We start from the raw sequence: 110,387 nt of genomic DNA on the forward strand, positions 1-110,387 counted from the left end.
AGGGAGGGAATTACAATGGCGGCAATTATAATAATACCACCCATGGTTGGTGTACCTTTTTTTTCAATTTGGCCCTGTAAGCCAAGGTTGCGCACAATCTCCCCTATTTGTCTTTTCTGTAAATAGCGGATAATTCGCTTACCGATCAGCAGACTGATGATGAGTGACAGAAAGGCGGCACCGCCCGCCCGGAAGGAAATGTACTGAAAAACCTGGGCTCCGATCAGGTCAAATCTTCTCTCTAGAAAATCGAAAATGTAATACAGCATCTTAGCTGGTTGTTAATGGTTTATGGCTAAACCAAATTAAAAGCTTTATTGGGTTTTTCTAAGAATTATAATTTTACTAAGACCTGACCTCACGTAAGATTTCTGCCAGAACCTGACGATCATCGAAAGGATGCTTTACGCCTGCAATTTCCTGATATGTTTCATGTCCCTTGCCTGCTACCAGAATAATATCGCCGGGCCGGGCCAGCATACAGGCGGTGCGGATAGCCTCTTTCCGGTCCAGGATGCTTAGTACTTTTCTGGTGTTGCTGGCATTTACCCCCTGCTGCATATCGGCAATGATCTGGGCGGGTTCTTCGTTGCGGGGATTATCTGAGGTAAGCACCACCCGATCGCTCAGGTTAGTTGCAATTTCTGCCATCAGCGGGCGCTTTGCCTTATCCCTGTTACCACCACAACCAACCACTGTAATCACCTGCTCGTTACCGGTGCGAAAACCGGCAATGGTTTTTAGTACATTTTCCAGTGCATCCGGTGTGTGAGCGTAATCCACCACGGCAACCACATCAGAACCGGCAGACACCTGTTCAAACCGGCCAGGGGCAGTTGAAATACTACTCAGCTGGGTAAGTACCTCATCAGCTTCTTCGCCCATAAGCATGGCAGCAGCATACACTGAAAGCAGGTTGTAAGCATTGAAATCTCCAATAAGCTTAAACCAGACTACCTTTCCATCCACATCCAGCTCCAGCCCCTGCAGGGTGTTGCTGATAAGCCTTGCCTTGAAATCGGCAGGCTTTTTCAGGGCATAGGTATGCTTAGCAGCTTTGGTATTCTGCAGCATCACCATTCCCCGCTTATCATCTATGTTGGTTAGCGCCCAGGCATCTTTGGGCAGCATATCGAACAAACCTTTCTTGGCTTCTATGTAGGCATCGAAGGTTTGGTGGTAATCGAGGTGATCGTGTGTGATATTGGAAAAAATAGCACCACTTAGTCGCAGTCCGCTTAAGCGATGCTGCACAATGGCATGCGAAGAAGCCTCCATAAAGCAATGGGTACAACCCTCTGCCACCATTTTTGCCAGCAGACGCTGTAACTGCAGGGCATCCGGCGTGGTATGCGTGGCCTGCACTTCGTTCTCATTGATAAAATTGCGAACGGTGGAGAAGAGCCCCGATGAATAGCCCAGCGCCCTGAAAAGCTTGAATAAAAGGGTGGCCGTGGTGGTTTTGCCGTTGGTGCCGGTAACCGCCACAATGGTTAACTTCTCCGAAGGATTATCATAAAAGTTGGCAGCCGCTATACCCAGGGCAGCTGCAGAATTCACCACCTGCACCCAGGTAATACCCTCGGGCAGGGGGCGTGGCAGCGTTTCTGCAATGATGGCAGCTGCGCCTTTTTCAATTGCTTTTTCAATAAAGTCGTGGCCGTCGCTCTGGGTTCCCTTAACGGCTACAAACAGGCTGCCGGGGGCTACCTGCCTGGAGTCGAAGGTGATATCCATGATACTGATATCGGTTGGGCCACTAACAGCCTTTAAATTTATCTTATACAGAATGTTCTGTAGTATTGGCATTTATCCAAGTGTTAACGTAATATAACTTCCTTTCAGGGCCCTGCTGCCCGGCTCCTGCGATTGCCGCAATACCCGGCCATGGCCCGTAAACCGCACCTCCACTCCTTTGTTTTCCAGCAGGAACAGGGCATCGCGCAGGGTCATGCCCCGCACATCAGGTATACGGCCTACCTCTGTAGATCGTGGTTTCCAGTCTATGGCAGCACTATCAATCTGTGCTTTTACCCAGTCTTCGGCAATGGGTGTTTTGTACGCAAGCCCAAACTGCTTACTGATCTCAAACAACTCAGGCATGTAACCCGACTGCACTACCGGGAAGCCAGGCTCCACCATGGGTACCGGATAATAAGGAGGGTGCATCTCCAGGTCGCGGGCATACACCTTATCGGCAATTTCCTTGAACACAGGTGCCGCCACATCACTACCATACTGATTGTAGCCTTTTGGATTATCAATCACCACAATGGCACTGTATTTTGGCCTGTCGGCAGGAAAATAACCCACAAAGGAGGTGTAATACTTTTTAGCGTACCTGCCGTTTTCCAGTGTTTGTGCCGTACCGGTTTTGCCGGCAATGGGGTAATGACTGTTGCGGATGTTATTGGCCGTACCATGTTCCACCACACCCTCCAGCATTTTGCGTACACTCTCCAGCGTTTGTGCGGAGCAGATCTTTTCCTGCATTACCTGTGGCAGAAATTCCTGTTCCAGCTTGTCGGCCCTGCGGATGGAAGACACGAGCATAGGCCGCATCATTTTACCATCGTTGGCCACCGCATTATAGAAGCTAAGGGTTTGCAGGGGTGTAATTTCAAAGCCATAGCCATAAGCCATCCAGGGCAGTGTAATACCACTCCACTTTTGCTGGGGCGGAAACTTAGGCAAACCCTCCCCTTTCAGCTGAAAGCCCAGTGGTTCGGTTAAACCCATTTGCCGGATATAGTCCATGAAACGCTGTGGCTTCAGGCCGAAATGGGCATCCACCAGCTTAGCAACTGCTATGTTCGATGATTTGGCAAAAGCTTCTTCGATGGTAATCTTACCATAGCCTCCCGGCTTATGATCGCGAATCACCTCTTTGTAGAACCGCTGTATGCCATTTCCGGTATCAACTGTATCGGTAAGTTTGATGTTGGTATCTTCGAAGAGGGCAATCATGCTGGCCAGCTTAAAGGTAGAGCCAGGTTCACGCAAACCATGCTGCCCTACCGCCAGGTTATAGCTCTCGGCATAATAACCCGCCGCGTTGCGGCTAAGATTGGCCATAGCTTTGATGTGGCCGGTCTTTACCTCCATTACCACCACACAGCCCCTGTCGGCATTGTGGTACTGCAGGTGGCGCAGCAGCGATGATTCTGCCACGTCCTGCAGGTTTACATCCAGGGTGGTAAAAATATCGAGCCCTTCTACAGGCCTCTTTTCGGTTTCGCCAAACACAGGCTGCCAGCTGCCACCGGCAACACGCCTGAATAGCGCCTCACCATGCTTACCCCTAAGCTGTTCGTTAAAACTATATTCCAGGCCCGCTCCCGATTCTGATTCGTTAATGTAGCCAACCGTACGGTTAGCCAGGGTAGAAAAAGGCTTGAAACGCTTCTCAACCTTTTCGAAAATTACGCCACCCTTATACTTGCCTTCGCGGAAAAGGGGCCACTTTTCCATCTTCTTTTTATCCTGATAGCCAATTTGCAGGCGGTTTACGATCAGGTACTGGCGCTTGCTGCGGCGGGCATCGTTAATGCGGCGCTTGTACTCTTCCTTGCTGCGGTCGCCAAAAAAGCGCGACAGCATGAGGGCCAGCGAATCAATGCTTTGCTTGTAGAGCTCTTCTTTGGCAATGGTAGGGTCCATGCACACCCGGTAAAAGGGCAAAGAAGTAGCCAGCAGGCTTCCGTTATCAGAGTAAATATTACCCCGGGTAGCCTTAATGGTACGATACTGCAGGCTGGTTGCCGCCGCCACTTTGCGCCACTTGCTCCCCTGCAGCATTTGCAGGTCAAAAATGCGGTAGATGATTGCTGCCCCGAATATAAAGACAAAGAGGAAGGCAATGCGTACCCGCAGGAGCATGGATTGCTTAATCTTCATCGTCTTTCAGTATAAGTTTGATTGGTGGTTGCTGACTTTCTATAAGACCCATAGGCTGCACCTTACGGGCAACTTCAGACTGTTTACTGGAGAACATATAGTCGGCCTTAAGGGTGGTGTAGTCGGCCCTAAGGTCTTCTACTTCACTCTCCAGCTTCTGAATTTTGCGCTGCATGCGCTCGGCATAGTGATTATTGCCAATGTAGGTAAGCAGGATCAGCATCAGAAAAATACCAAAAGGGAAATAACGCACCGGCACACCCTCATCAAAAAGGCGCTGCATCCGGAACATTGCTTCCACACGCGCAAACAGGTTCTTACGATCCTTCTGCTTTTGTTTCTTTTTAGCTTTCGGTTTGTTTGCCACTAACATCAACATACCCCACCTCCTTATATTTTTTCTGCCACACGCAAACGCGCACTTCTTGCCCTGTTATTTCTTGCTATTTCCTCTGCCCCGGGCTCTATTGGCTTACGGGTTACCGGCTCCAGGGGCCGCTGCATATTTCCGTAAAAATCCTTTTCTGCCTCACCCGAGAATTTCCCCTTTGCCATAAAATGTTTTACCAGCCGGTCTTCCAGCGAATGGTAACTCATGACCACCAGTCTGCCACCCGACCTAAGCACCTCTGCTGTTTGCTCAAGCATCTCCTCCAGCGCCTGCAGCTCATCATTCACCACAATGCGCAGCGCCTGGAACACCTGGGCCTGGTATTTGAATTCCTTGCCCTTGGGGGCGTAGCGGTTCAGCACTTCCTTTAAGTCATTTACCGTGCGTATGGGCGCATTGATCCGCTTTGCCACAATTGCCGCTGCGAGCGACTTCGCATTCTTCACTTCGCCGTACATACCCAGTATTTTATGCAGCTCACGCTCCGGGTATGTATTTACTATTTCACTGGCTGTCAGGCTACTAGCCCTATCCATCCGCATGTCCAGATCAGCCTCGAAGCGGGTAGAAAAACCACGCTCCGGCTCATCGAGCTGATGAGAAGATACTCCCAGGTCGGCCAGGATGCCATCTACCGCTGTTACGCCAAAAAGCTTCAAGTATCGCTTTAGGTGCCTGAAGTTGGTTTCTATAAACCTGAAGCGGGGATCTGTGATAGCAGTAGCCTGCTGTCGGGCATCATCGTCCTGATCGAAAGCAAACAGACGCCCTCCTTCTCCTAGTTGCTGAAGAATTGCTTTGCTATGGCCACCGCCACCAAAAGTAAGATCTACGTAGGTTCCGTTTGGCTGCAGCTGCAATCCCTCCAGCGTTTCCTGAAGCATTACCGGCTCGTGGTAGGACATTGGCAACTTATTCTGAAAGATATTTTTCCGCTAATTTACTAAACTCGTCCCTGTCCTGAATCAGGTAATCCTCATACTTTTCCGGATTCCATAATTCAAAGCGGTTTCCCATCCCCACCACAATTACATCTTTGTCCAGTTCGGCATACTTCATCATGGTTTTAGGAATAAGCAAGCGGCCACTGCCATCCAGCTCAACCTGCACATTACCCCTGAAAAAATTACGCTGAAGTGTTCTGTACTCCTCATTGAACTCATTGAGAGATGCAATCTTGGAAAAAATCTTTTTGTACTCGGTATAGGGATACACCACCAGACATGGCTCAAACCCACGGCGCAGCACAAGCTCATCCGTAGCCGAACTTGGCAGTGCGGATTTGATGCGGGCGGGCAGCATCATTCTGCCTTTCGCATCGAGCTTACATTCATATTCAGAAGTGAAATATGCCATGGGTCTTCTGCAAATCTAGAAATTAAAATGACATCTTTATCCACATTTTACCACTTTCTCCCACCTTTACCACACACCCAAACAAGCTATCACACTTATATACGTTTAATTCAATTAAAATGCCTAAATAAAGAAATAAAAAAGCCTTATCATTAATAATATCCTATTTATTTATATTGAACTCAATTTTTATTTATAGCAGAAACAGCTCAAATTCAGTATGTTAAGACAGCATACACCCTCTAACAGCACATAAACCAAAAGTAGGTATCTTGTTGATTTTCAAAAGTTTAACCAGATACACTTTGACTTATCCACACAAGATTTGTGCACAAGTCTTTCGAGAAGCAGAATGTTTAACATATGTAGCATTTTAGGTCAACAATATTATATATCTGTAAGCGTGTCTTCTTAGCATTTAAGAGCCATACATGAATATTCAGGTGTTTTCTTACTTAACATAATGGTAACAAACAGGCCTTATGGGGCACCAAAAACACCTTTTCAAACTCTCCCACTTCCTCCCACCAGCCCCACTTTTGCCCTTATTTCCAAAACATCCTCTTCCCCTGCATTACTTCTCCATGGTTTTGAAAATGTGAAGCTTTATAATAGTTAAGCCTCTATGGCACATTCCCGAATTTCAAGCTTAAACTACCTTTGAAATTGGGAATGCAACACCTTTGCCGATGGCTTTATCAAACAAGCTTACACCACTGATAATGAGACCAATAACACCAACAGAGTAATCAAGAGATGAAATACTGAACCACAGCTTTACTGATACCTTCAGCTATCGCTGTGCTTTTAAGAGAATTGAAGTATTTTTAAATTTAATGTTTGACAGGTGCCATGCTGAAGTATCGGCAATCCAGACAAGCCTGCTGTACTAGATAAGTTAAGCCCCTGATGATCTTATTTGCATAAACTGAGCCCACCATGCTAAGCCTTTGGAACAAGCCCTGCCCGGTACAGCTAAACCCAAAAAGCATAATTGGACATGCGCTGCTTGTAGGCGCATTCGTTGCCCTTTTTCTCTTCTTTTTTCAGCCTTTTGGCATACATGAGATCGCTGCAGAAAGCCGGTTTATCATTCTTGCAGGTTATGGTTTGATCACAACCGCCGTTATGCTCCTGTTCGGGATCAGCCTCCACTTATATATGAAGCAGGATCCGGGACGGGAAGCCAGGTGGACTGTTTCAAATCAAATAGCTTATGTGCTGGCACAGATCAGTACCATAGCTGCTGCTAATTTCTTTTATAGCGCCGCCATAGCACTAATCCCCTATTCTTTGGAAAGCCTGATCTTTTACATAGGTGTAACTTTTGCAATTGGTCTGTTTCCAACAGTTACCCTTACCCTCTATGGTTATGCCCATGCCCTAAAAAAACACCTGGCCGTTGCAGCCGCAACCAACCGGCAACTTGAGCACAGAGCTACTCCCACTGATCTAAACACTGCAGGCAGGGAGATCATCCACTTATCCGGTGAAAACAAAGACGAGGCTATTCAACTCAATTTACAGGACCTGCTTTACATTGCTGCTGCCGGCAACTATACCGAGATTCACCAGTGTAATGGCAATGAGATCAAAAAAAGCCTGCTGCGCAGCAGCCTAAGCAGACTGGAAGATCAATTGGGTGAAATACCACTTATTGCCCGATGCCATCGCTCCTACCTGGTAAACCTGGAGCAGGTAATACGTGTATCCGGAAATGCGCAAGGCTACCAGCTACACCTCAAAGGCAGCCATCAACGGGTACCCGTTGGCAGGTCATTTGCCAAAAAAATCCTTGAACAAATCAGCCAGAAAGGCTTTGCTGTTTATCCCTGATACCTTGTCATTTATCCCAAAGCTTGTTTTTCAGCCCTGCTGCTTCCCCCCGAACCCAATTTTCTGCAGCCTTCAAAAAGGATTATTATGCTTGCAGCATCACAAAACAAAAACACGATGCTGTACACTTTTATACTTGTGCTTCACATTGCAGCCGGCTTTACGGCGCTTTTAAGCGGAGGCTTTTCATTTACTGCTCCCAAGGGCAAAAAGTTCCACAACACAGCAGGCAAAATTTACACCCTCGCTATGATTGGTGTTGGCAGCACTGCCATTGTCATGTGCCTGATGAAATACAATCCCTTTCTTTTTACGATAGGTATATTCTCTACCTACATGACGCTTACCGGCTACAGGAGCCTTCAGTACCACAAAGCAGAAAATAAGCCGGTGCTGATCCCTGATTGGATATTACTGATATCAGCCCTCATACTGGCAGCCGCTTTTACAAGCTATCTGATCATGCAGGAGGGCCTACATTTACAGGGGCTGCAGCCGGTACTGCTGGTGTTTATGGGCATTCTACTCTCGATGCTGCTGGGAGATGCAAGGATGTTAAGAAGCTTTGACAAGCAAAAGAAAGCCGACCTGCTCAGGCGGCACATCAGCAGAATGGGCGGTGCCTATATCAGCACTGTAACGGCCTTTTTGGTTACTAACATACATACAGAGCCCGTTTACATAGCCTGGCTGTTACCTACCGCCATAGGCACACCTTTTATAGCTTACTTTATCAGAAAGTTCACCTACAAAAGGAAAACAAACCGCCAGACCACAAAAGCCAGGGCAAACCAAAACACCCTGAATGAGAAAAGCTAAACTTTAGAGAATAAATCACCAGCAGGTTTAGGGTAAGCTGGCAGCTCCATACCCAACACCTATTTATTTCGCTCAATGGTATAGGTTACCAGTTGCTGGAGCGATGTTTTGTAGGTTGAATCCGGCAGAGCTGTAAGCAGCTGCATAGCTTCCTCTATGTAGCGGTGCATCACCTCTTCGGCATACTGAATGCCTCCGGATTTTTTTACAAACTCGATTACCTCCCTAACCTTTCTAGGTCTGTGGCTCTGGTTTTTTACTTTGTAAATAACTGTACGCCTGTCGAGCCAGCTTGAATTATTGAGCGCGTAAATGAGCGGGAGCGTCATTTTACGTTCTTTGATATCGATGCCTACAGGTTTGCCAATTTCTTCTTCGCCGTAGTCGAACAAATCATCTTTAATCTGAAAAGCCATGCCTACTTTTTCACCAAACAAACGCATGCGCTCAATCACATCTGCTCCTACTCCTACCGAAGCAGCCCCGGCGGCGCAGCAGGAGGCAATAAGGCTGGCAGTTTTCTTACCAATGATGTCGTAGTACACCTCTTCGGTTATGTCCATCAGGCGGGCCTTTTCTATCTGCAGCAGCTCTCCCTCGCTCATTTCGCGCACTGCAGTAGATACTATTTTGAGCAGGTCAAAATCACCATTATCTACACTAAGAAGCAGGCCCCGGCTTAAGAGGTAATCACCTACCAGTACCGCTATTTTGTTTTTCCAGAGTGCATTCACAGAGAAAAAACCACGCCGGTGGCTGGCATCATCTACCACATCATCGTGCACCAGGGTGGCTGTGTGCAGTAATTCGATCAAGGATGCACCCCGGTAGGTAGCTTCCTCTATTTTTCCACCTGCAGTACCTGCGCTAAGAAACACGAACATAGGACGCATTTGCTTGCCCTTGCGCTTTACAATGTAGCGCATGATTTTATCGAGCAAAAGCACCCTTGTGCGCATGGAGGCACGGAACTTTTGCTCAAAAGCCTGCATTTCTGCCGCGATGGGCGTTTGTATTTGGTCTAGGGAGATGGACATTTTTAACGGATACAAGTATACAATCCCTTTTTTTGCAAACCAAAACCCTCTTTTCTTATTTTGCCTAATATGGATAGACTAACATACACCGGGAACCAGATTCTATATTCCCAACACAATAACAGACCTTTTATTTATGATGCCCGCTACAAGCAGGATGGCGTACCAAAACCGGTAGTTGTGTTTGTGCATGGCTTTAAAGGTTTTAAAGACTGGGGCACTTTTGATCTGGTGGCTGATACCTTCGCAGACCGGGGATTTATTTTTGTAAAGGTAAACCTTTCTCATAACGGCACCACCCCGGAAAAACCAACTGAATTCGCAGACCTTGAGGCATTTGGTCATAACAACTTCACCATTGAGCTCGATGACTTAACTGTGCTGGTAAATCACCTGGAGAATGGCGAAAGCAGTATACCTGCCATGGAACTTGATTTAGGGAACCTTGCACTTATTGGCCATAGCCGCGGTGGCGGACTGGTACTGCTGAAAGCCGCTGAAGAACCACGTGTAAAAGCGGTGGTAAGCTGGGCTGCCATTAATAACCTGGAGGAACGCTGGCCCCAGAGTTTTCTGGATGACTGGAAAAAGAAAGGTGTTGTACATATTTCCAACACACGTACCGGGCAGGAAATGCCCCTGTACTACCAGCTGGTTGATAACTTCTGGAAGAACAAAGACCGGCTCGACATACCTGCCGCAGTAAAAAACATGCCGCAACCCCTACTGGTAATCCATGGCACTGCCGATGAAACCCTCCCTGTGCAGATGGCACACGATATTGCCAGCTGGAAAGAGGACGCAGAACTATTGATCATTCCCGACAGTAATCATACCTTTGGTGGTGCACATCCGTGGGAAAAGAATGATTTACCGAACGATACTGTTCAGGTAGTAGAAGCAAGCATTGCTTTTCTGGAGAAACATCTGAAAAAATGATCACCACCATCGTATTAGCATCCCTGGCCGCCGGACATGGCATGTCTGCAGCCTACCTCCTGCGCCATTTAAAGCTAAAGCCAAGGCCAAAGCTGCGCCACTGGCAGGCTGCAAGTATTATTTTTCCGGCTGGGGTAATTGCAGCGCTATGGCTTGTCGGTAAGCAGCAACAGGAAAACTGAAGCCTTGCCACCTGCGCTAATCAGTCTTGTTTATTACTCATGGCCCTGGACACTAATGCAGTTGTTGCACCAAAAACAACATGCGCTAAAACCAGGTGAGCATAGTACTTACCTTTATCCAGCCTGGGAGGCTTCTCTCTCAGGCTGATGGTGGCTTCCCATACGGCCACACCGGATAAGCCTGCCAGCACCCCGTAAGCAGCCCCTTTTATTACCGTTGGCAGCTTAATTGCTGGTTTCCAGAGGTACTCATAACCTGCAGCATAACCAACCCCTGCCAGGTAATGGAGAATGTAGCCAGAGGTTTTATCAGCCCACTTATAGCTTCTGGTGAGCTTTACCAGGGGCTGTTCATGCACCAGGAAGCTCAACAATTCTGGTTCCCTGAACTGCTCCTTCATGGCTTTGGATAAAGCATAGCTGAAAGCCGTCATGGCAGTAGTTCCTGCAAGCGCCCCTGCAATTGTATTGGCCGCCTTGCTTTCATTAGCAAGTATATTCATAGTATGTTTGAAAAAAAATAATGATACAGCTGCCCTAAGAAAGGGTATTAATTGCTGTTATTGTACGGCAACAGCTTATAGAAGATGTGCGATATCTACTCTCTGTAGTTTATTCTTCCAGCTCAATTTTATGCACGAGGTAATCTGTTAGCTTTCGCCATTGTATTTCCTGGAAAAGGATCCAGCCACCTACTGCTATTACTGTATTCACAATCTCACGCCCCCCGGCCTCTTTCCCCCGGTTGTTAACACCTTCTTCCATACCGATTTCACAGGCAGAAATGGCATTATCTTTTCGCTCCACCCGAAAGGTACTGGTAGCCTCATCTGCAAAAAAATGCTCTACTTCCCGCACTTCCTTTCCTTGTTCCCGCGGGTCATGGCTTGGACTTACCGTAAATTCAGCCCAATCGGCTTCTTCTTTTACATCAATCACCTCTACCCAGGTTTCGGGGCTGGGCCCTGGCAGATCAATAAAAATAAAATCTCCTACCTGTGGGATAGCAGTTTCTTTTACTGCACCATGTGCATCATACAGCTTGAAACCAGAGGAAATGCCAGGCAGCTTAGACCAGTCGTTTACGTGAAACAATTTCTCCTTTGACCGAAGAAACTCCTTAACGGCCTCATCTATGCTTGAGAAATGATTGGTGCTTGAGAAAAGTTTATCTTTGGTCTCATCGCCCTTGATCACTTTAACCTCTGTTTTTATCTTATTTACAAAATCTCCAATGCCCATATATTCTGTTGTCTTAAGTCTACTCTTTATACCGCTAAACCCTATTGGCAGTTCTGCTTTTGATAATATATTTAATACTGATTGGAACAGGCAAAAAAGTGACTGCCGGCTTTGCTTGTGCAGCTTAAACAAAACTTATATATTGTTCTACTCACTCCTGCAATCATGAGCAAATACCACTTCCAAACCGATAAAGTAGGCTTTTCTGATGAAGGGCTTCATCTTCTGCGCAATCGATTTAATTTTAAGACGATCTCTTACAAGAAAATACACAGTATTGAAATTATGCAGGGCTGGGAGATGAATAACTGGCTGGTACTCCTGCTTTTCGGGCTTTTACTGGTCATATTTGCATTTTCGGCAGCCCTTTCGCTTTACCTAAATTACATTGACCCCAACGTACATATTATCTATACCGAACAAATTCTCATGATTCTGCTGCCACTGATGATGGGACTCTTTACGATTTATTCTGCACTGCAGCGTGGTGAAGTACTCTGGGTATCGTATGGCACCCAAAAATTAAAATTTCCCCTGAAGGCACTGCATAAAAGTGGCAAACGGCAGGAGTTTTTACAGTTTCTCCGAACGCATGTGGAGCTGAAGAATAAAATATCTTTGAAAAGCCACTGATCAAAAACAAAACAACCTCACCGGCTGAATCAGACTAACATACTTCGCATAAAAAAACCAGCCCCTGTTAGCAGAGACTGGTTTAATATTTTGGCAAATTAGAGAAAATCTACTCTTCCAACAGGCTGACCACCGCTTAGCCAAGCGCCGCAAGGCTTTCCTCCAGGGCCTTGATCTTGGCCTCGGCGTCTGCTTTCTTTTTGCGTTCGCTTTCTACAACCTCTGGCTTGGCGTTGCTTACAAAGCGCTCGTTGCTAAGCTTTTTATCTACCGAAGCCAGGAATCCACGGGTGTACTCCAGCTCTTTCAGTACATTTTCACGCTCAGCAGCAGCATCGATGTTACCCTCCAGCGGTACCGACAGCTCATCAGCACCCACAACCATGCTCACGGCCCCATCAGGCTTATCGCCAAACTGCAGGTCGCTTAGGTTTGCCAGCTTGCGCAGCACAGCCTCCCAGTTTTTATAGAGCTGCGGCCGCTCAGTACGCACCACCAGCTTAAGCTCCTCCTTAGGCGACATCCCTTTGCTGTTCCGCAGGTTCCGCACATTCTGTACGGCATCGAAAGCAACGGCTGCTTCATCAAGCAGCTGCTTCTCAAAGGTTTCGGTCTGTGGCCAGCGGGTAATGCAAAGGCTTTCGCCCTCCTGCCGCTCACGCAGCTGCTGCCATATTTCTTCTGTAATGAATGGCATAAAGGGATGCAGCACCTTCAGCACATCTTCCATAAAGCTTACTGTTGCTTCATAGGTTGCACTATCGATAGCTTCGCCGAAAGGTGGTTTTACCATCTCCAGGTACCAGCTGCAGAAATCATCCCAGGCCAGCTTGTAAACAGTATGGAGTGAATCACTGATGCGGAAGTTCTTAAAGTTATCCTCCAGTTCCTGCAGGGTTTGGGCAAAGCGGTTGCGGAACCATTCAATGGCAACTTTATTGGTGCTGCCATCTTTAGTGTTATCAACTTCCCATCCTTTAATGAGGCGGAAAGCGTTCCAGATCTTGTTGTTGAAGTTACGGCCCTGCTCGCACAGCTTTTCATCGAACAGCAGGTCGTTGCCGGCTGGCGAGCTAAAGAGCATACCTGTACGCACACCGTCTGCACCATACTTCACCATCAGCTCCAGCGGATCTGGACTGTTGCCCAGCGATTTGCTCATCTTGCGGCCCTGCTTATCGCGCACAATACCGGTAAGGTATACATTTTTGAAAGGCTTCTCCCCCTCGTACTCATAACCGGCAATAATCATGCGGGCTACCCAGAAAAAGAGAATCTCTGGTGCCGTTACCAGGTCGTTGGTAGGGTAATAGTACTTCAGGTCTTTGCTTTCGGGATCTAAAATCCCATCGAAAACAGACATTGGCCACAGCCATGAACTAAACCAGGTGTCGAGCACATCCGGGTCCTGCTCCAGCGCATCCATCTGCAGGCTGGCATTGCCGGTTTTCTGGCGGGCCAGCTCCAGCGCTTCCTCTGCCGATTCGGCCACCACAAAATCTCTGCTACCATTAATATAGTAGGCTGGTATTTGCTGGCCCCACCACAGCTGCCGGCTGATACACCAGTCGCGCACATTCTCCATCCAGCTACGATACATATTCTTGAACTTGGCCGGATGTAGCTGTACATTATCGTTCAACACATTCTCCAGCGCAGGAATGGTGATGGTATCCATTTTCAGGAACCACTGCAGCGATATCTTTGGCTCAATAACGGCATTGGTACGCTCGCTATGGCCAACGTTGCTCTTGTAATCTTCAGTTTTTAGCAGGTACTCCTTTTCCTCCAGCTCTTTGGCTATTTTCTTGCGCACCACAAAGCGATCCTGGCCTACATACAGCTGTGCTTTCTGGTTGAGCGTACCATCGTCGTTCAGGATGTCCAGCACCTCCAGGTTGTGCTTCAGGCCCAGCTCATAATCGTTCGGATCGTGGGCAGGGGTTACTTTAAGGGCACCAGTTCCAAACTCCCTATCAACATAAGTATCTGTAATGATGGGAATTGGCCTGTCGATCAAAGGTATGAGCGCCTTTTTGCCATGCAGATGTTTATAGCGCTCATCCTCGGGATGCACACAGATGGCCGTATCACCCAGAATGGTTTCAGGGCGTACCGTTGCAATGGTAATCCACTCTTCGGTACCTTCAATCTTATAGCGAATGTGGTAAAGCTTTGCAGGGGTTTCTTTGTAAACAACCTCATCATCCGAGAGCGCTGTTTTTCCCTGCGGATCCCAGTTAACCATGCGAATGCCCCGGTAGATGTATCCCTTCTGATAAAGGTCTACAAAAACCTTTATTACCTGGGCACTCATTTTGGGCTCCATGGTAAAGCGGGTGCGCTCCCAGTCGCAGGAGGCCCCCAGCTTTTTAAGCTGCTCCAGGATAATGCCCCCGTATTTTTCCTTCCACTCCCAGGCATGCGCCAGGAACTCTTCGCGGCTAAGGCTGCTTTTTTCAACTCCACGCTCTTTTAGCAGGGCCACAACTTTGGCTTCGGTGGCAATAGATGCATGGTCGGTACCAGGCACCCAGCAGGCATTTTTACCCTCCATCCGGGCCTTGCGGGTCAGTACGTCCTGAATGGTGTTATTCATCATGTGGCCCATGTGCAACACACCCGTTACATTCGGCGGCGGAATTACAATGGTGTAAGGCTCCCGCTCATCGGGCTCCGAGTGAAAAAATTTATGCTTGAGCCAATAGGCATACCATTTATCTTCTACCTCGGCAGGGTTGTATTTGGCACTGATGGACATGCTGTTGATAAAATTATTTTCCTGATAAAAAGTTATTTTCCCCGGACTGCCTGAGCATGCCGGGATTGATGCTACATTATACACAACCTGCACTCCCTCCAGCGCCATGATTCCCTTATAAAACAAAAAGGGAATACGCTGGTAACCTAGTAGGGCAGGCTGTGATACAAAGTGCAAAATTAATCAAAAAAGCCTAACCTGCTGTGCAATCGCAACAAGCTTTTAGCGCCTGCTTTTTGCAGGTAGGTATTTTACAGATTATAATTAAATTTGATTTTATTCAACCAGACTATATTTTTTATGTACAACCCAAATGATGCGCACCTGAAAAGCTGGGTAAAAGTTCCGGCCGACTCCGACTTTCCAATACAGAATCTGCCTTTTGGTATTTTCAGTGATGGAAAAAAAAGCCCCCGCGCAGGTGTAGCCATTGGCGAATACGTACTGGACCTCCATCAGCTGCAGAAGGGCGGCTATTTCGATGAGCTTAAGCTGCCGGATAAAATATTTAAACAGCCCTCGCTCAACGCCTTCTTTGCCCTGGGACGTAAAAAAGTTGGCAAGTTACGCAAGGAAGTCAGCAAGATGCTGAACGAGGCAGCCGAAAACAGAACCATCAAATACATCAGCAAAAAGTGCCTTATTCCCGTTGATGTGGCAGAAATGCTGATGCCAGTTGCCGTAGCAAATTATACCGACTTTTACAGCTCTGAAGACCATGCCCGAAATGTTGGCAGCATGTTCCGCGACCCGGATAATGCCCTGCTTCCAAACTGGAAGCACCTGCCGGTGGGTTATCATGGCCGCGCCTCTTCTATTGTGGTAAGTGGCACACCCCTGCATCGCCCCATGGGCCAGAGCAAAGCACCCGATGCCGATAAGCCCAGCTTTGGCCCCAGCCAAAGGCTTGACTTTGAGCTTGAGATGGCTTTCATTACCTGCAGAAATACCCTGCTCGGTGAACGTATCTCTACCAAAGAGGCCGAAAATGATATTATTGGACTGGTGCTTTTCAATGACTGGAGTGCACGCGATCTCCAGACCTGGGAATATGTGCCCCTGGGGCCATTCCTGGCTAAAAACTTCGGAAGCAGCATTAGCCCATGGGTTGTTACCCTTGATGCCCTGAAACCTTTTAAAACTGAGGGCCCCAAACAGGAGCCTGAACCGCTCGATTACCTGAAGTACGAAGGCAGGCACCACTACGACATTCAGCTGGAGGTTTCTATTGCCGCAGCAGGCATGGATGAAAAAGTAGTTTGCCAGAGTAATTATAAATACCTGTACTGGAATATGGTTCAGCAGCTGGCTCATCACACAATCAATGGCTGCAACATATGTGTTGGCGATATGTATGCCAGCGGAACCATTAGTGGGCCGGAGAAGGAAAGCTGGGGATCTATGCTGGAGCTTGCCTGGAAGGGCACAAAACCAATAGAAATGCCAGATGGCAGCACCCGCACCTTTATAGAAGATGGCGATATTGTACGCATGCGTGCCAGGGCAGAAAAAGGCGGAGTACGGATAGGCTTTGGCGAGGTGGTAACTGAGATACTACCCCCTGTTGCTATTTAATACCCCTTACAGCCTGCCCTGCAGACCTGATCCAAACATAAATACTAGCTGCTGTAATGGATATACAGGATTGAATAGCGCTAAATACTGCAGCCCCATGCCTGGTTACCATTTGAGACTTTAGCACCTGCAAGACTGATTAGGATACCCGGCAAATTGCAGCAAGCCCTGTGATAAAGCCAGAGCAGCAACCAGAGTAAATTTTAAGACCTGACCTTCTAAAAATGCAATTCAACGCTACTGTAAAAGCATTCTTACTGACTGTTGTTTTATCTGTAAGCGGGGTGGCAGCGGCGGCTCAGCACTACCAGCTTACGGTGAGTGCTATTACCAACTGCAGTACCCTGGCATGCATTACTGAAATACAGCAGAAGAACAAAGATCTTAAAACCTTATCGCCATATAAAAGAGAAATAGGTGCTGGTATAGACCGGCTGCTGCTGGATTTTAGCCTGCCGCATGGCGGAAAGCAGGAAGAGGGAGATAAAGCACTGAACAGCCCCAAGCACTTCCGTCTCTCCCTGCTTGTTGAAAAGGATAGTATTTTATATGGCCAGCTGGAGCAGCTTTCTGATGATCAGCAACTGGAAACCACCTACCTGTTCCGAAACCAGGCAGATAAAATAGAGCACTTTGTAGATCGATTCAACAGGCAGCACAAGACCCTTTATACCTACCAGGACCTGGTTAAAACAGTTACCAGCCGAACTCCCTTCCTGTGGATGTGGCTTAAATAATTCACTCTCGCCGCAAGAGCATAAAATCATGAATCCCAATGAGTCTGAAAACTATATCTGTTGATCCAAAAGCTGTGAGCACGGCAGCATTCCATGGACACATGCTTAGCGCAGTTGTGCCCAGGCCTATTGCATTCGCCAGTACAGTAGATAAGGAGGGAAATGTTAATCTTAGCCCATTCAGCTTTTTCAACTGCTTTGGTTCCAATCCGCCCATCCTTATATTTTCGCCCTCACGCCGGGTGCGTGATAATACAACCAAACATACTTTAGAGAATGTGCTGGAAGTACCAGAGGTGGTTATTAACATTGTTAGCTATAATATAGCTGAGCAAATGTCGCTGGCCAGTACCGAATACGGCAGGGGCATCAATGAATTTATAAAAAGCGGCCTAACACCTCATGATAGTGAGAGAGTTAAACCACCACGTGTTGCAGAAGCCCCAGCCGCTTTTGAATGTATTGTAAAACAGGTTATTCCACTGGGCGAGGAAGGCGGAGCTGGCAACCTGGTCGTTTGTGAAGTGCTGCTCATGCACATCCACGAACAGGTGCTGAACGAAGAGGGTAAGATCGATCCGCACAAGCTGGATGCAGTAGCGCGCATGGGCTCAGACTATTATTGCCGCGCCAGCGGATCAGCCGTATTTGAAATTGCCAAACCCCTGCGTCACCTGGGTATTGGGGTTGATCAGCTCCCGGAGCCAATCAGGAACAGCAGTATTTTAACAGGTAACGATTTAGGCAAACTGGGTAATACAGAAAAGCTGCCAGATAGTGATTCCGTTAAAGATTTCGCAGAGCAGGAAGGCCTGGCAACGCAGTGGTCAGGCCTAAGTGAAAGGGAGCGTAAACAGCAACAGCACCTGCTTGCCCAAAAGTACCTGCAGCGAGGCCTTGTGGCGGAGGCCTGGAAAGTACTGTTATCGGACTAGCCTCTACAGAAAGCATAAAAAAAAGGCGCTATTGACCAGCGCCTTTTTTGTTCGTTTAATTCTTCTATTATCCTGTATGTATTATGTAGCAGTAAAAGACATGAAGGATATATCAGGAGAATAAAACTTGATAGTTTTTGTTTGTGGCTGCAGGCTTACACCCTTACTGAACAGCTTGCATCTGCTCAATGTTATTGAAGCAAACGTAACAGCATTTCTCTTCAGCAGGTATTGATTGTGTAAGCACGCCCCTCAGCAACTACCTACCTCTGGTAGTTGTAGCGGTTTGTACTGGCAGAGCCATAGTACCAATCTCATCATCCTGACCACCGATTGGCTTGTGTTTGCCCATGGTACCAATTTCGTCGTCCTGACCACCAATAGGCTTATGCTTACCCATGGTACCAATCTCATCATCCTGACCACCGATTGGTTTGTGCTTACCCATAGTGCCTATTTCATCATCCTGGCCGCCTATAGGCTTATGTTTGCCCATGGTACCAATCTCATCATCCTGGCCGCCAATAGGCTTGTGCTTGCCCATGGTGCCGATTTCGTCGTCCTGACCACCGATTGGCTTGTGCTTCTCAGCAGAAGAATCAACAAGTTGAGAACTTGCCTGTACCTGCATTTCCTCCATAGGGTCGGCGCAGCCTACAAGAACTAACATAAGGCCAGCACAAGCCAGCAAACTCTTTGGTTTGTAAAGGTTTTTCATTAGGTGAACTTGATAATATTACGAGAGTAAGATAACATTTAATATTACCAAAGATAAAAACAAACTCCAACGTTTTTAGCTAATAAATGTTTTCTAAACGGTTAAGTTTTCTTAAAAAAAGTGTTTAAACATTACTCATTGACATTTTTAACTGTTTGTACTATAGCAAGGGATTAAACCCAAAAGCCAGCTTTCAGTATAAACACTAATAAAAAAACCTTTTTAAGTAGCCATAAAATTACCTGTACGAAAAGTAACCCTCTGACTAGTGGAAGCAGCTAACAGCTGCTGTAATAAAAAAGCTTATTTCCAATAAAACTAATGATAAAATAGTATCTAAGGGGGCGTAGGTAGCTTACTCTGTTACCGCCAAGATAGGCGTGCGCCACCTCGCCGGGCATCAGTGTTAAGCCCAGAAAAGTGCGGCCAAACTGGTTATCAAATCCAAGCCACCTGGAGCTGATTTCATCACTATGACTTCGCCTGGTAATTTTACTTACCCCCTTTATGTTACCCGCAGTAGAGCAGTACTTACCCTCTACAGGCACGCCTCAGTTGATACAGGGCTACAGTGCACTTCTTGTATTGCTGTAAGGTTGTGTACTTCTTTAACATCTACCAGGGCTATATTCATAGGGTATAAAGCTGACTGATTTCTACAATGCTGGCATGCCGGACATAAGCTGATTTTAAAATAGAATTGTAACTTGCATTTACAACCTGTTGCTCTCGTGGAAATTAACCAGATCAAAGAAAGAATTGAACAGTATAAAGCAGAAGGCAAAAAGCTTTTTACGACTTCTTCTTTTCAGACACACAGCCTGGTGCTGCTGCACATACTTAGCCAGATAGACAATACCATCCCTGTTTACCTGATCAATACAGGCTACCATTTTCCTGAAACCATTGCCTTTGCAGAGCAGGTTTGCAAGCAGTTTAAGCTACCGCTGGTAGACCTGAAAAGCGAAACACCTAAATCGATGCAACGCGATACCGAGGGGCGCCTGCTCTTTACTTCAGATCCTGACTATTGCTGTTTTATGAATAAAACCCAGCCTCTGGATGTGGTACTGCGGGTGCATGATGTCTGGATCAATGGCATTCGGGCAGACCAGAGCAAAACCAGGAGTGCAATGCTGGTAGAGCAGCCGGCTCCCCACGGTACTATCAGGTTCCACCCCATGCTGAATTGGAGTAAACAGCAAATCTGGCGCTACATTAAAGAACATAATCTGCCCCGCCATACCCTAGATGCAAAAGGCTATGTTAGTATTGGATGTGAGCCCTGCACCAGAAAGCCTGACCCCGGCATGCAGGAAAGAGAAGCCCGCTGGTATGGCCTCAAAAAAACAGAATGTGGCCTGCATACAGACCTTGTAAGCCGGTAGCAGCCCTGGCTGCGTAAACACAGATTCATCCATTAGCTGATAAGTACCTACTCTTTAAGCCATGAATATATTAATTACCGGCGGTGCCGGCTACATCGGCAACTCACTCATGAAGCACCTGGCTCAGCAGACCGATGTAGAAAAGATTATAGTTTATGATAACCTTAGCCGTGGCAGCTTTAACATATTTTGTGGGCCGCGCATAAAAGGGGCTGAAAAAGTAAGCTTTGTGCATGGCGAACTGCTGGACTCACGTAAGCTCCGCAAAAGCCTGGATGGAGTGGATGTAGTTTATCACCTTGCTGCAAAAGTAACCACGCCTTTTGCCAATACCGATGGCCATATGCATGAGCAGGTAAATCATTGGGGTACTGCAGAGCTGGTTTATGCCATTGAAGAAAGCAAGGTTAAGAGATTCATCTATACCAGCAGCACCTCCGTTTATGGCAGTTCTGCCGAAGAAATACAGGAGCAAACTACTCCCAACCCTTCCACCCTGTATGGCATAAGCAAAATGCGTGGCGAAGAGCATGTACAGCGCCTTCAGCAAAAAATTGATACTTATATATTAAGGCTGGGAAACGTGTATGGCTACAACAGAAATATGCGCTTCGATGCAGTAATAAACAGGTTTATGTTTGATGCACACTACAAAGGCCGCCTGAAGATTGACGGCAACGGCAGTCAGTACAGGGCCTTTCTGCACATCGACCGCCTGGCTCCTCTTTTGAGCAGGCTCCGAAAAGCAGTGGTACCCTCGGGTACCTATGCTGTTGTTGACCGCAACCTGCAGGTACTTGATCTTGTGGATGCCATCAAAGAGCTGTATCCTGAGCTTGAATTTATTTTCACGAACCAGCACCTGCAGCTCCCGCAATTACGCGTAAATCCAAACTCTGCCTTGCTTAATTATATTAAACCAGACAGCATAAAACCACTTACAGAAGAATTACTGGAGTTCAGAGACCACTTCAGTTTTTAAAAAGATAAGCCTTCCTCTCAATGGAAGAAGGCTTATCCTACAAAGATCTTTTCAAGTTTCAATAATCCAGTATTAGTTTCTTGCAGCCATCAGCAGGTTAAGGTCCTTGTGCTTAAGCCCAAACTTGCGTGCTACGTGCTGATTACTTAGAAAGCCTTTATAAGTGTACACCCCGTTCATAAACCACTTATAGGAGAAGATCATTTCATCGATGCCCCCCATATCGGCAGCCTGCAGCAATATTGGGCTAAAAATATTGCTGAACGCCTGAGTTGCTGTACGGGCTACCCTGGAAGGTATGTTAGGCACACAGTAATGGATGATATCGTGCTTTACAAAAGTAGGCTTTCCGTGGGTGGTTATTTCTGAGGTCTCTACGCAGCCACCCTGGTCAATGCTAACATCAATAATAATGCTGCCGGGGCGCATATTCATTACCATCTGCTCTGTTACCACTGTTTTATTTCGGCCTTTTTCTGCCCGTATGGCACCAATCACCACATCTGCAGAACGAAGGCTGTTTGCCAGCGTAACCGGATCCAGCGTTGAAGTGTAGAGGTGGTGGCCAAGCGATTGGCGGATGCGGCGCAGCTTATAAAGATGCATATCAAATACCTGTACCTCTGCCCCCATACCAAGGGCAGTACGTGCGGCATACTCCCCTACCGTACCAGCACCTAGTATCAGCACCCGGGTAGGCGGCACCCCGGTAATACCACCCAAAATAATGCCCTTTCCGTTTGAGGTGCTGCTAAGATGTTCTGCAGCAATCAGCATAACCGCACTGCCGGCAATTTCACTCATGGCACGCACAACCGGCATACCGCCTACTTTATCTTCAAGAAACTCAAAGGCAACAGCAGTGATTCTCTTTTTATTAAGCCGGTGAATGTACTCCTCCCGCTGGTTACCCAGCTGCAGGGCCGATATCACGGTCTTTCCCGGCTTCATAAAGCTCACCTCTTCTTCTGTCGGTGGCTCTACCTTCAGCACCACATCAGCTTCAAATACCTCCTTGGAGGTGTACTTGATCTGCGCCCCGGCATTGCCATACTCCTGGTCGGAATACTTTGCTGTATCACCTGCCCCTTTTTCCACCCACACCTCATGTCCGTTATTAACCAGCAGGGCTACGGCCTCCGGTGTCAGGGCTACCCGGTTCTCCTGCATTGCCCGCTCTTTAGGGATGCCCAGCAGCAGGCGTTTTTTGCCCTGCTTCATTTCAAGCATCTTTTCCTGTGGCACCAGGGAAGTCTGGCGCGAAAGCGCCTCCATACCGGATGATGGGTTAATCGGTTGTTCCATGAATCTTTACCTCTATCGTTCTGCTATTATCTGGATGCGGATGAAGCAGTATCTGTACGTTTTCTTCCGGAAGTAGCGACTGAATCCGCTCCGGCCATTCGATTAAACATATATAACCACTATCCAGGTACTCTGTTACGCCGATCTGATGAGCCTCTTCCGGACTGTTGATCCGGTAAAAGTCAAAGTGGTAGATGGTATCGCCCTCCTGGGTCTGGTATTCATTTACCAGGCTGAAGGTAGGACTTTGTACAACATCCTGCACTCCTAAATCTCTGCAAAGTTGCTTAATAAAAGTTGTTTTTCCTGCACCCATGGGGCCGTCAAACTGCCATACAGTGGGCGCACCATTCAGCAGGCTTAGCACCTCTGCAGCCACCCCGGGCAGCCGATCCAGTGTTACTCCCTGCCAGACTTTTTGTTTCATATCAGCTTCCTTTGCCACGCAGGCTCACCAGGGGAACCATCATTTCTTCCATAGAGATACCACCATGCTGAAAGGTATCCCTGTAGTAGTTGACGTAGTAGTTATAATTATTTGGGTATGCAAAGAAATAATCTTCCATGGCAAAAACATAGGCTGTGGAAACATTAATCCGCGGCAGCCCCATTCTTTCGGGCTGGCGGGCCTCCAGCAGGTGGTTTCCGTCCCAGTTCAGGTTCTTGCCCTGCTTGTAGCGCAGGTTTGTATTCACGTTTCGGTCACCGATTATTTTAAAGGGCTTGCGTACCCGTATGGTACCATGGTCGGTGGTAATTACCACCCGGCAATCTTTTTCGCTAAGCCGCTTCAGCATGTCAAACAGGGGCGAGTGCAGAAACCACGAGTAGGAAAGGCTGCGATAAGCTGCCTCATCAGATGCCAGTTCTTTCAGCATCTCTACTTCGGTACGGGCATGGCTAAGCATGTCCACAAAATTATACACCACCACATTCAGGTCGTTGCGCAGCAGGTTGTTGAGGTTGTCGTTAACGCTCTTACCCTGGGTGTTGTGGATGATCTTATTATAGCTGAACTTGGTATTGGCAATTCCGTTCTTTTTCAGCTGGCGTTCCAGGAATTTATCTTCATACTGGTTTTTGCTTTCATCATCGTCGTCGCCAACCCAGAGGTCGGGGTGCTGCTTTGCCATTTGCGATGGCAGCAAACCACTGAAGATAGCATTACGCGCAAAGCCGGTAGTGGTCGGGAGTATAGAGAAATAAATCTCTTCAGATTCAATATTAAAATACTCCGACACCAGCGGAGCCATGCTTTTCCACTGGTCGTACCGCAGGTTATCAATCACAATAAAGAAAACAGGCTTGTTCTCTTTTAAGAGTGGAAAAACCGCTTTTTTCATTAGCTGATGCGACAGCAGTGGTTTTTCACCTTTAGGCTCATTAAGCCAGTCTTCGTAATTATTGGCTATGAATTTTGAGAATGCCAGGTTGGCCTCGTCTTTTTGCATGCCAAACACCTCTCCCATGCCACCAGCTTCGGCACTGCCAATCTCGAGCTCCCAGTAAACAAGCTTGCGGTAAATATCCACCCACTCTTCCCAGCTGCGGGCATCGCCTACCTGCATGCTGATGTTGCGGAACTCCTGCTGATAGTTCAGATTTGTTTTTTCAGAGACCAGGCGCTTGTTGTCCAGAATTTTCTTAACTGACAATAAAATCTGGTTCGGGTTAAGGGGTTTGATCAGGTAGTCGGCAATTTTAGAGCCAATGGCATCTTCCATGATGTGCTCTTCCTCGCTCTTCGTAATCATTACCACGGGCAGTGCCGGCTTTTGCGATTTTATGTAGGCCAGTGTTTCCAGACCAGTCATGCCGGGCATGTTCTCATCCAGAAAAATAACATCGTAGTTATTTTCCGCTACTTTGTCTATGGCATCGGCGCCGCTGTTCACGGGCGTTACATCATAGCCTTTTTGTTCTAAAAAAAGTATATGAGGTTTGAGCAGGTCTATTTCATCGTCTGCCCAAAGAATACTGTATCTTTGCATAAAAAATTGTTACTTGCCTTGGCTTAGTACAAAAACAGCCTAACAGAGGCAGATTGTTTAAAGATCCTGGTCTTGTAAAGCCTTTTAGGCGGGATCGTTCTACAAGTTACACAAAGCGGCTTGAATAAGAAAAAAATATTTAACGACCCTGTTTATGGGTTTGTGACCATAAGCAGCGAACTGATCTTTGATCTGATCGAACATCCTTTCTTTCAGCGCCTTAGGCGCATAAAGCAACTAGGCTTAACGGATATGGTCTATCCGGGTGCTTTGCACACGCGCTTTCACCATGCCATTGGTGCCATGCACCTCATGAGCATTACCCTGGATAACCTGCGGAGTAAAGGGCATGAGATCTCGCAGGAGGAGTATGTAGCCAGCCAGATAGCCATTCTGCTGCACGATGTGGGCCATGGCCCCTTTAGCCATGCACTTGAGTTCTCGCTCCTGAAGGGCATCCGGCACGAACACCTCTCACTGCTGCTGATGGGTTATTTTAACAGGCTGTTTAACGGTGAGCTGGAGCTGGCCATTAAAATATTTACCAACCAGTACGAAAGACGCTTTTTTCACCAACTGGTAAGCAGCCAGCTGGACATTGACCGCCTGGATTACCTGCAGCGCGACAGCATGTTCACCGGCGTATCTGAAGGTACCATCGGAGCAGACAGAATCATTAAAATGCTGGATGTGGTAAACGACCAGATTGTGGTGGAGGAGAAAGGTATATACAGTATCGAAAACTTCCTGAGTGCCCGCCGGCTTATGTACTGGCAGGTATACCTGCACAAAGCCACTGTTAGTTCAGAAAAAATGCTCATCATGCTTATTAAGCGGGCAAAGTATCTGAACAGCCAGGGCGCCAGCCTTTTTGCTACGCCAGCCCTGCAGGTATTCCTGGAGCAGGATGTTCATTTGGAAGATATTGCTGCTAACCCGGAAATACTAAAGGCATTTGCTTCGTTAGATGACTACGACATCTGGGCCGCAGTGAAAGTCTGGGCAAACCACCCCGACCGCATTCTGGCTTCTTTGAGCGCGATGATCCTGGAAAGAAGACTCTTCCGGGTTATACTTTCAAACCAGAAATTTAACAAAGAGGCAATTGAAGATTTAAAGGTAAGGATCAGCGAAAATTACAATATCCGCCAGAACGAACTAAAATATTTTCTGGCCTGCGGATCCATGAGTAATGCCGCCTATGTGGCTGGAGGGCAGCATATCAACATTCTTACCAAGAAAGGCAGGGTGGTAGACGTGGCCCAGGCCTCAGATCTGCCAAACATTAAAGCCATGAGCAAAATTGTAAAGAAGTATTACATTTGCTGGCCAAAGCAAATCGGGATGGAAAAAGCTTTGTTTATCTGATGAAATTTACGGTAGCACAAATCGCTCAATTACTAGGGGGCACGGTTGAAGGAGACGGTAATAAAGAGGTATATACCCTGGGCAAAATTGAGGAAGCCAAAGAGGGTAACATCTCTTTCCTGGCAAATCTTAAATACGAACCCTACCTCTATACGACTGAAGCAACAGCCGTTATCATAAGCAGGGAGCTGGAACTAAAAAAAGATGTAAAGGCAACACTGATACGGGTGGATGATCCCTACAGCAGCTTTACCCTGCTCCTGGAAGAGTATAATAAAATTATTAACTTCCAGAAAGAGGGTGTTGAAGATCCTTCTTTCATGCACGGCAGCGCCCAGCACGGTTCTAAAATATACCGGGGTGCCTTCTCCTACATCGGTGCTAACTGCAAAATTGGCAATAACGTTAAAATATACCCCAATGCTTACCTGGGCGACGGAACAGTAGTAGGCGACAACACCATTATACTCGCCGGAGCCAAAGTGTACCCTAACACAATCATTGGCAGCAACTGCACCATACATGCTGGTGCCGTTGTAGGCAGCGATGGCTTTGGTTTTGCACCCCAGCCCGATGGCAGCTATAAAGCCATTCCGCAATTGGGTAATGTAGTGCTGGAAGACTGGGTGAGTATAGGTGCCAACGCCACCATAGACTGTGCTACCATGGGCAGCACCATTATCCGCAGAGGGGTAAAAATAGATAACCTGGTGCAGGTAGCCCATAATGTTGAAATAGGAGAAAATACGGTGATTGCAGCACAATCCGGTGTTGCAGGCTCTACCAAAATAGGCCGGGGCTGTATTCTGGCAGGCCAGGTTGGGGTGATCGGGCACCTGCAAATAGCCGATAAAACCACTATTGCAGCACAGGCAGGCGTGGGAAAGAGCATTAAAAAAGAAGGAAAGATCCTGATTGGCTCCCCTGCTTTTGAACGTGATGAATATTTGAAATCATATGTGGTTTTCAAGAATTTACCCGATTTGGACAAGCGGCTTAAGCAACTTGAGGAAAAAGTTATAAATTTGCGGTCACCAGACGAGCATTCATGAAGATTAAACAACATACTATCCGCAAACCTGTAACGCTATCGGGCGTAGGCTTACACAGAGGTGTAATGTGCAACATGACATTCCAGCCTGCCAAGCCTAACCATGGCATTAAGTTTCAGCGTATTGATATTGAAGGGCAGCCAACTGTAGACGCTGATGTGGATTATGTGGTAGACTTAAGCCGCGGCACTACCCTGGAACAGAATGGTGCCCGCGTAAATACAGTAGAACACGTACTGGCAGCACTTGTTGGCCTTGAGATCGACAATGTGCTGATTCAGCTGGATGGACCTGAACCGCCAATCATGGATGGTAGCTCCATTTTATTTATAGAGGCTCTTAAGGAAGCTGAGCTTGAGGAGCAAAACGCCCTTCGCAATTTCTTTGAGGTGCCCGAAGGAGTTTTCTACCGCGAGCCTGCGCGCCAGGTAGAAATTGCCGCCCTGCCCCTGAATGATTACAGGGTTACGGTAATGGTTGACTATAACTCTCCCGTACTGGGCAGCCAGCATGCTTCGCTGAATAAACTGGCCGATTTTGAAGCAGAGATTGCACATAGCCGTACCTTCTGCTTCCTGCATGAGCTGGAAATGCTTCACAAGCAGGGCCTGGTACGCGGTGGCGACCTCAACAATGCCATTGTGGTGGTAGACCGTAAAATTGAAAAGGGTGAGCTTGATGAAATTGCAAAGCTTTTCAATAAGCCTACCGTTGAAGTAAGAAAGGAGGGTATTCTCAATAACGTTGAATTACGTTATAACAACGAACCTGCACGCCACAAGCTGCTGGACCTGGTTGGTGATCTTGCCCTGGTAGGCCGCCCCATAAAAGCGCAGATCCTGGCAGCACGCCCTGGCCACGCGGCAAATGTTGCTTTTGCTAAAAAGCTGAAGCGCGTGATGAACGACTTCAGCAAAAACAACAATATTCCGCCTTACGACCCTAAGCTACCGCCGGTGCTGGATATTAACCATATCAGCAAAATGTTACCGCACCGCTACCCTTTTCAGCTGGTTGATAAGATATTTCACCTGGATGAAACAACCGTTGCGGGTGTAAAGAATGTCACTATAAATGAACCCTTCTTCCAGGGACATTTCCCGGGCAACCCTGTGATGCCTGCCGTGCTGCAGATTGAAGCCATGGCACAGACAGGAGGCATACTGGTGCTGAACACAGTACCGGATCCGGAAAATTACTGGACCTATTTTCTTGGTATTGATAATGCACGTTTCCGTAAAATGGTAGTACCCGGAGATACCCTTATTTTTAAGTGTGAACTGCTGGCACCCATTAAGCGGGGTATTGCTAAAATGAAAGGTTATGCTTTTGTTGGTGATACCCTTGTGAGTGAAGCTGAATTATCTGCCAGCATTGTCCGCAAAGATTCATGAGCCAAAACCATCCACTATCCTACGTACACCCCGAAGCCCAGATAGGACCCAACGTTACTATTGAGCCCTTTACCACCATTTACAAAGATGTTGTAATTGGAGAAGGTAGCTGGATAGGCCCGAACGTGACTATTTTTGATGGAGCAAGAATAGGTAAAAATGTAAAGATTTTTCCTGGTGCTGTAATTTCCGGAGTTCCCCAGGACCTTAAGTTCAAGGGCGAAGAAACCACTGCTGAAATTGGCGATGGCTCTACCATACGGGAGTGTGTAACCATTAACCGGGGCACTGTCGATAAATATAAAACTGCCATAGGCGCTAACTGCCTTGTAATGGCTTACGTGCACCTGGGCCACGACTGCCTGGTAGGCAACTCCTGCATCATAGGTAACAGCACACAACTGGCCGGCCATGTAGAGGTAGATGACTATGTTATTTTTGGCGGAGCCTGTGCTGTACAGCAGTTCACCAAAGTTGGTGCCCATGCCTATATAGGTGGTGGTTCGCTTGTGCGCAAAGATGTGCCTCCCTTCACCAAAGCAGCACGAGAACCCCTTAGCTATGCCGGCATTAACTCTGTTGGCCTGCGCCGCAGGGGCTTTACCAACGAAAGAATAAACGAAATACAGGAGATCTATCGCTGCATCTACCTCAGGGGGCTTAACAACTCAGAGGCACTGGATAAAATAGAACTGGAATTACCTGCCAGTAAGGAACGTGATGAGATTGTGAATTTTATCCGTACCTCTACCCGTGGCATCATGAAAGGTTACTCATAAGCTGTTTTTGATTGCTGCAAAACTCCTTATGCCTTGATCACCCTTTCTGCCCACCAATTAGGTAAACGATATATTCGCCAGTGGATATTCCGTAAGCTGGATTATACCTTCCGTTTTGGTGAACCATGTGCTGTTACCGGGCCTAATGGCAGTGGTAAATCAACGCTGTTAAGAGTGCTGTCGCAATTTCAGCCTCCTACCGAAGGTAAGCTTATGCTGCAGTACCAGGGCAAAACTATCACTGCAGATAATGCCTTCCGGTATATATCCGTTGCGGCACCCTATCTTGACCTGATAGAAGATTTTAGCCTGGCAGAGCTGCTTCGCTTTCATTTTTCTTTTAAGCAAAGTAGTAATAAGTTGTCTCTTGCAGATATTGCCGATCGCATGTACCTGAAGGAGTCTTTGAATAAGCCGGTAAAGCATTTTAGCAGCGGTATGAAGCAACGCCTGAAGCTGGGACTGGCTTTTTATGCCGACACGCCTCTTTTATTTTTAGATGAACCTACCACCAACCTGGACGAGCAGGGGCAGCAGTGGTACAGGCAGGAGGTTGAGCAGGTGCTTGCGCATAAACTAGTACTGATTGCTTCCAATCAGCCATCGGAATACAGCTTTTGCACCACCAGCCTCCACCTGCCAGACTGGAAGGGCTTGTAACATATTCCACTATTATGTATTTTATTAGACTCTTTAATTTCCTATAATTGCTCTATTAAAAAAACTCTTACGCATGTCCAAGCTAAACAACTTACTGGTACTGGCGCTTATCCTTGCGCTGGGTATAATGTCGGCCTGTAAAGATGAGGCTCCACAGGAAACTGATCAGCAAGTAAAAACACGCCAGTTAAACAATAATGGTAATCCCTGGAATATTACTTCTGTAGCTGTTACCGGAACAAATGATTATTCTTATACCTCCGGTGCTTCTAAGATTCAGTTCAGAGACAACAATTCTTTTTCAGTAACAGCACCTGCCAACCTGCCAGAAAACCGCAGTCCTTATGGGGAGTTCCCAGCCAGTGGCACATGGGCATTCGCAAGCGCTACTAACCTCAATTCAATTGTACTTACCGCAGGTACCACCACAATACCTTTAACCATCACTACCCTTAGCGATAATTCATTGGTATTTACCTACGATGGCGCTTTAGACAAGGCCGAGAATGAAGTGGATGTTACAGTAACTGCACAACAACAATAATATTTAATGCTCCGCTATCTGCAGAGCAGGATTTGAATACCCTTTACATCTTAGGGCTGTTCATTCACAAAAATGGCCCCGGAAATATCCGGGGCCATTTTTTTGTTCAATCTGTACTGATTTGATAATTATTCAGTAAGCCCTGTCTTCTACTGCAGGTACACGAGCGTTACACCGGCACCACCACGTTCCACATGTTCATCCTCAAAATGAGTTACAAAAGAGTAGCCTTTCAGGTGGTTGCGAATCATCTGGCGGAGTATTCCATCGCCTTTACCATGTATAATTCGCAGCTCCGGAGTACCCAGCATTGCAGCTGAATCAAGAACAGAGTCTACCTCTGCCAGTGCTTCGTCGGTACGCAGACCTCTTACATCCAGGTTAGAGCTAAAGTTAGCCATGCGTTCGTTCATATCGATTCCCTGCATGGCAGGCGCAACCTGGGTTTCTTTCTTAAAAGCTTTTCTGCTTATCTTCTCCAGCCTGTTAAGCTTAACGGTAGAGGTTAAAGCACCCATGCTGATCTGCACATCATTACCACGAATGGCCACTACCTCTCCTACTGCGCCCTGGTCCTTCAGCCGCACTGCATCTCCTGGTGTAATCGGTCCTTTTTCTACCGGCAGGCGCTCCTGCTTAACTACACCCGATTCGAGCTCTGCAGAGGTAAGCTTCGTTTCCTTACGGAGTACTTCCAGCTCCTGGCGGTTCTTTTTGGTAGCCTCTTTTTCGGCTTTGTGTTCCCTAATATCGCGAATGGTAGCCTCAATGCGCTTGTTAGCCTCATCCAGCAGCTGGCGGGCCTCCAGTTTGGCTTCACGTATATACTGATTGCGCTTGTTGTCAAGGAACTCCCTTAGTTCAGTATACTCCTGCACACTTTCGCGCAACTGTTTTTCTTTTTTCTCCAGCGCCCGGGTTTTGTCCTGGAAGGCTTTCTTTTCTTCCTCCAGCTGCACCAGTAGCTTATCCAGCTCTACCTGTTCTGTACCGGCAAGCTCCTTGGCTTTTTCCAGTACATTATTAGGCAGGCCAATCTTACGGGCAATTTCCAGCGCAAAGGAGCTGCCGGGCCTGCCAATATCCAGCTGGTACATAGGCTCCAGCTGACGTACATCAAAGCGCATAGCCCCATTAACAACACCTGTGGTGCGGTCGGCCATCTGTTTCAGGTTGCCATAGTGGGTATTGATTACCCCATAGCCACCCTGCCGCAGCAGGTCTTCCAGAATTGCCTCTGCGATGGCACCACCAAGCTTGGGTTCCGTTCCGGTACCAAACTCATCTATCAGAAAGAGCGTTTTCTTATCTACAGCACGCAGAAAGAAGCGCATATTCGTTAAGTGAGAGCTGTAGGTACTAAGGTCATTCTCCAGCGACTGCTCATCACCAATATCAATAAACAGGTTTCTGAACAGCCCCACCCTGGAGCCTTCGGCCAGGGGTATCGGCAGGCCGCACTGCAGCATGTACTGCAGCAGCCCCAGGGTTTTAAGTGCCACTGATTTACCACCGGCATTTGGTCCCGAAATAATCAGTATGCGCTGCTCACTGTTCAGCGAAATAGTGAGTGGCTCCACAGACTTATTCATGGCCCTGTGCGATAAAAACAGCAGCGGGTGTACAGCATTGCGCCAGTCAACCAGGGGCTGCGGCTGCACCTCGGGTACAATGGCCTCCAGCTGGCGGCCCAAAAGGGCTTTGGCCCGTATAAAATCAACCATCGCCAGAAAGCCGGAGGCTTTTCGCAGCGCTCCTACATGTGGCCTGATGGTACTGGTAACCTGGATTAAGATGCGCATGATCTCTCGCTTTTCTTCCAGCTCCAGTTCACGTATATTGTTGTTAATCTCAAGCACCTCGGCTGGTTCCAGAAAAACTGTCTGGCCTGTTGCCGATTCATCCTGCACAAATCCTTTAACGCGCCTTTTATGCTCAGCAGGCAGGGGTATTACCAGGCGGCCATTACGGATGGTAAGGGTAGATCCCTCTTCTGCATACCCAGCACTAATAGCAGAACGAAGGATAGAATCCAGCGTTCGGCGGGCCCTGCTTTGCTCAGAGATGAGGGAACGCCTTATCTTCTGCAGCTCCGGACTGGCGTTATCGCGCAACCTGCCATTATCATCCAGTACTTTTTCAATATCCAGCAGCAGGCGTGGGTCCAGCCAGATGGCTACACCGAGTTCTGTCAGTTGCGGATACTGCTCCTCCCTGCCCTTGAAAAAGCGAAGGCAGGCCATAATAGTCTGCAGGCTTAGCCGCAGTCCATGCAATTCTTCTTCCAGAAGATAAGCACCTTCCAGGCGGGCTTTATCCAGCTGTTTATCAAAGGGCAGATAGTTAGAGGAAGGAAATTCTTCTCCACCTGCCAGTATTTTTATAAATTCACTGGTTTGCCCAAGCAGCTTTTGCAGAAGTGTAATATCATCTGTAAAGCGAACCTTATCTACATATGCTGTGCCAAGACTACTAAGGCAATTTTGCTTCAGTAGCTGGCGTATATGATCAAATCCAATCTTTTGCTCCAGGTTTTCCGGATAGAGCATAGTTTATTCCTGTCTTTCTTGTTCTTGTCTTGTTAATTTGCGCCTTTTTGGACGCGCTGTCTTCTCTTCCTGTAACACCGGTTGGGGTAGGATTAATTCTCCTGAATCAGCCGGAGACTCATTATTTTGAACGGAGTCGGCCTTAGCAGGTTCTTCCTCTGCCGGAGCAAATATTCTGGAAGCTTTATGCAGCTGATACAGGGAGTCAGGCATTGACTCCAGCTTTTCCTGTCTTGCTATTAGCGTATCCAGGGTAGCCTGGTGTACTCGGGTCATCAGCCTGTGATTATCGAGATAATATTGATAGCTGTGCAAGTATTTCTCCGGTGTAACGTTGTGCTTATCTAAGATCTGGATTTCATAAATGCTGAATAAATTCCGTGCAGAATCCTGGGAAACCCCCAGACCTTTCACCTTGGCTTCTGCCACATGCAGATCTGCCATGATGGAAATCATCGTTTTTTCAGATAGCACATCTTTTGGCGGACCAAAGGTCTGGTCGCATGCAAACATGCAAAGAAGTAGTAAACACAAAAAAAGCCTGTTCATAAGCCGAAAATTACGGAAACTATCCTAATTTTAAAATCCTCCCTTTGAGATGGAAGAACTGCTTAAAAAACTCCGTAAGTACGAAATTCGTATCCGCAAAGCCATAAACTGGCAGATGCAGGGTAATTATCATTCTATTTTTAAAGGATCGGGCCTTGAATTCGATGATGTGCGCTCCTATCAGTACGGTGATGATGTGCGGATTATAGACTGGAAAGTTTCTGCAAAAGGCCACGGCACCTTTATTAAGGTTTTTAAGGAGGAACGCGAACAGCTTGTTTATTTCCTGGTAGATGTAAGTGCCTCCCAGGACCTGGGCAGGGCCGACCGCCATAAAATTGAAGTGGCCAAAGAAATTTGTGGAGTACTTGCCCTTTCTGCCGTAAAGGAAGCCGGACAGGTAGGCCTCATTGCTTATTCAGACCAGAATGAGCTTTACATAAAACCCTCCAAAGGGGTAAGACATGCCTATGAAATTATTACCAGGCTTTTTAGCCTGAAGCCCTCCTCCCCTCGCACAAACTTAAGCGCGGCCCTGCTGTTTACCCTGCGCCTACTGCGCCGCCGGAGTGTGGTTATCGTTCTCTCCGACTTTATTGATACCGGCTGGGAACATAACCTCAAAGCCCTCTCACGCAAGCACGACCTGGTGGTGATACACCTGGGAGATAAACGGGAGCGTAAGATCCCTAAGCTTGGCCTTATTCCCATACTCGATAAAGAAAGCGGCAAAACAATATGGGTAAATACTTCCAGGGGCTTCTTCAGAAAGCGTATGGAGAAAGAATACAGCACCAATGCAGAGCATTTGCAGCAGCTATGTGCTAAATTCGGGGGCGATTATCTCTACATCGATACAGCTGATGACTTTGTCCCTCAGTTGATTAACCTGTTTAAAAAGCGTAATCAAAGTAAAAGACGTGCCTGAGAAGCATCTAAAGGTTGTTTTCATCCTCCTGTTATTCCTGCAGGCATCTTTGGCTCCTGCCCAGCAAATATCACCTTCAGGCGCATTCCTGAAGGACAGCATCAAGGTTGGGGAACCTGTTGTATTCAGCCTGAGTGTTCGTTATCCCAGGCAGCTAAACCTGCTGCTGCCCGACAGCACCTTTGATTTTTCTCCTTTTGAGATCATTGGCAGCCGGTATTTCCCCACCAGCTCTGATTCCGTTTACAGCCACGATAGCGTGGTTTACACACTCACGGGCTTTGTGCCTGCCAGTGTACAAACGCTGCGCCTGCCGGTATATATGGTGCAGGGTAGCGACAGCTTACCCATCTGGACCAATCCTGATAGTGTGTATGTAGTTTCTGTACTGCCGGAAGCAGAGGCAGACAGCCTTCAGTTCCAGTCCAATACAGATTACATCGCAGTTGAGTACCCCTTCAATTACCCTTATTTTATATTAGGGTTAGTGGCAGTACTGATCTTTGGCTTCGTCTGCGTGGCAGTATTTGGCAAGAGCATACGCCGCAAAATTAGGCTTTGGTTTCTACAGCGGCGTTTTTCCAGCTTTGAAGCAGAATATTCGTCCAGGCTTTCGCGTTTTCTTGCCGGGGACCCTGCCGTGCGGGCAGATGAACTACTGTTACACTGGAAAACATACCTGGAAGACCTGGAAAAGAAACCATATACAAAATTAACCTCACAGGAGATTGCAGAGATAAACCAGGATCAAAAATACTGGCTCAATGTATTACGGCCCATAGACAGAAGTATTTATGGTTACCATACCGGAGACGACCTGCAAAACAGTCTTAGGGAGTTACAGGTGCTGGCACAGCAAAAGTTTGAAAAGCGTAAACTGGAGGTACTAAATGCTTGAGGTTGGCAGCAAGAAGTTTGCATGGCTTTCTACAGAATGGTTTAAGCTGGAAACCCTGCTCGGATTTGAGTGGGAGTATCCGCTGTTGCTCTACTTACTCCTGCTGATACCCCTTATTTTTATTTTAAGGATGCTTGTGGCCTTTAACAGGCGCCAGCGCCTGGAGGTTGCCCTTTTCAATACTAAGGCTGCCTGGGACCCAGTAAGCCTGCTGCGCTTTATTCCTCCCACCCTGTTGTTCCTTTCACTTGCTTTTATGTGCATCTCCCTGGCCAGGCCTCAGCGTACCAACGAGCGCAGGGAGCAATGGACAGAGGGTATCGATATTATGCTGGTACTGGATATCTCGGAGAGCATGAACCTGGAAGACCTGCGGCCTAACAGGCTGGAAGCTGCCAAGCAGACGGCTCAGGACTTTATTAACGGCCGTTTTCAGGATAGAATAGGGATGGTGATCTTTAGTGGCGAGGCCTTTTCGCTTTCTCCGCTCACCACCGATTATGCACTCCTTACCAGCTACATACAGGAGATCAGTTTCGGCATGATACAGACCGATGGTACGGCGATTGGCAGTGGAATTATGGTTGGCACCAACCGCATGCGAGAAACCGATGCTAAAAGTAAAGTAATGATCCTGCTTAGTGATGGTGAAAATAACGCAGGAAATGTTGATCCTATTATGGCAGCCAGGCTGGCCTATGCCCATGGCATTAAAATTCACACCATTGCCATTGGCAAAGAGGGCCAGATATTCTATGGCCACGATCCATTTGGCAGGCCCGTTTACCACGAAAACAGCCTGGACGAAACCACACTTAGATCAATTGCTGAAATAGGCCAGGGACAGTTTTTCAGGGTATCTGACAACCAGGCCCTGCAGGAGGTTTTCGCTGAAATTGACCAGATGGAAAAAAGCGAGATCAAGGAAACCCGCTATAAGGATACCATTGATTTTTACGATGTGTATCTTAGCTGGGCCATAGCCATGTTCCTGGGCTGGATTTTTGTAAAAGGCACTTTCATCAGCAACCTGCTTCGGGATTAGGGTGGGTGTGCTGTAAGAGGTATCGGGTGCCAGGGGTATGCTTTCGGGGTTGGGATAACAAACCCATGCCAGCATGCACCACAGCGGCAACAGTTAAAATATTGCACCAGCCACGCCCTCCATCCTGCACTCACTCCAACGGCGGCAGCTTATTCATTTATAGCGTAAAAACCTCGTAGGCAAAATAAAAGAGCTTAATGCTAAATATGATGAGTGCCACGCCTACAAGTTTGTTCATCCGGTTCATAAATGTTGGGGTGAGCCAGTGACTTAGTTTATTGGCCAGGTAAGCCTTCAGAAAGTCTGTAAGCAGTACTGTTAGCAGAGACCCGCCAAAAAAAAGTACTTTTTGCTGCAGATCATAATTGATTACGGCCACCCCTACTCCAAACCAGAAAATCAGCACAAAAGGATTGATACCATTCAGGAGAAACCCTTTTCCGATCTGCACAAAAGAATTAGATGCAGCACCAGAAGCAGCCTTTGCCCGGTTAGCCTCAATTTTCCTTTGAATATTTCCTATTCCGAAAGAAACCATGATGATTCCCCCAATGAGCCCCAGCCAGGCCTGAAACTGTGGACTGTTGGCCAGAACTGCCACGCCCAGCGAAGCAATAAGCACATATATTGCATCGCTAAGGGCAATGCCCACTGCCATACTCGCCCCCGAGGTAAAACCTTTCTCGATACTTGTTTGAATGAGCGCAAAAAAAACAGGTCCAATCATAAAGGCCAGGCCAAGTCCGCAGATAACGCCATAGCCTAAGGCAGAAAGAAGAGTCATTCCTATTGCTTCTCCTGATCCAGAAACTTTTTCAACTCCTCGTAAAGTGGTCCTTTGATCACACGTGGAAACTTGTTCTGACCTCCTTCTTTGCCTTTCATTTTCAGGAAGCGGTAGAAAAAGTTTACCGGCACCACATCTACCAGCACCTCTTTCAGGGCATGCTGTCTTTCAGTGGCATAGTCATCATTCAGTTCTTTAAGCTTAAGGTCCAGTTTTTCCCTTACCACCGAGGCCTCTGCAGGTTCATTGGTGCCAATAATCCAGTGATGGGCAAACAAAGAACCATAGGGAATGCCTGCCACTGTAAACTCGTTCATTTCAAGATTCATCTCTTCCGATACCAGCTTCACAGCCTTGTTCATGTTATCGACAGAAAGGTGTTCGCCGCAAAGGCTAAGAAAGTGCTTGGTGCGTCCGGTAATTACAATCTCACTATTCTCCTTTGATACAATCCTGATTACATCGCCAATCAGGTACCTGTAAGCCCCTGCACAGGTGGTAAGCAGTAAGGCATACTCCTTACCCTCTTCCACCTCATCGATCATCAGGGTTTCGGGATTTTCGGTTAGCTGCCCGTCGGGACCAAAGTTGGTATCGTTAAAGGGTACAAACTCAGCAAAAATGCCATTATCCAGCACCAGTTGCATGCTCTTCTGATCTGGCAGTGCCTGGTAGGCAATAAAACCCTCAGAGGCCAGGTAAGTCTCCATATAGGTTAGCGGGCGGGCAAGCAGCTTTTCAAAGCCTTTTTTGTAAGGTTCAAAAGCAACGCCGCCATGCACAAAAATGGACAGGTTTGGCCATACCTCGTGCACGTTTTTTACCTTATAATGAGCAATGATTTTTTCCAGCAAGATCTGCAGCCAGGCAGGCACGCCTACAATAACACCTATATCCCAATCCTTTGCCTGCTTTACAATTTCGTTGAGCTTTACCTCCCAGTTCCTCTCCTTGGCAATTTTAGGTCCCGGCTTATAAAACGACTGAAACCAGAGGGGTAGCTGGCTGGCCGTAATGCCGCTTAAGTCTCCCTCGTAATAGAGGCCTGTGTCGTTAAGCATGGTACTGCCACCCAGCATCAGCACCTTTTTGGTGTAGAGCTCATTGGGCAGGTGCTTGTAGTGTGATAAAGACAGGATTTGCCGCACACTGGTACGCCGTATTGCCTTTAGCATATCACTGGTTACAGGAATGTATTTAGATGATGCCTCAGAGGTGCCGGAGCTAAGTGCAAAATACTTTACCTTTCCCGGCCAGCATACGTCTTTCTCTCCGGAACGTGTACGATGCCAGTACTCGTTGTACAGCTTGTTGTAATCGTATACGGGTACATTCCTTTTAAATTCCTGATAGAGTACTCTAGGATCATCATCACCCTTTTCAAGAATGGCCGAAAATTTTTTATTCCGTCCAAATGCCGTTTCTTGTGCTTTAGTAAGCAGCTTTTCCAGTTCGTGGCCCTGCAGGAGTGCGGGGGATGCTTTTTCTCCGGCTAATTTTTTTCGGAGTTGGATACTTTTCTTAAGCAGACTACCTAATATCGCCATAGAATCTTTATTAGCAGTTTGAGCCCACGGCACAATTTGTAAACGAAAATCTCAAACCGTAGTAGTTAAAATAGGCACCTGTTCTGTAGTTTCAGGCTTCTATTATAGATTACTTTTAAATTTAACAATGCATGAATATACAGGAAAACATACAAAGGTTTAAAAATATCCTGAACAACGAAAATGTTACGCTCATTGCTGTGAGTAAAACTCACCCTGCAGAACTCGTTTTAGAGGCATATAGCGAGGGACTTAAAAATTTTGGCGAGAACAAAGTTCAGGAGATGGTAGATAAATTTGAGCAGCTGCCAAAGGATATTAACTGGCATATGATTGGCCATCTACAGCGAAACAAGGTTAAATACATTGCTTCTTTTGTTCATTTGATACATTCTGTAGACAGTGAGCGGCTTTTGCAGGAGATCGATAAGCAGGGCCAGAAAGTAGGCCGTGTGATCAACTGCCTGCTGCAGGTACATATTGCCAGGGAAGAAACTAAATTTGGTTTATCCGAAGAAGAATTATTTTCGCTGCTCAATAATCCCGAACTACAGCAACTAAAGCATGTGCATATAAACGGGCTAATGGGTATGGCTACCAACACTGCCGATGGCGAGCTGATCCGGCAGGAGTTCCGCTACTTGAAAAACCTCTTCGATCAGATCAGGCTGGATTACCCGCTGGATAACATTTCCATGAATGAACTAAGCATGGGCATGAGCAGCGACTATACCATTGCCCTGGAAGAAGGCAGCACCATGGTACGTGTAGGCAGTGCTATTTTCGGAAACAGGAACTACAGCGATCAGTAATCAATAAATAAGCAGCTACACAGTTTCCTTTGGGGCAGTTGACAGAAGACCCTTCCCGTGGAAGCATTCAGATCATCAAAATACTCAATACTCAATACTCAATACTCAATACTCAATACTCAATAACCAAAAATGTATAATTTTTTTCTACAGGCCGGGGCTGTTTTGGCAGGCCTGGCAGTGGCACTGGGCGCTTTTGGCGCTCATGGGCTGCGAAACATGCTGCTGCAAACAGGCAGAACAGCCAATTTTGAAACTGCCGCACAATACCAGATGTACCACGCCCTGGCCATATTGCTGGTGGGTGTTTTGCTGATCCACTACCCCCACCGCCAGCTGGTGTGGGCTGGCTGGTGCTTTATCGTGGGCATCTTCTTTTTTTCAGGATCCCTCTACATACTAAGCCTTAGCAATGTAACGAAATGGGGGGCTGTAACACCAATTGGTGGCGTAGCCTTTCTGGCAGGCTGGGTACTGTTGTTGATTGCCTTTATCAGAAATGCATAAAAAAAGCCCCTTGCAGTTTTGCAAAGGGCTCAATTTCTTTTCGGATTAAACTTAGCGTCCGGCAGCAGCGGTGGCGGGTACAATGTTACCAACCATTTTCACTTGTTCCTGCGCGTTAACAGCATTAGAAACAATGGTAACAACTTTGTTTTGAACGCCCATTTTACCGGCACTGTTAAAGGTTACCTTGATTTGTGCGGTTTTACCGGGAGCCACTGGCTCTTTAGGCCACTCAGATGCAGTACAGCCACAGGTTGTTAATACATTAGACAACACCAGTGGGGCAGTTCCTGTATTTTTGAAAGCAAAGATATGTTCGACCTTCTCTCCCTGCTTAATGTCGCCAAAGTTAAACTCTGTTTCCTCAAATGTAATTTGCGGGCCGTTTACGGCTGCGGCTTTCTGCTGCTGAGCATATGCTGCTACAACAAAGAGCATCATCAGTAGGCTAAGTGCTAATTTTTTCATAATTATTCGCTGTTGAAATCTAATGCTATTTAAAACGTGCATAATCTATTAACAAATATCAGCAAAAAAAATTCTTATTAAAATTAATCAGGTACAACTCTTTTGTAGATCTTGTTATTGCGGTATACAGCCACCGAACCCATTCAATGCCAGTATTTTCCTCGGTAAGATAACCCTGCTCAACAAAAACCGCCTCCCACTGTCCGCCCTGTGCCTTATGGCAGGTAAGGGCATAGGCAAATTTTACCTGCAGGGCATTCAAATAACGGTCATTTCGCAGCGCCTCTTTTAGCTCCTTCCCCTGCAGATCGGCATAATCCTGTCGTACCGCGTTGTAAAGCTTTTTATTGTCTTCAGGACTAAGGGCCGGGTGCGGGGAGTGCAGGCTATCCAGTATCAGCATGGCATCAAAAGTTGGCATGTCGGGGTAATCCGGCAGCCGCAGCATAACATTAGCAAATCTTAGGCCATGCATCTCATCAAAGGAAATTATCTTTGTTACTTCTGCAAAATCTCCGTTTGCCAGAAAACCAGCCGGAGAATCATTGGGCAGCCAGGTATAATTGTTTTTGGCTATCATGATAAGATCACCGGCATCCAGCTCACTTTCGGTAAAATGGATGGTGCGCCGGATGTACTGGTTGTACTGCACTGCTGCTTTATTGGAGCGGCATATAATCAGGCTGTTTTCTTCTCCGTATTTGTTATAGGCATACCGAAGGCCGTCTTCCAGCCGCTCACTCGTCATGCGAAAGGTATCTTCAAAACTTTTGGTATGCATTTGCACATCGGGCTTATCCTTTTGCAGCTCCTGCCGCAGGTTGGTTGCATTAAACAGGATGCCGCTGGTTTTCTCCTGCCGCACCACCTCTGTGAGCTGCACCTCCTCCACAGTTAAACGGTGGTACTGCCGTAAATAACCGGCGTTCAGGGCCGGGCTTGTTGCCTGGTGAACGGGCGGCAGCTGGGCATCATCTCCAATGAGCATAATTTTATTGCCTTCGCCTGAAAACACAAAATTCACAAGGTCTTTCAACAATCCGTAGCCGCCACCCGAAGGTGCATCCGAAAGCATGGAGGCCTCATCAACAATAAAGAGTGTATTCTTTGAGTAGTTTTTTTGCAGATCGCTGCCCCGGTACTCGCTGTCATCTTCAGAAAACTGGTGCCTGTATATGATTTTATGAATGGTGAATGCCTGTCTTTTAGCATAGCCCGACATTACCTTGGCGGCCCTGCCCGTAGGAGCCACCAGCATATAACGGTAGCCAAAGCGAGGCAGCACCTGCACCAGGGCACTTACGGCAGTAGTTTTACCCGTACCGGCGTATCCGCGCAGAAGCAGGGTATGCCGCTCCTCCTGCTGCAGCAGAAAATGATCCAGCTGATAAAAGAGCCGCATCTGGCCTTCGGTAGGCTTATGCTGAAACCGCTGGAGCATTAAATCGGAAGGTAGCATTTTAGGGTATTGGGTAGTTGGTATAGCGTGTTTAGTACAAAGTACAGGGTATATAGATAAAACGATGATAGCCGTTGGTTATATATTGCATTGCCACAACAGAGAGTGTCAGCAGGCAAAATATTCACTAACCCAGCAGCCACTCACTCACTGCGGAAACACAGTGGCCATGGAGGTGGTGGCTTTGGCTACCAGGCGGCGTCGGGGTTCTTTGCCTTCTTCTTCTATTACATCCCACACCTCGGCTTCGCAAAAATTGATTTTGCGGCCCTGCTTCAGTACCCAGCCTATGGCATGCAGTTTCTGACCAATTGCAGGCAAAAAGTAAGAAACCTTAATTTCGGCAGTAACCACATGCTGATCTTCCGGCACCAGCGTATAAGCAGCAAAGCCCGCTGTTATATCGGCCAGGGTAGCAATCAGTCCGCCGTGGGCATAGCCCTTTTGCTGCTGATGTTTTTCTTCTACAGTTAGCCAGCCTTCGGTACGGCCCTCTTCTATTACCTGCAGATCGAAGCCAATGAGGTGCATAAAATGCTGGCGTTCTAAAAATTTTCTAACCCTTTTTTCAAAATGAGGGTTGTGCGTTTGAGTCATCTGAACTTTTTTGCACAAATATACGCAGTTAGGGCTGCACAGTACATGGATTTAGTAAAACAGGTAGAGAAACAATACGGGCACCGCCTGCGGCTTAGGGTGTGCGGCATTTGCATAGAAAATGAAAAACTACTGCTGGTGCACCACAAAGGCGTAGGACCCGAAGGCGAATTATGGTCACCTCCGGGGGGCGGTATGGAGTACGGCAGCACAGCGCCAGATAACCTAAAGCGGGAGTTTTTGGAGGAAACAGGACTGGTGGTTGCGGTAGAGGAACAAATTTTTGTGCATGAGTACCTGGAGCCTCCCCTGCATGCTTTTGAGATTTTTTATATAGTAAAAGTAATGGGTGGAACGTTATATACCGGCTATGATCCCGAATCGGAAAGAGAGGCTCAGCTTATTCAGCACGTGAGCTTTATAAGCTGGGAGGAGATCAAACAGAAACCACCGGCGCATCTGCACCAAATTTTAAAGCACAGTTCTTCGCTGCAAGACTTGTTATGCAGGCGCGGGTATTATAAATTTAGCGTTTAGAACCTGTTTTAGGCTAAATACTATTTAGTTTTCCTGTAAAATCTTTATACTTGCACAAAACCATTAAAAATGACACCTACCAAAATCTTCTCGATTTTACTTTTCCTGGTAGCTATCGGATTAGGCTACTTTCTGGTAGATTCTATCAAATACCGCATCGACGAAAAAACCCGTGTTGCCAGAAATGAAGCACGTGTTATTGAAAAACTGAAAATGATCCGTGATGCGGAAACAGCTTATCTGGCCGTGCATGGCCGGTATACTGATAACTGGGACAGTCTGATTAGCTTTATCAGGCAGGGTAGAATTCCTAACGTTGTTAAGCGTGAAACGGTAATTCCACTTGCTTACGGTGCAGATAGTGTGTATGTAGAGTACGATACCCTTGGCTATGCAAGTGTGCGTGATTCACTGTTCAGCCCAAGCAAATATCCTACTTTCAACCCCGAAACCTTACCTGTAATTCCAGACAGTGATGGTCAGCGTTTTGAACTGTTTGCAGGTACTGTAACCACACCAGCCGGAGCAACAGTAAATGTTTTTGAGGCTAAGGATGTTTACGTACTCAACAAAGACCGCCTGAAAGAAACGCACCCTTACGGACCACTGCGTGTAGGTTCTCAAAACGAAGCTAGTATCCAAGGTAACTGGGAATAAAAACCTTGAACGCCATTTCTGCATCTTACTCGCTTGATCTAAAGATCAAAGACACCCGCTTCAGCATCGATAACCTGCAGGATTACAGCCTGCTGCTGCAAGCGGGTGAACGCGAGTTTCAGCTTGCAGTTATCGACACCAAAACCAGCCGCTGCCTGCTACTGGAACAGTACAATTTCAACAAGGTTAGCAGCGCGCAGGAATACCAGAAACTTATTGAATCTTTATTCGAAGATCATCACCTGCTTATGGCAGGTTTCTGGCATTCAGTGAAGTTTTCGGTTAAAAATTCTTTTTTTAGCCTTATTCCCGCTGCTTTGTTCGATAAGGAGCAGCTCCCTACCTATTTACGCCTTACAACGCCCCAGCTGGCCCTGAACCGTCCGCTCTATTACAAGCACCTGAAGAACAGCATTGTTACGGTATTTGCTGCAGAACAGGCCCTGCTGGATTGGCTGAACAAGCGCTATGCAAACCTGAAGGTACAGGTACTTCACCACATCAGTGCATTCGTAGAGGGCATTTTGCACAACCCCGACCATAGCAGCCAGCGAGAAATATTCCTGTTACTGGAAAATGGGATACTGTCGGTTGTAATCACGCATGAGACAAAGCTGCAGTATGCTAGTGTTTTTCGCTGTGGTACTCCTGCAGACCTGTTGCGCTACCTAATGATGGTGATACAGCACTTTCAACTGGATCAGCATACTACCAAAATACAGCTCTGGGGCAATGTAGATGCCAGCTCTGCCTGGTTCAAAGAAATACAGCCTTACTTTGGAAATCTCTCCTTTGGTGGGCGTCCGCGTTACCTAAGCTTCGGCTATGTGTTTGATGAAGTTCCCGAAGCGCGCTTTTACGATCTACTTAGCCAACACCTTTGCGAATAATGGAGAAACGTGTCGCATTATTTCCCGGCTCTTTCGATCCTTTCACAAAAGGGCATTATGATATTGTAGAAAGAGGCTTAAAGCTTTTTGATGAGATCATTATTGCCATTGGCTATAACAGCAGTAAGCAAACCCGTTATTTTGCCATAGATGAAATGGTGGAGAGTATTAACGGCAGCTTTACCAATGAACCGAGGGTGAGTGTAATTACCTACAGCGAACTGACTGCCACACTGGCCCAGCGCCTGGGGGCACGGTACCTGCTAAGGGGCCTGCGTAATACAACAGATTTTGAATATGAAAACTCAGTGTCGCAGGTAAACCGTTATCTTTATCCGGAGCTGGAAACTGTTTTCCTCATCACATCGCCCTCCTATGCTGCCATAAACTCCACCATTATCCGGGAGGTACATAAATATGGTGGCGATGTAAGTGAATTTCTGCCTTACCCCCTGAAGAAATAATAAACAAGAAAAAGCCCATCAGTACGATGGGCTTTTTCTTTGATGAACTTAAGTTAGCGGCTCAGATAAGCTTGGTGCTAAGGCTGTAGTATCTTTTGATAACATGCCTGATGCTGCGGAAGGAATTAACCATTGCCACCTGTGCATCACGCCCGCCCATCCAGCGAACATCTGTAATGCCTTCTTCCAGCTGCGGCTTCATGTCCTTATCGTTGATACACTCCATGCGGTACCAGTGGGTTTTCTTGAGGTGCTTTTTGCCGTTGCGGATGTAGGTATGCCAGGTGTGGGTGATTTTGTCTCCCACCTTTGCTTTTACATTGCACTCTTCTTCCACTTCGCGTAAAGCACCTTTACGTTTACCTTCGCCTTTATCGAGCTTGCCTTTGGGCAGGTCCCACTTATTTTTGCGGTAGATCAGCAGAATCTGGTCGTCTTTTTCAACAATGCCTCCTCCTGCTTTTACAATCTTAAACTGCTTTTTAACAGCTTTCTTGATGCTCTTATACTCCTTGGGCTCTACACTAAAGGTAATGCTGTCGAGTGCCCTGAAATCTTTCTCGTGCATCATGTTAATGAGTGCCTGTACCTGTACCAGGGTAGCCCCCTTTACAAGCACATCATCGATCAGCTTTTTACTGTCGATGTTATTGGAGCGTGCATCAAGCACAACGTCGTAAATCTTATGTTCCAGATCATCCGACGCTTTTGCCAGATTTACGGAAATGTCGTTAATGAAAATTTTCATGTAGCCAGTGCTATCGAGCCTGAAAGAAAAAAACTTTTAATGGATTCTACAACCAAAATGTAGAGTAAGTTACAGGCATTGCGTTAAATTCGCAGCATGAGCTTAGCTGAAGATCCAAATCAAATTAGCCGGCAAACAGCCAGCTTACTGCTGAAAATCGGTGCAATTCGCCTGCGCCCGGAGCAACCTTTTACCTGGGCCTCCGGCTGGAAATCACCTATCTACTGCGACAACCGCTTATCTTTATCCTATCCGGATGTACGCACCTTTATCAAACGTGCATTAACGCAACTGGTTACCCGGGAGCACCCGCATGTTGAAGCAATTGCTGGCGTAGCTACCGCAGGCATACCACAGGGCGCACTGGTAGCCGATGCCCTTAACCTGCCATTTGCCTATGTGCGCTCAAGCCCCAAAGGGCATGGCATGGAAAACCTGATAGAGGGAGACCTGCCCCGGGGAAGAAAAGTAGTGGTGATTGAGGACCTGATCTCCACAGGTGGCAGCTCATTAAAAGCTGCCGAAGCCCTGCAAAAACATGGATGCCAGGTGTTGGGCATGGTAAGTATTTTTACCTATGGCTTTGAGGTGGCCAGGCAAAACTTTGCTACCGCTGGTATTCCCCTGCACAGCTTAAGCAACTACCAGCTCCTGATTGAAGAAGCCCAGTCCATGGGCATGATTGGTGCTGCAGAAACAGAATCCCTGCAGGAATGGCGCAGCCAGCCCGATCAGTGGGGTAGAGACAAATAAAATGATCAGAACGGGTTAAGTGGGGAGGCTTAGGGCATGCCGAAGCCTTCTTCTATGCCCAGCCCGAAGAGTGCAAAATCGTAGCGCACAGGGTCATGCGGATCCAGGCTGCGCAGGTGGCCTGTAAGTTCAAGAGCTGTTTGCCAGCTGCTGCCCTTGCGGGTAATCAGTCTGAGGCTGCGGGCTACACGCTCCACATGCACATCGCAGGGGCAAACCAGTTGTGCCGGAGATATTCTATTCCAGAGCCCAAAGTCTACACCTTTGTTGTCCTTGCGTACCATCCAGCGCAGGTACATATTAAGCCTTTTACATGCCGAATTTCTGGCAGGTGTGGCAACATGCTTTCTGGTTCTGTCGGGGGCATCGGGCAGGCTAAAGAACAGCTTATAGAAGTGAACGAGACCCTCTTCTACAGTATCGGCACCTTTTTGCAGACCCATCAGAAAGGCGTCTTCCAGGGAATTGTGCTGCTTATAATACCAGGATAGAAAATAGACAAAATAGAGCAGGTCTGTATCGTTGAAAGTACGGTGGCAGAAACCCTGCAGGCGCCGCAGGTCATCATCTGTGTGGTGCAGCATAAAATCATGGGGGGCATCATCCATCAGGGCCATCAGCTGCCTGCATTTGCTAAGGATCATGCTGCGCCTGCCCCAGCCCAGGGTAGCCGCAAAAAAGCCACTGATTTCAATATCCTGTAGCTTGCTGAAGGAACGCGGTATGGCGATGGGATCGTTGGGAATAAAGGAGGGCTGGTTATACAGAGAGGCCTTTTCATCCAGGAATCTCTTTAGCTCTATTTTATTCATAACACTTCCTGATTCAGGGCAGCTGGTCTGCATCTACCATCAATCGTTTTTCCTGCTCGTCTTCCTTCCAGATTACCTCTACCCTGTCATGATCATGTTCCTTTACCTCCCAGTAAAAGGTAGGCATGGTAGCAATAAGCAGCGGTGAATCAAGCCCCGGCTTTACATATACCAGTTCAAACTGTTCCAGCTCATGTTCTGCAATGGTTGGCCAGCGCTGTAATATAAAGCCCTCTCCCATGGGCACGGCAAAATCGCTCCAGTAACTATGCTGCATATCCTTAATAGCAGGCGATGAGCGGTAATTATAGAGCACAGGTCCAAACTGCACCTCATGCACCGCTTTTCTGCTTAGGTATAGCCCATGGTGGCTGGTAAAAGGCTGCCAGCCGTCGGTAGCGCTTTCAGTTGTTTCGGTATTTGCTGCAGCAGGAGCAAATAACTTTGAAATAGCAGAAATCACGCTTACCAGGCCTATAAAAAGCAGTGAGAATAAGGTGATAAAAGGGTAGAATATTACAAAAAGCACTTGCCAGGCTTTTTTATAGAAGGTACTCATTGGCAGAATAAAGCAATTATACGTATGCTAGGAACAGTAACGGACTAAAATGGTTCCCGTAACACAAAAAGCCCCACCAGGGGCGGGGCTTTAAGATAGTACAAATTTCTTAAGGTACATAAGTTAAGCGCACCGGTACTTTTTCGCTGTAGGCACCCAATTTTTCATAGGCCTTGCGCGACAGCTTGATAAGCACTTTGTCGTTTGGTGCTGTAGCCGGCAATTTGCCAACAACCCGAACAAACACACTAAGGTTATTCATTTCGTTGTGCACCTGCATGATGGTGCCAATTGGTGCAGTACGGTGCAGGGCCAGGTATTTCTTGGTGTTCAGCGAGTCGTCAATGGTCATGGCCATGCCCATTTCTGTGATTTTGCGAACGCTGCCTTTCTCCATGGTAGAGGTTTCCAGCTCTTCCTGGCTTTGATCGCCAACCTGCGCTATTGCAATAGGGTTGGTATTATAACCATACTCCTTGGGTTTCTCTTCCTCCACCCCGTTACGCACTACCCTGTCAGTACTTTTGCGGGGCAGCCCTTTGGCAATGCCCACCACCAGTTTCTGGCCAATGCCCAGGTTATCGGTAACCAGCTGGTTCCACTCCCGCACCTGTGCAACATTGGTATCGTACATTTTAGCAATACTGTAGAGAGTCTCCTGCTCCTCTACGGTGTGCACTATTTTGCCTGAAAAGTCAATCCTGGCCTGCTGCTGTGCAGGTGTAGGCGCTGTATTACCGGGCCTGTTAACGCTGGCTGTAGTACTGCTGCCTGCGGCCGATGCTGTAGCATTTGTGGCACTGGCCGGCCTGTTTACCCGAAGGCGGTCTCCCGGGCTAATGGAGTTACCGGCAATATTATTCCATTGCTTGAGCTCCTCTATGCCAACATTGTATTGCCTGCTGATGCTGTAAAGTGTTTCTTTAGGCTCCACCGTATGGAACCTGCCGTTTGCAGCAGTAGCAGCCTGGTTAGGCCTGGTGTATGGTACTTTGATGATGGTACCAACTTTTAAACCTGTTTCAGTTTCAGGATTAACCTTTACCAGGTCGGCAACGGATAGGTTGTATTTATTGGCAATTCCGAAAAGTGTTTCTTTTGGTTCTACCCGGTACAGTACATAAGTTTTACCGTTCACAACTTCTGTACCTACAGAATCCTTCAGTAGCAGCACGCTGGCTTGTGCAACCATTATGCTTCCCAACCAAAGTATAAAAAAGGCAGTAAGTCTTTTCATATGCTCCCCTCTGTTCATTGTAGGTTATAGCCTTTTAAACATGAACTGTTTTCTATAAAAAATAATTGCTGATTCCACACCATAAATGTCTCGGATCCGGGTTTATGCAGGTCTGATGCCATTATTTGCTGTAAAAGAAGGTTTCCTTCTGCATCGAAGACTGCAATCTGATTTGCCATTTTTTCTCCATCTGCAGTATAGAAAGAAATCGCCATTTTATCAAAAACATGTAAGTATTCACAACTTTTTAGAGCCTCCGCCCCCAGGTACATTTGCAGGAATTCTGCCACTGTGCTGAAATGAGTTTCCCCCTCTTCAAAAACAGCGGGTAATAATAAATTATTATGCTGTGGTCCGGAAACATCTGCTGCTGCTCTAAGCTTTTCCACAGCCTGCTCATCCAGATCCTGTACGCTGCCATCCAGTAAATGAATAGCTGCCCACCCCTCTTCTTCGCCTTCGCCTTCTCCTGTTCTGCCCACACTCACCTCCTTTGCAAAAAACACATGCCGGTAATTGCTTACGGCCCAGAGCACTTCCTGGTTTTGGGCTGCGAGCGCCACGGTGGTTACATTTGCAGGATTCTCCAGGTCATCAAACTGCTGAAAAAGCAGCACATTTCCCTGGCATGCCACTAGGTTGGTGAGCAACCCACCCTCCAGGCTTAATCCTTCAAAAATTACCCTATCTTGCAAAGGTTGCAGATATGCAAAGCTGACCTCCTGTAATTGGTTCCTGACCTCCAGCGCCAGGCTGCTGTTCAAAGAATCGGCTTTTATCTGCCAGATTCTGCCAGGAGCCTGATAAGAAAAGCTAAGAGGCAATTGTTGCGGCAAGGCTTTTTGAGTAAATTTCTGTAAAATTAATTTATTTACGCGCCAAAAAAAATGATTTTCAAAAGCTTAATCCCCCCGGCTTTAAAGTGCCTGTTTTTTTTGCTGGCAGGACTTTCTATGCTGACGGTGCAGGCACAAATTATGCCGCCCAATGTACAAACAAGGGTGCTGGTGGTAAAAATAGCCTCTGAAATCGACCCGCGTACAAACCGCTATACCGAACTGGCGCTGGAGGAAGCAACAGACTGGAACGCAGACATCATCATACTGGAGCTTGATACCTATGGTGGCCTGGTAACGGATGCCGATGAGATCCGCACCCGCCTGCTGGAGTATGAAATTCCTATCTGGACCTTTATCAACAAAGATGCCGCCTCTGCCGGTGCCCTTATAGCCATAGCTACCGATTCAATATATATGGCCCCCGGCGCCAGCATAGGTGCCGCTACGGTGGTGCAGCAAACGGGAGAAGCCGCCCCTGATAAATACCAGTCCTATATGCGTTCCATTATGCGCTCTACCGCAGAAGCCAACGGGCGCGACCCGCGTATTGCCGAAGCCATGGTAGATGAAAACCTGGAAATTGAAGGTGTTAGCAAGCAGGGCGAGGTGGTTACTTTTTCTACTTCAGAAGCTATTAAATGGGGCTTTGCAGAAGCACAGGTAAGAAGTATTGAAGAGATACTGGAGCGTAACGGTGTTACAGACTATGAGATCAAAACTTTTGAGCTTAGTACCACCGAAAAGATTGTTTCTATATTCATCAATCCTTTTATCAGTGGTATTCTAATACTGATCATCATTGGCGGACTTTATTTTGAGCTGCAAACGCCTGGAATAGGCTTTCCCCTGCTGGCAGCCGTAATTGCTCTGGTCCTCTACCTGGTGCCCTACTACCTGAACGGACTGGCCGACCACTGGGAAATTATACTGTTCTTTGTAGGCATTGCACTTATTGCCGCAGAGATTTTTGTGATACCCGGGTTTGGCATTGCCGGCATCAGCGGCTTTATTCTTACCCTGGGCTCGCTCATTCTCATCATGATCGGCAACGACTGGTTTGATTTTGAATTTGTAGCCGTTTCGCAGGTGTTCAAAGCTTTACTAACTGCCACTGCAGGTATGCTTGGCGGTGTTGTACTAATTGTGTTTGGTGGCATTCGCTTTGCCGAATCAAAAGCATTCAACAGGGTTGCGCTGCAGGATACTCAGGACAGAAAAAAGGGCTATACTTCTTCCTTTAGAGAACAGTCGCTGATAGGCCTCACCGGTGTTTCCTATACAGTGTTGCGCCCCTCCGGTAAGGTCATGATAGCCGACAATATTTACGATGCCTACACCCGCGGTGAGTACATTGCACAAGGCGAGCAAATTGTAGTAACTGAAGATACAGGCTCTACGTTAAAGGTGCGAAAAGCAATATGAAAATACTGGGAATAATACCTGCCCGCTGGGGCAGCAGCCGCTTTCCGGGCAAGGCACTTGCCGATATCGGGGGCACACCAATGGTAGTGCGTGTATGGCAACAGGTGCAGCAGTGCCCTGAGCTAAGCAAGGTAGTAATAGCAACCGATTATGAAGCCATCGCCAAGGCTGCTACCAAAGCCGGGGCTGCCGTCTGCATGACCAACAGCCACCACCCAAGCGGTACCGACCGCTGCGCCGAAGCCCTGCAGCAACAGCAGGAGCAGTACGATTATGTGATCAACATACAGGGCGATGAGCCATTTATCGATCCCAGGCAGATAAGTCTGCTGGCAGATCTGCTGGATGGAGAAACACAGCTGGCAACCCTCATCAAACGCATCTGCCATGCTGATGATCTCTTCAGCCCCAATGTGGTGAAAGCGGTAACCGATCAAAAGGGGCAGGCGCTCTACTTTAGCCGGGAGCCTATTCCGCATTTGCGCAATGTACCCCGCTCAGAGTGGCTGGAGCAGCACCTGTGGTTCAAGCATATTGGCATTTATGCCTACCGCTCCGATATTCTGCAGGAAATAACCAAGCTGCCCCAGGGCTGGCTGGAAAATATAGAATCGCTGGAACAGCTCCGCTGGCTGGAGGCTGGTTACCGCATCCGCACTGCCGAAACCCAGCTGGAAACTTCCGGTATCGACACCCCCGAAGACCTGGAGCGGGCCTTAAGGCTGCTCAAGAACCAGGAAGAGCTAAAGGCTTAGCATGAAAATTGGCAAAGATGTTTTTATAGCCCATACTGCCACTGTTATCGGTAATGTGGTACTCGAGGATGAAGCCTCGGTATGGTTTGGCGCTATCGTAAGGGGCGATAGTGACCAGATCCATATAGGTGCCCGCACCAATCTGCAGGATGGTGTAATTATTCATGTAGATCCCGGTGTTCCGGTAAGGCTGGGTAATGATGTAGTGGTGGGGCATGGAGCTATTATACATGGCGCTACCGTGGGCAACTGCTCACTGATAGGCATGCGGGCAACGCTGCTGAATGGTGTAAAGATTGGCCGGGGCTGTATCATTGGCGCCCACAGCCTGCTAACGGAAGGCGCCGAAATACCGGATAATTCGCTTGTGATGGGCACTCCCGGCAAGGTGGTAAGAAGCCTTACTGCAGAGCAGGTGGAACGTATCAAGAAAAATGCTGCCCATTATGTAGCCCTGGCCAAACGCTACCAGCAGGGCGAGCTGGAGATTTACCAGCATCAGTCCAAATCTAACTAAGCAATGAAGCCCCGCCAAATGGCAGGGCTTCTTTGTATCTCTTATAGATTGATGAAAATTACTTGCTGAATGCCTCTACATTGTTGTTCATATCGCTGCCATAAACCGGGAAGCTGATCTTGATGAGTGCATACATCCCCTGCCCTTTTACACCCGGACGGTAGCCCAGCTCACCATTGTAGGCCCAGCTAAGGTTGCGGTTAAATTTGCCATCAATACCAGCCCTGAAACCAAAGAAGTTCTTCCCTAACTCTGCAGTGCTGTAGGGCACAGATAAAGGATTGGTCGGGTCAGGTCTGTAGAAAACATCTTCATAGGTAATGCTGCCGGCAAACAGAACATCTGCATAAACCGTCAGGATCAGGTCTTTCACCAGGTCGTCATAAGTACGGTCGGGGTTTATGGCAAAGTTCTTGATCCAGGCATAAGATCCACCCACATAACCACCCTTAACCTGTGCTCCTATAAAAGGATTCAGGTCCGGACCTTCAGGCCGTCCGTCGGTCCAGTCGTTAGGCAATGCGGCACCCTCAACATTGTTCAGGGTTATTTCACCTGCATCGTACATCCTGTCCAGGTCTACGGTAGTCTGGTAGTAATAACCACCACCGCGTATGCCTATAATTTTTCTTACCTTGGTCTGCACCTTAGATTTATCTGGCACCATTGAGGCCCATTTGGCACCTGCATAGCGCTTGGAATAGAGGTAAATCAGGCTTTCCACATCTTCTTCAGTGTCCTTGAAATGGTAGGTACCCCCAATTTCAGCATAGCTGAAAACAGTATGCCTGTTCTGGATCTCGGTAGAATTGTTGAAAGCTACATTGCGCTGAAGATCCAGGTGGCGGCTGTAGGGCGAGCGGAAGTGAGCCCTGAAGTCGGCCTTATCTTTCCAGTAATAGCTGGCTTCCAGGCCATAGCCAATGTTGGTATTAGTTCTGAACAACTCGGTGTAGATGGGCTGAAAACCAATCCACAGCTTATTGATTTCATAGGGCGCATCGTAAATAGTCTCAAAAGTGAGAATCTTATCTTCGTTGCGTCTGCCCTGGGCTAAAAGCTCGCCTGCCAGTAACAGGGTAAGGGTAAGGAGCAGCGTAATTTTTTTCAAAGCAGATATAGGCTAGCGTTATACAAGGCGTTTTGGTCTATTCAGGTTATAAATATACAAAGCGGCTATGTATGAGGGCCGTTAATGCAATATTTTCAGCCATTTTGCATTTTTCCGGGCTACTTGCACAACAACAGAAGAATGCGTAATTTTTGGTAATGAAGAAGCTCCATAAGCAACCTGCCTGCCTAAACTGCAACCGCCCTTTAAGCAGCACCGACAACTTTTGCTCGGGCTGCGGACAGGAAAACACCAAGCATACCATTAGCTTTGGCACGTTTCTGCATGACTTTTTTAGTAACTACCTTTCTTTCGATTCCAGGATTGGGCGCAGTACAGTGCCATTTCTGCTACAGCCGGGCTTGCTTACCAAAAAATTTAACGAAGGCAAGCGCACCAGTTTTGTTCATCCCCTTAGGCTGTACCTGATCATCAGCTTTGTTTTCTTCTTTCTGCTCTCAATGTTAATCAATCAGGTGGTAGAAGAAAGGAAAATATCACTTTATGATGGTAAAACCTTCTCGTTAGGCAACGAGCCAGGTCCGAATGAAAAACGTATGATTCAGGCAGGCATTGATTCTGCACAGGAAAAGCTGAATGAGAAAGATTCTACCCTGGTACAGCTTCCGGACACTGCTCTTATTGCAAGCAGCCGGAAAGCCGGTATTGATTTTATGTCGCTGATGCGGAACCAGGTTCTCACTGACGAGCAGGTGCTGGACAGCCTGCAAATGGACAAGAAGAGTGAATTAGACAGGCTAATAGTGCACCAGGGCAGAAAGGTTTTTCAGAAAGATATGGATGTCTTCATCCCCTACCTGATCCAGAACCTTTCAATCATGATGTTTTTGCTGCTGCCTGTTTTCGCTTTTTTCCTCTATGTACTTTTCTGGCGCAGAGAAAAGTATTACATAAGCCATGTAATACATGCGCTGCACCTGCACTCTTTCAGTTTCCTGATCCTGGCCCTGTTACTGTTTCTGGCCTTCTTTTATCAAAGTGGCTTATTGGTATTTGCAGCATTCCTCATCGTAACCCTTTATGCATTTTTCTCCATCAAAAAAGTATATGGACAGGGCTGGTGGAGAACACTGCTTAAGTTTAACGTACTGGGCTTTTGCTATTTTATGACACTGCTTTTTGCTGTAATGGCAGAGGTGGCCATTTCCTTTGCCCTATTCTGAGTCTTATGCTGATTTATGATGGTCTTTCATTCAGCACTGCCTGAAGGCTGGAAAGGCTTGCCTCTTTGAGTCTGCTGATTTCCTCCTCACCCAGGATCATAGATACAAAGAGCGTTTCGAACTGCGAGGGTGCCAGGTACACGCCCTGCTCCAGCATTTTTCTGAAGTAGCGGCCAAACAGTGCTGTATCGCATGTTTTCGCGGTATCGTAGTCATACACTTCCGATTCGGTAAAAAACAGGGAGTACATCGACCCAACCTGGTTGATGGTGTAGCGCAAACCTAACTGGCCAAGCACCTCGCGCAGATCGTTTACAATACGATTGCTTATTGACTCGAGCTGCTGGTATAGCTCCGGATGATCATTCAGGTGGCGCAGCATGGCCAGGCCAGCTGCCATGGCAATAGGATTACCCGAAAGTGTACCTGCCTGGTAAACGGGTCCGGCCGGAGAGATATATTCCATAATATCACGGCGTCCTCCATATGCACCAACAGGCATGCCTCCGCCAATAATTTTTCCGAGAGTGGTCAGGTCTGCCTGAACCCCAAAGCGCTCCTGAGCTCCTCCTCTGGCCAGGCGAAAGCCCGTCATCACCTCATCAAAGATCAGCACAATACCTTCCCGGTCACAAATTTTGCGTAAGCCTTCCAGATAGCCCGGTTTTGGTGCAATACAGCCCATGTTACCCACCACTGGCTCCAGGATAAGCGCTGCAATTTTGCCATTATTGGTAACAACCAGTTCCTCAATGGCCTGCAGGTTATTATAAGGAGCAATAAGGGTATCCTGCGCCGTGCCCCGGGTTACTCCAGGGCTGTCGGGGGTGCCCATGGTAAGGGCTCCGCTGCCGGCGGCTATCAGAAATGAATCTCCATGGCCGTGGTAACAACCTTCCAGCTTTATAATCTTATCGCGGCCGGTAAAACCACGTGCCAGCCTAATGGCCGACATGGTCGCTTCTGTGCCGCTGTTTACCATGCGTACCTTTTCAATGGAGGGCACCATGCTGGTGATCAGTTCAGCCATATCTATTTCCCTGGCCGTGGGAGCACCAAAAGACAGCGAATAGGGCAGCGCCTCTGTTATAGCCTGCTGCACTTTTTCATTGGCATGCCCCAGGATCATTGGGCCCCAGGAATTGATCATGTCTATATAGCTGTTGCCATCCTCATCGTAGAGGTAGGCACCCTTAGCCTTTTGCATGAAAAGAGGTTTACCTCCTACTGCCCTGAAAGCCCGCACCGGACTGTTTACCCCACCTGGTATAAAGCCCTGGGCACGCTCAAAAAGCTGGTTACTCTTTTCCTGATTCAGCATAATAAAAAATGTCTTATTGATAAATAACAACCGGTGCAGCATTCTGGAACTGTATGATTGGCACACACTGGTTATCGCGGTAGGCCTGGTAATTAAAGCCGGTGCAGATAACGCCATTGTACACTTCAGAGCTGCCTTCGTTCTGAAAGAGGTTACCATAGCGGTACATCATACGCCCAAAGTACATCATAAGGTCGTAGCCCAGGTAGGCATAACGGCCAGGCATCGAGTGTACGCGCTCCAGGTATTTATCCCTGAATTCAAAGAAAGTGGGATTATTATAATCTAAATATTCGGGTGCCATCAGGTAAACCCCCAGGCGCTCCAGCTGATCGTTGGAGATCAGGTTTTTCTTCACCCAGGTTTCATGTCCGATTACGGAGAGACGGTCTTTCCTGGATGAGATGGCATTCATGGCATTTGCTACTATGCCTTCATCTTCTGAGGCTATCATCACATGCCCCAGGCGTTCTGCAGAAAGGCGGCCGCCCGGAACCATATCTTCAGGCTGTTCAGATACCAGCAGCGATCTTACCCGGCTTTCGTTGCCCGGCTTGATCTGCTCCATCCTGATATCAATAAAGCCCCTTTTCGCCAGCTCCTGCCTGTAGGCATTGGCCATAATGGTATCCCTGTCTTTGGTACCATAAATTACCAGTGCACGTGGTGGCTGAAATGTTCTCGCTGCAAAGTCGGCTGCCTTACGGCCCTGTGTTTGCAGAGATGGTTTGAAAAGAAAAGCATAAGGATTATTCTGAATGATCTCGGGATTGGTGGAGATTGGGTTTACCAGGTTTACCCCCCTGGTGTATGCAAAGTTTAGCGCAGCTTTGGTAGGTCCGGGATAAAGCGGGCCTACAATCAGGTCCATGCTTTGCATTTCGGGTGCGCGTAAGTAGCGCAGGGTGGTAAGGCTGTCTCTGCGGGTGTCATAAGCATACAGATTAGTCCTGATGCCTTCTGCCTCCAGGTCCTCCTGGGCCATTTTCATCCCTTCGTAAATATCGAGGGTAAAATAAATATCGCGCATGTTTTTTTCCGGCTGCAGGTTCTCCAGCAGGAAAGGCATCATTACGGCAACATTATAAGATTCTTTACGCTCGCTTGTTCCGGTGGCGGATGAGCCGAGCAGGTCCGCATCCAGCTTATAACGTTCTATCAGCTGTGAGAGAAACTGCTGGTCCTGCGCCACTACAGGCTGGCTGCTGATTTTTCTGGCAAGTACCTGGGCAATATAGCGGGCATCCTGGTGCTGGTTCAGGATACGCTTAAGCTGATCTACAGAGGCCCCACGCTGCAGGTGAAAAGCCGCCATTTCTTCGGCATCGCCTTTAACACTGCGGCTGCGGATCTTTTCAATGGTAGCGATGGCCTGCTCAAAGTTGTTTTCTTCCAGCAACACACGCGCCTGCCAGTAGCTTACCTCCTCCTGCTTGTCCCAGTTAGGGTACTTTTGCTGAATCTGGCGCAGCATGGCCTTTGCCTCATCTGTACGCCCGGCCCTGATTGCCGATACTGAATAAAAGAACGAAGCATAGGGCGCAAAGCCGCTGGCTGTGGGATCGGCAGCAACCTTACGGAAAGTTTCCATAGCCTGTAACCACTGCTCCTGCTGAAACTGTGATTTTGCCTGCAGGTACTGCTGTTGGGCATCGTTCTTTCGCTGTGCCAGTAGAGGAGTACCCAGGAGGCACAGAACCAGAATCAAAAGTGTATATCGCATAATTATCTTATTCCCATTCAATAGTTGCCGGTGGTTTGGAGCTGATGTCGTAAACCACGCGGTTAACGCCTTTAACGCGGTTGATGATCTGGTTAGAGATTTCGCGCATGAACTCATACGGAAGCGGATACCAGTCGGCCGTCATCCCATCCACACTTGTTACTGCCCTTAAAGCCACCACTGACTCATAGGTACGCTCATCGCCCATTACACCTACCGATTGTACCGGCAGTAAAATGGCTCCTGCCTGCCAGATCTCATCGTAAAGGCCAAATTCTTTCAGTCCCTTAACATAGAGGTCGTCTACCTCCTGCAAAATCCGTACCTTTTCAGGTGTTATATCGCCAAGTATCCTGATGCCAAGACCCGGCCCCGGGAACGGATGGCGTCTCAGAATATTCTGATCCAGCCCCATGGTTTTACCCACCAGCCTTACCTCGTCTTTAAACAGCGAACGCAGTGGCTCCACTACCTTCAGCTTCATAAAATCTGGCAGGCCGCCCACGTTGTGGTGCGACTTTATGGTAACAGAAGGGCCTTTTACCGAAACAGATTCTATCACATCAGGATAAATGGTACCCTGGCCCAGCCAGCTTACCTCTTCAATGCGGTGCGCTTCGGCATCAAACACTTCTATAAACGTTCGGCCTATGGCTTTCCGTTTATCTTCAGGATCTTTTAAACCGGTAAGTGCTTTATAAAACTGCTCACTGGCATCCACACCTTTCACATTCAGGCCCATGTGCTGATACTGGTCCAGCACTTCCTGAAATTCATTTTTGCGCAACAGGCCATTGTTTACAAAAATGCAATAGAGGTTTTTGCCAATGGCTTTATGAATAAGCATGGCCGCCACCGAAGAGTCTACCCCGCCGCTTAAGCCAAGTACCACCTTATCGTTGCCCAGCTGCTGCCGAAGACTTTCTACGGTTTCTTCTATAAAAGTGTTGGGGGTCCAGTCCTGGTTGCAGTCGCAGATATGCACTACAAAATTCCGCAGCACTGTTTTGCCCTCCAGCGAATGGGTTACTTCCGGGTGAAACTGGATGCCATAAGTAGGCTCTCCTTTTACCTTAAAGGCAGCTACCTGTACAGATGGCGTACTGGCAATGAGCTCAAACTCTTCGGGCAGGCGCTGAATGGTATCTCCGTGCGACATCCAGACCTGTGAGTTTACTGTAATTTCCTTGAGCAGATCAATCTTATCATTCACCATACTTAAATGGGCACGGCCGTATTCGCGCACGTTGGAGGGCTCTACATAACCTCCGTTTTTGTGTACCATCAGCTGTGCACCATAGCATACGCCAAGAACAGGCACCTGGCCACGGTAAGGGCTTAGGTCAAGATCCGGGGCATTGCCCTGTATAACAGAACTGGGGCTGCCGCTTAGTATAATGCCTTTTATATCTGGCGTTAGTTCCGGAGGATCGGTGAATGGATGGATTTCACAGTAGACGTTTAGTTCGCGTACCCGGCGGGCTATCAGCTGGGTGTATTGCGAGCCGAAATCGAGAATGAGGATTTGCTCTTGCATGATTACAAAAATAGGGTTTCGGTTGGTTTATTGCCAATCCTGCCGCCGCTTAAGTTTGAGCAATTGTAAATAGTATTGGTTTACTCCTGCTGTTTTGGCACGGAGTTTGGTTTAGTTCTTCTGAAACATACTCTTCTCAACATGAAAAAATTTTTAAAAATTGGTGTAGCCTCCCTGTTTGTGATGGCAGCACTTAGCTTTTCTGAAACCAGCCACGCCCAGGCACAGCGGGGCGGCCATGGGTACCACCAAAACGACTACAGCCATAAAAAAGGGGGACCTCCTGCCTGGGCACCGGCACATGGTTACCGGCAGAAGCAAGATAAGCATCACCATAAGCACAACGACAAGAAGCACAAACATGCGCACGATTGTTGCCATGACAGCCATCATGAAAGAGACCGGCATCATCATGAGGTAGTGAGGGCCAGAAAACGCACCGAAGTTCCGCTACCAAAACGCACTGTTGTGATTGTGCACACGCATTAGTAGCAGATGGGAAACAGCGGGAACAGCCCGTTAAGATATACCCCGGCAAGCCTGGAGTGAAGGCAAGACAGAAGAAAGCGCTTGCCGGGAAAAATTGATTAAGTGTAGGTTAAAAGTGGAAATGGAAAGGCCCCAGGCAGTTGCCAGGGGCCTTTTTTAATGCATTTTGTTTTATGTAGCTTATGGCTCCAGGGTCCAGATCACCAGAATCTGGTCTGTCATTTCTATGGTCTGAATTTCTGTTTGCGGAAAATCAGCAGCCTGTTTTCTCATTTCTGCAACACCACTATATCCTACTGTGGCTTCATAAGGCCTGATTCCCTGCTGTCCATAATCGATCTTGCGGATAGAACCCAGCCTGATGTTGGCAGAGCGGGCAATCACAGAGGCTTTTTCTCTTGCATCCTGTATGGCTTTTCTGATCAGCTCGTCTTTAACCTGCTGCTGCAGTTTATCTGAAAGTCCAAAGGAAAATTGAAAAGTTACGCCCTCCTGGGTATTGGCAAAAACATTGGTGAGCTTGGTCATGCGCTGCTGATCTAAGGGAAAGCGCACTTCCATGGTCTGGCTGGCAGTATAGCCGTTGCGGAACATGCGGCCATCGCGCCATTCGTTGTTCTCGTTCAGAAAGAACTGGCTTGTTTTGATCTCATCCTTCCTGAAACCGGCTTCCTGTAGCTTCTTGAGGAGTTGCTCTACCTGCTCAGTTACAATCTGTACCGAACGGCCTGCTTCTGTATTTGTATTTTGCACCTGAATCATAACGATTGTCTGGTCGGGCTGCACCCGCATACGGCCCTGTCCCTGCACTTCGATTATACCGGAGGTTGTATTAATCGGCTGTGGCGACTGAGAGGTTGTTTGTGCGCTGGCAAAGAAGCTTATGCCTGCAATAGTCAGGAGAGAAAGCAGTGATCGGATTTTTAATGTTTTGGTGCTCATATTAAACTTTTATAGAAGAACGCAGAATCCAGAAATAGCTGTTATTACCTCACAAAAAATTTAACAGCAGTCTTTTATTATAACATCCCCTTAGTGCTGGGTAAATGCTGCAGGCTGTTCACATCGCGCTTTACGGCCATACGAATGGAGCGGGCAAGCCCCTTAAAGATTGCTTCTATTTTATGATGTTCGTTCTGGCCTTCGCACTTTATGTTAAGGTTGCAGCGGGCGCCATCGGTAAATGACTTAAAGAAGTGGTAGAACATTTCTGTTGGCATATCACCAACCCTCTCCCGCCTGAAATCTGCCTCCCAGACCAGCCAGGGGCGTCCGCCAAAATCAAGGGCTACCTGAGCCAGGGCATCGTCCATTACCAGCGAAAATCCATAGCGCTCCATGCCCCGCTTATCAAACAGGGCTTTGGCAAAGGCCTCGCCTAAAGCTATGGCTGTATCTTCAATGGTGTGGTGTTCATCAACTTCAAGATCTCCATTTACACGCAGGTAAATGCTGATGCCGCTGTGCCTGGCCAGCTGATCAAGCATGTGATCGAAGAAATGCAGACCGGTTTTAATATCGCTCCTGCCTTGCTCATCCAGGCTAATCTCAAGCTCAATTTTTGTTTCGCGGGTGTTGCGCACTACGCTTGCCTTGCGCAGCGGAAGCAGAAGATGATCTGTGATTTCTTTCCAGCTGGTGCTGGTAAGTTCAGCGCCTTCCACTGGTGCTGTACCTATAAATATAGCTTTAGCACCCAGGTTCTTTGCCAGCTGCACATCGGTACGACGGTCTCCTATCACATAGGAGTTCGCCAGGTCGTACTCTCCTGCAAGGTAACGCTTCATCATGCCAACGCCTGGCTTACGGCTCTCCAGCCCCTCATGCTCAAAGCTGCGGTCTATCAGCACTTCATCAAATACCACACCTTCGCCTTCCAGTGTTCTAAGCATTTTGTTGTGGGCAGGCCAGAAGGTTTCTTCAGGAAAGCTATCGGTACCCAGTCCATCCTGGTTGGTGACCATCACAAACTCATAGTCTGTTAATTCCCGAAGCTGGCGCAGGGCACCAATGGCACCGGGCAGAAATTCAAGCTTTTCAAGTGAATCTACCTGGAAATCCTGCGGCGGCTCCACAATGATGGTGCCGTCCCTATCTATGAACAAGGCTCTTTTTTTCATGGGTGTGGTGTGGGTATGGGGTATGAGGCCTCAGGTACTAGCGCCAGGACAGGCATACGCTTAGCCTTACACTTTTTTAGGCTTAGGATATAAAAGATTGAGACTATGCTTCCTGCTTTAGTTTTTCAGGAAAGGCTGCCATTGCTTCCAGAAGTTGTTCGTTTTCGTCAGGAGTACCAATGGTGATGCGCAGGCATTCCTCACAAAGCTTTACCCGGGAGCGATCGCGAACTACAATTCCCTTTTCTAACAGAAAATTATACATGGCACGCGCCTCCTGCACCTTTACCAGAATAAAATTGGCATCAGTAGGATACACCTTTTCCACCAGGGGAAGTTCGGTGAGCTTTTTTGCCAGCTGCTCGCGCTCATACAGCGTGAGCGATACCTGCCGCTTCATTTTATCGCGGTTGGTGATGGCACGCAAAGCATATTCCTGGGTTAGCTGATTGATATTGTAGGGCGGCTTGATCTTGTCCAGTAGGTCTACCAGCTCTTTTGAGCCGAAGGCCATGCCCAGGCGAAGTGCTGCCAGACCCCAGGCTTTGCTGAAAGTTTGCAGTACCACCAGGTTAGGGTACTCATCCAGCTTACAGGTCCAGGATTCCTCTTTGCAGAAATCTATATAAGCCTCATCGACAACAACAAGGCCCGGAAAACCTTTCAGGATCTGCTCTACAGCACCTTTTTCCATTAGGTTAGCCGTGGGGTTGTTGGGCGAGCAGATGAATAATATTTTACTATTGGCATTGGCCTGCTGCAGCACCGCTTCGGCATCAAGGCTGAAATCCGAACGAAGAAGCACTTCTTTAACCTCTACGGCATTGATGTTGGCGCTAACGCTGTACATGCCATAGGTTGGAGGCAGTATGATGATGTGGTCTTCTCCGGGCCTGCAGAAAGCACGGATCAGCAGGTCAATAGGCTCATCGGAACCGTTGCCCAGGAAAATCTGATCGGCTGGTACTTCTTTCAGGCGTGCCAGCATCCGCTTAACCCTGCGCTGGTGCGGGTCGGGATAGCGGTTAAAGTCTTCGGCAGTGGCAGAGCCAAAACTGTTTTCGTTGGCATCCAGAAATACACTGGCTGTGCCGGAAAACTCGTCGCGCGCAGATGAATAAGGCGAAAGCCCCAGCAGGTGAGGGCGCAAAAGTTTCTGTAGACTAAACATCTCCCTTGAGTGTATTTAAACGTACGGTAACTGCATTTGCATGAGCGTGCAGGTGTTCGGCTTCGGCCATTACCTGAACAATCGGACCAAGTCGCTTCAGTCCCTCCTCACTTATCTCCTGGAAGGTAATCTTCTTCACAAAGCTATCGAGCGAAACGCCGCTGTAAGCCCTTGCAAAACCACTGGTTGGCAGGGTATGGTTGGTGCCGGAGGCATAGTCGCCTGCAGATTCGGGCGTGAGGTGCCCCAGGAACACAGAACCGGCATTCACCACCTTTTCGGCTACTTCTGTAGCATTATCCACTGCCAGTATTAGGTGTTCGGCTGCATACTCATTCAGGAAATCCATAGCATCATCCAGATCCTTCAATACAATAAGCCTGCTGTTTGCGAGTGCTGCTGCGGCCATTTCTTTGCGGGGAAGCTCTTTCAGCTGCTTTCCAATTTCTACATTAACTGCCTCTGCAAAATTTGACTCAGAGGTTACCAGCATCGCCTGGCTATCGGCACCATGCTCGGCCTGCGACAGCAGATCGGCAGCAATAAAAGCCGGATTGGCAGATGAATCGGCAAGTATAGCCACTTCCGATGGGCCCGCAGGCATATCAATGGCTACACCTTTCTGTGCCGCCACCAGCTTGGCAGCTGTAACATACTGGTTACCCGGGCCAAAGATTTTATCAACCTTGGGAATACTCTCTGTGCCATACATCATGGCAGCAATGGCCTGTGCACCACCTGTTTTAAAAATTTTGGTAATTCCCAGCAGGTTTGCCGTATACAGAATGGCCGGATGCACCTGTCCGTTGCGGTTAGGAGGCGTACAGAGCACAAGTTCTTTACAGCCGGCAATGCGGGCAGGCACACCCAGCATCAGCACGGTAGAGAAGAGTGGCGCAGTACCACCCGGCACATAGAGCCCTACCCTTTCTATGGGCACACTTTTTCGCATGCAGCGAACACCTGGCTGGGTCTCCACTACAAGCGGTGGCTGCTGCTGCGCCCTGTGAAATTTATCAATGTTAATGATGGCCTGCTCAATGGCACTCTTCAGGTCCTCATCAACATCGGCTGCTGCTGCTTTTAACTCTTCGGGAGTTACCGCCAGGCTATCCAGGTGCACCAGGTCAAATTCAAGCGCGAATTTAACCAGGGCATTGTCGCCATTGCGTTTTACCTTTTCCATGATTGGCTTTACAATCCTGCGCACTTTTTTGAGTTTTACACTCGGGCGCTGCAGGTATTTGGCCCAATCTTCTCTTGGCGGATTTTTTACAATTTCCATAAGACCTTAGCGGTAATGGCTTTAGCTTGAAGATGAGATTATAATATCATTTTTTCAATTGGAACCACCAGAATTCCTTCGGCACCAGCTTCTTTCAGCTGGTCTATTACTTCCCAGAATTCATCTTCCTGTATTACTGAATGAACAGAGTTCCATCCTTTTTCTGCCAGCGGCAGCACCGTGGGACTACGCATGCCCGGCAAAATGTTGATGATGGTTTGCAGCGATGCCTCCGGCGCATTGAGCAGAATATACTTATTTTTCTGACCTTTTTGTACAGAATTTATCCTGAACAGCAGTTTATCCAGCAGTTGCTGTTTTTCCTGCGACAGCTCCTTGTTCCTGATGAGCACCGCTTCCGATTTATAAATGGTTTCCACTTCTTTCAGGCCATTCATAAAAAGGGTACTGCCGGAGCTTACAATATCACAAATGGCATCTGCCAGGCCAATGCTGGGTGCAATTTCTACAGATCCGCTAATTACGTGGATATTGGCTGTTACACCATGTTCCTGCAGGTAATCTTCAAGAATCCTGGGGTAAGAGGTAGCAATGTTACCACCCTGTAAATCCTGTACACTGCTGTAATCTATATGCTTTGGCACAGCCAGCGATAACCGGCATTTGGAGAAGCCAAGCTTTTTTGCCACCTCAACCTGCCGGCCGGTTTCGTACCATACGTTTTCTCCTACAATCCCCAGATCGGCCACACCGTCTTCTACATAGCCGGGAATATCATCATCGCGCAAAAAGAGAAACTCAATGGGAAAATTGGCAGCTTCGCTTTTAAGGGTGCGCATGCCATTGTTCACTTTTATGCCACACTCTTTGATGAGGTTGAGTGAGTCTTCACTTAACCTGCCACTTTTCTGAATGGCTATACGTAGTTTTTCCATAAGTGCCGGAAGGCCTAAGGGCCTGCTTGGGGAAGATTGCTAAAAAGAAAGAAGAAAGAGAGAAAAGGCTTTGCCTGGGCGCCTGGTTTAGGCATGATGGTGGTGTACTGCCTGCCAATGATGTGGCGCAGTAAAAAAAAGACAATGGTGATGATGTAGCAAAGCGATCATGTCCGGCAAAAATAACTAAGTTTTTGGAATGTGCAAGAAAAAAAGCATCCGCCCTAAGGCGGATGCACGATCATCTAAATTTTTGCCTTTGATTTGGCCGAAGCTTCTTTTTCTGCACCTGCAGCAGCACGGTCGCCAGCCCCATCTGAGCTTATTTTCTTTGGCTTGTTCTTTTCCAGGTAGGAAGAGAGCATCCAGCAGTTTTTCTCCAGGTCGCCAATGTAGCTGCCCAGTAAATCAACGGTACCTTCGTCTTCGGCTTCGGAAGCTGCCTTGGTAACGTTGCGGCCCAGCTTAATAAGGGTAGAGAAATCGTTCAGGATCTCCTGCACCATTTCGTGTTCATCCAGGTTGCCTGATACTTCTTTGATCTGTGAGATCTTCAGGTAATCTGAAAGTTGGCTGATGGGCTGTACACGCAGGGTTAGGATACGCTCCGCGATATCGTCGATTTTGGTGTTTGCATCAGTATAAAACTGCTCAAACTTTTCGTGTAGCACAAAAAAGTCCTGGCTTCTTAGGTTCCAGTGGAAGTTGCGCAGTTTCTGGTAGTGCAACTGGTAGGAAGCCAGCAGGTCATTCAGGTTTTTGGCTACTATGTCTACTTTCTTTCTGTCGAGGTGTAAATAATCCATTTTATCTTTAAGGTTTGTACCATATAAACCCTAAAAGAGGCACAAGGTTTTGTGAATTAACCCCTGGCAGAAGGTGTAAAGCAGGGGAAGAAAACCAGGCAGCCTGCTGTGCTGCTCCGCTCCAAACCCTTGCATATAGGAGAGCCTGCTGATTATCAGCCTCCTGCTTTTTTGGCCTTATAGTTCATTTGCTGAAGCAGGCCCAATACCTTATCTCGATTATCGCCCTGGATAATAATTTCGCCTTCCTTGGCAGATCCGCCCACACCACATTTGTTCTTCAGGGTTTTGGCAAGGTCCTGCAGGTCTTCGTCTTTGCCAACAAAGCCAGTGATTATGGTTGCCTGCTTGCCGCCTTTGAACCTGTCGAGCAGTACCTTTAAGTTTTGCTGCTGTGGGGGCAGGGTTTCCTGCTGGCCCTCTCCCTCCTGCTGGTATTCAAAATCCGGATTTGTGGAGTATACGATCCCTGTACGGTTTTTATTTTTTGCCATCTGAATCTGGGTTTAATAACGCATCAATTAATATACTCACAGCACGGCAGGGTGTTCGGACCAGCCAAGCAACATATGCAGAAGGCGCTAAACATCCGCAACCCCACAGGACTGCACCAGCACCTAATAACTGGCTAAAAGATGGCCTATGCCAAACAGGAGCACGAACAAAAGCGTGCTAAGCGCCAGCTGCTTAAGATAAGGATCAAGTGCCTTTGCATCAGTATACTGTCTAACGGCCTTCAGGTTCCTGAAAAACAGAGGAACACTTAGCATGAATAGAAACTGCCAGGGCGACTGGTACTCCAGCAGCACATATGCCAGGGCTACTATGATGCCTCCCACCAGCAAAAAGGTGTGATAGTACACTGCTTTTTGCCTGCCTATTCTTACCGGAACAGAGCGCTTGCCTGCAAGCCTGTCGGATTCTATATCCCTGATGTTGTTTACATTGAGTACGCCAGCAGAATATAGGCCGCTGCTGGTGGCAGGCAGGAGCAGCTCCCAACCAAGCCAGCCCGCATGCAGGTAAAAGGTACCCAGCACCCCTACCAGCCCAAAGAAGATAAACACGCTGATATCGCCCAGGCCGGCATAGCCGTAGGGTCTGCTGCCGGAGGTGTAGGTTATGGCTGCAGCAATGGCCAGCAAACCAAGGCCCAAAAAGAAAAAGAATACCTCTTTTACAAAACCAACAGAAACATAGAGCAGGTACAGGCCGCTGCACAGGGAGAGTATTCCGGCAACAATCATGGCCGAACGCATGGCTTTTGGCGTGATGAGGCCCGCCTGTACCGCCCGCTGCGGCCCCTGGCGGTGGGCGCTGTCGGCCCCATGAATACTATCGCCATAGTCGTTGGCCAGGTTTGAGAGCACCTGCAGGAAAACAGTGGTAACGGATGCCCATACCACCACCTCCCAGTTAAAGGTACCATAAAAGGCTGCCAGAAAACTACCTAACCAGATACTGGACAGTGCCAGCGGCAGGGTTCTTGGACGGGCCGCCGAAACCCAGGCAGATGCAGAGCTACTCATTTACTCCTTAGAAAAAAGCCCAATGCTCAGCCTGTTCGGCGCGCTGGCCTCCAAAACTGATCATAGGGCTAATCATTAGACTTTAATTATAATTGAGAGATGATAGGATCATCCATAGGATTTACCCCGCTTGGATAGAAACCGATCACTTTTCCGTTTTCATCGAGCAGGTATTTAGAGAAGTTCCATTTTGGTTCCTCTCCCGACTGCTCCGCTAACCACTGGTAAAGCGGATGCTGATCTGCTCCCACTACAGAGATTTTCTCAAACATAGGAAAGCTCACGCCATAGTTCTTCTGGCAGAAAGTGGCAATCTGCTCGTTTGAACCAGGCTCCTGCCCGCCAAAGTTATTGGCCGGAAAGCCCAGCACCACTACCTTATTACCATGCTGCTCGTGCAGCGTTTGCAGGTCTTTGTACTGTGGGGTGTGACCACATTCCGTGGCGGTGTTTACCACCAGCACTTTTTTTCCCCTGAAGCGTGAAAAATCTATTTCTTCACCGCTTAGGGAGTTCATTTTAAAGCTGTAAAAATCTTTGGCCATAACATTATTAGTTTGTTCCTGCTGGCTAGCGGCAGTCTGGCTTGAGCTTGCCTGGTTGCCACTCTGCGAACATGCAGCACCAGCAAAGAGCAACATGAGCAGATATAAAGTGTTCACTTTCATGGTATTTCTTCACAAAATTTCCTGCCACCCTGTTACATACGCTCCGGCACTTCTATACCCAGCAGGCTTGTGCTGTGCCTGATTGTACGGGCAACAGCCGCCGACAGGGCTATGCGAAAATCTCGCAGCTGTTCGTCATCGGCATTAAATACCGAGACTTCAGTATAAAAGCGGTTAAACTCTTTAGCCAGGTCATAGGCATATTGAGCAATAATGGAAGGAGCATACTCCTCTCCTGCCAGGCGCACTTTATCGGTATACTGGCTAAGCTGGAAGATAACCTCCCGCTCAGTTGGGTGCACTGATTTTTGCTTGCTTATTTCAACAGCTTTGTAATTTATACCCATTTCCTCTGCCCTGCGCAGCAGCGAAGAGATACGTGCATGAGTATACTGAATAAACGGACCAGTATTACCCTGAAAATCGATAGACTCCTGGGGATCGAACATCATGCGTTTTTTAGGATCTACCCGCAGCAGGTAGTATTTAAGGGCCCCCAGGGCCAGCATGGTAAAGAGCCTTTTTGCTTCATCAGGGTCCATACCCTCTACCTTACCCAGTTCACGGGTGTAGTTTTCGGCGGTTTCTTCCATTTCCTGCACCAGGTCGTCGGCATCTACAACGGTGCCTTCGCGGCTTTTCATTTTACCGCTGGGCAGGTCTACCATGCCATAGCTTAGGTGGTAATTGCCGGGCGCATAGGGCCTGCCCAGCTTCTCCAGGATCAGAAAAAGCACCTTGAAGTGATAGTCCTGCTCATTACCCACCACTACAATAGACTTATCCATGCCAAAGTCTTTGTACTTCAGATCGGCCGTACCCATATCCTGGGTAATATAGACAGAGGTGCCATCGGAACGCAGCACCAGCTTTTCATCGAGGCCATCGCTGCTTAGGTCTATCCATACAGATCCGTTATCTTTTTTAAAGAAGATGCCCTTTTCCAGGCCCTCCTCTACAATGTCTTTGCCCAACAGATATGTATCAGACTCGTGGTAGAACTTATCAAATGCAACGCCTATTTTCTGATAGGTTTGCTCAAAGCCACTGTATACCCAGCTGTTCATGGTTTTCCAGAGGCTTACCACCTGCGGATCGCCGGCCTCCCACTGACGCAGCATTTCCTGAGCTTCCTGCAGCAGCGGTGCTTTGATTTTGGCTTCTTCTTTCTCTACTCCCTGTGCTACCAGCTCCTCAATTTGCCTGCGGTAATGTTTATCGAACTCCACATAGTATTTACCCACCAGATGATCGCCCTTAATGCCGCTGCTTTCCGGTGTTTCGCCCCCGCCCCACTTTTGGTAGGCGAGCATTGATTTACAGATGTGAATGCCCCTGTCGTTTACCAGGTTTACCATTGAAACCTCGTAACCGGCTGCTTTCAGGATCTGCGAAACCGAATAACCCAGGAAGTTATTACGCAGGTGTCCCAGGTGCAGGGGTTTGTTGGTATTGGGCGAGCTGTACTCTACCACCACCTTTTTGCCGTTTGCTGCCAGTTGTCCCCAGCTATCCTCCCCGGCAATGGCAGCAAACAGCTGAAGCCAGGCGGCATCGGCAATCTCAAGGTTCAGGAAACCTTTCACCACATTAAAGCCGCTCACCAGCGCACTGTTCTGCTGCAGGTAAGCCCCCAGCTCCTGCCCGGTTTGTTCAGGTCCTTTTTTGCTGATGCGTGCATAAGGAAAAGTCACAAAGGTATAGGTACCTTCAAACTCTTTGCGGGTAGGCTGCAGTTTAAGCTCCTGAAGGTCTGCCGTATGCTGGTAAAGGTCTGTAAAAGCCTTATGAATGCTGCTGATTAGTTCCTGTTCAATATTCATTGGTGAAAGCTAAGCTGTTCGGGTTTCGGACAAAAATAATGAAAAAGGGCGGAACCTTGCCCCACCCTTTTTCTGTAATTTAACTGCTTTTGTAACTATGCGTCTATCAGTTTACCATTGGAGGAACGCGCAGTTACTGCTATTTCGAGTATTTCGAAGGCTGTTTTTGCCATTTTATTGAGCACATCGAGCGTAGGGTTTATCTCTACCATTTCCCAGCAAACCACCTTCTCCTGGCTGATGAGCGAATGGTTAAGCTCTCTTGCCTCTTCTACGGTAAGTCCCTGCGGTACCGGTGTTCCTGTACCAGCGCTAATTTCCGGGTCAAGGCTGTCTACATCAAAAGAGATATAAACTGCACTACAATCGGCCAGCAGATTCATGGTTTCGTGTACCACGGATGCCACACCCTTCGATCGCAATTCTTCTACAGAGAAGTTACGGATACCATGGCGGCTGATAATTGCTTTTTCGGGCTCTTCGCGCGAGCGCATACCGATGAACACGATATCCGAAGGATCTATTTTAGCACCCGCAATGCCTATATTCTTAATCCTGCTCCACTCCTCTACCGTTTCGGCCTGTGGCTCATTTACCTGGCACTCCTTGTTATCGATACCGGCAACCATAGAAAGCGGCATGCCGTGCATGTTACCCGAAGGGGTGGTAAATGGTGTGTGCAGGTCGGCATGTGCATCTATCCAGATAACACCCAGGCGTTTTTGCGGCATAGCAGCTTTTATGCCTGCGATGGTACCGGCTGCCGTGGAATGGTCGCCTGCCAGCACCACCGGGAAGCAACCCTCCTGCAATGTGTTTTTTACCGCATCGTAGGTGTACTCCAGTATTTGCCTAACCTGCGGGATGCGTTTTGCGTAAGGGTGTAATATATCTTCGAATAACTGTTCATTGAGTGTGGGAACGGCCATGCAGGGGTATCTCTTGAAGAAATCAGACCCTTTGGCAAGGGAGGCAGCTTTTAACGCTCCTATACCAAGGCTGGCACCTCTGGTACCAGCCCCTAACTCAGAAGCTACCTCTATGAATTTTATCCTTTCCATATTGTATTAGCCAGTTATTTATTCAAATTTTAGGACGTAAACTTAATTACCGCACGAATCCAGGAGAATGAGAAGCTACGCTGACCTAATTCATCAGACATTTTACTTTCCAACAGAAGAATTTCGCGTTGAAAATGGAGAGTTAATTTTCAACGATGTGCCACTGATGCCCATCATACAGCAATATGGCACACCCATGAAGATAACCTACCTACCCAAAATCGGGAGGAATATTCAGCAGGCCAAGCGATTGTTTGCCAAAGCGATAGAGAAGCATAATTATAAAGGGCAATATACTTACTGCTATTGTACTAAATCTTCCCATTTCAGTTTTGTGGTAGAAGAAGCGTTAAAGAACGACATCCACCTGGAGACTTCTTCGGCCTTTGATATGCCCATTATTAAAAGGCTCTACGAAAGAGGGAAGATTAACAAAGATACATTAATTGTCTGTAATGGTTACAAAAGAGACCGCTACAGTAAGCATATTTCTGACTTTCTGAACGCAGGTTTCCATAATTGCATCCCGGTGCTGGACAACCTGATGGAGATTCAGTACCTGGAAAAATGGGTGAATGTTCCTTATAAAGTAGGGATTCGTGTGGCTGCAGACGAAGAACCAAATTTTGATTTTTACACCTCCCGCCTGGGCATCCGCTACAACGATGTGATTCCTTTCTACAAAGAAGTGATCAGCAACAGCCCTAAGGCAAAACTTAAAATGCTTCACTACTTTATTAATACCGGCATCAAGGATACGGTATACTACTGGAGTGAGCTCAGCAAGTTTGTGCAGATGTACTGCGAGCTGAAAAAGATATGCCCCGAGCTGGACACCATTGACATTGGTGGTGGCTTCCCGATCAAAACCTCGCTGCACTTCGATTACAATTATGAATACATGATCGATCAGATCGTGATGAACATAAAGGAAATGTGCCGCGAAAACGATGTACCCGAGCCTCACATCTTTACCGAGTTTGGCAGCTATACCGTAGGTGAAAGCGGCGCTACCATTTATTCTGTTTTAGGTCAGAAACTGCAGAACGACAAGGAGCTCTGGTATATGATAGACGGCTCCTTTATTACCCAGCTGCCCGATGTATGGGGCCTGAACCAGAAGTTCCTGATGCTTGCCATCAACCACTGGAACAACCGCTTCCAGAAGGTTAACCTTGGCGGCCTTACCTGCGACAGCCAGGACTTTTATGCATCGGAGGCACATACCTCAGAGGTATACCTGCCTAAAATAGAAGAAGGGCAGACGCTGTACATGGGCATGTTCCATACAGGAGCCTACCAGGAAACGCTTGGTGGCTACGGCGGCGTTCAGCACTGCCTTATTCCTGCACCGCAGCATATCGTTATCGACCAGGATGAGCATGGAAATATTACCCACGAAGTATTTTCTACGGAACAGGATAGTGAAAGCATGATGCAGATACTGGGCTACGGCAAGTAACCAGCGTTAGATGTATTGATGATCAATATTAATACCATAAAAAAGGTTCTGCAGTGCTGCAGAACCTTTTCTTTTTAATGCAGCGCTACCTTTTAGGTAAAGCTGCTACAAACAATAATAGATCTTTATTCCTCTACTCCCGGCCTGTTTTTGAGCTTTAGGAAGTTATTGTAGTTAAAGCTTTTTCGGGGTATGCGGTAAGAAACATTTACCCCTAAAGTAACAAAATTGTCGTTGCTGTTGCTGCTGGCTGTTTCAACCAGCCCTGCATCCAGGTAGTCGCTTCCGGTTAAATAATAGCTAAGCTCCAGCGCCATAGAAAAGAAGCTGCTAAGTCTGTACTCTCCCCCTACGCCAAGCGGCACCACCAGGGCTGTGCTGCTGAAATCAGGATTACCATCAAAATTTTCGCCAGAATCAGGATTTCTCGGATTGATCAGCATTACTCCTGCACCGGCCAAAGCATAAAAGTTATAATCCCTTGTATGCTCATCAAACTCCCTGGCAGGAAACAAGGAATGTTTTACTGCCAGTATACCGCTGAAATTGTTACCCACCATGCCTTCTCCCCCCAGGTCTGTTGGAGAATCGCAGCTCATTCTGTAGTAGCTTGCCCTGGTTAAAACACTGATATAATGAGTAAGCTGATAGCCAAGCCCGAGTGAAAAGTGCGGGTTCAGAAAATAATTCTGATCTTCAAACTCGCCAAGGGTACAACTATTCCCATCAAGCCCCGTAAATCCCACATTTATCTGGGCACTAAAATTGCTCTTGTGGGGGTGTGCGTATTCATCTAAGTAATGATATTCAGGAGTTGGCTGGCCCAGAGCATAAAAATTAATCAGCAAGGCTAAAAACAATATTGTATACCGCATAGCTATAGTATCTACAGAAGATAAAAAAGTAAAAATAATAATTCAGTATACGGGTGCATAGTACTTTGGATACGGCAACAGGCCAGACCGCTGCTTATTCAAGCCTTTTTCTTGTATTTTGCAACTATGCCTCCATTTTTTACAGGAACAAATTAAATAAGAACAATGCGTTTTCAAAGAATGCTTGAACAAGGCTGCCTGCTTGCTGCACTGCTAACTGCAATGGCCAGTTGCACGGCCCCCAGGTCTATCATCAACTCCGGCAAAGTTACTGCCCCCGGCCAGTTTAAGGTAGGCTTTAATTATGGGGGTAACATTGCCACCGAACCTCTTAGTGAACTGGATGACATTGCAAGGACCACTGTTGATGCCGTTACCAACAGGGATTCTGTTTTTTTTGATGAACAGATTGATGTTTTCGCCAGGGCACTTACGGCCTATGCCATAGATCCTGTTGGCCCGGCCTTTGATGTGTATGTTAGGTATGGCATAGCTCCTCGTTTTGATGCCGGCTATAAATATGCCTCCGGTGCTCATGTGATCGATGGTATGTACCAGTTTATGGGCTCTACGGGAACACCCCAGGATCCGGGCCCGCGCGGGCTGTATGGCAGCGTTGGTCTTCAGTACTCCGGCCAGAACCTGAACATTGGCGACCAGTTTTATCTCGACAGGATCAACAACCTGCTTAGATTCAATGCCCGCAGGCGCGACCTGGTGGTGCCACTGATTTTCAGTACCTCTTTCGGGCCTGAGGAAGAGATTGGCAGCATTGCCTTTGGTGTGGTATACAACCACACTTTTATCAATTATGGTTTTGAGCCGGGTGAGGTATTCAGGCGTGTAGGCGGTAACCGGGTGGAAAGAATAGAAAGCCTATCGGAGAGTAACAACTTCTCCTCCTTTGGTGCTTTTATCAACGGCAGGTTTGGGTACAAATTTATTTATGTACTGCCTGCACTAACCCTCTACTACCAGAATTACGGTACCTATAAGCTGCTCGAGGGCAGGGAATACAGCTTTAAGGGCGTAACCATTATTCCTTCCATTGGCCTGCAGGCAAGGTTTGGCGGCCGCAACAGGAGGTAGTGATCAGAAAGCTATTAAGAAAAAGGGAATGGACTTCCGGATCCATTCCCTTTTTTTATTTTCTTTCCCTAATCAATCATAAGCCTACTGGAGCATAATCTCTGGTTATTTTCACCTGTTCAGTCTGCTTCACAAAACCATTCCAGTCGTTCTGGAAGAAGTTATTCACCTCCTGCAGGTAAGCCTTCACTTCTTTGCCCAACTGTGCTACCACCAGTTTCTGGCTTTCGGTGGGTGCACCGCTTACAGGCGTAGGCTTGGCAAATACACCGCTTACAGAACCAAAGGGAGAATTAAAGTGGCTGGAAGCCTCTCCTATCTTTACACTAATAAGGGCGGGATCTTCGAAAATACCCTGTACATCTTCGGCAGGAATAACTTTCTGCAGCAGGGAGTCCAGCTGCTTTTTCAGCGCATCACCCTTTTGCTTCATGGCTGTTTTCTCCTCCCCTTCCAGTTTCTCCACCACTGCATCTACACTTTCTTTGGCCTCCTGCAGGTTAGCCACTGCCTGTGCTACTCCTTTCACATAATCTGTAAATTCATCCAGTAAGGCATAGGTCTGCTGCAGGGCTGCAGGGTCTGCCTTCAGCCGTGGGTCGGCTTTAACCTGCACTTTGCTGCTTGCAACATCGCTGCCATTGATTACCTTAATCGTATACTCGCCGGGACTTACCAGCCTGGCAGCCTCCAGGGGCTTGCCTTCTTTTGGTTTAGGCGCACCCGGCATCCGGATGGCATCATGCTCCAGCGACCAGAAGAACCTGTTCATGCCTGGCTCGGCCTTTACCTGCATATGGCGGATTACCTTACCGGCAACATCTGAAACCTCTACATATACAGTATCTTTTTTATCTGTAGTTTTCACCTCTTTTACAGAGAATGTCACCTGCGCACCAAACGGTTGGTTTTCTCCCTGGTACATGGCATCGCCATGGAAGCGGGTACCCCCGGCTTCGCGGTAGCTTACCAGGTAGGCATCCGGTATTGGGTACAGGTGTACAGCTTTATCCAGCAGCTGGGCACCCTGCTGCGCAATTTCTCTAAGCGGACGTATATCGTCTAAAATCCACATGGAGCGGCCAAAAGTAGCAATGGCCAGGTCGTGCTCTCTTGGGTGAATCACCATATCCATGGTAGATACATTGGGATAACCCGCTGTCCATTTTGTCCAGTTGGCACCGGCATCTACACTTACATATAAACCGCCTTCTGTTCCTAAGAACATCAGTTTTGGTGCAAGGGGGTCCTGGGTAAAGCTTAGGGTATAGCCATCTACTTTAGCCGCGCTCACCAGGTTCTTCCAGGTTTTGCCATAATCGGTGGTGTGGTAGAGGTAAGGCGCCAGGTTATTTCTGCGGTAATCATTTACTACCACAAAGGCCTCTCCTTCCTTATGACTGGAAGCTGTAATTTGCGGTACCCATGCACCTTTGGGATAACTCTTGATAATGTCTGCCACATTTTTCCAGCTTTTGCCGCCATCCTGGGTGAGCTGTATGTTGCCATCGTCGGTACCAACCCAGATCACATCCTGCTTAAGGCTGCTGGGCGCAATGGCCATAATGGTGGTATGGTTTTCCGCACCGGTAATATCGTAGGTTAACCCACCGGTTCTGTTCTGTTTCTGCTTTTCCGGATCGTTGGTGGTAAGATCTGGTGATACAATCTGCCAGCTCTGCCCTTCGTCGGTAGATTTATGCAGGTATTGGCTGCCAAAATAGATGGTTTTAGGGGCGTGCGGATCCCGGGCAATTGCCGCATTCCAGTTAAAGCGCAGAAATTCGCCATTGGGGTGCACCGGCTTTATAAATTTTGAAGCACCGGTTTCATAGTCGAGGCGCATGAGGTTACCACCCTGCCACATGCCATAGCCATAGCGGGTATTATCCAGGTCAGCCACTACATCAAAGCCATCACCGAAGGCAATTTCTTCCCAATAACTATTACGGATACCGCTGGTGCGCCAAACTTTGCTCGGACCGCGGAAAGTGCCATTATCCTGGGTACCGCCCATCACGTTATAGGGCGTATCCATGTCTACTGCAATGTGGTAAAACTGCGTTACAGGCAGGTTCTCTACAAAGCGCCAGCTGCTGCCCCTGTCCCTGGAGATGGCCAAACCACCGTCGTTACCATTCATGATCAGATCAGGGTTCTGCGGATGGATCCACCAGAAATGGTGGTCGCCATGGATGCGGTCCCAGCCCAGCAGCGTTTTAAAAGTTTTGCCGCCATCTTCACTTACCGTCACATTGGAGAATACATTGTAGAGCCTGTTTTCATTGGCAGGATCCACCGCCAGGTCGGCATAGTAGAACGGGCGGTCGCCTATATTTTTATCAGCCACTTTATGCCAGCTAAAGCCGCCATCTTCGGAGCGGTAGAGTGCATTTTTCTTTGATTCAATCAGAGCATATATAATCTTAGGATTGCTCCTGGCAATGGCCAAGCCTATTTTACCCAGCTCTCCCTCCGGCAGCCCGTCTTCCGAAGTTTTCTTTGTCCAGGTGTTGCCGCCATCCAGGGTCATGTACAGTCCAGAACCAGCACCACCAGATTTAAAATACCAGGGCCAGCGGCGGTACTCCCACATGTTCACCAGCATTTTATTTGGGTTGGCAGGGTCTACAACCAGGTCAGATGCCCCGGTTCTTTCATTCACATACAGGATCTTCTCCCAGCTTTTTCCGCCATCGGTGGTACGGTACACGCCCCTGTCTTTGGTATCGCCCCAGGCAGTGCCCAGTGCAGCCACATACACCACCTCGGGATTGTTTTTGTTGATGATGATGCGATGGATGTTGCTGGTGGCCTCCAGCCCCAGGTGCTGCCAGCTACGACCGCCGTCGATGCTCTTATAAACCCCGTTACCATTGCTCTGGCTGTTGCGGGGATTACCCTCGCCGGTGCCCACCCATATTACCTGCGGGTTGGTCTGATCTATGGCAATGGCACCAATGGATGCCGCTTTCTCCTTATCGAAAATTGGTTGCCAGGTTACTCCGCCGCCTTCACTTTTCCAAAGGCCGCCCGAAGCTGTACCTACATAAATGATATTGGGGTTTTCGTGTACCGCATCTATAGCCGTTACACGTCCGCTGGTGGCAGCCGGGCCAATGTTCCTGGGCTTGATATTCTTGAAGCGGGCCATATCCAGCTGCTGGGCTTCAGCAATTGAAACGGACAGCAGCAACAGCACAAAGCAGCCCTTCCAGAAATGTCTGAGCATAAAAGGTTTTATTATGTATTGAAAAATATGCAAAAGATATCCAGGATTGCATGAAAATAGCAACAGTGGCAGTTGATTTAATAACTCAGTTTAAAAAACTGCAATGTTTAACCACTGATAGCCGGTATAAAGGAGCTGAAAAAACAGCTAGTGCCTGGCTTTATCCCAATCAGTATTTGATTGAGTGACCCTTTTAATGCCCTAGCATAGTTTTCCTCTTCAGCTGTACCCTGGCTTTTTAACTTAGTTTAACTTTCCGGAATCGGCTTAAAAGCAGGCAAACTGCTTTCTTTTTACTATTTTTGAGGCTAAGCTATTTCTGTGCCGTGTCGGATAGTCTGGTAATTATACCCACTTATAATGAGATTGAGAATATAGAGGCCATGATCAGGCGGGTGTTTACCCTGCCAAAAACCTTTCATATTCTGATAATAGATGATGGATCGCCCGACGGAACAGCGCAGCGGGTGCTTGATCTTCAGCTGGAGTATGGCGGTGCATTGCACTTATTGCAGCGTCCGGGCAAGCTGGGTTTGGGTACTGCATACATCAAGGGCTTCCAGTGGGCCCTGGAGCGGCACTATGAGTATGTGTTTGAGATGGATGCCGATTTCAGCCATAACCCGATAGACCTGCTGCGGCTCTATGATGCCTGTGCCAGCGAAGGCTATGCCATGGCCATAGGTTCGCGCTATGTGAAAGGTGTGAACGTGGTAAACTGGCCTATGTCGCGCGTGCTGATGTCGTATTTTGCCTCCCTCTATGTGCGCTTCATCACAGGCCTGCCCATACACGACAGCACTGCAGGATTTAAATGTTACACCCGCCGTGTGCTGGAAACCATAGACCTCGACAACATCAAGTTTGTTGGCTATGCCTTCCAGATCGAGATGAAATTCACTACCTGGAAGTGGGGCTTTGACATCAAAGAGGTTCCCATCATCTTTACTGACCGCGACAAAGGGGTAAGCAAAATGTCACGTCACATCTTTAAAGAAGCTATTTTCGGCATCATCTACATGAAGCTCAAGTCCTTCTTCAAAAGCTACCAGCCGAAGGAAAGGGAATTGGTGAATGAGTGAGGAATTGAGGGAACAGTCTGCCGCTGCGGTGATTTGGTGAGGGCGCGAGTTTTGTGTACCCTGATCAAACCACTCTTGTGCTTTACCATCACTGCTATACCTTATTCCAGAATAGTTTATGTTGTAAATTCCAGCCCCGTTAACTCATTCCCCCACAACTCCTTTAATCGAACTTGATCGCCTTGATGGGCTGTATACGGGAGATGATGGTGGAGGGAATAAGCAGGATAAGCATCACCAGCACAAAGATAAGCAGGTTCAGGCCAATGATGATGGGCCAGTCCCACAAGATGGGTACAGTATCCATGTAGTAGTTGTCCTTATCGAGCGGAATGAGCTTGAACTGCTGCTGAATAAAACCAAAGCCCAGGGCAATAATATTCCCCCAGAGGATTCCTTTCAACACCATTTGCATACCGTTGGTAATAAATATGCGGCGGAGCTGTCCGTGCGTGGCCCCCATTGCCATTAGGGTACCGATCATGGGCGTGCGTTCCATAATCAGAATAAGCAGAATAGACACCATATTAAAGCAGGCCACGAACAGGATAAGGGCCAGGAATATCACCACATTTCTGTTGAGCAGGTTGAGCCACTCAAATATCTGTATGTTCCGGTCTGTTACCTTTTCTACATAATAACTGTAATTGGTTAGCTCATACAGCAGTTCCTGCGCTTTATCTATGTCGTCAAAATCCCTGAGGTATACCTCCAGACCACCGGCAAGGGTATCATTCCAGTTGTTGAGCTGCCTGACCAGGTCAATATCACCCAGGATCAGCGATTCATCATAATCTTCCATGCCGGTGGCGTAAATACCTGCCACCTGCAGCCTTCTGAAGCGGGGCGGGTTCTGCACAAAGTACATGATCACATCATTTCCTACCTCCAGCCTAAGCTGGTCTGCAATACGCTGGCTGATGACTACCTCGGTGGATACAGCCGTATCTTCCATACTGGGGAAAGTGCCCTCCAGCATATTTGGCAAAAAGCGCTCCCTGTCGAATTTTTTCCCTACACCTTTCAGCAGTACGCCAAGTACCTCATCCTGCGTCTTTAGCAGACCGGGCTTGTAAGCAAACTGCTGCACATGTTCTATGTACGGATAATCCTGCGGGTTTTGATAAAAATCTAAGTTGTTCGAAATTGGGTTTTCGGCATACATATTGCCGAAGGTATAGCGGGTTACTTGCAGATGACCGCCAAAACTCACTACCTTGTCGGTAATAGTCTGTTGAAAGCCCCTCAGGATCAAAAACGACACAATCATCACGGCCAGGCCAAGCCCTATGCTCGCCACTGCTATTTTATGTATCAGCGAAGAGAAAGAGCCCTTATTGGCATTGTTGATGCGCGAAGAAATAAAGTATGATAGGTTCAAGCCCGAGCAGGTTTTATAAATTAACTATATAACTAGATCAAAAGGCACAATGATGCAGCAAATAGAATTGTTTGGCAAATTTTGTAAGTTTTTTCTGCAGCAGGGCCTGCTGCTAAGTTTATTATTGCCCGCCACAGCCCTGGCATCCTGCCAGAACAGCACTAGTACCCAAACACCTACCACGGCAGCCACGGCAGATGCTGCCAAAGAAACTGTTCCAGTTGCTGAACCTCAAGCCCTAACTGCCGCCAGCCTTCGCCTTGGTGCCGAAAGGGTAGATTTTTACCTGCCCATGCTCAAAGGTAAGCGAATTGGCATGATTGTAAACCATACCTCCCTGGTTCCGCAGCAAAATGGCGAGGCAATACACCTTGTTGACCTGCTGCTGAAAGAAGGTGTGCAGGTGAAAAAAGTATTTGCGCCCGAACATGGCTTTAGGGGTACAGCCGATGCCGGCGAAAAAGTAGCCAGCACCACCGATCCCACCACAGGTTTGCCGGTGGTATCGCTATACGGCAATAATAAAAAACCTACGCCCGAGCAACTGCAGGATATTGACCTGCTACTTTTTGATATACAGGATGTGGGAGCGCGCTTTTACACCTACATCAGCACCATGCACTATGCCATGGAAGCGGCTGCAGAACAGGGCAAAGAAATTATGGTGCTCGATCGCCCAAACCCGCTCGGCCATATTATAGACGGGCCCGTGCTTAATCCAAAGTTCCGCTCTTTTGTGGGTATGCATACCATCCCAGTGATTCATGGGCTTACCGTAGCAGAACTGGCCCAGATGATCAACGGCGAGGGATGGCTTGCCGGCCAAAAGCAGGCAAAGCTTACGGTGGTGCCGATGGAACAGTATACACACAACACTCCCTATGTGCTGCCTGTGCGCCCCTCTCCCAACCTGCCTAACCAGCAATCCATACTACTTTACCCCAGCCTTTGCTTTTTTGAGGGAACACCTATTAGCCTGGGCAGGGGCACACCCTTTCCATTCCAGGTAATCGGTTATCCCGATCATCGCTTTGGCAGCTTTACCTTTACCCCTACCCCTATGCCCGGCGCTAAAAACCCGCCACTGGAAGGCAAACAATGCTGGGGACTCGATTTAAGAGAGGTAACACCTCCCAATGAGCTCGATCTTGGCTACGTTATCAGCTTTTACCAGCTGTTCCCGGAAAAAGAACAATTCTTTAAGACCTTCTTCAACACACTGGCGGGTACCGATCAGCTGGCTGCGCAAATTAAGCAGGGGCTTACAGAAGAGCAGATACGCGCCAGCTGGCAGCCTGAGCTGGAAAGTTACAAAAGCAAGAGAACCAGGTACCTGTTATATCCGGATGCACAGTAAAAAGCCGGTATTTAGGACCAGGCGTCTGCTGGTGCGCCAGTTATCGCATGCAGACCTGCTGCCTTACAGAGCTGTTGAAGGTAATCCTAAAGTAATGCGCTTTATTACAGGCAGGCCCAGAACGCCGGCAGAGTGCCAGGAACGCCTGAACCATATTATTGAGCGGTACCAGCTGGAGCCTCTCTCGGGTATTTGGGCGGTGGTACTGCAGGAGAATCATGAGTATATTGGCACAGCCTCCCTTTTTACTCTGCCCAACAGCCCCTACCTGCAAATTGGCTATAAACTTAAGCCCGAAGCTCAGGGGCGGGGTTATGCAACAGAAATAGCAGCAGGTTTACTCTATCACTCTTTTTTTAGAGCAGGGCTACAAAAAGTGGTGGCAGTAACACATCCGCAAAACAAGGCTTCGCAGCGGGTGTTAAAAAAACTGGGCATGCGTGCCTGTGGGTTCCATAAGGCCTATGGCATGGCACTAACATACTTTAGCCTCGAAAAGCAGCAATACCTTGAGCGTTTGCATAAAAGAGGCTAGCTTTACTCTAAATCATTTTTATGTCGGAGTTACGCATAGTTTTTATGGGCACACCCGAGTTTGCGGTGCCCAGTTTACAGATATTGGTTGAGCATGGGTTTAATATTGTAGGGGTTATCACAGCACCCGATAAACCCAGGGGGCGCGGTCAGAAAGTAATTCCATCGCCTGTAAAAGAGTATGCCGAAAGCCAGGGACTTAATATTTTACAGCCCACCAACCTGAAATCGCCTCAATTCCTGGAAGAGCTGCGCAGCCTGCGGGCTAACCTGCAGGTAGTGGTGGCTTTCAGGATGCTTCCAGAATCAGTTTGGTCAATGCCTGAAAAAGGTACTTTTAACCTGCATGCCTCACTGCTGCCGCAGTACCGTGGAGCGGCACCCATCAACTGGGCCATTATCAATGGTGAAACTGAAACAGGCATCACTACTTTTTTCCTGAAGCACGAGATAGATACCGGCTCCATTATTTTTCAGGAGCGGGAGGAGATCAGGATTGATGATAACGTAGGCACCCTGTATGCAAGGCTGATGGTGAAAGGATCCTGGCTGGTGCTGCGTACGGTGCAGGCCATTGCTGCCGATACGGCCCCCAGCCAGCCGCAGCAGGAAAGCAGCGAACTTAAACACGCCCCTAAAATATTCAGGGAAACCTGCCAGATAGACTGGAACCTGCCTGCACAACAGCTCTACAACTTTATCAGGGGACTAAGCCCCTACCCCGCTGCCTGGACAGAGCTGCAGGGAAAAGTGCTGAAGGTTTATAAAGCCAGCTTAACCGGCAAACCAGCACCCGATAAAGCGCCTGGTGAGTGGGTGAGTGATGGCAAAACCTACCTGGCCTGCAAGGCTGCCGATGAGCTCATGGCAGTAGAAGCACTGCAGCTGGAAGGCAAAAAACGCATGACTACAGAAGAATTTTTACGAGGATTTCAACTATGATACGATCTATAATAGTAGCCCGCGCCGATAATGGGGTTATCGGAAAAGATAATGGCCTGATCTGGCACATGCCGCACGATCTGAAATTTTTCAAAGAAACCACCACCGGTCACTACGTGCTCATGGGCCGCAAGAGCTATGAATCAGTGAACAAACCATTGCCTAACCGTCTGAATATTATCATTACACGCCAGCAGGATTATTTTAAAGAAAATTGCCTGGTGCTCCACAGCCTTGAAGAAGCCCTGCAGCTGGCAGAAGCGCAAAAACAGCAGGAGGTTTTTATTTTAGGTGGCGGAGAAATCTACCGGCAGGCACTGGACAAGGGATATGTAGATCGTATTTACCTTACTGAAATCAAAGATACCTTCGAGGGGGATACTTATTTCCCGGAGCTGGACATGAGCCAGTGGCAGGAAACCAGGCGGGAAGAATACCAGGCCGACCATCAGAATCCACATGATTACGCCTTTGTAACACTGGAAAAGAAATAGAAAAAGCCAGCGCCGTTCAAGGTGCTGGCTTTTATGCTTTGGATGGTTATCAATCATTAACTGCTGTTTTTACACAGCGGCTGCTTTTGCAGGTTCGCGGAAGCCTACCCAGGTAAAGCGCTTCACTACATACTCCGGATTGGTAAAGCTTGCATTGCCTGCAGGGTTACCGCCTGTAACATGAAAATCAGAGAAACCTGCATTCTGGTTAAGGTAAATGCCACCAGTCAGGTTAAAGCTTACTGGTGTTGCGGCCAGCCCCATCTGGTCGGCAATGGTTTCTTTTAGTTCATCATCCGTTACATAAGCACCACAGCTGATAGCACCATGCTGCTTTGCAAGGTCGCGCGCCAGCTGAATGCTCTGTACGGTACTCTTGGTTTTGATGAGCAACACCACCGGCCCAAACAACTCTTTGCTGTATACTTCCCTATTTTCGGCAGCTACCTCCAGCACCACTGGCGATGCAGTACGGGCTTTAGGGAACACCGGGTTCTCTACAGATTTAGACTGCAGTAATACCCTGCCCGGAAGCTTGGCTGTTTCACTAAGCCTGTCGCTGGTACGCTGGTTCTGAATAGCTCCCAGCACATGCGGCGCTGCCTTAGGATTATTTACCAGGCTCTCGATTGCTCCTGTAAACTTCTCTGCAAATTCAGCAAAGCTTAAAGTACCTCCAGGAGTTTTAATGCCGGCTTCAGGAACAAAAAAGTTTTGTGGTGCCGTACACATTTGCCCACTGTAGAGCAGCACACTAAAAGCCAGGTTTTGGGCAACCTCATCCGGATTCTCCATCGAATCAAGAATAACCGAATTCACCCCTGTTTTTTCAGTAAATACTGCTTTGCCTTTTAGGTTCTCCAGGTAATTACCAAAATCAGAGCCACCGGTATAGTCAATGAGCACAACGTCGGGATGCTCGGCCAGCTCTTTGGTAATCTGCTGCCCCAGGGTATCCGGCGCCAGCTGTACAATGTGCGGATCCAGGCCTTCTTCCGCTAACACTTTTTGCAGCTCGGCTACAAATATTGCCATCGGTAAAATGGCTGTAGGATGCGGTTTAACGATTGCGGTGTTACCTGTAATAAGACTGGCATATAGGCCCGGTACCGAATTCCAGGTGGGGAAAGTAGAACAGCCTACCACCAGGCCAATTCCTTTAGGTACGGCACGCCACTGCTTATCGAGCGTAATATTGAACTTACCCATGGGTTTATCCCAGGTAACGGCACGGGGCACCCGCTGCAGCTCTTCATAGCCTGTGGCAATGGCCTCCAGCGCCCGGTCGGCCGCGTGGGGTCCGCTTGCCTGGAAAGCCATCATAAAGCCCTGGCCGGAGGTGTGCATGGTGGCGTAGGCAATTTCAAAAAAGCGGTCTTTTAAACGCTCCAGCGATTCGATCAGAACAGCCGCCCTGGTATCTGCAGTAATCTTACGCCATTGGTCAAATGCATTTAGAGATCTGCTGATCAGGGTTTCTGTACTGGCAGCAGGGTAGCTGATGCCCAGCGACTCCAGTGTATAGGGAGATTCCTCCTCACCTACCCAGCGATCACCAGGCTCCTGCAGCAGTTCTTCAAATTTTTTACCTAAATGAGATTTGAAACGCTGCTGCCCGTCGGCATCAGCCGTTTCGCCATACACCTTTGGCGATGGGTTTTCAGGATAAAGCGCAAAAAAGTCGCGTTTGTGCAATGCATCTACCGCGTTGGTTAAAACTGATCTGTGTTTTTCAAAAAGTGACATGTAATAAATGATTTAATCCTTAAACGAAATATTTCAATCTAGAACCCTGTTTCTAATCCTTACACGCTGGTCAGGATGGCAATTATGCAAAGCCTGGAGGAATACATAGCTTCAGATACTTGCTACAGCTTAATACCTCTCGACCATGACTAAGTACGGAAACTTTCTCTTCTTTTTACTACTGATGCTCTCTGGCCTTTGCTGGGCCCAGCAAACAAAAAAAGCTGAATACGAAGCAGGAACAGTTATTTTTAAACTCAAGTCTGTTCCAACCTCAACGTATAATAACCGTTACGCTACTTCTGCAATGCCTGACGAAGTTGCAGAAAAATTAAAGAAAAAAGTAGGCGGTGTTAAAGTTGCCCAGCCTTTTCCGTCTGCTAAAAATGCGAAAAATCATAAAAATGTACAAAGGCAAGTTTCATCGGCTCTGGATGGTATTTTTAAAATGCAACTACCTGCAGGCATAAGTGTTGAAGAGGTTGTAGAAATACTCAGGCAGGACCCCGAAGTACAATATGCAGAACCCTACTATCTGCCCCAGTTGCTGGAGGTACCTAACGATCCGAACTATACCCATCAATCCCAACTACAAATTGTAAAAGCTGCTCAGGCATGGGATATTCAGAAAGGCAATAAGGATATAGTAATTGCTATTATCGATACTGGGGTTGATTATAATCATCCCGATCTGGTCGACAATTTATACCTCAACGAAAAGGATCCTATTGATGGTATAGACAATGATGGCGATGGTTACACAGACAACTATCATGGCTGGGACTTTGCTAACTATGATAATAATCCGATGGCCGATGGCAGTTCTCATGGCACCGTAGTGGCTGGCGCCTGTGCTGCCACCACCAATAATGGTATTGGTGTTGCAGGCTCTGGTTACAACAGTCGCTTTATGCCCATAAAGGTATTTACTACCAAAGACAGCCGATTTGTAAATGGTTATGAAGCCATTGTTTATGCAGCAAACATGGGCTGTAAAATCATTAACCTCAGCTGGGGTGGAGATAGCCCTCCTTCAGAATACGTTCAGGATATTATACGGTATGCTGTGCTGGAAAAAGATGCAGTAGTTGTTGCTGCTGCTGGCAACACCAATGCAAACTTGAATTTTTACCCTGCCTCCTATAACTATGTATTATCAGTTTCTGGCAGCGATAATCTTGATAACAAAGATAAAGACGCTACCTGGAGCCGCTATGTAGATCTGGTATCTCCCATGATCAATCATTCAACAGTGAACGGAAAAGGCTATGTTACCACCGTGGGAACTTCTTTTGCTTCGCCAACCGTAGCAGGTGCCGCTGCCCTGGTACGGGCTAAATACCCGGAACTCACTGCGCTCCAGGTGATTGAACGTTTGCGCAGGACCACCGATGATATTTACGCCAACGGTAAAAATGCAGCCTATGTTGAACGTCTGGGTACCGGCAGGTTAAACATGTTTGCTGCCCTTCAGGCCGCCGTCGGCCCCTCTGTTCGAATGGATAAATTTGAATATAACAACGGCTTTGGCAATTACGCCTTTCATAAAGATACCGTTCGTTTTGTAATGGATTTTACCAACTACCTGGATCCTACAACAAATGTAGAGGTAAAGCTAATTTCCGAATCTCCTTATGCAACGGTACTGGAGGGTGATTTTGCGCTGGGAGCCATAAATACACGGGAAACCGTGTCAAATACTGAGAAACCTTTCCGGGTTTACCTTCACCCCGACCTACCGGCTTTAACCTTTCTGACCTTCAAACTGGAGTTTACAAATAATCAGGGCTACAAAGACTATCAGTATTTTCAGTTCAGGTCCAGTGGCCTGTATATTGATTTTAAAGTAGATGATCTTACCCTAACCGTGGCCTCTAATGGTAACCTTGGCTATAATTATGATTATAACCTTCAGGGACTGGGGCTCCGTTATCAGAATGCACCACTTGCACACAATATGGGCCTGATACTGGCCCAGAACCCTAAAGCTGTTGCCAACAATGCAATTTTCTATACCAACCCGGCTGTACGAGACCAGGACTTCAGAACAAAGGACCGCCTAAGACTGTACAAAAACTCTCCGGCAAGTGTTGATGCACGTTCCAGTTTTGAAGTGATTGTAAAGGACAGCACTAAGCTCAACCTTCTGGTTGACCAGCGAATACTGGGCTGGAGCGATCCTTCCAGCGATGCTTCAGTTGTGATAGAGTATCGCATAATCAACCGGGCAGACACTGTCTATAAAAACCTGAACGTTGCACTGTTTGCCGATTTTAACCTGGGTGACTTTTCCCTGAACAGAGCCGAATTTAGTACTGATCATAAACTTGGTTATACCTATGATGCAGCCACAGGCAGGTATGCTGGCGTAGCGCTCCTCTCCGGCCAGCCACTCCTTTACCATGCTGTGGATTTGAATACACGCAACGGCAATACTGCCGAAATCAAGGAATCTCTTAGCCGTCTGCAAAAGTGGAATTTTATAAGCAAGGGGATCAGTAAAGAAGAAGCAGGCATCCATGGCAGTGGAAATGATGTAGCCAAATTTTTGGGCGGCACCATTACAGAATTGGCGCCCAAAACCGCAGAAAAAGTTGTGTTTGCAATGGTTACATCTTCCAGCCTGGCTGGATTGGAAGCTGCTGTTCAAAAAGCAAAACAGCAGTATCTGACTTACAAAAAAACACCGCCTCTTATTGCCAGAGTTCAAACCTGCACAGGCGTTCAAACACAGATAACTCCCAAAGAAGGAAATATTTTCCGCTACTTCTCTGACGAGGAGGCAAGAAAACCTATTGCAGAAGGCGAGTCAATCACTTTTGAGCCACTCTCTAAGGATACTACCATTTATGCCGTAAATATTAATGATGTTTGGGCAAGTGATATTGAAAGAATCGAAGTACTGGTAAGCAAGCCGGAAGCTAACTTCAGCATGTCTACAGATACTCTATACCTGAATAACGGCGATACTGAGTCTATTATCTTTACTGACATCAGTCCTAAGGCAAACGAATGGCAGTGGGATTTTGGTAATGGCATACTTGGTAACGAAGCTTCTGCCACAGTGCCATATACCACAGAAGGCACTTATCTGGTAGAGATGGAAATAAAAACTGAAGCAGGCTGTACTAACACTATCCAGCAGAAAGTGGTGGTGATTCGTAAAGAAAACCTGCCCAGCCTGCAGCAGGTACAGATATGCATCAATGAAAGTGCTGTATTGGCCGATGTTGATGGTCGTCTCATCAATGTATACGATGATGCTCAGAAACAGCATTTACTTTACTCTGGAACTGAATTCACAACACCTGCACTGCCTGCCAGCAGGCAATATTATATTTCTGCAGGCAGAGGTGTAAAAGAAAGCAAAGCAGTACCTTTTCTTGTAGAAGTGTTTAATGCAAAGCTGCACCTTTCGCATCAGCAATTAACAGATAGTGACAGCCAATATGCTGTGAGGGTAACAGCTCAGCTGGAAGCAAACACTACACCCACCCATATTCAGTGGTATGAAGAGAAAACGCTGATTGGGGAAGGTGAACACCTTACATACGCATACGATGCGAATACTACCGCTCCCACCCTGCAGGTAGTGGTGGCTTTCAGCAATGGATGTAGCCAACAGTTCTTACAGCAACTTCCATTAGTAGCATCTGCTAAACCTAGCCTATTGAATGTGGTTACCTGCAAAGGAGAAGTGGCCGTTCTGGAACCACAGCAGGAGGGTGTTTATTATTTCTATGCCGATGACCAAAAAAAAACCCTATTGCATAGAGGCCCTTCTTACACAGTAACTGCCTTAACTACTTCACAAACCTTTTACGTAACCAGCCTTAATGGAGGGCTGGAAAGCGAAGTTGTAAGTGTTTTAGTGAATGCACCAGAAGATTTTGCCGCCTTTGAGGTAGCGGAAACGCAGCAAACACTTACAGCCCAAAGCCCTGTAAAATTCGCCAACACCAGTCAGCATTTAACTATCCGCTGGGAGTGGAACTTTGGCGATGGCAACACAAGCAGCAGACAGAACCCTGAGCATAGCTACCAGGCTCCGGGAAGCTATACGGTAAGCTTAACCGCCACCAACATTTTCGGTTGTACCGAAACAAAAGAGCAGGTGGTAGTAATTGAAGCTCCTAATGGACTTTCAGGCTCAATAGACCGCCTGCAGGTTTATCCAAATCCTACCAATGGTGAAGTAAACTTACAGATGCCGGAGAACCTGCAGCAAAATGCTAGCATAACGGTTCTAAGTGCATCTGGCAAACAGTTAACGCAGCAGCCGGTAAGCGCAAATACAACACAGATCAGCCTGGAGGCCTATCCAAAAGGTATGTACCTGATACGGCTGGTAAATGGCCGCCAGGTTTGGCAGAGCCGGGTAGTGCTGCAATAAAACATAGAATTAAAGCCGGCTTAGACCGGCTTTTACTTTAGTGGTGATTACTGCTTGGAGGATGTTTACTGCTTGGAGAAAACTCTTTTTAACAGCTCGGTGGTGCGAGCAATGGGATTTTCCCTGATATTCTTTTCCTCCTCTGCTACCAGTAAAAACAACCCCTCTATGGCTTTATCGGTGGCATAGGCCTCCAGGTCGGGATTAACCCTTTGCACCCCCGGAATCTTGTTATAGGTATTTACCAGATCGCTGTAGTAGCGGGTGGCATTTACGTTCTGAAGCGATTGTGCTACAATAGGCTGAAAACGTGTTTTGAGCTCGCCGCTGGTAGTGCGCATCAGGTATTGGGTGGCGGCATCATCCTGCCCGCGCAAAATGTTCCAGGCATCCTGTATGGTCATGCTTTTTATAGCAGTCACAAACACTGGTTTAGCTTCTTTGGCAGCCTGCTCTGCACCTCGGTTCAGGGTTAGCACGAACTTGTCCACTTCGCTGCCCAGGCCAATTTGCCGCAGGGTATTCTCTACCTTTTGCACCTCCGGCGGAAAAGGTATACGCAGTTTAGGATTTCCATAGTAGCCATTTTCCTGCGCTGCCTGCTGGGCACCTTTGCTAATGCCTACGGTTAAGGCCTCCTTGAGTCCCTGCGCTACTTCCGTAGTGGTTACCTGCTGGTTTTGCCCGAGGGCATCGTTAACGTCGCCTATAGCCTGGTTGATCTGCTGTGTGGTACAGCCTGCGTTCATCAGTAAGATTGCACCCAGGCCCGCTGTTATCAATTGCTTTCTCATTGTCATTTCAATGGTTATGGAACAAATATGCTGGCGGATGGTTATATTCCGGCCGAAATACAAACAGCAAAAACGTTACCAATTTTTATGAATTTGCCACTTGCCGAAATTATCACCATTGGAGACGAAATCCTCTACGGACAAATTACCGACACTAACTCGCAGTGGATCAGTCAGCAACTGGGGCTGGCAGGATTCAGGGTTGTGAGAAAAACATCCGTGGGTGATGTAAGAGAAGAAATACTGTCAGCATTTGCCGCGGCAGAAGAAAGAGCGCATGCCATTATTATTACCGGCGGCCTTGGCCCTACTGCCGATGATCTGACCCGACCTGTAATGGCAGAGTATTTCGGCACCCGCCTGAGCATGCACGCTGAAACCCTGGAGCACATTCGCCAGCTGTTTGAGAAAAGGGACTTTAATTTTACAGAACGCAACCAGCTGCAGGCCATGCTGCCCGAAAGCTGCACGCCTATCAAAAACAACTGGGGCACTGCCGCAGGCATGTGGTTTGAGCGCGAGGGCAAGGTTTTTATTTCCATGCCGGGTGTACCGCACGAAATGAAAAACATGATGGCGCACAGCATACTGCCCCTGCTTAAGCAGTTCTTTAAAACACAGGTGCTCCACCACCGTACCATTAAAACTGCAGGCATTGGCGAATCATGGCTGGCCGATGAAGTAAAAGATTGGGAAGCAGCACTGCCCCCGCACATAAAGCTTGCTTACCTGCCACACCTGGGCATGGTAGACCTGCGCCTCACCGGCTCCGGAACCCAGCTGGATACCCTGCAGCAGGAGGTGGAAGAGCAGGTTGATAAAGTACTGTCTATCATTGGCAAATGGGTGTATGGTTACGATACCGATTCTCTGCCCGCCGCCATTGGCAGGCGCTTAAAGAAGAAAAACTTTAGCATTGCTACAGCCGAGAGCTGTTCTGCCGGTTTTATTGCCTACACCCTTACCACAGTTCCCGGCAGCTCTGCCTACTACCAGGGCAGCATTGTAGCCTACCAGAACGAGCTCAAGACAAAACTGCTGGGGGTAAGGGAGCAAACGCTGCAAACCCATGGAGCCGTTAGCGAAGAAACCGTAAAAGAAATGGCCGAAGGCGTAAGACAGAAGTTGAATACCGACATTGGCATCTCTGCCAGCGGCATTGCCGGCCCAACAGGCGGAACAGCCGAAAAACCAGTGGGGCTGATATGGGTTGCCGTATCGGGGCCTGGTGGAACACGTACTAAAAAGCTTCAACTTACGCAGGACAGAGATTTGAATATTCGCTATACTGCGGCATATTTACTTACCCTTTTGTACCAAACTCTAAACGAAAACGATTGAAATTAGGTGAAAAACACTAATTTTGTAAAGGGAGTTATAATTTATATATTACAAAAACAGAACAATATTCAGTTCTTTTTTCAGAAGTAGATAAATTTACTACCTATTTTTAAGGATATACCAAAGATAATTTTATCCTCTTAGCTTTTAACAACTACACGCATGGCAAGAGTAGAAATGGTGATGCCCAAGATGGGCGAAAGCATCATGGAAGGCACCATCCTCTCCTGGTTAAAAAAGGAGGGAGATAGCATTGAGCAAGACGAATCTGTACTGGAAGTAGCAACCGATAAAGTTGACACTGAAGTACCTGCCACACATGGTGGTGTGCTCGAAAAAATACTGGCAAAAGAAGGAGAGGTTGTACAGGTGGGCTCTCCCATTGCTATCATCAACACCAATGGCACCGCCTCTGCAGATGCTTCTCCGGCTGCAACAGCGGCACCCGTTGCAGCACCGGCTGCAGAGCAGTCATCCAGCCCTTCTCCAGACGCCAACGAGGCTGGCGATGTAAGCCCAAGGCAGCAGGGCGACCGCTTTTATTCACCGCTGGTGCTTAACATAGCCCGCCAGGAAAGCATTTCCATGCAGGAGCTCGAAACACTGCCAGGCACCGGTAAAGAAGGCAGGGTTACCAAAAAAGATATCCTTGCCTATGTAGAACAGCGCCAGGCGCAGCCACAGGCACAAAGCCAGCCGCAGGCAGCACTACAACAGCAGCCTATATCTGCCAGCCCTGCTCCGGCTGCAACATCCCCTGCAGCACCAAAGGTTTCAGTATCCATTGGTGCCAATGATGAGATCATTGAAATGGACCGGATGCGCCGCATGATTGCCGAGCGCATGGTCGATTCCAAGCGCATTTCACCACACGTTACTTCTTTTGTTGAGGCCGATGTTACCAACATTGTGCTCTGGCGGAACCGCATGAAAAACGAGTTCAAGAAGCGCGATGCAGGAAATCTTACCTTTACACCAATTTTTATCGAAGCGGTTGTGCGGGCAATCAAAGATTACCCAATGATCAATGTGTCGGTAGATGGCACCAATATCATCAAGCGCAAAGACATCAACATTGGCCTTGCCGTAGCCCTGCCAAGCGGTAATCTTATCGTACCTGTTATTCACCAGGCCGATCAGCTGAACCTGCTGGGTTTATCAACCAAAGTGAACGATCTGGCTAAAAGGGCCCGCGACAACAAGCTTAAGCCAGATGAACTCGCAGGCGGTACCTTTACCGTTTCTAATGTAGGTTCTTTTGGTAATGTAATGGGCACGCCCATTATTCTGCAGCCGCAGGTAGCAATTCTTGCCCTGGGTGCCATACAGAAAAAGCCAGCCGTACTGGAAACAGAGCATGGCGATGTAATAGCCATCAGGCATAAGATGTTCCTCTCCCACTCTTACGATCACCGTGTGGTAGATGGATCGCTGGGAGGTATGTTTGTACGCAGGGTTGCCGATTACCTGGAACGTTTTGAACTTAACCGGTCTATCTAAGATATACTACAAATGTTAGGAGCCCCGAAAGGGGCTTTTTTACTGCTATCCTATATCATTTTCTTTACATTAAGAACTCATAACAACTAAGTTTTAGGATTCCGATCAGTCATAATGCAACAGCGTTGCTATCAGTAAGTTATTGATGTAAATTAATTGTTACTTTATAGCTGCTTTTAGACCAACTTCTCCAAAAATTGATATTTTTGTAATTGTCAAACTATTACCTTCGCTCATAATGAGGCGGCTCTGGCTACTTGCTTTTGTTGTACTATTTCCTAACTGGCTGGGCGCTACTACTGTAGATAGCCTGCAGCAGGAGCTCAGCAAAGCTATAAGCGACAGCGTACGCCTCCGCATCATCAATGAGCTAACCCACCATACAGCAGACCAGAACCCACACCTCTCCATTGAGTACGCCCACCAGACCATTCATCTGGCAGAGAAGCTTGGCAACATAACCATTAAGCGCCAGGGTATTCATGTGCTGGGCCTAAATCATTACAGGCTGGGTAATTACGATAAAACCCTGGAGTATTTCAGGCAGGTGCTCAGGATGTTCGAAGAAGAAAACGACCTGAAGGGTATTGCACTGCTGCACAACAACATAGGCATTATTTATGATGAGTTAAACCAGTTCGAAAAGGCTCTTTCCTATTACCACAAAGCACTGGAGGTAAAACGTATGCTGGCCGATAGCAGCGATGTTGCCAGCACCCTCAGTAATATTGGCTTTGCCTACCAGAAAATGGCCCTGCCCGAAAAAGCCTACTCCTACCTGATGCAGGCACTCCGGATTGACCAGAGCATCGGGAACAGCAACGGACTTATCTACACCTATCAAAACCTTGGCCGCTTGTATGATGGCCTCGATAAGGCAGATTCTGCCCTCTTTTTTTACCACAAGAGTCTTAAGCTGCTGGAACAAACCGGCAGCCAGTACGAGCATGCAGCGGTACTGCAGTGCATAGGCAATGTTTACCTGAAGCAGAAGTTAACAGCAAGGGCACGTACTGCTTTTGAGCAAGCCATAACCCAGGCCGAAAAGGTGAAGGCTAAAAAAGTTGTAAAAGACTGTTTAAAAGGAATTGCCGAATCCTATAAGCAGGAAAAGAACTGGATGCTCGCCTATGAGTACTTCAAGCGCTACGAAGACCTGAAGGATTCTATCTTCAGCGAAGAAAATTTCAGAAAAATAAGCGATATAGAATCTAACTACCAGATTCAGCGCAGGGAAAAGGAAATAGAGCTACTGCGCAAAGACGCCCGAATTCAGGAGCTTAACCTTTCTCGTAACGAAATGGTAAGCTACTACCTGTACAGCGGCCTGTTTTTGTTTTTCCTCATGATCCTGTTCCTCTACCAGCAGTACAAAACCAAAAACAACAGCAATACACTCTTAAAAAAGAGAAACAATGAGATTGCTTCCCGCAATGCAGAAATAACCGACAGCATCCGTTATGCAAAAACAATTCAGGAAGCCCTGCTACCCCAGGAGAAAGCCCTGAAGCAGGTCTTCCCCGAATCGTTCTTGTACTGCGAAGCCAGGGATATCCTGAATGGTGACTTTTTCTGGATACATGAGCAGGATGAATTTGTGGTGTGGGCTGTTATTGACTGCACAGGCCATGGTGTACCTGGTGCACTCATGACGATCCTAGCCCATAACATGCTCAGCCAGATAGTAACTTCGCAGAAAAAGCTGGAGCCTTCGGAAATCCTGAAGGAGCTACACTGCAGCCTGCGCAGAAATATGCAGAAGGGCCTGGAGGCTGATCTGCCGCATGGCATGGACCTGGGGGTTTGCCTCTACGGACGCAAAAGTGGTAAGCTGTTATACGCAGGTGCCCGCAGACCCATTTATATCATGGAAGACGATGAGCTGAAAATATATCAGACTTCGAACCCTACCGTTGGCAATAACTACGCTCAGGCTGCAGACTTCAGGCAGCTTAACCTGCACCCGAAGCCTGGGAGCTGTGTCTATATGTTCACAGACGGTATTACCGACCAGTTTGGTGGTCCGCAAAATAAAAAGTTCCTGCACAACCGCTTACAGGAGCTCATCAGATCGATGAAGGGCAAAAGCATGGAATCACAAATGGAGATACTCAGCAAAGGCATACTGGAGTGGCGCCAGCAGGAAGAGCAAACAGATGATAACCTGATGCTGGGCATCAGGCTGCCAGCCGTTATACAGTAGAGCTGTTCATGCCCTCAGCACCGGCATTTCCCGCCCCGGGCCCTCCACTATTCATTAATTCTCTGCCCAGCTATCCAATAAGCCTTCCACTGCAGCATATACCCCTTGCAGCTCCTCCCTGCTGATCACATAGGGCGGCATAAGGTAGAGCACATTTCCCAGTGGCCTCAGCAATATATTTCTATCCAGGAAATACTGGTAGAGCTCGTTACGCCGGGTATTATGATATGAGGTACCTTCTGCTGTTTTCAACTCAATAGCTAAAATTGTTCCCCGGCTCCTTACCTCCTTTACCGCTGCATGTTGCCCTATCTTTTCCATAAACAGCAGGTGCTGGCCACCTATCATCTGAAGCTGTGCTTTACAGGGCTCTGCCAGTAACAGATCCAGGCTTGCCAGCGCTGCCGCACAGGCCAGTGGGTTAGCAGTATAGGAATGGCCGTGGTAAAAAGTTTTTGCAGGATCGGCCTGCCGGAAAGCACTGGCTACCGCTTCGGTGCAGGCAGTTACCCCCAGGGGCATAAAACCACCCGTAATGCCTTTGCTCAGACACACCAGATCAGGAGCCTCCTGCAGGTAGTTACAGGCAAACAATTCACCGGTACGGCCAAAACCGGTCATTACCTCATCTGCAATACACAGCACTCCTGCTGCATGAGCAAGTTTTATAAGAGTGTCGAGTACTTCCGGTGCATACATACGCATGCCGGCAGAGCCCTGCACCAGCGGTTCAAAAATAAACGCTGCTACCGCTTCCTTCTCCAGAATTTTCCTGAAGGCGTTGATGGTATCTGACTCTTTCTCTTTTTCCGGAAATGGTACAAAGGCCACCTCAAACAAATGTTCTTCGAAAGGCATGTTAAAACCGCCCCGCTCGCCAACCGACATGGCACCAAAGGTATCGCCATGGTAGGCACCCTCCAGGGCAATGATCTTGTAGCGCGGCTTCTGATGGTTGTACCAGTACTGCAGCGACATTTTTAACGCCACTTCTACAGCTGTACTGCCATTATCACTAAAGAACAGCAGTTCCTGCTGCCCCGTCAGCAGCGGCAGGAGGCGTTCGGCCAGCTGTATGGCTCCCGGATGCGTAAAGCCTGCAAAGATCACATGCTCCAGGGTCTGGGCTTGTTTTGCAATGGCCTGTGCAATATGTTGATTGGCATGGCCGTGCAGGTTTACCCACCAGGAGGAAACACCATCCAGTATTTTTCTACCATCTTCGGTATACAGCCATACCCCCTCGCCCTTTACCACCGGCAACACCGGCATTGCCGGCACCAGTGAGCTGAAGGGATGCCAGATGTGCTTGCTGTCCCGCCTCTGCAGATCAGCCGAGCTGTTCTCTAAGTTTTTGTGCATAATGATCAATAATGGCTGGTGTAATGGAACTATGCGACTCTAGCTGAAGCAATTTTTTATAGCCTGTATGGTGCAGAATAATCTTTTCACTCTCCGGATTGGCAGGGCCGTTAAAAATAATACCCGCTACCGGGTAGCCCCTTTCCAGCAGCAGGCGCCAGGTTAACAGGGTATGGTTGATGCTGCCCAGGTACAAATTTGCCACCAGCACAATGGGAGCCTCGAAGCGGGGCTGCAGGTCAATGATAAAGTGGGTATCGTTCAGGGGCACTAAACAGCCGCCTGCGCCTTCAATTACCAAGTTATTGCTGGTATCGGGTACCCTTATAGCATCAGGGTCTATCGTTTTACCTTCGGCACGGGCTGCTGCATGCGGAGATGCCGGCAGGCTAAACCTGTAAGCCTCTGGGTGCACCACTACCCCCGGACATAATTCCCTCACTGTATCAGCATCTGCAGGCGCCCCGCTCTGGATCGGTTTCCAGTAATCGGCACCCAGTGCTTTGCATAGAATTGCACTGGCTACTGTTTTACCGCTGTCGGTGCCAATGGCTGTTACAAAATATCTTTTCATGCCAGTATCCGGTATAAATGATTAACCAAACGTCTGATTTCATCAGTGCTATTATGTGCATGCAGGCATATACGCAGGCGCTCCTCCCCTTCTGGTACGGTAGGTGCCAGTATGGGCCACACCATAAAATGTTCTTCATTCAGAAGTCGTGCTGCTCTCACTACCTTTTCATTTCCGGGAATCAGCACGGCCTGTATGGGGGTGCGGCTTGGCAGGAGGCGCTCCTGCAGAAAATCCCCCTTTTCTTGTAGCAAGCTATGGAAGAGCTTTATATTATCGTTCAGGCGATCCATGAGCGCTGGGTGCTGTTGGCGGTAGCGCATAGCCTCCCTGATGCTAAGCAGCGAATGCGCCGGCAGCGCCGTAGTATAAATAAAAGTGCGTGAGTAATTTAGCAAAAAGCGGATGAGTACCTCCTGCCCGGCTACACAGGCGCCATGCACCCCCATTGCCTTGCCAAAAGTATAAATACGAGCCAGCACATCCTGCTCAAGTCCCTGCGCAACACATAAACCGGCACCGCCAGGCCCCCACAGACCGGTGCTGTGGGCTTCGTCCACCACCAGGCCTGCATTGTATTCTTTGCATAACTCAACCAGTGCAGCAAGTGGTGCCTCGTCTCCATCCATGGAGTACACCGACTCTACCACCACCAGCACCTGTCCTTTTGCACGGGCAATTTTCTGACGCAGATGGTCTACATCGTTATGCCTGAATGAGAAACGGCTTGCCGGAGAAAGGCGGCAGCCGTCCTTAATGCAGGCATGCGCCAGTTCATCATAAATTACGGTGTCTCCACGCAACAAAAGCGAAGAAAGCAACCCCTGGTTGGCTGCATAACCAGAGTTAAACAGCAGGCAGGCTTCAGCATTAAAATATGCTGCGAGTTCCTGCTCCAGCTGTGGGGTCAATGCAAGGTTTCCGGTTATTAGCCTTGAGCCGGTAGCGCCATGCAGCGAAGCCGGGTACTCTTCGGTAGCCACCCTGATGTTGTGCGAAAGCTCTGCAGAGCGCGCAAGGCCAAGGTAGTCGTTAGAGGCAAAATCTATGGCTGGCAGCTGATCGGGTAAAAAACGCAGGCTTGCGTCCTGCTCCCTCTTCATCAGCTGCTGGTTCATTCTATTCAGGATCTGCAACATAAGTTGCAAACTTAGCAGGCTCTGGTACAGAATGGCAAGTTTTTTGCGTTAAGCCTTTACATCAATGTCTTGTTTTTTTAAAACTGAAAATCAGATTGCCATGAAAAAGATTTTTTTAATGATTTCGCTGGTGAGCCTGCCCTTCCTGGCTTCCGCCCAATTTGGAATAAAAGCGGGTACCAACCTGGGTGTGGCCCAGGTAGAAGACCGTGATGTAGACTGGGATAATGACGGTGTTACCTTAGGCTTGCATGCCGGTGCCTTCTTACGCATGAACCTTGGTAAACTGTACCTGCAGCCTGAGGCATATTATACTTTTGCAAAGGCACAGCTACGGAATGACGACATAGACGCAGAGCAACTGGCAGTAGATTTTCACCGCCTGGATGTGCCCGTACTGCTGGGCTACAGAATTACAGACAATTTCAGGATCAATGCCGGACCTTTTGCCTCAGTAAATGTAAGAGCCAATGCATCTGGTGCCGACAGAGACTGGAGCAATGAGGTGGACGATTATTACAACCGAACCCAGTTTGGCTGGCAGGCAGGCATAGGCTTCGACTTATGGCGCTTTACCCTTGATACCCGCTATGAAACCACCGTTGGCAATCTCCGGAATTTTGATTTTCAGAATGCCACCTGGGATACCTACCTGCCTGATGAGCAAAAGCAACGGCAGGTGGTGGTTAGCCTGGGCTATAAATTCGGCAAACTTAGGTAGTCTTTAAGCCTTTAGATTTTGGACAACAGACGATAGACAAAGATTTTCAAGCTGCAGAGGCAGTTTAAAATCTATTGTCTATTGTCTATTGTCTATTGTCTATTGTCTAGTGTCTATTGTCTAATACTTAATTTAAGCCTGCTGTGCAGTAGGTATCTGCTCAAATTTTACCGGAACCTCACCTTCTTTAAATGCTGCTCTTGGCTTCAGATTCAGGATCTGGAACATTGCCCCATCAGATACAACATCGGGATTGGGGGTGGTTAGCAGCTTATCGCCTGCAAAAATTGAATTGGCACCGGCCATAAAGCAGAGGGCCTGCTCCTCCAGCGTCATGCGTACACGACCTGCAGAAAGACGCACCATTGCCTTTGGCATCAGGATACGGGCCGTGGCAATCATTCTGATCATATCCCAAACCGGTACTTTTGGCTGGTTTTCAAGTGGTGTACCCTCTACAGGCACCAGTGCATTTACGGGTACACTTTCGGGGTGCTCGGGCAGGTTTACCAGGGTGTGCAGCATACCAATGCGGTCTTCTACTGTTTCGCCCATGCCTATGATACCACCACTGCAAACAGAGATGCCGCTTTTACGCACATTTTCCAGGGTATTCAGGCGATCGTCGTAGGTGCGGGTGCTGATGATCTCACCATAGTGTTCCACACTGGTATCGAGGTTGTGGTTGTAGGCATACAAGCCTGCATTCTGCAGCTTTTGAGCCTGCTCTTCGGTAAGCATGCCAAGGGTACAGCAAACCTCCATGCCCAGGCCATTTACGCCTTTCACCATCTCCAGCACCTTGTCGAAATCGCGGTTATCGCGTACCTCACGCCAGGCGGCGCCCATACAAAAACGGGTACTGCCGGCATCTTTGGCTTCACGGGCCCTGCCCATTACTTCATCAACCTCCAGCAGCTTGTGAACTTTAACATTGGTGTGGTAGCGGGCTGCCTGGGGGCAGTAGGAGCAATCTTCGGGGCAGCCACCTGTTTTAATTGAGAGCAGCGTACAAACCTGCACTTCCTGCGGATCGTGGTACTGACGGTGCACTGTAGCCGCCCTGTATACCAGCTCCAGCAGGGGCTGATGGTAAACTGCTTCTATTTCCTTGCGGGTCCAGGTATTGCGTATATCACTCATAGTAGATTCTGGGTTAAAGAAACCTGAAATAAGTGATAACGTGCCCAAATTGCAAATTGTAAAGAGCAGAAAAAAGCCCTGGCAGCTAATACCAGGGCTCTCATCGTTTTATGTTTATTCAATTATTAACTCGTATGGGAGGCGTGCCTGTACGCCCTCAAATCGCTGAAGCCTCTGAAACTGCTTTACATAAGGATAAAATACACCAAATTCTCTTTGCAGGGCTTTGGTTGCCATATCTTCTTCCAGGCCACCAAACAGCTCTTCAATAAAGCTTTTCTTTTCCGGGTAATACCTTAACCTGTAGTCGCCTTCTTCCAGCCCGGCTTTGGCCACCGCAATGTTTATTGCTTCATCCAGGCCACCCAATACATCTACCAGGCCACGATCTTTTGCTTCAAGACCAGACCACACACGTCCGGAGGCCACCTCTCTTAGTTGTTCTACAGACATATTTCTGCCTTCGGCAGCTTTGCGGGTAAATTCTTCATACCCCTCTTCTACAGATTGCTGAATAATGCTTCTTTCATAAGCAGACAAGGGCTTGGTGACCCTGTACAGGTTGGAAAGCTCACCAGTTTGTACCACATCGGTAGTAATGCCTAGCTTTTCGGTCATAAATTCCTGTGCATTGAACAATACACCGAATATACCGATGGATCCGGTAATGGTGTTTGGCTGTGCCACAATGGTATCGCAGCCCATGGCCATGTAGTAGCCACCTGAGGCAGCCATATCAGACATGGAGGCAATGATTGGCTTGGTTTGGCTGGTGAGTACAATTTCGCGCCAGATCACATCAGAAGCCAGGGCACTGCCACCCGGCGAATTAATGCGCAACACAACTGCTTTAACCCTGTCGTTCAGGCGGGCATCCCGTATTAGCTTGGCAAATTTATCTGATCCGATGCTCTCCCTGTCGCCACTGCCACTAACTATATCGCCTGCAGCTACAATTACAGCAACCCTGTTGCTACCACTGCCCAAAGCATTAAATGACTTGCGGTACTTGCTGTAGGAGATGGTGTTGATCTTTTCTGTTTCATCTTCAATGCCCAGCATGTTCCTGATTTCTGAATGGATCTGATCCAGGTAACCCAGCTCATCCACGATCTTATATTTGAGCGCATCATCGGCCCTGCGAACCAGCATTTCGTCGGAGATACGCTCAAGCTCATTTACCTCAATGCCTCTGCTCTGCCCCACTTCCTGCAGAAATGTCAGGTAAATGTTGTTCAGAAAAGAATTGGTTTGCTCACGGCTGGCCTCACTCATTTCTGTGCGCATGAGCGGCTCCACGGCAGATTTAAACTCTCCAACCCTGAAGATCTGTGGCTCGATGCCTACTTTATCGAGGGTACCCTTTACAAACACCTGTTCAGAAACCAGGCCGTTCAGCTCAAGATTACCGGCAGGGTTCAGGTAAATCTTGCTGGCAGCTGATGCCAGGTAATAGTCCTTCTCGGTGTACTGCTCATTGTAGGCAATCACCCATTTTCCACTCTCCCTGAAACGCAGCAGTTCGTCGCGGATTTCTTTAAGGGAAGCATAACCAGAGGTAACATACTGGGGTTGCAATAAGATACCTTTGATGTTGTCATCATCTTTAGCGTGCTTAATGGATTCAATTACCTCGATCAGGCCTATATTACCTGCACTTATGCCCGGAATTGCATCCAGGGCCGACATATCATCTTCATTTGCGCGCTCAACGATTGGCTTATCGAGCTTAAGGTGCAAAACGGTATTTTCTTTTACCTCAACTTCCTGATCATGGGAGGCAATTGCTCCGATGATGCCTCCTCCAATTACTAGCAATAAAACAGAAAACAAAATAAGGCCTACTATTGTAGCAGCAATTGCCTTAAGAAACTGTAGCATATATTTTAAGATGTTTAAACTCCAGAATGCAAAATAGAAAATAAGATCTCAATTTAAAACCTAATCATGATGAACGGCATTTATCTTCTTTCAGGCAGCAATTTAGGCAACAGAATGGCATGGCTGGAGCAGGCTTTAACAGCAATAGAAAAAAGGGTTGGAAAGATCAAAGCGCAGAGCAGCCTCTACGAAACTGCTGCATGGGGTAAAGAAGACCAGCCCAGCTTTCTGAACCAGGTGGTAGAAGTAAGTACAGAATTAACACCTTTGGAACTTATTTCCACACTACTTTCCATAGAAAAAGAACTGGAGCGGACTCGGGAAGAAGCATGGGCTCCCCGCACCCTGGACCTTGACATTCTGTACTATGGAAACCATGTTGTTTCTACGCCAGGGCTTACCCTTCCCCACCCCCGCCTTCATCTCAGGCGTTTTACCTTAGTTCCGCTTTGCGAAATAGCACCCCTTTTTGTACACCCTGTACTTAAAAAAAATAACCTGCAGCTACTCGCGGAATGCCCCGACCAGCTGCAGGTAAATCTTTTGGAATGAAAGGGCCTATCAAACAGCTTCCGCGCTGCTTACTATGGCTTCGGAATGGATCTTCTTCACCAATCCCTGCAGTACTTTGCCGGGGCCACATTCTATGAATTCGGTAGCACCATCGGCTACCATATTTTGTACCGACTGAGTCCAGCGTACGGGAGCTGTTAGCTGCATCATCAGGTTCTGCTTGATAGTTGCGGTATCTGTAGCCGGGCGGGCATCAACATTCTGGTATACCGGGCAAACAGGCTGGTTGAAGATAGTCTTCAAGATAGCATCCTCCAGCTCTTCGCGCGCAGGCTCCATCAGGGGTGAGTGAAATGCACCTCTCACCTGCAGCGGCATTACGCGCTTGGCTCCTTTTTCTTTCAGCAGCTCTCCTGCCCTGGCAACTCCTGCCTGCGATCCGGAAATTACCAGCTGGCCGGGACAGTTATAGTTGGCAGCCACTACAACCTCTCCTTCCACAGCGGCACAGGCTTCTTCCACTGCTTTATCATCCAGTCCTAATACGGCAGCCATACCAGAGTCTTGTGCTTCGCAGGCTGCCTGCATGGCCATGGCTCTTTTATATACCAGCATGAGCCCATCCTCAAAAGTCATGGCGCCGGCAGCTACCAGGGCAGAAAATTCGCCCAGTGAGTGCCCGGCAACCATATCAGGCTTAAAATTATTCAGGAGCCTTGCCAGTATAACAGAATGTATAAATATTGCCGGCTGTGTTACGCGTGTCTGCTTCAGGTCGTCGGGTGTGCCATTGAACATTATATCTGAAATATTGAATTCCAGGATGCTGTTCGCCTGCTCAAATAACCTGCGTGCCTTATCGGATGCATCGTAAAGGTCTTTGCCCATGCCCGTAAACTGGGCACCCTGACCTGGGAAAATATAGGCCTTCATTTAAGTTGAATTTTAGTTGGAGCCCGAAGGTCGCACTATTTGCCTAAAATATCAACCAAGAAAGCGGGCGCGTTCATTGGGCGTGGGCAGTCTGCAGGTTTCTTTCTGCCCGAAAAAGCGGTAGCGGTTAGTGGCAATAAATGAATAAACAGCATTGCGGAGGGGTGCCGGCACGCCCTTAAATATCCGCAACAGCGACCAGCCACCCGGTAAATCGGCAGCTATTTCCAGTGCGGCCGTGCTTTTCTGGTAAAGCTTGCCCCCCTTTAACAGCACCATGCTTTCATAGCTGTCTTTAGGCAATCCGTAAAAGTCCAGCAGCTCCTGCCCCGCCTCAGACTGCAGGGAAGCAAACATAAATTTATGCTTTGTATCACGACGGATGATAAAATCTACCGCCCCGTTACAAAGATTACAGACGCCATCGAATAAGACTACTGATTTACCATTGAGCCGTTGCAAAACAGCGGGTTGTGTATTTTCTGACTTCATTTTAGCTTCCGGTGTCCAGGAGCTGTACCCAGCCTTTCATTTTCTGATGCCGTTTTTCAGGATCCAGCACCCGGTAAGTTACCTCTACCACATAGTAGTAGGTGCCATTGCTCAGCATCTCACCATTGTTGCCCCTGCCCTTCCAGCGAATATAAATGTCAGGTTCAACTTTTACATCTGAGGTGTAAAAATAAACTTCTTTTCCCCATCTGTTGTAGACGGTGAACTTAACTGATTCTACAAAGCGGGCGCAGTGGTCTGGTGGCGGAGCCGGCAGCTGGTTTGGCAGCGCCGGGCGCAGCTCTTCATTGAGGCCATCATTGTTCCTGGTGAGCACGTTGGGCAGCCAGTAGTTGGGGCAGTTATCGCGCATCACCACATTGCTGGAGTCGCTTAAGTTGCCGCTGGTATCTACTGCCCTGATGTAGTAGAAGCCTGCCATGTTATCTTCCATGCTATGCTCAAACCTGTTGCTGGTAGAGGTGCCTATCACCTCAAAGTCTGTGCCATCGTAAGAGTAGTACACCTGCCAGTAGGCCAGATCATTGCCACAGACTGCATCTGTATTTGCATTCCACTCCAGCACATTGGTAAAGACATTCTCCCCGCAGGCTGTATTCTGTATCACCTCCTCACAGCTGCTAAGGTTGCTAAGCTCAAACTCCAGCGGCGGGCATGGCGGCACCTCATCCTTGAGGTAGGAGCACACCCGCTGTGAGTTGTTCAACAGCGGCTCGGGCACCTGCGGATTGCTGTAGCTGCCAGAGGTAACCACCAGGTAGCAATACTCCACATCCTCCAGCAATGGTCCTGTGCCTGCATCGGCCCCTGTATCGGTATAGCTAAACCTGATGGTGGTATTGGCCCCGCCTCCCCTCACTACGTCTACCTGTGCAATGAGCACCATGCGGTCAGGATCAGCTGGATCTACATGGTTGCGGTAAATATCGTGCAGCGGGTAATCCTCCACAGCATTGGACCACGGCACCTGCGCCTGCCACTGTATGGTGATGTTATCCACCCCCGGCACTGGCTCCAGCCTTACAGTCGAAGCTGTAGAGGAGCTGTCTACTTCTGTTCCCGAGGCATCCCGAAGCATCACATAGTAGTTATACACCTGGTCCCTGGTGTTCAGCTCCTGGGCCTGATCAATGAAGACTGTATCAGAAAGATTTGCTCCTATCAGGGTGTAGGGGCCGCCTGTAAAGCCTTCTGACCTGTAGAGGTCGTAACTGTAGGGCGGCTGCACCTCTGCTGCGTCTATGTCAGGACCAGGCATCCAGCGCACCAGGATCTCTCCTGCAGTCTCGGCTGTTTCTTCGATGCTCACGTTGGTGATCAGAGGAATCTTGGCAGGCAGGGTAATGCACATCTCCTCGGAGCGTAGGCTCTCCCCGCCGTTTGGCTCCGGCAGCACTGCCACAAAGCGGTAGCAGTAGGTGGCGCCCGGCTTGAGCCCATCTCCGCCACCATCATCTACAAACGGAAAGCGGTTGAAGGCCCGCACATCCACAAGCTCATAGCCATAGCCGGGAGGCATGCCCGTGATGCAGGTATCCAAGGGTACATTGGCACTGCCCTCGCGGCGCCACACCTGGATGAACTGCGCCTGGCTGCAGGCATAGGAGTTCCTGTCGAAGTTTACCTCCACGGCTCTGCTGCCAACAGGCTCCAGGCTCTCCACCTGCGGGGCCGGAGCCACTACCCTGATGTTCCAGGTCTTGATGTCGGTCAGGCTCACGCCGCCCCCTCTTAGGTCTCTGGCCCGGAACACCACCTGGTATGGCTGGTCGCGCACATCGATGCACTCGGTCTGCCAGGTAAAGGTAGATTGTGCCGGGGTGGTTAAGTTAGTACCTCCGGGGAAGGTGGCTCCAAGATCAAACACACCACCATAAGCAAACACATCTACATTATCTCCGTCAGGATCTGTTACCCTGATGATCTCCTCTATCCGCTCTCCTGCCACAACACAAATGTCTTCGGGAATCTCCAGCACAGGGGGATTATTGTCAGTGTCCTCAACAATGATCTGCATGTCCCTGGTTACATAGCCAAGAGAATAGTACCTGCCCTGGATCTTACGCCACTCCTCCACCACAAAGGCTACGTTGTATTCACCCCTGGTTCCGGGGGTGTTCCACACAAGATCTCCCGTAAATTCATCCAGGGTAAGAAAAGGCTCACCACCTGTGAGGCTGGTGCCATTCCTGGGATCGCCCTCTGGAAAGGTGTTGGGGGGAAAGCGGTAATTCGCCACCGGAACATTGTTATCCTGCTGGCAAATCACTAAACGATAGGAAAGGCTGTCGCCATCTATATCGTAAGCTCCGGGGTTGTGCAGGTAAACCTTGCCTACCGCCGCCTTATCCACCGGCGGTACCCGCAGCTGTGGTGTGTTGTTCACCCCAATGAAGGGATCTATCACAATTACGGTCTCTATATAAAATGGCATCTGATCAGAAACATTCATGTTGAGTATCCCCGGATTTCGATAGACTTCCTGAAAAGACAAAACATAGGTTCTTGCGGAGGGGAAGGTGTGCCTGACTTTAAATTCATACATCCAGGTATCTTCTGTGATCCGCGTACGTGGAATTTTGCTGCCATCGTTCCCAATTACCAGGGAGGTGCCATCGCCAAAACTGAGTGTTCCCGTTCCCCCAAACAGTATATTGGAATTTGTATCTGTGTATCCCTTCAGGGTAATCTCGTAGGTGAAACTCTGCGGATCAATGCGCCGGGCCGTAATCTCACCAGCCCTGATATGGGTAGCCATGGCATACTCAGACAATAACAGGCTGAATATTACAATGAGAAGAGCGCGAAGTTTGAAAAAGCTATTCATGCTCGGACTAAAAAAATCTCCTGATCATATAACCTACCGTGCAGGCAGTATGTTGCGCGGCAGCAGTATGTTTCTTTTAATATAACAAATAATATTCAGCATAAATAAAAGGCAGCATTCTTTTCCTGCTGAACTTGTGGCATTTACCTCCTGCAGCACAAAATTCTTATTTACTGGAACACTAAAAAAAAAGCAGCCCCGGGATTCGGGGCTGCTGTAAATCTATCCTTAGCTGCTTACGCTCTCACCACATAATGGCTACTAACCAATACATGATGCTTTCAGAAAGCAGAGGCAGGTTTAAGGAATTTACTGTGTATCTGTATTACCAGACTCCAGGAGCTGTACCCAGCCTTTCATTTTCTGATGCCGTTTTTCAGGATCCAGCACCCGGTAAGTTACCTCTACCACATAGTAGTAGGTGCCGTTGCTTAGCATCTCGCCATTGTTGCCCCTGCCCTTCCAGCGAATGTAGATATCCGGCTCAGCTCTTTCGGCAGAAGCATAACTGTAAACTTCTTTTCCCCATCTGTTGTAGACGGTGAACTTAACTGATTCTACAAAGCGGGCGCAGTGGTCTGGTGGCGGAGCCGGCAGCTGGTTTGGCAGCGCCGGGCGCAGCTCTTCATTGAGGCCATCATTGTTCCTGGTGAGCACGTTGGGCAGCCAGTAGTTGGGGCAGTTATCGCGCATCACCACATTGCTGGAGTCGCTTAAGTTGCCGCTGGTATCTACTGCCCTGATGTAGTAGAAGCCTGCCATGTTATCTTCCATGCTATGCTCAAACCTGTTGCTGGTAGAGGTGCCTATCACCTCAAAGTCTGTGCCATCGTAAGAGTAGTACACCTGCCAGTAGGCCAGATCATTGCCACAGACTGCATCTGTATTTGCATTCCACTCCAGCACATTGGTAAAGACATTCTCCCCGCAGGCTGTATTCTGTATCACCTCCTCACAGCTGCTAAGGTTGCTAAGCTCAAACTCCAGCGGCGGGCATGGCGGCACCTCATCCTTGAGGTAGGAGCACACCCGCTGTGAGTTGTTCAACAGCGGCTCGGGCACCTGCGGATTGCTGTAGCTGCCAGAGGTAACCACCAGGTAGCAATACTCCACATCCTCCAGCAATGGTCCTGTGCCTGCATCGGCCCCTGTATCGGTATAGCTAAACCTGATGGTGGTATTGGCCCCGCCTCCCCTCACTACGTCTACCTGTGCAATGAGCACCATGCGGTCAGGATCAGCTGGATCTACATGGTTGCGGTAAATATCGTGCAGCGGGTAATCCTCCACAGCATTGGACCACGGCACCTGCGCCTGCCACTGTATGGTGATGTTATCCACCCCCGGCACTGGCTCCAGCCTTACAGTCGAAGCTGTAGAGGAGCTGTCTACTTCTGTTCCCGAGGCATCCCGAAGCATCACATAGTAGTTATACACCTGGTCCCTGGTGTTCAGCTCCTGGGCCTGATCAATGAAGACTGTATCAGAAAGATTTGCTCCTATCAGGGTGTAGGGGCCGCCTGTAAAGCCTTCTGACCTGTAGAGGTCGTAACTGTAGGGCGGCTGCACCTCTGCTGCGTCTATGTCAGGACCAGGCATCCAGCGCACCAGGATCTCTCCTGCAGTCTCGGCTGTTTCTTCGATGCTCACGTTGGTGATCAGAGGAATCTTGGCAGGCAGGGTAATGCACATCTCCTCGGAGCGTAGGCTCTCCCCGCCGTTTGGCTCCGGCAGCACTGCCACAAAGCGGTAGCAGTAGGTGGCGCCCGGCTTGAGCCCATCTCCGCCACCATCATCTACAAACGGAAAGCGGTTGAAGGCCCGCACATCCACAAGCTCATAGCCATAGCCGGGAGGCATGCCCGTGATGCAGGTATCCAAGGGTACATTGGCACTGCCCTCGCGGCGCCACACCTGGATGAACTGCGCCTGGCTGCAGGCATAGGAGTTCCTGTCGAAGTTTACCTCCACGGCTCTGCTGCCAACAGGCTCCAGGCTCTCCACCTGCGGGGCCGGAGCCACTACCCTGATGTTCCAGGTCTTGATGTCGGTCAGGCTCACGCCGCCCCCTCTTAGGTCTCTGGCCCGGAACACCACCTGGTATGGCTGGTCGCGCACATCGATGCACTCGGTCTGCCAGGTAAAGGTAGATTGTGCCGGGGTGGTTAAGTTAGTACCTCCGGGGAAGGTGGCTCCAAGATCAAACACACCACCATAAGCAAACACATCTACATTATCTCCGTCAGGATCTGTTACCCTGATGATCTCCTCTATCCGCTCTCCTGCCACAACACAAATGTCTTCGGGAATCTCCAGCACAGGGGGATTATTGTCAGTGTCCTCAACAATGATCTGCATGTCCCTGGTTACATAGCCAAGAGAATAGTACCTGCCCTGGATCTTACGCCACTCCTCCACCACAAAGGCTACGTTGTATTCACCCCTGGTTCCGGGGGTGTTCCACACAAGATCTCCCGTAAATTCATCCAGGGTAAGAAAAGGCTCACCACCTGTGAGGCTGGTGCCATTCCTGGGATCGCCCTCTGGAAAGGTGTTGGGGGGAAAGCGGTAATTCGCCACCGGAACATTGTTATCCTGCTGGCAAATCACTAAACGATAGGAAAGGCTGTCGCCATCTATATCGTAAGCTCCGGGGTTGTGCAGGTAAACCTTGCCTACCGCCGCCTTATCCACCGGCGGTACCCGCAGCTGTGGTGTGTTGTTCACCCCAATGAAGGGATCTATCACAATTACGGTCTCTATATAAAATGGCAT

Annotated in this window: 101 protein-coding genes (1 of these 101 running past the window's edge); 45 read left to right on the top strand and 56 right to left on the bottom strand. The window is 48.1% G+C overall.

The features are described from left to right. The 6 genes from mraY to mraZ all read right to left on the bottom strand — a co-directional run. Positions 1–269: the beginning of a phospho-N-acetylmuramoyl-pentapeptide-transferase gene (mraY, locus tag KWJ01_RS10830; protein WP_224996458.1), read on the bottom strand. It extends 967 nt beyond the left edge of the window; 269 of the gene's 1,236 nt are visible here — the first part of the coding sequence; its start codon is at positions 267–269; its stop codon lies beyond the left edge, outside the window. A 76-nt stretch (positions 270–345) separates the two neighbouring features. After that, entirely contained in the window at positions 346–1,809 is a 1,464-nt protein-coding gene (locus KWJ01_RS10835) for a UDP-N-acetylmuramoyl-L-alanyl-D-glutamate--2,6-diaminopimelate ligase (RefSeq protein WP_224996459.1), read from the bottom strand. Next, positions 1,810–3,897, bottom strand: a complete 2,088-nt coding sequence (locus tag KWJ01_RS10840) for a penicillin-binding protein (RefSeq protein ID WP_224996460.1) — start codon at positions 3,895–3,897, stop codon at positions 1,810–1,812. After that, positions 3,887–4,270 (bottom strand): FtsL-like putative cell division protein, encoded by a 384-nt coding sequence (locus tag KWJ01_RS10845; protein WP_224996555.1) that lies wholly within the window; start codon positions 4,268–4,270, stop codon positions 3,887–3,889. Before KWJ01_RS10845 ends, KWJ01_RS10840 begins: the two co-directional genes overlap by 11 nt. Before the next feature lie 17 nt (positions 4,271–4,287). Further along, positions 4,288–5,193: a 16S rRNA (cytosine(1402)-N(4))-methyltransferase RsmH gene (rsmH, locus tag KWJ01_RS10850; protein WP_224996461.1), complete on the bottom strand. Its 906-nt coding sequence runs from the start codon at positions 5,191–5,193 to the stop codon at positions 4,288–4,290. Positions 5,194–5,200: 7 nt separating this feature from the next. After that, positions 5,201–5,644, bottom strand: coding sequence for a division/cell wall cluster transcriptional repressor MraZ (gene mraZ, locus KWJ01_RS10855; RefSeq protein WP_224996462.1), 444 nt, complete (start codon positions 5,642–5,644; stop codon positions 5,201–5,203). A 939-nt stretch (positions 5,645–6,583) separates the two neighbouring features. On the opposite strand from mraZ, the gene KWJ01_RS10860 reads away from it, so the two are divergent. After that, positions 6,584–7,480 (top strand): LytTR family DNA-binding domain-containing protein, encoded by an 897-nt coding sequence (locus KWJ01_RS10860; protein ID WP_224996463.1) that lies wholly within the window; start codon positions 6,584–6,586, stop codon positions 7,478–7,480. Between the two features lie 117 nt (positions 7,481–7,597). Beyond that, positions 7,598–8,299, top strand: a complete 702-nt coding sequence (locus KWJ01_RS10865; protein ID WP_224996464.1) for a DUF2306 domain-containing protein — start codon at positions 7,598–7,600, stop codon at positions 8,297–8,299. Positions 8,300–8,358: 59 nt separating this feature from the next. Here KWJ01_RS10865 and KWJ01_RS10870 read toward each other — a convergent pair whose 3' ends face one another. After that, the gene (locus KWJ01_RS10870) at positions 8,359–9,336 is read right to left on the bottom strand and encodes a polyprenyl synthetase family protein (protein ID WP_224996465.1); all 978 of its coding nucleotides are present in this window, start codon (positions 9,334–9,336) and stop codon (positions 8,359–8,361) included. Positions 9,337–9,405: 69 nt separating this feature from the next. On the opposite strand from KWJ01_RS10870, the gene KWJ01_RS10875 reads away from it, so the two are divergent. Together KWJ01_RS10875 and KWJ01_RS10880 are read left to right on the top strand one after the other, a co-directional pair. Further along, complete coding sequence (locus KWJ01_RS10875) at positions 9,406–10,275, top strand: S9 family peptidase (protein WP_224996466.1); 870 nt, start codon at positions 9,406–9,408, stop codon at positions 10,273–10,275. Next, positions 10,272–10,457 (top strand): hypothetical protein, encoded by a 186-nt coding sequence (locus KWJ01_RS10880; protein WP_224996467.1) that lies wholly within the window; start codon positions 10,272–10,274, stop codon positions 10,455–10,457. The genes KWJ01_RS10875 and KWJ01_RS10880 overlap by 4 nt, the downstream gene beginning before the upstream one ends. Before the next feature lie 20 nt (positions 10,458–10,477). On the opposite strand, the gene KWJ01_RS10885 is transcribed toward KWJ01_RS10880, so the two are convergent. After that, positions 10,478–10,960 carry a hypothetical protein gene (locus KWJ01_RS10885; RefSeq protein WP_224996468.1) on the bottom strand — a complete coding sequence of 161 codons (483 nt, stop codon included), beginning with the start codon at positions 10,958–10,960 and terminating at the stop codon, positions 10,478–10,480. A gap of 109 nt (positions 10,961–11,069) precedes the next feature. Beyond that, positions 11,070–11,699, bottom strand: coding sequence for a hypothetical protein (locus KWJ01_RS10890; RefSeq protein WP_224996469.1), 630 nt, complete (start codon positions 11,697–11,699; stop codon positions 11,070–11,072). A 165-nt stretch (positions 11,700–11,864) separates the two neighbouring features. Here KWJ01_RS10890 and KWJ01_RS10895 point away from each other — a divergent pair, with 165 nt between their 5' ends. Further along, the gene (locus KWJ01_RS10895; RefSeq protein WP_224996470.1) at positions 11,865–12,332 is read left to right on the top strand and encodes a hypothetical protein; all 468 of its coding nucleotides are present in this window, start codon (positions 11,865–11,867) and stop codon (positions 12,330–12,332) included. Between the two features lie 136 nt (positions 12,333–12,468). Here KWJ01_RS10895 and KWJ01_RS10900 read toward each other — a convergent pair whose 3' ends face one another. Beyond that, positions 12,469–15,093, bottom strand: coding sequence for a valine--tRNA ligase (locus KWJ01_RS10900; protein ID WP_224996556.1), 2,625 nt, complete (start codon positions 15,091–15,093; stop codon positions 12,469–12,471). Positions 15,094–15,393: 300 nt separating this feature from the next. Here KWJ01_RS10900 and fahA point away from each other — a divergent pair, with 300 nt between their 5' ends. From fahA to KWJ01_RS10915, 3 genes are all read left to right on the top strand, one after another. Beyond that, a complete protein-coding gene (gene fahA, locus KWJ01_RS10905; RefSeq protein ID WP_224996471.1) occupies positions 15,394–16,668 on the top strand; it encodes a fumarylacetoacetase in 1,275 nt (424 codons plus the stop codon). A 224-nt stretch (positions 16,669–16,892) separates the two neighbouring features. After that, a complete protein-coding gene (locus KWJ01_RS10910; RefSeq protein WP_224996472.1) occupies positions 16,893–17,405 on the top strand; it encodes a hypothetical protein in 513 nt (170 codons plus the stop codon). Between the two features lie 38 nt (positions 17,406–17,443). Next, complete coding sequence (locus KWJ01_RS10915) at positions 17,444–18,340, top strand: flavin reductase family protein (protein WP_224996473.1); 897 nt, start codon at positions 17,444–17,446, stop codon at positions 18,338–18,340. Positions 18,341–18,599: 259 nt separating this feature from the next. Here the strand turns inward: KWJ01_RS10915 and KWJ01_RS10920 are convergent, their stop codons facing one another. Further along, positions 18,600–19,058, bottom strand: coding sequence for a hypothetical protein (locus KWJ01_RS10920; protein ID WP_224996474.1), 459 nt, complete (start codon positions 19,056–19,058; stop codon positions 18,600–18,602). Positions 19,059–19,336: 278 nt separating this feature from the next. Further along, positions 19,337–19,606, bottom strand: a complete 270-nt coding sequence (locus KWJ01_RS28305) for a DUF3667 domain-containing protein (protein WP_224996475.1) — start codon at positions 19,604–19,606, stop codon at positions 19,337–19,339. A 183-nt stretch (positions 19,607–19,789) separates the two neighbouring features. Between KWJ01_RS28305 and KWJ01_RS10930 the strand changes: the two genes are divergently transcribed. Together KWJ01_RS10930 and KWJ01_RS10935 are read left to right on the top strand one after the other, a co-directional pair. Next, a complete protein-coding gene (locus KWJ01_RS10930; protein ID WP_224996476.1) occupies positions 19,790–20,446 on the top strand; it encodes a phosphoadenylyl-sulfate reductase in 657 nt (218 codons plus the stop codon). Positions 20,447–20,507: 61 nt separating this feature from the next. Beyond that, entirely contained in the window at positions 20,508–21,428 is a 921-nt protein-coding gene (locus KWJ01_RS10935; RefSeq protein WP_224996477.1) for an NAD(P)-dependent oxidoreductase, read from the top strand. Positions 21,429–21,500: 72 nt separating this feature from the next. On the opposite strand, the gene KWJ01_RS10940 is transcribed toward KWJ01_RS10935, so the two are convergent. From KWJ01_RS10940 to KWJ01_RS10950, 3 genes are read right to left on the bottom strand one after another with little or no spacing between them, the layout of a single operon-like run. Continuing rightward, positions 21,501–22,658 (bottom strand): alanine dehydrogenase, encoded by a 1,158-nt coding sequence (locus KWJ01_RS10940; protein WP_370634712.1) that lies wholly within the window; start codon positions 22,656–22,658, stop codon positions 21,501–21,503. A gap of 58 nt (positions 22,659–22,716) precedes the next feature. After that, positions 22,717–23,160: a tRNA (adenosine(37)-N6)-threonylcarbamoyltransferase complex ATPase subunit type 1 TsaE gene (tsaE, locus tag KWJ01_RS10945; RefSeq protein WP_224996478.1), complete on the bottom strand. Its 444-nt coding sequence runs from the start codon at positions 23,158–23,160 to the stop codon at positions 22,717–22,719. 1 nt (position 23,161) lies between these two features. Further along, positions 23,162–24,724 (bottom strand): bifunctional response regulator/alkaline phosphatase family protein, encoded by a 1,563-nt coding sequence (locus tag KWJ01_RS10950; protein ID WP_224996479.1) that lies wholly within the window; start codon positions 24,722–24,724, stop codon positions 23,162–23,164. A gap of 120 nt (positions 24,725–24,844) precedes the next feature. On the opposite strand from KWJ01_RS10950, the gene KWJ01_RS10955 reads away from it, so the two are divergent. From KWJ01_RS10955 to KWJ01_RS10980, 6 genes are all read left to right on the top strand, one after another. Further along, positions 24,845–26,092, top strand: coding sequence for an HD domain-containing protein (locus tag KWJ01_RS10955; RefSeq protein WP_224996480.1), 1,248 nt, complete (start codon positions 24,845–24,847; stop codon positions 26,090–26,092). Beyond that, positions 26,092–27,144 carry a UDP-3-O-(3-hydroxymyristoyl)glucosamine N-acyltransferase gene (gene lpxD / locus KWJ01_RS10960; RefSeq protein ID WP_224996481.1) on the top strand — a complete coding sequence of 351 codons (1,053 nt, stop codon included), beginning with the start codon at positions 26,092–26,094 and terminating at the stop codon, positions 27,142–27,144. Before KWJ01_RS10955 ends, lpxD begins: the two co-directional genes overlap by 1 nt. Next, positions 27,141–28,538: a bifunctional UDP-3-O-[3-hydroxymyristoyl] N-acetylglucosamine deacetylase/3-hydroxyacyl-ACP dehydratase gene (locus tag KWJ01_RS10965; RefSeq protein WP_224996482.1), complete on the top strand. Its 1,398-nt coding sequence runs from the start codon at positions 27,141–27,143 to the stop codon at positions 28,536–28,538. The genes lpxD and KWJ01_RS10965 overlap by 4 nt, the downstream gene beginning before the upstream one ends. Then, entirely contained in the window at positions 28,535–29,317 is a 783-nt protein-coding gene (gene lpxA, locus KWJ01_RS10970; RefSeq protein WP_224996483.1) for an acyl-ACP--UDP-N-acetylglucosamine O-acyltransferase, read from the top strand. Before KWJ01_RS10965 ends, lpxA begins: the two co-directional genes overlap by 4 nt. Before the next feature lie 33 nt (positions 29,318–29,350). Further along, positions 29,351–29,977 (top strand): ATP-binding cassette domain-containing protein, encoded by a 627-nt coding sequence (locus KWJ01_RS10975; protein WP_224996484.1) that lies wholly within the window; start codon positions 29,351–29,353, stop codon positions 29,975–29,977. A gap of 73 nt (positions 29,978–30,050) precedes the next feature. Next, positions 30,051–30,521 carry a hypothetical protein gene (locus KWJ01_RS10980; RefSeq protein WP_224996485.1) on the top strand — a complete coding sequence of 157 codons (471 nt, stop codon included), beginning with the start codon at positions 30,051–30,053 and terminating at the stop codon, positions 30,519–30,521. A 149-nt stretch (positions 30,522–30,670) separates the two neighbouring features. Here the strand turns inward: KWJ01_RS10980 and KWJ01_RS10985 are convergent, their stop codons facing one another. Both KWJ01_RS10985 and KWJ01_RS10990 read right to left on the bottom strand, forming a co-directional pair. Beyond that, positions 30,671–33,070: an endonuclease MutS2 gene (locus tag KWJ01_RS10985; RefSeq protein WP_224996486.1), complete on the bottom strand. Its 2,400-nt coding sequence runs from the start codon at positions 33,068–33,070 to the stop codon at positions 30,671–30,673. A 3-nt stretch (positions 33,071–33,073) separates the two neighbouring features. Then, the gene (locus KWJ01_RS10990; RefSeq protein WP_224996487.1) at positions 33,074–33,619 is read right to left on the bottom strand and encodes a DUF4296 domain-containing protein; all 546 of its coding nucleotides are present in this window, start codon (positions 33,617–33,619) and stop codon (positions 33,074–33,076) included. A 49-nt stretch (positions 33,620–33,668) separates the two neighbouring features. On the opposite strand from KWJ01_RS10990, the gene KWJ01_RS10995 reads away from it, so the two are divergent. From KWJ01_RS10995 to KWJ01_RS11005, 3 genes are read left to right on the top strand one after another with little or no spacing between them, the layout of a single operon-like run. Beyond that, on the top strand, positions 33,669–34,547 hold the full coding sequence (locus KWJ01_RS10995) for a DUF58 domain-containing protein (protein WP_224996488.1): 879 nt from the start codon (positions 33,669–33,671) through the stop codon (positions 34,545–34,547). Next, positions 34,540–35,445, top strand: a complete 906-nt coding sequence (locus KWJ01_RS11000; RefSeq protein ID WP_224996489.1) for a hypothetical protein — start codon at positions 34,540–34,542, stop codon at positions 35,443–35,445. Before KWJ01_RS10995 ends, KWJ01_RS11000 begins: the two co-directional genes overlap by 8 nt. Further along, the gene (locus tag KWJ01_RS11005) at positions 35,438–36,490 is read left to right on the top strand and encodes a VWA domain-containing protein (RefSeq protein WP_224996490.1); all 1,053 of its coding nucleotides are present in this window, start codon (positions 35,438–35,440) and stop codon (positions 36,488–36,490) included. The genes KWJ01_RS11000 and KWJ01_RS11005 overlap by 8 nt, the downstream gene beginning before the upstream one ends. Before the next feature lie 157 nt (positions 36,491–36,647). Here the strand turns inward: KWJ01_RS11005 and KWJ01_RS11010 are convergent, their stop codons facing one another. Then, positions 36,648–37,274 (bottom strand): LysE family translocator, encoded by a 627-nt coding sequence (locus KWJ01_RS11010; RefSeq protein ID WP_224996491.1) that lies wholly within the window; start codon positions 37,272–37,274, stop codon positions 36,648–36,650. Positions 37,275–37,276: 2 nt separating this feature from the next. Further along, entirely contained in the window at positions 37,277–38,824 is a 1,548-nt protein-coding gene (locus KWJ01_RS11015; protein ID WP_224996492.1) for a GH3 auxin-responsive promoter family protein, read from the bottom strand. Between the two features lie 131 nt (positions 38,825–38,955). On the opposite strand from KWJ01_RS11015, the gene KWJ01_RS11020 reads away from it, so the two are divergent. Next, entirely contained in the window at positions 38,956–39,636 is a 681-nt protein-coding gene (locus KWJ01_RS11020) for a YggS family pyridoxal phosphate-dependent enzyme (protein WP_224996493.1), read from the top strand. A gap of 132 nt (positions 39,637–39,768) precedes the next feature. Continuing rightward, positions 39,769–40,143, top strand: coding sequence for a DUF423 domain-containing protein (locus KWJ01_RS11025; RefSeq protein WP_224996494.1), 375 nt, complete (start codon positions 39,769–39,771; stop codon positions 40,141–40,143). Between the two features lie 51 nt (positions 40,144–40,194). Here the strand turns inward: KWJ01_RS11025 and KWJ01_RS11030 are convergent, their stop codons facing one another. The 3 genes from KWJ01_RS11030 to KWJ01_RS11040 all read right to left on the bottom strand — a co-directional run bounded on the left by KWJ01_RS11030 (position 40,195) and on the right by KWJ01_RS11040 (position 42,667). After that, the gene (locus KWJ01_RS11030; RefSeq protein WP_224996495.1) at positions 40,195–40,611 is read right to left on the bottom strand and encodes a DUF1573 domain-containing protein; all 417 of its coding nucleotides are present in this window, start codon (positions 40,609–40,611) and stop codon (positions 40,195–40,197) included. Positions 40,612–40,669: 58 nt separating this feature from the next. Then, the gene (locus KWJ01_RS11035; protein ID WP_224996496.1) at positions 40,670–42,070 is read right to left on the bottom strand and encodes an ATP-dependent RecD-like DNA helicase; all 1,401 of its coding nucleotides are present in this window, start codon (positions 42,068–42,070) and stop codon (positions 40,670–40,672) included. Between the two features lie 147 nt (positions 42,071–42,217). Next, positions 42,218–42,667 (bottom strand): PaaI family thioesterase, encoded by a 450-nt coding sequence (locus KWJ01_RS11040; RefSeq protein ID WP_224996497.1) that lies wholly within the window; start codon positions 42,665–42,667, stop codon positions 42,218–42,220. A 45-nt stretch (positions 42,668–42,712) separates the two neighbouring features. Between KWJ01_RS11040 and KWJ01_RS11045 the strand changes: the two genes are divergently transcribed. From KWJ01_RS11045 to coaD, 4 genes are all read left to right on the top strand, one after another. Further along, the gene (locus KWJ01_RS11045; RefSeq protein ID WP_224996498.1) at positions 42,713–43,204 is read left to right on the top strand and encodes an NUDIX domain-containing protein; all 492 of its coding nucleotides are present in this window, start codon (positions 42,713–42,715) and stop codon (positions 43,202–43,204) included. A gap of 69 nt (positions 43,205–43,273) precedes the next feature. Next, positions 43,274–43,861, top strand: a complete 588-nt coding sequence (locus tag KWJ01_RS11050; protein ID WP_224996499.1) for a hypothetical protein — start codon at positions 43,274–43,276, stop codon at positions 43,859–43,861. Between the two features lie 5 nt (positions 43,862–43,866). Further along, on the top strand, positions 43,867–44,751 hold the full coding sequence (locus tag KWJ01_RS11055) for a DUF3822 family protein (RefSeq protein ID WP_224996500.1): 885 nt from the start codon (positions 43,867–43,869) through the stop codon (positions 44,749–44,751). Continuing rightward, complete coding sequence (gene coaD, locus KWJ01_RS11060; RefSeq protein ID WP_224996501.1) at positions 44,751–45,215, top strand: pantetheine-phosphate adenylyltransferase; 465 nt, start codon at positions 44,751–44,753, stop codon at positions 45,213–45,215. Before KWJ01_RS11055 ends, coaD begins: the two co-directional genes overlap by 1 nt. Positions 45,216–45,276: 61 nt before the next feature. Here the strand turns inward: coaD and KWJ01_RS11065 are convergent, their stop codons facing one another. Next, positions 45,277–45,963 (bottom strand): NUDIX hydrolase, encoded by a 687-nt coding sequence (locus tag KWJ01_RS11065; RefSeq protein WP_224996502.1) that lies wholly within the window; start codon positions 45,961–45,963, stop codon positions 45,277–45,279. Between the two features lie 96 nt (positions 45,964–46,059). Here KWJ01_RS11065 and pyrE point away from each other — a divergent pair, with 96 nt between their 5' ends. Then, a complete protein-coding gene (gene pyrE / locus KWJ01_RS11070) occupies positions 46,060–46,716 on the top strand; it encodes an orotate phosphoribosyltransferase (RefSeq protein WP_255651062.1) in 657 nt (218 codons plus the stop codon). A gap of 29 nt (positions 46,717–46,745) precedes the next feature. Here pyrE and KWJ01_RS11075 read toward each other — a convergent pair whose 3' ends face one another. The 4 genes from KWJ01_RS11075 to KWJ01_RS11090 all read right to left on the bottom strand — a co-directional run bounded on the left by KWJ01_RS11075 (position 46,746) and on the right by KWJ01_RS11090 (position 50,160). Next, positions 46,746–47,528: a TIGR02757 family protein gene (locus tag KWJ01_RS11075; protein ID WP_224996503.1), complete on the bottom strand. Its 783-nt coding sequence runs from the start codon at positions 47,526–47,528 to the stop codon at positions 46,746–46,748. A 13-nt stretch (positions 47,529–47,541) separates the two neighbouring features. Next, positions 47,542–48,087, bottom strand: coding sequence for a hypothetical protein (locus tag KWJ01_RS11080; protein ID WP_224996504.1), 546 nt, complete (start codon positions 48,085–48,087; stop codon positions 47,542–47,544). Between the two features lie 109 nt (positions 48,088–48,196). Then, positions 48,197–49,324, bottom strand: coding sequence for a LysM peptidoglycan-binding domain-containing protein (locus tag KWJ01_RS11085; protein ID WP_224996505.1), 1,128 nt, complete (start codon positions 49,322–49,324; stop codon positions 48,197–48,199). Positions 49,325–49,338: 14 nt separating this feature from the next. Beyond that, a complete protein-coding gene (locus KWJ01_RS11090; protein WP_370634706.1) occupies positions 49,339–50,160 on the bottom strand; it encodes a DUF4905 domain-containing protein in 822 nt (273 codons plus the stop codon). A gap of 99 nt (positions 50,161–50,259) precedes the next feature. Between KWJ01_RS11090 and KWJ01_RS11095 the strand changes: the two genes are divergently transcribed. From KWJ01_RS11095 to KWJ01_RS11105, 3 genes are read left to right on the top strand one after another with little or no spacing between them, the layout of a single operon-like run. Continuing rightward, a complete protein-coding gene (locus KWJ01_RS11095; RefSeq protein ID WP_224996506.1) occupies positions 50,260–51,585 on the top strand; it encodes a nodulation protein NfeD in 1,326 nt (441 codons plus the stop codon). Further along, positions 51,582–52,340 carry a 3-deoxy-manno-octulosonate cytidylyltransferase gene (gene kdsB / locus KWJ01_RS11100; protein WP_224996507.1) on the top strand — a complete coding sequence of 253 codons (759 nt, stop codon included), beginning with the start codon at positions 51,582–51,584 and terminating at the stop codon, positions 52,338–52,340. Before KWJ01_RS11095 ends, kdsB begins: the two co-directional genes overlap by 4 nt. 1 nt (position 52,341) lies before the next feature. Continuing rightward, a complete protein-coding gene (locus KWJ01_RS11105) occupies positions 52,342–52,857 on the top strand; it encodes a gamma carbonic anhydrase family protein (protein ID WP_224996508.1) in 516 nt (171 codons plus the stop codon). A gap of 58 nt (positions 52,858–52,915) precedes the next feature. On the opposite strand, the gene KWJ01_RS11110 is transcribed toward KWJ01_RS11105, so the two are convergent. After that, positions 52,916–53,968, bottom strand: a complete 1,053-nt coding sequence (locus KWJ01_RS11110) for a hypothetical protein (RefSeq protein ID WP_224996509.1) — start codon at positions 53,966–53,968, stop codon at positions 52,916–52,918. A gap of 158 nt (positions 53,969–54,126) precedes the next feature. Between KWJ01_RS11110 and KWJ01_RS11115 the strand changes: the two genes are divergently transcribed. Further along, positions 54,127–55,152: a DUF3667 domain-containing protein gene (locus KWJ01_RS11115; protein ID WP_224996510.1), complete on the top strand. Its 1,026-nt coding sequence runs from the start codon at positions 54,127–54,129 to the stop codon at positions 55,150–55,152. Positions 55,153–55,165: 13 nt separating this feature from the next. Here the strand turns inward: KWJ01_RS11115 and hemL are convergent, their stop codons facing one another. The 3 genes from hemL to guaA are packed head-to-tail and all read right to left on the bottom strand — an operon-like array spanning position 55,166 to position 59,733. Next, positions 55,166–56,473 carry a glutamate-1-semialdehyde 2,1-aminomutase gene (gene hemL / locus KWJ01_RS11120; RefSeq protein WP_224996511.1) on the bottom strand — a complete coding sequence of 436 codons (1,308 nt, stop codon included), beginning with the start codon at positions 56,471–56,473 and terminating at the stop codon, positions 55,166–55,168. 13 nt (positions 56,474–56,486) lie between these two features. Continuing rightward, the gene (locus KWJ01_RS11125; protein WP_224996512.1) at positions 56,487–58,196 is read right to left on the bottom strand and encodes an ABC transporter substrate-binding protein; all 1,710 of its coding nucleotides are present in this window, start codon (positions 58,194–58,196) and stop codon (positions 56,487–56,489) included. Between the two features lie 7 nt (positions 58,197–58,203). Continuing rightward, a complete protein-coding gene (guaA, locus tag KWJ01_RS11130) occupies positions 58,204–59,733 on the bottom strand; it encodes a glutamine-hydrolyzing GMP synthase (RefSeq protein ID WP_224996513.1) in 1,530 nt (509 codons plus the stop codon). A 141-nt stretch (positions 59,734–59,874) separates the two neighbouring features. Here guaA and KWJ01_RS11135 point away from each other — a divergent pair, with 141 nt between their 5' ends. Next, the gene (locus KWJ01_RS11135) at positions 59,875–60,222 is read left to right on the top strand and encodes a hypothetical protein (protein WP_224996514.1); all 348 of its coding nucleotides are present in this window, start codon (positions 59,875–59,877) and stop codon (positions 60,220–60,222) included. Positions 60,223–60,402: 180 nt separating this feature from the next. On the opposite strand, the gene KWJ01_RS11140 is transcribed toward KWJ01_RS11135, so the two are convergent. From KWJ01_RS11140 to rocF, 11 genes are all read right to left on the bottom strand, one after another. After that, positions 60,403–61,164, bottom strand: a complete 762-nt coding sequence (locus KWJ01_RS11140; RefSeq protein WP_224996515.1) for an SIMPL domain-containing protein — start codon at positions 61,162–61,164, stop codon at positions 60,403–60,405. A gap of 77 nt (positions 61,165–61,241) precedes the next feature. Then, a complete protein-coding gene (gene hisB / locus KWJ01_RS11145) occupies positions 61,242–62,342 on the bottom strand; it encodes a bifunctional histidinol-phosphatase/imidazoleglycerol-phosphate dehydratase HisB (RefSeq protein ID WP_224996516.1) in 1,101 nt (366 codons plus the stop codon). Between the two features lie 103 nt (positions 62,343–62,445). Beyond that, positions 62,446–63,513 carry a histidinol-phosphate transaminase gene (hisC, locus tag KWJ01_RS11150; RefSeq protein ID WP_224996517.1) on the bottom strand — a complete coding sequence of 356 codons (1,068 nt, stop codon included), beginning with the start codon at positions 63,511–63,513 and terminating at the stop codon, positions 62,446–62,448. Continuing rightward, positions 63,506–64,798, bottom strand: coding sequence for a histidinol dehydrogenase (gene hisD / locus KWJ01_RS11155; protein ID WP_224996518.1), 1,293 nt, complete (start codon positions 64,796–64,798; stop codon positions 63,506–63,508). The genes hisC and hisD overlap by 8 nt, the downstream gene beginning before the upstream one ends. Positions 64,799–64,836: 38 nt before the next feature. Beyond that, entirely contained in the window at positions 64,837–65,694 is an 858-nt protein-coding gene (gene hisG, locus KWJ01_RS11160; RefSeq protein WP_224996519.1) for an ATP phosphoribosyltransferase, read from the bottom strand. A gap of 245 nt (positions 65,695–65,939) precedes the next feature. Then, on the bottom strand, positions 65,940–66,500 hold the full coding sequence (locus tag KWJ01_RS11165; RefSeq protein ID WP_224996520.1) for a Dps family protein: 561 nt from the start codon (positions 66,498–66,500) through the stop codon (positions 65,940–65,942). A gap of 155 nt (positions 66,501–66,655) precedes the next feature. After that, the gene (locus KWJ01_RS11170) at positions 66,656–66,994 is read right to left on the bottom strand and encodes a translation initiation factor (protein ID WP_224996521.1); all 339 of its coding nucleotides are present in this window, start codon (positions 66,992–66,994) and stop codon (positions 66,656–66,658) included. A 123-nt stretch (positions 66,995–67,117) separates the two neighbouring features. Then, on the bottom strand, positions 67,118–68,029 hold the full coding sequence (locus KWJ01_RS11175) for a 1,4-dihydroxy-2-naphthoate polyprenyltransferase (protein ID WP_224996522.1): 912 nt from the start codon (positions 68,027–68,029) through the stop codon (positions 67,118–67,120). An 86-nt stretch (positions 68,030–68,115) separates the two neighbouring features. Further along, positions 68,116–68,697, bottom strand: a complete 582-nt coding sequence (locus tag KWJ01_RS11180) for a glutathione peroxidase (RefSeq protein ID WP_370634707.1) — start codon at positions 68,695–68,697, stop codon at positions 68,116–68,118. 32 nt (positions 68,698–68,729) lie between these two features. After that, positions 68,730–70,520, bottom strand: a complete 1,791-nt coding sequence (argS, locus tag KWJ01_RS11185; RefSeq protein WP_224996523.1) for an arginine--tRNA ligase — start codon at positions 70,518–70,520, stop codon at positions 68,730–68,732. A 95-nt stretch (positions 70,521–70,615) separates the two neighbouring features. Continuing rightward, positions 70,616–71,581: an arginase gene (gene rocF / locus KWJ01_RS11190; protein ID WP_224996524.1), complete on the bottom strand. Its 966-nt coding sequence runs from the start codon at positions 71,579–71,581 to the stop codon at positions 70,616–70,618. 67 nt (positions 71,582–71,648) lie between these two features. Between rocF and KWJ01_RS11195 the strand changes: the two genes are divergently transcribed. Then, positions 71,649–73,043 (top strand): arginine decarboxylase, encoded by a 1,395-nt coding sequence (locus KWJ01_RS11195; RefSeq protein ID WP_224996525.1) that lies wholly within the window; start codon positions 71,649–71,651, stop codon positions 73,041–73,043. 125 nt (positions 73,044–73,168) lie between these two features. Here KWJ01_RS11195 and KWJ01_RS11200 read toward each other — a convergent pair whose 3' ends face one another. Next, positions 73,169–73,918 carry an outer membrane beta-barrel protein gene (locus tag KWJ01_RS11200; RefSeq protein WP_224996526.1) on the bottom strand — a complete coding sequence of 250 codons (750 nt, stop codon included), beginning with the start codon at positions 73,916–73,918 and terminating at the stop codon, positions 73,169–73,171. A gap of 165 nt (positions 73,919–74,083) precedes the next feature. Here KWJ01_RS11200 and KWJ01_RS11205 point away from each other — a divergent pair, with 165 nt between their 5' ends. Then, a complete protein-coding gene (locus KWJ01_RS11205) occupies positions 74,084–75,007 on the top strand; it encodes a hypothetical protein (RefSeq protein WP_224996527.1) in 924 nt (307 codons plus the stop codon). Positions 75,008–75,083: 76 nt separating this feature from the next. Here KWJ01_RS11205 and KWJ01_RS11210 read toward each other — a convergent pair whose 3' ends face one another. Continuing rightward, complete coding sequence (locus KWJ01_RS11210) at positions 75,084–78,239, bottom strand: hypothetical protein (protein ID WP_224996528.1); 3,156 nt, start codon at positions 78,237–78,239, stop codon at positions 75,084–75,086. A gap of 50 nt (positions 78,240–78,289) precedes the next feature. Here KWJ01_RS11210 and KWJ01_RS11215 point away from each other — a divergent pair, with 50 nt between their 5' ends. Both KWJ01_RS11215 and KWJ01_RS11220 read left to right on the top strand, forming a co-directional pair. After that, complete coding sequence (locus KWJ01_RS11215; RefSeq protein ID WP_224996529.1) at positions 78,290–78,427, top strand: hypothetical protein; 138 nt, start codon at positions 78,290–78,292, stop codon at positions 78,425–78,427. Positions 78,428–78,565: 138 nt separating this feature from the next. Then, positions 78,566–79,321, top strand: a complete 756-nt coding sequence (locus tag KWJ01_RS11220) for a polyprenol monophosphomannose synthase (protein WP_224996530.1) — start codon at positions 78,566–78,568, stop codon at positions 79,319–79,321. A gap of 163 nt (positions 79,322–79,484) precedes the next feature. Here KWJ01_RS11220 and KWJ01_RS11225 read toward each other — a convergent pair whose 3' ends face one another. After that, complete coding sequence (locus tag KWJ01_RS11225) at positions 79,485–80,702, bottom strand: FtsX-like permease family protein (protein WP_224996531.1); 1,218 nt, start codon at positions 80,700–80,702, stop codon at positions 79,485–79,487. A gap of 49 nt (positions 80,703–80,751) precedes the next feature. Between KWJ01_RS11225 and KWJ01_RS11230 the strand changes: the two genes are divergently transcribed. From KWJ01_RS11230 to KWJ01_RS11245, 4 genes are read left to right on the top strand one after another with little or no spacing between them, the layout of a single operon-like run. After that, positions 80,752–82,059 carry an exo-beta-N-acetylmuramidase NamZ domain-containing protein gene (locus tag KWJ01_RS11230; protein WP_224996532.1) on the top strand — a complete coding sequence of 436 codons (1,308 nt, stop codon included), beginning with the start codon at positions 80,752–80,754 and terminating at the stop codon, positions 82,057–82,059. After that, a complete protein-coding gene (locus tag KWJ01_RS11235; protein WP_224996533.1) occupies positions 82,049–82,594 on the top strand; it encodes a GNAT family N-acetyltransferase in 546 nt (181 codons plus the stop codon). The genes KWJ01_RS11230 and KWJ01_RS11235 overlap by 11 nt, the downstream gene beginning before the upstream one ends. 20 nt (positions 82,595–82,614) lie before the next feature. After that, positions 82,615–83,535, top strand: coding sequence for a methionyl-tRNA formyltransferase (fmt, locus tag KWJ01_RS11240; protein ID WP_224996534.1), 921 nt, complete (start codon positions 82,615–82,617; stop codon positions 83,533–83,535). Continuing rightward, positions 83,532–84,029 carry a dihydrofolate reductase gene (locus tag KWJ01_RS11245; protein WP_224996535.1) on the top strand — a complete coding sequence of 166 codons (498 nt, stop codon included), beginning with the start codon at positions 83,532–83,534 and terminating at the stop codon, positions 84,027–84,029. The genes fmt and KWJ01_RS11245 overlap by 4 nt, the downstream gene beginning before the upstream one ends. 69 nt (positions 84,030–84,098) lie before the next feature. Here the strand turns inward: KWJ01_RS11245 and paaN are convergent, their stop codons facing one another. Beyond that, positions 84,099–85,775, bottom strand: a complete 1,677-nt coding sequence (gene paaN / locus KWJ01_RS11250) for a phenylacetic acid degradation protein PaaN (RefSeq protein WP_224996536.1) — start codon at positions 85,773–85,775, stop codon at positions 84,099–84,101. A 145-nt stretch (positions 85,776–85,920) separates the two neighbouring features. Here paaN and KWJ01_RS28135 point away from each other — a divergent pair, with 145 nt between their 5' ends. Further along, complete coding sequence (locus KWJ01_RS28135; protein ID WP_304502770.1) at positions 85,921–90,168, top strand: S8 family serine peptidase; 4,248 nt, start codon at positions 85,921–85,923, stop codon at positions 90,166–90,168. Between the two features lie 65 nt (positions 90,169–90,233). Here the strand turns inward: KWJ01_RS28135 and KWJ01_RS11265 are convergent, their stop codons facing one another. Next, on the bottom strand, positions 90,234–90,962 hold the full coding sequence (locus KWJ01_RS11265; RefSeq protein WP_224996537.1) for a DUF4197 domain-containing protein: 729 nt from the start codon (positions 90,960–90,962) through the stop codon (positions 90,234–90,236). 87 nt (positions 90,963–91,049) lie between these two features. Between KWJ01_RS11265 and KWJ01_RS11270 the strand changes: the two genes are divergently transcribed. The 3 genes from KWJ01_RS11270 (at position 91,050) to KWJ01_RS11280 (ending at position 96,006) form a co-directional block, all read left to right on the top strand. Further along, on the top strand, positions 91,050–92,303 hold the full coding sequence (locus KWJ01_RS11270; RefSeq protein ID WP_224996538.1) for a competence/damage-inducible protein A: 1,254 nt from the start codon (positions 91,050–91,052) through the stop codon (positions 92,301–92,303). Between the two features lie 162 nt (positions 92,304–92,465). Further along, the gene (locus tag KWJ01_RS11275; RefSeq protein WP_224996539.1) at positions 92,466–93,803 is read left to right on the top strand and encodes a dihydrolipoamide acetyltransferase family protein; all 1,338 of its coding nucleotides are present in this window, start codon (positions 92,466–92,468) and stop codon (positions 93,801–93,803) included. Between the two features lie 238 nt (positions 93,804–94,041). Next, positions 94,042–96,006, top strand: coding sequence for a tetratricopeptide repeat protein (locus tag KWJ01_RS11280; protein WP_224996540.1), 1,965 nt, complete (start codon positions 94,042–94,044; stop codon positions 96,004–96,006). Positions 96,007–96,060: 54 nt separating this feature from the next. Here the strand turns inward: KWJ01_RS11280 and bioA are convergent, their stop codons facing one another. Genes bioA through KWJ01_RS11295 form a run of 3 tightly spaced genes read right to left on the bottom strand, consistent with a single transcriptional unit; the run spans position 96,061 to position 99,081 of the window. After that, a complete protein-coding gene (gene bioA / locus KWJ01_RS11285) occupies positions 96,061–97,368 on the bottom strand; it encodes an adenosylmethionine--8-amino-7-oxononanoate transaminase (protein WP_224996541.1) in 1,308 nt (435 codons plus the stop codon). After that, positions 97,337–97,942 carry a dethiobiotin synthase gene (gene bioD, locus KWJ01_RS11290; protein ID WP_224996542.1) on the bottom strand — a complete coding sequence of 202 codons (606 nt, stop codon included), beginning with the start codon at positions 97,940–97,942 and terminating at the stop codon, positions 97,337–97,339. Before bioD ends, bioA begins: the two co-directional genes overlap by 32 nt. After that, positions 97,939–99,081 carry an 8-amino-7-oxononanoate synthase gene (locus KWJ01_RS11295; protein ID WP_224996543.1) on the bottom strand — a complete coding sequence of 381 codons (1,143 nt, stop codon included), beginning with the start codon at positions 99,079–99,081 and terminating at the stop codon, positions 97,939–97,941. The genes bioD and KWJ01_RS11295 overlap by 4 nt, the downstream gene beginning before the upstream one ends. Before the next feature lie 100 nt (positions 99,082–99,181). Between KWJ01_RS11295 and KWJ01_RS11300 the strand changes: the two genes are divergently transcribed. Then, a complete protein-coding gene (locus KWJ01_RS11300; protein WP_224996544.1) occupies positions 99,182–99,802 on the top strand; it encodes a porin family protein in 621 nt (206 codons plus the stop codon). Positions 99,803–99,934: 132 nt separating this feature from the next. Here KWJ01_RS11300 and bioB read toward each other — a convergent pair whose 3' ends face one another. Further along, positions 99,935–100,945 carry a biotin synthase BioB gene (gene bioB / locus KWJ01_RS11305; RefSeq protein ID WP_224996545.1) on the bottom strand — a complete coding sequence of 337 codons (1,011 nt, stop codon included), beginning with the start codon at positions 100,943–100,945 and terminating at the stop codon, positions 99,935–99,937. Between the two features lie 114 nt (positions 100,946–101,059). Further along, positions 101,060–102,826 carry a signal peptide peptidase SppA gene (gene sppA, locus KWJ01_RS11310; protein ID WP_224996546.1) on the bottom strand — a complete coding sequence of 589 codons (1,767 nt, stop codon included), beginning with the start codon at positions 102,824–102,826 and terminating at the stop codon, positions 101,060–101,062. 66 nt (positions 102,827–102,892) lie between these two features. Between sppA and folK the strand changes: the two genes are divergently transcribed. Further along, entirely contained in the window at positions 102,893–103,378 is a 486-nt protein-coding gene (gene folK, locus KWJ01_RS11315) for a 2-amino-4-hydroxy-6-hydroxymethyldihydropteridine diphosphokinase (RefSeq protein ID WP_370634708.1), read from the top strand. 9 nt (positions 103,379–103,387) lie between these two features. Here the strand turns inward: folK and fabD are convergent, their stop codons facing one another. The 4 genes from fabD to KWJ01_RS11335 form a co-directional block, all read right to left on the bottom strand. After that, entirely contained in the window at positions 103,388–104,272 is an 885-nt protein-coding gene (fabD, locus tag KWJ01_RS11320) for an ACP S-malonyltransferase (protein ID WP_224996547.1), read from the bottom strand. Between the two features lie 51 nt (positions 104,273–104,323). Next, positions 104,324–104,764 (bottom strand): thiol-disulfide oxidoreductase DCC family protein, encoded by a 441-nt coding sequence (locus KWJ01_RS11325; protein ID WP_224996548.1) that lies wholly within the window; start codon positions 104,762–104,764, stop codon positions 104,324–104,326. Position 104,765: 1 nt separating this feature from the next. Next, a complete protein-coding gene (locus KWJ01_RS11330) occupies positions 104,766–107,612 on the bottom strand; it encodes a gliding motility-associated C-terminal domain-containing protein (RefSeq protein ID WP_224996549.1) in 2,847 nt (948 codons plus the stop codon). Between the two features lie 309 nt (positions 107,613–107,921). After that, a partial coding sequence (locus KWJ01_RS11335; RefSeq protein ID WP_224996550.1) for a gliding motility-associated C-terminal domain-containing protein occupies positions 107,922–110,387 on the bottom strand: 2,466 nt, incomplete at its 5' end.

It is taken from the genome of Cesiribacter sp. SM1 (assembly GCF_020178975.1).
Taxonomy (GTDB): Bacteria; Bacteroidota; Bacteroidia; order Cytophagales; family Cyclobacteriaceae; genus Cesiribacter.

Excerpts from the sequence above, each read along its gene's own strand:
- KWJ01_RS10950 (WP_224996479.1), bottom strand. The coding sequence starts at position 24,724 with ATGCAAAGATACAGTATTCTTTGGGCAGACGATGAAATAGACCTGCTC.
- KWJ01_RS11080 (WP_224996504.1), bottom strand. The coding sequence starts at position 48,087 with ATGAGTACCTTCTATAAAAAAGCCTGGCAAGTGCTTTTTGTAATATTC.
- KWJ01_RS10940 (WP_370634712.1), bottom strand. The coding sequence starts at position 22,658 with ATGCTTGAAATGAAGCAGGGCAAAAAACGCCTGCTGCTGGGCATCCCT.
- coaD (WP_224996501.1), top strand. The coding sequence starts at position 44,751 with ATGGAGAAACGTGTCGCATTATTTCCCGGCTCTTTCGATCCTTTCACA.
- KWJ01_RS11010 (WP_224996491.1), bottom strand. The coding sequence starts at position 37,274 with ATGACTCTTCTTTCTGCCTTAGGCTATGGCGTTATCTGCGGACTTGGC.
- KWJ01_RS10910 (WP_224996472.1), top strand. The coding sequence starts at position 16,893 with ATGCAATTCAACGCTACTGTAAAAGCATTCTTACTGACTGTTGTTTTA.
- KWJ01_RS11300 (WP_224996544.1), top strand. The coding sequence starts at position 99,182 with ATGAAAAAGATTTTTTTAATGATTTCGCTGGTGAGCCTGCCCTTCCTG.
- KWJ01_RS10965 (WP_224996482.1), top strand. The coding sequence starts at position 27,141 with ATGAAGATTAAACAACATACTATCCGCAAACCTGTAACGCTATCGGGC.
- KWJ01_RS10885 (WP_224996468.1), bottom strand. The coding sequence starts at position 10,960 with ATGAATATACTTGCTAATGAAAGCAAGGCGGCCAATACAATTGCAGGG.
- KWJ01_RS10870 (WP_224996465.1), bottom strand. The coding sequence starts at position 9,336 with ATGTCCATCTCCCTAGACCAAATACAAACGCCCATCGCGGCAGAAATG.
- fabD (WP_224996547.1), bottom strand. The coding sequence starts at position 104,272 with ATGAAGGCCTATATTTTCCCAGGTCAGGGTGCCCAGTTTACGGGCATG.
- KWJ01_RS11040 (WP_224996497.1), bottom strand. The coding sequence starts at position 42,667 with ATGACTCAAACGCACAACCCTCATTTTGAAAAAAGGGTTAGAAAATTT.
- bioA (WP_224996541.1), bottom strand. The coding sequence starts at position 97,368 with ATGCACAAAAACTTAGAGAACAGCTCGGCTGATCTGCAGAGGCGGGAC.
- tsaE (WP_224996478.1), bottom strand. The coding sequence starts at position 23,160 with ATGAAACAAAAAGTCTGGCAGGGAGTAACACTGGATCGGCTGCCCGGG.
- guaA (WP_224996513.1), bottom strand. The coding sequence starts at position 59,733 with ATGCAAGAGCAAATCCTCATTCTCGATTTCGGCTCGCAATACACCCAG.
- KWJ01_RS11200 (WP_224996526.1), bottom strand. The coding sequence starts at position 73,918 with ATGCGGTATACAATATTGTTTTTAGCCTTGCTGATTAATTTTTATGCT.
- fmt (WP_224996534.1), top strand. The coding sequence starts at position 82,615 with ATGTCGGAGTTACGCATAGTTTTTATGGGCACACCCGAGTTTGCGGTG.
- KWJ01_RS11265 (WP_224996537.1), bottom strand. The coding sequence starts at position 90,962 with ATGAGAAAGCAATTGATAACAGCGGGCCTGGGTGCAATCTTACTGATG.
- KWJ01_RS11135 (WP_224996514.1), top strand. The coding sequence starts at position 59,875 with ATGAAAAAATTTTTAAAAATTGGTGTAGCCTCCCTGTTTGTGATGGCA.
- fahA (WP_224996471.1), top strand. The coding sequence starts at position 15,394 with ATGTACAACCCAAATGATGCGCACCTGAAAAGCTGGGTAAAAGTTCCG.
- hemL (WP_224996511.1), bottom strand. The coding sequence starts at position 56,473 with ATGCTGAATCAGGAAAAGAGTAACCAGCTTTTTGAGCGTGCCCAGGGC.
- mraZ (WP_224996462.1), bottom strand. The coding sequence starts at position 5,644 with ATGGCATATTTCACTTCTGAATATGAATGTAAGCTCGATGCGAAAGGC.
- KWJ01_RS10890 (WP_224996469.1), bottom strand. The coding sequence starts at position 11,699 with ATGGGCATTGGAGATTTTGTAAATAAGATAAAAACAGAGGTTAAAGTG.
- KWJ01_RS11085 (WP_224996505.1), bottom strand. The coding sequence starts at position 49,324 with ATGAAAAGACTTACTGCCTTTTTTATACTTTGGTTGGGAAGCATAATG.
- KWJ01_RS10880 (WP_224996467.1), top strand. The coding sequence starts at position 10,272 with ATGATCACCACCATCGTATTAGCATCCCTGGCCGCCGGACATGGCATG.
- hisB (WP_224996516.1), bottom strand. The coding sequence starts at position 62,342 with ATGAAAAAAAGAGCCTTGTTCATAGATAGGGACGGCACCATCATTGTG.
- KWJ01_RS11125 (WP_224996512.1), bottom strand. The coding sequence starts at position 58,196 with ATGCGATATACACTTTTGATTCTGGTTCTGTGCCTCCTGGGTACTCCT.
- KWJ01_RS11245 (WP_224996535.1), top strand. The coding sequence starts at position 83,532 with ATGATACGATCTATAATAGTAGCCCGCGCCGATAATGGGGTTATCGGA.
- KWJ01_RS10990 (WP_224996487.1), bottom strand. The coding sequence starts at position 33,619 with ATGAACAGGCTTTTTTTGTGTTTACTACTTCTTTGCATGTTTGCATGC.
- KWJ01_RS10935 (WP_224996477.1), top strand. The coding sequence starts at position 20,508 with ATGAATATATTAATTACCGGCGGTGCCGGCTACATCGGCAACTCACTC.
- KWJ01_RS10875 (WP_224996466.1), top strand. The coding sequence starts at position 9,406 with ATGGATAGACTAACATACACCGGGAACCAGATTCTATATTCCCAACAC.
- rocF (WP_224996524.1), bottom strand. The coding sequence starts at position 71,581 with ATGGAAAGGATAAAATTCATAGAGGTAGCTTCTGAGTTAGGGGCTGGT.
- KWJ01_RS11020 (WP_224996493.1), top strand. The coding sequence starts at position 38,956 with ATGAATATACAGGAAAACATACAAAGGTTTAAAAATATCCTGAACAAC.
- KWJ01_RS11230 (WP_224996532.1), top strand. The coding sequence starts at position 80,752 with ATGATGCAGCAAATAGAATTGTTTGGCAAATTTTGTAAGTTTTTTCTG.
- KWJ01_RS10860 (WP_224996463.1), top strand. The coding sequence starts at position 6,584 with ATGCTAAGCCTTTGGAACAAGCCCTGCCCGGTACAGCTAAACCCAAAA.
- KWJ01_RS10980 (WP_224996485.1), top strand. The coding sequence starts at position 30,051 with ATGTCCAAGCTAAACAACTTACTGGTACTGGCGCTTATCCTTGCGCTG.
- KWJ01_RS11215 (WP_224996529.1), top strand. The coding sequence starts at position 78,290 with ATGAAAATAGCAACAGTGGCAGTTGATTTAATAACTCAGTTTAAAAAA.
- KWJ01_RS11280 (WP_224996540.1), top strand. The coding sequence starts at position 94,042 with ATGAGGCGGCTCTGGCTACTTGCTTTTGTTGTACTATTTCCTAACTGG.
- KWJ01_RS11330 (WP_224996549.1), bottom strand. The coding sequence starts at position 107,612 with ATGAATAGCTTTTTCAAACTTCGCGCTCTTCTCATTGTAATATTCAGC.
- KWJ01_RS28135 (WP_304502770.1), top strand. The coding sequence starts at position 85,921 with ATGACTAAGTACGGAAACTTTCTCTTCTTTTTACTACTGATGCTCTCT.
- bioB (WP_224996545.1), bottom strand. The coding sequence starts at position 100,945 with ATGAGTGATATACGCAATACCTGGACCCGCAAGGAAATAGAAGCAGTT.
- KWJ01_RS10920 (WP_224996474.1), bottom strand. The coding sequence starts at position 19,058 with ATGAAAAACCTTTACAAACCAAAGAGTTTGCTGGCTTGTGCTGGCCTT.
- rsmH (WP_224996461.1), bottom strand. The coding sequence starts at position 5,193 with ATGTCCTACCACGAGCCGGTAATGCTTCAGGAAACGCTGGAGGGATTG.
- KWJ01_RS11005 (WP_224996490.1), top strand. The coding sequence starts at position 35,438 with ATGCTTGAGGTTGGCAGCAAGAAGTTTGCATGGCTTTCTACAGAATGG.
- hisG (WP_224996519.1), bottom strand. The coding sequence starts at position 65,694 with ATGGAAAAACTACGTATAGCCATTCAGAAAAGTGGCAGGTTAAGTGAA.
- KWJ01_RS11175 (WP_224996522.1), bottom strand. The coding sequence starts at position 68,029 with ATGAGTAGCTCTGCATCTGCCTGGGTTTCGGCGGCCCGTCCAAGAACC.
- KWJ01_RS11180 (WP_370634707.1), bottom strand. The coding sequence starts at position 68,697 with ATGAAAGTGAACACTTTATATCTGCTCATGTTGCTCTTTGCTGGTGCT.
- sppA (WP_224996546.1), bottom strand. The coding sequence starts at position 102,826 with ATGCTACAGTTTCTTAAGGCAATTGCTGCTACAATAGTAGGCCTTATT.
- argS (WP_224996523.1), bottom strand. The coding sequence starts at position 70,520 with ATGAATATTGAACAGGAACTAATCAGCAGCATTCATAAGGCTTTTACA.
- KWJ01_RS11115 (WP_224996510.1), top strand. The coding sequence starts at position 54,127 with ATGAAGAAGCTCCATAAGCAACCTGCCTGCCTAAACTGCAACCGCCCT.
- KWJ01_RS11275 (WP_224996539.1), top strand. The coding sequence starts at position 92,466 with ATGGCAAGAGTAGAAATGGTGATGCCCAAGATGGGCGAAAGCATCATG.
- KWJ01_RS11105 (WP_224996508.1), top strand. The coding sequence starts at position 52,342 with ATGAAAATTGGCAAAGATGTTTTTATAGCCCATACTGCCACTGTTATC.
- lpxD (WP_224996481.1), top strand. The coding sequence starts at position 26,092 with ATGAAATTTACGGTAGCACAAATCGCTCAATTACTAGGGGGCACGGTT.
- KWJ01_RS11235 (WP_224996533.1), top strand. The coding sequence starts at position 82,049 with ATGCACAGTAAAAAGCCGGTATTTAGGACCAGGCGTCTGCTGGTGCGC.
- KWJ01_RS11050 (WP_224996499.1), top strand. The coding sequence starts at position 43,274 with ATGACACCTACCAAAATCTTCTCGATTTTACTTTTCCTGGTAGCTATC.
- KWJ01_RS10845 (WP_224996555.1), bottom strand. The coding sequence starts at position 4,270 with ATGTTAGTGGCAAACAAACCGAAAGCTAAAAAGAAACAAAAGCAGAAG.
- KWJ01_RS11205 (WP_224996527.1), top strand. The coding sequence starts at position 74,084 with ATGCGTTTTCAAAGAATGCTTGAACAAGGCTGCCTGCTTGCTGCACTG.
- KWJ01_RS11065 (WP_224996502.1), bottom strand. The coding sequence starts at position 45,963 with ATGAAAATTTTCATTAACGACATTTCCGTAAATCTGGCAAAAGCGTCG.
- KWJ01_RS10835 (WP_224996459.1), bottom strand. The coding sequence starts at position 1,809 with ATGCCAATACTACAGAACATTCTGTATAAGATAAATTTAAAGGCTGTT.
- KWJ01_RS11270 (WP_224996538.1), top strand. The coding sequence starts at position 91,050 with ATGAATTTGCCACTTGCCGAAATTATCACCATTGGAGACGAAATCCTC.
- kdsB (WP_224996507.1), top strand. The coding sequence starts at position 51,582 with ATGAAAATACTGGGAATAATACCTGCCCGCTGGGGCAGCAGCCGCTTT.
- KWJ01_RS11170 (WP_224996521.1), bottom strand. The coding sequence starts at position 66,994 with ATGGCAAAAAATAAAAACCGTACAGGGATCGTATACTCCACAAATCCG.
- KWJ01_RS11025 (WP_224996494.1), top strand. The coding sequence starts at position 39,769 with ATGTATAATTTTTTTCTACAGGCCGGGGCTGTTTTGGCAGGCCTGGCA.
- KWJ01_RS11140 (WP_224996515.1), bottom strand. The coding sequence starts at position 61,164 with ATGAGCACCAAAACATTAAAAATCCGATCACTGCTTTCTCTCCTGACT.
- folK (WP_370634708.1), top strand. The coding sequence starts at position 102,893 with ATGATGAACGGCATTTATCTTCTTTCAGGCAGCAATTTAGGCAACAGA.
- KWJ01_RS10865 (WP_224996464.1), top strand. The coding sequence starts at position 7,598 with ATGCTGTACACTTTTATACTTGTGCTTCACATTGCAGCCGGCTTTACG.
- KWJ01_RS10995 (WP_224996488.1), top strand. The coding sequence starts at position 33,669 with ATGGAAGAACTGCTTAAAAAACTCCGTAAGTACGAAATTCGTATCCGC.
- lpxA (WP_224996483.1), top strand. The coding sequence starts at position 28,535 with ATGAGCCAAAACCATCCACTATCCTACGTACACCCCGAAGCCCAGATA.
- KWJ01_RS10840 (WP_224996460.1), bottom strand. The coding sequence starts at position 3,897 with ATGAAGATTAAGCAATCCATGCTCCTGCGGGTACGCATTGCCTTCCTC.
- KWJ01_RS10900 (WP_224996556.1), bottom strand. The coding sequence starts at position 15,093 with ATGTCCATCAGTGCCAAATACAACCCTGCCGAGGTAGAAGATAAATGG.
- hisD (WP_224996518.1), bottom strand. The coding sequence starts at position 64,798 with ATGGAAATTGTAAAAAATCCGCCAAGAGAAGATTGGGCCAAATACCTG.
- KWJ01_RS11030 (WP_224996495.1), bottom strand. The coding sequence starts at position 40,611 with ATGAAAAAATTAGCACTTAGCCTACTGATGATGCTCTTTGTTGTAGCA.
- KWJ01_RS11295 (WP_224996543.1), bottom strand. The coding sequence starts at position 99,081 with ATGTTGCAGATCCTGAATAGAATGAACCAGCAGCTGATGAAGAGGGAG.
- KWJ01_RS11195 (WP_224996525.1), top strand. The coding sequence starts at position 71,649 with ATGAGAAGCTACGCTGACCTAATTCATCAGACATTTTACTTTCCAACA.
- KWJ01_RS11035 (WP_224996496.1), bottom strand. The coding sequence starts at position 42,070 with ATGCTACCTTCCGATTTAATGCTCCAGCGGTTTCAGCATAAGCCTACC.
- KWJ01_RS11045 (WP_224996498.1), top strand. The coding sequence starts at position 42,713 with ATGGATTTAGTAAAACAGGTAGAGAAACAATACGGGCACCGCCTGCGG.
- KWJ01_RS11165 (WP_224996520.1), bottom strand. The coding sequence starts at position 66,500 with ATGGATTATTTACACCTCGACAGAAAGAAAGTAGACATAGTAGCCAAA.
- KWJ01_RS11075 (WP_224996503.1), bottom strand. The coding sequence starts at position 47,528 with ATGAATAAAATAGAGCTAAAGAGATTCCTGGATGAAAAGGCCTCTCTG.
- paaN (WP_224996536.1), bottom strand. The coding sequence starts at position 85,775 with ATGTCACTTTTTGAAAAACACAGATCAGTTTTAACCAACGCGGTAGAT.
- KWJ01_RS11325 (WP_224996548.1), bottom strand. The coding sequence starts at position 104,764 with ATGAAGTCAGAAAATACACAACCCGCTGTTTTGCAACGGCTCAATGGT.
- KWJ01_RS11210 (WP_224996528.1), bottom strand. The coding sequence starts at position 78,239 with ATGCTCAGACATTTCTGGAAGGGCTGCTTTGTGCTGTTGCTGCTGTCC.
- hisC (WP_224996517.1), bottom strand. The coding sequence starts at position 63,513 with ATGTTTAGTCTACAGAAACTTTTGCGCCCTCACCTGCTGGGGCTTTCG.
- KWJ01_RS11015 (WP_224996492.1), bottom strand. The coding sequence starts at position 38,824 with ATGGCGATATTAGGTAGTCTGCTTAAGAAAAGTATCCAACTCCGAAAA.
- pyrE (WP_255651062.1), top strand. The coding sequence starts at position 46,060 with ATGAGCTTAGCTGAAGATCCAAATCAAATTAGCCGGCAAACAGCCAGC.
- bioD (WP_224996542.1), bottom strand. The coding sequence starts at position 97,942 with ATGAAAAGATATTTTGTAACAGCCATTGGCACCGACAGCGGTAAAACA.
- KWJ01_RS10915 (WP_224996473.1), top strand. The coding sequence starts at position 17,444 with ATGAGTCTGAAAACTATATCTGTTGATCCAAAAGCTGTGAGCACGGCA.
- KWJ01_RS10985 (WP_224996486.1), bottom strand. The coding sequence starts at position 33,070 with ATGCTCTATCCGGAAAACCTGGAGCAAAAGATTGGATTTGATCATATA.
- KWJ01_RS10895 (WP_224996470.1), top strand. The coding sequence starts at position 11,865 with ATGAGCAAATACCACTTCCAAACCGATAAAGTAGGCTTTTCTGATGAA.